The organism is Alistipes sp. D31t1_170403_E11, from assembly GCF_015553985.1.
Taxonomy (GTDB): Bacteria; Bacteroidota; Bacteroidia; order Bacteroidales; family Rikenellaceae; genus Alistipes; species Alistipes montrealensis.
In genome coordinates, this window is the sequence record NZ_JADNHQ010000003.1 from 230,173 (window position 1) to 345,515 (window position 115,343).

At 58.0% G+C, this 115,343-nt stretch carries 91 protein-coding genes and 1 other RNA gene (2 of these 92 only partly in view); 53 read left to right on the plus strand and 39 right to left on the minus strand.

The genetic code is table 11. The features are described 5' to 3' along the window. On the minus strand, nucleotides 1-39 hold the start of the coding sequence (locus tag I2E69_RS07400; RefSeq protein WP_195460421.1) for an AMP-dependent synthetase/ligase. It extends 1,869 nt beyond the left edge of the window; the window shows 39 of its 1,908 coding nt (coding positions 1-39); the start codon lies at nucleotides 37-39; its stop codon lies beyond the left edge, outside the window. Nucleotides 40-43: 4 nt separating this feature from the next. After that, a complete protein-coding gene (gene lepA / locus I2E69_RS07405; RefSeq protein WP_195460423.1) occupies nucleotides 44-1,834 on the minus strand; it encodes a translation elongation factor 4 in 1,791 nt (596 codons plus the stop codon). Nucleotides 1,835-2,088: 254 nt separating this feature from the next. Between lepA and lysA the strand changes: the two genes are divergently transcribed. From lysA to I2E69_RS07425, 4 genes are all read left to right on the plus strand, one after another. Continuing rightward, a complete protein-coding gene (gene lysA / locus I2E69_RS07410) occupies nucleotides 2,089-3,252 on the plus strand; it encodes a diaminopimelate decarboxylase (protein ID WP_195460425.1) in 1,164 nt (387 codons plus the stop codon). A 32-nt stretch (nucleotides 3,253-3,284) separates the two neighbouring features. Further along, nucleotides 3,285-4,184 (plus strand): DMT family transporter, encoded by a 900-nt coding sequence (locus I2E69_RS07415; protein ID WP_195460426.1) that lies wholly within the window; start codon nucleotides 3,285-3,287, stop codon nucleotides 4,182-4,184. 50 nt (nucleotides 4,185-4,234) lie between these two features. Then, nucleotides 4,235-5,284, plus strand: a complete 1,050-nt coding sequence (locus I2E69_RS07420; RefSeq protein WP_195460427.1) for a hypothetical protein — start codon at nucleotides 4,235-4,237, stop codon at nucleotides 5,282-5,284. A gap of 74 nt (nucleotides 5,285-5,358) precedes the next feature. Continuing rightward, complete coding sequence (locus I2E69_RS07425) at nucleotides 5,359-5,928, plus strand: YdeI/OmpD-associated family protein (RefSeq protein WP_195460428.1); 570 nt, start codon at nucleotides 5,359-5,361, stop codon at nucleotides 5,926-5,928. 52 nt (nucleotides 5,929-5,980) lie between these two features. Here I2E69_RS07425 and I2E69_RS07430 read toward each other — a convergent pair whose 3' ends face one another. Next, nucleotides 5,981-7,342, minus strand: a complete 1,362-nt coding sequence (locus I2E69_RS07430) for a TrpB-like pyridoxal phosphate-dependent enzyme (RefSeq protein ID WP_195460429.1) — start codon at nucleotides 7,340-7,342, stop codon at nucleotides 5,981-5,983. Between the two features lie 382 nt (nucleotides 7,343-7,724). Here I2E69_RS07430 and I2E69_RS07435 point away from each other — a divergent pair, with 382 nt between their 5' ends. From I2E69_RS07435 to I2E69_RS07445, 3 genes are all read left to right on the plus strand, one after another. After that, on the plus strand, nucleotides 7,725-8,372 hold the full coding sequence (locus tag I2E69_RS07435) for a hypothetical protein (RefSeq protein WP_195460430.1): 648 nt from the start codon (nucleotides 7,725-7,727) through the stop codon (nucleotides 8,370-8,372). A 156-nt stretch (nucleotides 8,373-8,528) separates the two neighbouring features. Continuing rightward, nucleotides 8,529-10,994, plus strand: a complete 2,466-nt coding sequence (gene pheT / locus I2E69_RS07440) for a phenylalanine--tRNA ligase subunit beta (protein ID WP_195460431.1) — start codon at nucleotides 8,529-8,531, stop codon at nucleotides 10,992-10,994. 69 nt (nucleotides 10,995-11,063) lie between these two features. Continuing rightward, nucleotides 11,064-11,708, plus strand: a complete 645-nt coding sequence (locus I2E69_RS07445) for a lysoplasmalogenase (protein WP_195460432.1) — start codon at nucleotides 11,064-11,066, stop codon at nucleotides 11,706-11,708. Between the two features lie 2 nt (nucleotides 11,709-11,710). On the opposite strand, the gene I2E69_RS07450 is transcribed toward I2E69_RS07445, so the two are convergent. Next, nucleotides 11,711-13,864 carry a beta-N-acetylhexosaminidase gene (locus I2E69_RS07450; RefSeq protein ID WP_195460434.1) on the minus strand — a complete coding sequence of 718 codons (2,154 nt, stop codon included), beginning with the start codon at nucleotides 13,862-13,864 and terminating at the stop codon, nucleotides 11,711-11,713. A 101-nt stretch (nucleotides 13,865-13,965) separates the two neighbouring features. Between I2E69_RS07450 and mazG the strand changes: the two genes are divergently transcribed. The 6 genes from mazG (at nucleotide 13,966) to I2E69_RS07480 (ending at nucleotide 21,254) form a co-directional block, all read left to right on the plus strand. Beyond that, nucleotides 13,966-14,745 carry a nucleoside triphosphate pyrophosphohydrolase gene (gene mazG, locus I2E69_RS07455; RefSeq protein WP_195460435.1) on the plus strand — a complete coding sequence of 260 codons (780 nt, stop codon included), beginning with the start codon at nucleotides 13,966-13,968 and terminating at the stop codon, nucleotides 14,743-14,745. A 23-nt stretch (nucleotides 14,746-14,768) separates the two neighbouring features. Then, nucleotides 14,769-15,302 carry a gamma carbonic anhydrase family protein gene (locus tag I2E69_RS07460; protein WP_195460437.1) on the plus strand — a complete coding sequence of 178 codons (534 nt, stop codon included), beginning with the start codon at nucleotides 14,769-14,771 and terminating at the stop codon, nucleotides 15,300-15,302. A gap of 152 nt (nucleotides 15,303-15,454) precedes the next feature. Further along, complete coding sequence (locus I2E69_RS07465) at nucleotides 15,455-16,759, plus strand: histidine kinase (RefSeq protein WP_195460439.1); 1,305 nt, start codon at nucleotides 15,455-15,457, stop codon at nucleotides 16,757-16,759. Continuing rightward, on the plus strand, nucleotides 16,759-17,520 hold the full coding sequence (locus I2E69_RS07470) for a LytR/AlgR family response regulator transcription factor (RefSeq protein ID WP_195460925.1): 762 nt from the start codon (nucleotides 16,759-16,761) through the stop codon (nucleotides 17,518-17,520). The genes I2E69_RS07465 and I2E69_RS07470 overlap by 1 nt, the downstream gene beginning before the upstream one ends. 138 nt (nucleotides 17,521-17,658) lie before the next feature. Further along, nucleotides 17,659-18,105, plus strand: coding sequence for a DUF4890 domain-containing protein (locus tag I2E69_RS07475; RefSeq protein WP_229095420.1), 447 nt, complete (start codon nucleotides 17,659-17,661; stop codon nucleotides 18,103-18,105). Nucleotides 18,106-18,278: 173 nt separating this feature from the next. Then, nucleotides 18,279-21,254, plus strand: coding sequence for a TonB-dependent receptor (locus I2E69_RS07480; RefSeq protein WP_195460441.1), 2,976 nt, complete (start codon nucleotides 18,279-18,281; stop codon nucleotides 21,252-21,254). A 143-nt stretch (nucleotides 21,255-21,397) separates the two neighbouring features. On the opposite strand, the gene I2E69_RS07485 is transcribed toward I2E69_RS07480, so the two are convergent. From I2E69_RS07485 to I2E69_RS07510, 6 genes are all read right to left on the minus strand, one after another. Beyond that, nucleotides 21,398-22,633 (minus strand): ABC transporter permease, encoded by a 1,236-nt coding sequence (locus I2E69_RS07485; RefSeq protein ID WP_195460442.1) that lies wholly within the window; start codon nucleotides 22,631-22,633, stop codon nucleotides 21,398-21,400. A gap of 1 nt (nucleotide 22,634) precedes the next feature. Further along, entirely contained in the window at nucleotides 22,635-23,813 is a 1,179-nt protein-coding gene (locus I2E69_RS07490; RefSeq protein ID WP_195460444.1) for an ABC transporter permease, read from the minus strand. 3 nt (nucleotides 23,814-23,816) lie between these two features. Further along, the gene (locus tag I2E69_RS07495; protein ID WP_195460446.1) at nucleotides 23,817-24,806 is read right to left on the minus strand and encodes an HlyD family secretion protein; all 990 of its coding nucleotides are present in this window, start codon (nucleotides 24,804-24,806) and stop codon (nucleotides 23,817-23,819) included. 69 nt (nucleotides 24,807-24,875) lie between these two features. Next, on the minus strand, nucleotides 24,876-26,342 hold the full coding sequence (locus tag I2E69_RS07500; protein ID WP_195460448.1) for a TolC family protein: 1,467 nt from the start codon (nucleotides 26,340-26,342) through the stop codon (nucleotides 24,876-24,878). 112 nt (nucleotides 26,343-26,454) lie between these two features. Next, nucleotides 26,455-27,531 carry a dihydrofolate reductase family protein gene (locus tag I2E69_RS07505; protein ID WP_195460450.1) on the minus strand — a complete coding sequence of 359 codons (1,077 nt, stop codon included), beginning with the start codon at nucleotides 27,529-27,531 and terminating at the stop codon, nucleotides 26,455-26,457. 51 nt (nucleotides 27,532-27,582) lie between these two features. Further along, complete coding sequence (locus I2E69_RS07510; RefSeq protein WP_195460452.1) at nucleotides 27,583-28,743, minus strand: metallophosphoesterase; 1,161 nt, start codon at nucleotides 28,741-28,743, stop codon at nucleotides 27,583-27,585. Between the two features lie 145 nt (nucleotides 28,744-28,888). Between I2E69_RS07510 and I2E69_RS07515 the strand changes: the two genes are divergently transcribed. The 3 genes from I2E69_RS07515 to I2E69_RS07525 all read left to right on the plus strand — a co-directional run bounded on the left by I2E69_RS07515 (nucleotide 28,889) and on the right by I2E69_RS07525 (nucleotide 32,958). Next, a complete protein-coding gene (locus tag I2E69_RS07515) occupies nucleotides 28,889-30,241 on the plus strand; it encodes a DcaP family trimeric outer membrane transporter (protein ID WP_195460454.1) in 1,353 nt (450 codons plus the stop codon). A gap of 1,170 nt (nucleotides 30,242-31,411) precedes the next feature. Further along, a complete protein-coding gene (locus I2E69_RS07520; protein ID WP_195460455.1) occupies nucleotides 31,412-32,599 on the plus strand; it encodes a mechanosensitive ion channel family protein in 1,188 nt (395 codons plus the stop codon). A 56-nt stretch (nucleotides 32,600-32,655) separates the two neighbouring features. Beyond that, on the plus strand, nucleotides 32,656-32,958 hold the full coding sequence (locus tag I2E69_RS07525; protein WP_195460456.1) for a DUF4491 family protein: 303 nt from the start codon (nucleotides 32,656-32,658) through the stop codon (nucleotides 32,956-32,958). 3 nt (nucleotides 32,959-32,961) lie between these two features. Here the strand turns inward: I2E69_RS07525 and I2E69_RS07530 are convergent, their stop codons facing one another. Next, entirely contained in the window at nucleotides 32,962-33,876 is a 915-nt protein-coding gene (locus tag I2E69_RS07530; RefSeq protein ID WP_195460457.1) for a DMT family transporter, read from the minus strand. A 37-nt stretch (nucleotides 33,877-33,913) separates the two neighbouring features. Here I2E69_RS07530 and I2E69_RS07535 point away from each other — a divergent pair, with 37 nt between their 5' ends. Continuing rightward, entirely contained in the window at nucleotides 33,914-34,996 is a 1,083-nt protein-coding gene (locus I2E69_RS07535) for a CapA family protein (RefSeq protein ID WP_229095421.1), read from the plus strand. 112 nt (nucleotides 34,997-35,108) lie between these two features. Next, entirely contained in the window at nucleotides 35,109-35,687 is a 579-nt protein-coding gene (rbr, locus tag I2E69_RS07540) for a rubrerythrin (RefSeq protein ID WP_195460458.1), read from the plus strand. A gap of 160 nt (nucleotides 35,688-35,847) precedes the next feature. On the opposite strand, the gene I2E69_RS07545 is transcribed toward rbr, so the two are convergent. After that, a complete protein-coding gene (locus I2E69_RS07545; RefSeq protein WP_195460459.1) occupies nucleotides 35,848-36,246 on the minus strand; it encodes a hypothetical protein in 399 nt (132 codons plus the stop codon). Between the two features lie 328 nt (nucleotides 36,247-36,574). Between I2E69_RS07545 and ettA the strand changes: the two genes are divergently transcribed. From ettA to I2E69_RS07580, 7 genes are all read left to right on the plus strand, one after another. Beyond that, nucleotides 36,575-38,248, plus strand: a complete 1,674-nt coding sequence (gene ettA, locus I2E69_RS07550; protein ID WP_195460460.1) for an energy-dependent translational throttle protein EttA — start codon at nucleotides 36,575-36,577, stop codon at nucleotides 38,246-38,248. Nucleotides 38,249-38,255: 7 nt separating this feature from the next. Next, on the plus strand, nucleotides 38,256-39,599 hold the full coding sequence (hisS, locus tag I2E69_RS07555) for a histidine--tRNA ligase (protein WP_195460461.1): 1,344 nt from the start codon (nucleotides 38,256-38,258) through the stop codon (nucleotides 39,597-39,599). Between the two features lie 113 nt (nucleotides 39,600-39,712). Continuing rightward, a complete protein-coding gene (locus tag I2E69_RS07560; protein ID WP_195460462.1) occupies nucleotides 39,713-41,284 on the plus strand; it encodes a S41 family peptidase in 1,572 nt (523 codons plus the stop codon). A 99-nt stretch (nucleotides 41,285-41,383) separates the two neighbouring features. Next, nucleotides 41,384-41,680, plus strand: a complete 297-nt coding sequence (locus I2E69_RS07565) for a DUF3276 family protein (RefSeq protein WP_195460463.1) — start codon at nucleotides 41,384-41,386, stop codon at nucleotides 41,678-41,680. Between the two features lie 341 nt (nucleotides 41,681-42,021). Beyond that, the gene (locus tag I2E69_RS07570; protein ID WP_195460464.1) at nucleotides 42,022-42,963 is read left to right on the plus strand and encodes a DUF368 domain-containing protein; all 942 of its coding nucleotides are present in this window, start codon (nucleotides 42,022-42,024) and stop codon (nucleotides 42,961-42,963) included. Nucleotides 42,964-42,966: 3 nt separating this feature from the next. After that, nucleotides 42,967-43,704, plus strand: a complete 738-nt coding sequence (locus I2E69_RS07575; protein WP_195460466.1) for a shikimate dehydrogenase family protein — start codon at nucleotides 42,967-42,969, stop codon at nucleotides 43,702-43,704. 30 nt (nucleotides 43,705-43,734) lie between these two features. Continuing rightward, a complete protein-coding gene (locus I2E69_RS07580; protein WP_195460468.1) occupies nucleotides 43,735-44,475 on the plus strand; it encodes an energy transducer TonB in 741 nt (246 codons plus the stop codon). Between the two features lie 33 nt (nucleotides 44,476-44,508). Here I2E69_RS07580 and I2E69_RS07585 read toward each other — a convergent pair whose 3' ends face one another. Continuing rightward, complete coding sequence (locus tag I2E69_RS07585) at nucleotides 44,509-45,060, minus strand: DUF1643 domain-containing protein (protein WP_195460470.1); 552 nt, start codon at nucleotides 45,058-45,060, stop codon at nucleotides 44,509-44,511. Beyond that, nucleotides 45,057-45,266: a putative signal transducing protein gene (locus tag I2E69_RS07590; protein ID WP_195460471.1), complete on the minus strand. Its 210-nt coding sequence runs from the start codon at nucleotides 45,264-45,266 to the stop codon at nucleotides 45,057-45,059. Before I2E69_RS07590 ends, I2E69_RS07585 begins: the two co-directional genes overlap by 4 nt. A gap of 206 nt (nucleotides 45,267-45,472) precedes the next feature. Between I2E69_RS07590 and dnaE the strand changes: the two genes are divergently transcribed. The 3 genes from dnaE to I2E69_RS07605 are packed head-to-tail and all read left to right on the plus strand — an operon-like array spanning nucleotide 45,473 to nucleotide 50,631. After that, nucleotides 45,473-49,285, plus strand: coding sequence for a DNA polymerase III subunit alpha (gene dnaE, locus I2E69_RS07595; protein ID WP_195460473.1), 3,813 nt, complete (start codon nucleotides 45,473-45,475; stop codon nucleotides 49,283-49,285). Between the two features lie 35 nt (nucleotides 49,286-49,320). Continuing rightward, a complete protein-coding gene (trxA, locus tag I2E69_RS07600) occupies nucleotides 49,321-49,635 on the plus strand; it encodes a thioredoxin (protein ID WP_195460475.1) in 315 nt (104 codons plus the stop codon). 3 nt (nucleotides 49,636-49,638) lie between these two features. Then, nucleotides 49,639-50,631, plus strand: a complete 993-nt coding sequence (locus tag I2E69_RS07605) for an aldose 1-epimerase (RefSeq protein WP_195460477.1) — start codon at nucleotides 49,639-49,641, stop codon at nucleotides 50,629-50,631. Nucleotides 50,632-50,664: 33 nt separating this feature from the next. Here I2E69_RS07605 and I2E69_RS07610 read toward each other — a convergent pair whose 3' ends face one another. Further along, complete coding sequence (locus tag I2E69_RS07610) at nucleotides 50,665-51,183, minus strand: nitroreductase family protein (RefSeq protein WP_195460478.1); 519 nt, start codon at nucleotides 51,181-51,183, stop codon at nucleotides 50,665-50,667. Between the two features lie 166 nt (nucleotides 51,184-51,349). Between I2E69_RS07610 and htpG the strand changes: the two genes are divergently transcribed. Both htpG and I2E69_RS07620 read left to right on the plus strand, forming a co-directional pair. Further along, entirely contained in the window at nucleotides 51,350-53,410 is a 2,061-nt protein-coding gene (gene htpG, locus I2E69_RS07615; protein ID WP_195460481.1) for a molecular chaperone HtpG, read from the plus strand. 162 nt (nucleotides 53,411-53,572) lie between these two features. Next, nucleotides 53,573-55,468, plus strand: coding sequence for a TlpA family protein disulfide reductase (locus I2E69_RS07620; protein WP_195460483.1), 1,896 nt, complete (start codon nucleotides 53,573-53,575; stop codon nucleotides 55,466-55,468). Between the two features lie 81 nt (nucleotides 55,469-55,549). Here I2E69_RS07620 and I2E69_RS07625 read toward each other — a convergent pair whose 3' ends face one another. The 8 genes from I2E69_RS07625 to I2E69_RS07660 form a co-directional block, all read right to left on the minus strand. Next, on the minus strand, nucleotides 55,550-57,190 hold the full coding sequence (locus I2E69_RS07625) for an ABC-F family ATP-binding cassette domain-containing protein (protein ID WP_195460485.1): 1,641 nt from the start codon (nucleotides 57,188-57,190) through the stop codon (nucleotides 55,550-55,552). A gap of 133 nt (nucleotides 57,191-57,323) precedes the next feature. Beyond that, entirely contained in the window at nucleotides 57,324-57,734 is a 411-nt protein-coding gene (locus I2E69_RS07630; RefSeq protein ID WP_195460487.1) for an acyl-CoA thioesterase, read from the minus strand. Between the two features lie 7 nt (nucleotides 57,735-57,741). After that, nucleotides 57,742-58,374 carry an FAD synthase gene (locus tag I2E69_RS07635; protein ID WP_195460488.1) on the minus strand — a complete coding sequence of 211 codons (633 nt, stop codon included), beginning with the start codon at nucleotides 58,372-58,374 and terminating at the stop codon, nucleotides 57,742-57,744. A 22-nt stretch (nucleotides 58,375-58,396) separates the two neighbouring features. Continuing rightward, complete coding sequence (locus tag I2E69_RS07640) at nucleotides 58,397-59,044, minus strand: redox-sensing transcriptional repressor Rex (protein WP_195460489.1); 648 nt, start codon at nucleotides 59,042-59,044, stop codon at nucleotides 58,397-58,399. A gap of 6 nt (nucleotides 59,045-59,050) precedes the next feature. Next, complete coding sequence (locus I2E69_RS07645) at nucleotides 59,051-60,865, minus strand: LysM peptidoglycan-binding domain-containing protein (protein WP_195460490.1); 1,815 nt, start codon at nucleotides 60,863-60,865, stop codon at nucleotides 59,051-59,053. Then, nucleotides 60,862-61,629 carry a 3'-5' exonuclease gene (locus I2E69_RS07650; RefSeq protein WP_195460491.1) on the minus strand — a complete coding sequence of 256 codons (768 nt, stop codon included), beginning with the start codon at nucleotides 61,627-61,629 and terminating at the stop codon, nucleotides 60,862-60,864. The genes I2E69_RS07645 and I2E69_RS07650 overlap by 4 nt, the downstream gene beginning before the upstream one ends. A gap of 13 nt (nucleotides 61,630-61,642) precedes the next feature. Next, on the minus strand, nucleotides 61,643-62,767 hold the full coding sequence (dnaN, locus tag I2E69_RS07655) for a DNA polymerase III subunit beta (RefSeq protein WP_195460492.1): 1,125 nt from the start codon (nucleotides 62,765-62,767) through the stop codon (nucleotides 61,643-61,645). Nucleotides 62,768-62,800: 33 nt separating this feature from the next. Then, a complete protein-coding gene (locus tag I2E69_RS07660) occupies nucleotides 62,801-63,679 on the minus strand; it encodes a nucleoside phosphorylase (RefSeq protein WP_195460493.1) in 879 nt (292 codons plus the stop codon). Between the two features lie 114 nt (nucleotides 63,680-63,793). Here I2E69_RS07660 and glmM point away from each other — a divergent pair, with 114 nt between their 5' ends. From glmM to glmS, 5 genes are all read left to right on the plus strand, one after another. Beyond that, nucleotides 63,794-65,182 carry a phosphoglucosamine mutase gene (glmM, locus tag I2E69_RS07665; protein ID WP_195460494.1) on the plus strand — a complete coding sequence of 463 codons (1,389 nt, stop codon included), beginning with the start codon at nucleotides 63,794-63,796 and terminating at the stop codon, nucleotides 65,180-65,182. Nucleotides 65,183-65,186: 4 nt separating this feature from the next. Continuing rightward, nucleotides 65,187-65,633 (plus strand): copper resistance protein NlpE, encoded by a 447-nt coding sequence (locus I2E69_RS07670; protein ID WP_195460495.1) that lies wholly within the window; start codon nucleotides 65,187-65,189, stop codon nucleotides 65,631-65,633. After that, complete coding sequence (locus tag I2E69_RS07675; RefSeq protein ID WP_195460497.1) at nucleotides 65,634-67,001, plus strand: dipeptidase; 1,368 nt, start codon at nucleotides 65,634-65,636, stop codon at nucleotides 66,999-67,001. 1 nt (nucleotide 67,002) lies between these two features. Next, a complete protein-coding gene (locus I2E69_RS07680) occupies nucleotides 67,003-67,785 on the plus strand; it encodes an inositol monophosphatase family protein (RefSeq protein ID WP_195460499.1) in 783 nt (260 codons plus the stop codon). A gap of 135 nt (nucleotides 67,786-67,920) precedes the next feature. Next, complete coding sequence (glmS, locus tag I2E69_RS07685) at nucleotides 67,921-69,765, plus strand: glutamine--fructose-6-phosphate transaminase (isomerizing) (RefSeq protein WP_195460501.1); 1,845 nt, start codon at nucleotides 67,921-67,923, stop codon at nucleotides 69,763-69,765. Nucleotides 69,766-69,840: 75 nt separating this feature from the next. On the opposite strand, the gene I2E69_RS07690 is transcribed toward glmS, so the two are convergent. The 3 genes from I2E69_RS07690 to glyA are packed head-to-tail and all read right to left on the minus strand — an operon-like array spanning nucleotide 69,841 to nucleotide 72,770. Next, nucleotides 69,841-70,806: an alpha/beta hydrolase family protein gene (locus I2E69_RS07690; RefSeq protein ID WP_195460503.1), complete on the minus strand. Its 966-nt coding sequence runs from the start codon at nucleotides 70,804-70,806 to the stop codon at nucleotides 69,841-69,843. Nucleotide 70,807: 1 nt separating this feature from the next. Then, the gene (locus I2E69_RS07695; protein WP_195460505.1) at nucleotides 70,808-71,488 is read right to left on the minus strand and encodes a DUF2461 domain-containing protein; all 681 of its coding nucleotides are present in this window, start codon (nucleotides 71,486-71,488) and stop codon (nucleotides 70,808-70,810) included. Between the two features lies 1 nt (nucleotide 71,489). After that, complete coding sequence (gene glyA, locus I2E69_RS07700; protein WP_195460506.1) at nucleotides 71,490-72,770, minus strand: serine hydroxymethyltransferase; 1,281 nt, start codon at nucleotides 72,768-72,770, stop codon at nucleotides 71,490-71,492. Between the two features lie 145 nt (nucleotides 72,771-72,915). Here glyA and fabG point away from each other — a divergent pair, with 145 nt between their 5' ends. Both fabG and I2E69_RS07710 read left to right on the plus strand, forming a co-directional pair. Then, the gene (fabG, locus tag I2E69_RS07705) at nucleotides 72,916-73,662 is read left to right on the plus strand and encodes a 3-oxoacyl-[acyl-carrier-protein] reductase (protein WP_195460507.1); all 747 of its coding nucleotides are present in this window, start codon (nucleotides 72,916-72,918) and stop codon (nucleotides 73,660-73,662) included. Between the two features lie 310 nt (nucleotides 73,663-73,972). After that, the gene (locus I2E69_RS07710) at nucleotides 73,973-74,848 is read left to right on the plus strand and encodes a PorV/PorQ family protein (protein WP_195460508.1); all 876 of its coding nucleotides are present in this window, start codon (nucleotides 73,973-73,975) and stop codon (nucleotides 74,846-74,848) included. A gap of 5 nt (nucleotides 74,849-74,853) precedes the next feature. On the opposite strand, the gene I2E69_RS07715 is transcribed toward I2E69_RS07710, so the two are convergent. After that, nucleotides 74,854-75,333: a low molecular weight protein-tyrosine-phosphatase gene (locus tag I2E69_RS07715; RefSeq protein ID WP_195460509.1), complete on the minus strand. Its 480-nt coding sequence runs from the start codon at nucleotides 75,331-75,333 to the stop codon at nucleotides 74,854-74,856. A gap of 50 nt (nucleotides 75,334-75,383) precedes the next feature. Between I2E69_RS07715 and I2E69_RS07720 the strand changes: the two genes are divergently transcribed. The 4 genes from I2E69_RS07720 to I2E69_RS07735 all read left to right on the plus strand — a co-directional run bounded on the left by I2E69_RS07720 (nucleotide 75,384) and on the right by I2E69_RS07735 (nucleotide 79,529). Then, on the plus strand, nucleotides 75,384-75,812 hold the full coding sequence (locus I2E69_RS07720) for a DoxX family protein (protein ID WP_195460510.1): 429 nt from the start codon (nucleotides 75,384-75,386) through the stop codon (nucleotides 75,810-75,812). An 88-nt stretch (nucleotides 75,813-75,900) separates the two neighbouring features. Continuing rightward, nucleotides 75,901-76,419, plus strand: a complete 519-nt coding sequence (locus I2E69_RS07725) for a hypothetical protein (RefSeq protein WP_195460511.1) — start codon at nucleotides 75,901-75,903, stop codon at nucleotides 76,417-76,419. A gap of 185 nt (nucleotides 76,420-76,604) precedes the next feature. After that, nucleotides 76,605-77,801 (plus strand): BamA/TamA family outer membrane protein, encoded by a 1,197-nt coding sequence (locus I2E69_RS07730; RefSeq protein WP_195460512.1) that lies wholly within the window; start codon nucleotides 76,605-76,607, stop codon nucleotides 77,799-77,801. A 15-nt stretch (nucleotides 77,802-77,816) separates the two neighbouring features. Further along, on the plus strand, nucleotides 77,817-79,529 hold the full coding sequence (locus I2E69_RS07735; protein WP_195460513.1) for a lipid A phosphoethanolamine transferase: 1,713 nt from the start codon (nucleotides 77,817-77,819) through the stop codon (nucleotides 79,527-79,529). A gap of 67 nt (nucleotides 79,530-79,596) precedes the next feature. Here the strand turns inward: I2E69_RS07735 and I2E69_RS07740 are convergent, their stop codons facing one another. After that, entirely contained in the window at nucleotides 79,597-79,770 is a 174-nt protein-coding gene (locus tag I2E69_RS07740; RefSeq protein WP_195460514.1) for a histone H1, read from the minus strand. Nucleotides 79,771-79,934: 164 nt separating this feature from the next. Here I2E69_RS07740 and I2E69_RS07745 point away from each other — a divergent pair, with 164 nt between their 5' ends. The 7 genes from I2E69_RS07745 to I2E69_RS07775 all read left to right on the plus strand — a co-directional run bounded on the left by I2E69_RS07745 (nucleotide 79,935) and on the right by I2E69_RS07775 (nucleotide 90,942). Next, the gene (locus I2E69_RS07745; protein ID WP_195460516.1) at nucleotides 79,935-81,044 is read left to right on the plus strand and encodes an efflux RND transporter periplasmic adaptor subunit; all 1,110 of its coding nucleotides are present in this window, start codon (nucleotides 79,935-79,937) and stop codon (nucleotides 81,042-81,044) included. A gap of 4 nt (nucleotides 81,045-81,048) precedes the next feature. Beyond that, complete coding sequence (locus I2E69_RS07750) at nucleotides 81,049-84,186, plus strand: efflux RND transporter permease subunit (RefSeq protein WP_195460518.1); 3,138 nt, start codon at nucleotides 81,049-81,051, stop codon at nucleotides 84,184-84,186. Then, entirely contained in the window at nucleotides 84,183-85,565 is a 1,383-nt protein-coding gene (locus tag I2E69_RS07755; RefSeq protein WP_195460520.1) for an efflux transporter outer membrane subunit, read from the plus strand. The genes I2E69_RS07750 and I2E69_RS07755 overlap by 4 nt, the downstream gene beginning before the upstream one ends. Before the next feature lie 158 nt (nucleotides 85,566-85,723). Continuing rightward, nucleotides 85,724-88,276: a ferrous iron transport protein B gene (feoB, locus tag I2E69_RS07760; protein WP_195460522.1), complete on the plus strand. Its 2,553-nt coding sequence runs from the start codon at nucleotides 85,724-85,726 to the stop codon at nucleotides 88,274-88,276. Between the two features lie 259 nt (nucleotides 88,277-88,535). Next, on the plus strand, nucleotides 88,536-88,907 hold the full coding sequence (locus I2E69_RS07765; RefSeq protein WP_195460523.1) for a CidA/LrgA family protein: 372 nt from the start codon (nucleotides 88,536-88,538) through the stop codon (nucleotides 88,905-88,907). Then, entirely contained in the window at nucleotides 88,900-89,598 is a 699-nt protein-coding gene (locus tag I2E69_RS07770; RefSeq protein WP_195460525.1) for an LrgB family protein, read from the plus strand. Before I2E69_RS07765 ends, I2E69_RS07770 begins: the two co-directional genes overlap by 8 nt. Before the next feature lie 156 nt (nucleotides 89,599-89,754). Beyond that, a complete protein-coding gene (locus tag I2E69_RS07775; protein ID WP_195460527.1) occupies nucleotides 89,755-90,942 on the plus strand; it encodes a pyridoxal phosphate-dependent aminotransferase in 1,188 nt (395 codons plus the stop codon). 120 nt (nucleotides 90,943-91,062) lie between these two features. On the opposite strand, the gene I2E69_RS07780 is transcribed toward I2E69_RS07775, so the two are convergent. Genes I2E69_RS07780 through purT form a run of 3 tightly spaced genes read right to left on the minus strand, consistent with a single transcriptional unit; the run spans nucleotide 91,063 to nucleotide 93,869 of the window. Further along, nucleotides 91,063-92,223, minus strand: a complete 1,161-nt coding sequence (locus tag I2E69_RS07780) for an acyltransferase family protein (protein WP_195460528.1) — start codon at nucleotides 92,221-92,223, stop codon at nucleotides 91,063-91,065. Nucleotides 92,224-92,245: 22 nt separating this feature from the next. Further along, on the minus strand, nucleotides 92,246-92,686 hold the full coding sequence (locus I2E69_RS07785; RefSeq protein WP_195460529.1) for a peptidylprolyl isomerase: 441 nt from the start codon (nucleotides 92,684-92,686) through the stop codon (nucleotides 92,246-92,248). 13 nt (nucleotides 92,687-92,699) lie between these two features. Then, the gene (gene purT / locus I2E69_RS07790) at nucleotides 92,700-93,869 is read right to left on the minus strand and encodes a formate-dependent phosphoribosylglycinamide formyltransferase (RefSeq protein WP_195460530.1); all 1,170 of its coding nucleotides are present in this window, start codon (nucleotides 93,867-93,869) and stop codon (nucleotides 92,700-92,702) included. A gap of 189 nt (nucleotides 93,870-94,058) precedes the next feature. On the opposite strand from purT, the gene I2E69_RS07795 reads away from it, so the two are divergent. Then, complete coding sequence (locus tag I2E69_RS07795; RefSeq protein WP_195460531.1) at nucleotides 94,059-95,924, plus strand: PQQ-binding-like beta-propeller repeat protein; 1,866 nt, start codon at nucleotides 94,059-94,061, stop codon at nucleotides 95,922-95,924. 156 nt (nucleotides 95,925-96,080) lie between these two features. Further along, nucleotides 96,081-98,063 (plus strand): LruC domain-containing protein, encoded by a 1,983-nt coding sequence (locus tag I2E69_RS07800; RefSeq protein ID WP_195460532.1) that lies wholly within the window; start codon nucleotides 96,081-96,083, stop codon nucleotides 98,061-98,063. Between the two features lie 48 nt (nucleotides 98,064-98,111). On the opposite strand, the gene I2E69_RS07805 is transcribed toward I2E69_RS07800, so the two are convergent. The 4 genes from I2E69_RS07805 to I2E69_RS07820 all read right to left on the minus strand — a co-directional run bounded on the left by I2E69_RS07805 (nucleotide 98,112) and on the right by I2E69_RS07820 (nucleotide 106,325). Continuing rightward, nucleotides 98,112-99,128 carry an acyltransferase family protein gene (locus tag I2E69_RS07805; RefSeq protein ID WP_195460533.1) on the minus strand — a complete coding sequence of 339 codons (1,017 nt, stop codon included), beginning with the start codon at nucleotides 99,126-99,128 and terminating at the stop codon, nucleotides 98,112-98,114. Nucleotides 99,129-99,391: 263 nt separating this feature from the next. Then, nucleotides 99,392-99,795, minus strand: a transfer-messenger RNA (tmRNA) gene (gene ssrA / locus I2E69_RS07810). Between the two features lie 104 nt (nucleotides 99,796-99,899). Continuing rightward, on the minus strand, nucleotides 99,900-102,983 hold the full coding sequence (locus I2E69_RS07815; RefSeq protein ID WP_195460534.1) for an ATP-binding protein: 3,084 nt from the start codon (nucleotides 102,981-102,983) through the stop codon (nucleotides 99,900-99,902). Between the two features lie 159 nt (nucleotides 102,984-103,142). After that, the gene (locus I2E69_RS07820; protein WP_195460535.1) at nucleotides 103,143-106,325 is read right to left on the minus strand and encodes an ATP-binding protein; all 3,183 of its coding nucleotides are present in this window, start codon (nucleotides 106,323-106,325) and stop codon (nucleotides 103,143-103,145) included. Nucleotides 106,326-106,550: 225 nt separating this feature from the next. Between I2E69_RS07820 and I2E69_RS07825 the strand changes: the two genes are divergently transcribed. The 3 genes from I2E69_RS07825 (at nucleotide 106,551) to udk (ending at nucleotide 110,116) form a co-directional block, all read left to right on the plus strand. Continuing rightward, nucleotides 106,551-107,288, plus strand: a complete 738-nt coding sequence (locus tag I2E69_RS07825; RefSeq protein ID WP_195460536.1) for a cell division ATP-binding protein FtsE — start codon at nucleotides 106,551-106,553, stop codon at nucleotides 107,286-107,288. A gap of 119 nt (nucleotides 107,289-107,407) precedes the next feature. Then, the gene (gene gyrB, locus I2E69_RS07830; RefSeq protein ID WP_195460538.1) at nucleotides 107,408-109,366 is read left to right on the plus strand and encodes a DNA topoisomerase (ATP-hydrolyzing) subunit B; all 1,959 of its coding nucleotides are present in this window, start codon (nucleotides 107,408-107,410) and stop codon (nucleotides 109,364-109,366) included. 126 nt (nucleotides 109,367-109,492) lie between these two features. Further along, nucleotides 109,493-110,116, plus strand: coding sequence for a uridine kinase (gene udk, locus I2E69_RS07835; RefSeq protein ID WP_195460539.1), 624 nt, complete (start codon nucleotides 109,493-109,495; stop codon nucleotides 110,114-110,116). A gap of 55 nt (nucleotides 110,117-110,171) precedes the next feature. Here udk and I2E69_RS07840 read toward each other — a convergent pair whose 3' ends face one another. From I2E69_RS07840 to I2E69_RS07855, 4 genes are all read right to left on the minus strand, one after another. Continuing rightward, a complete protein-coding gene (locus I2E69_RS07840) occupies nucleotides 110,172-111,038 on the minus strand; it encodes a WG repeat-containing protein (RefSeq protein WP_195460541.1) in 867 nt (288 codons plus the stop codon). Further along, a complete protein-coding gene (gene mutS / locus I2E69_RS07845; RefSeq protein ID WP_195460928.1) occupies nucleotides 111,035-113,668 on the minus strand; it encodes a DNA mismatch repair protein MutS in 2,634 nt (877 codons plus the stop codon). The genes I2E69_RS07840 and mutS overlap by 4 nt, the downstream gene beginning before the upstream one ends. A gap of 156 nt (nucleotides 113,669-113,824) precedes the next feature. Next, the gene (locus tag I2E69_RS07850; RefSeq protein WP_195460543.1) at nucleotides 113,825-114,400 is read right to left on the minus strand and encodes a uracil-DNA glycosylase family protein; all 576 of its coding nucleotides are present in this window, start codon (nucleotides 114,398-114,400) and stop codon (nucleotides 113,825-113,827) included. Next, nucleotides 114,393-115,343, minus strand: partial view of an ATP-dependent RecD-like DNA helicase gene (locus I2E69_RS07855; protein ID WP_195460545.1) — the 3' portion only. Its footprint extends 465 nt past the window's final position; only the last 951 of its 1,416 coding nucleotides appear in the window; its start codon lies beyond the right edge, outside the window; its stop codon occupies nucleotides 114,393-114,395. The genes I2E69_RS07850 and I2E69_RS07855 overlap by 8 nt, the downstream gene beginning before the upstream one ends.

Below are 115,343 nucleotides of genomic sequence, written 5' to 3' on the forward strand. Positions count from 1 at the left end.
TACGGAGGCTTCGAAGAGGTCGATGATGGTCTTTTTCATGGCTCTAATCCATTTTCAGCACGGCGAGGAATGCCGACTGGGGTACTTCGACGTTACCGATCTGGCGCATGCGCTTCTTGCCTTTCTTCTGTTTTTCGAGCAGTTTGCGCTTACGCGAAATGTCGCCGCCGTAGCACTTCGCCGTCACGTCCTTGCGTACGGCTTTCACCGTTTCGCGGGCGATGATTTTGGCGCCGATGGCGGCCTGTATGGCGATGTCGAACTGCTGGCGCGGGATCAGCTCCTTGAGCTTCTCGCACATCTTGCGTCCGAAATCATAGGCGTGGTCCGTGTAGGTGAGCGACGAAAGCGCGTCCACCGGTTCGCTGTTGAGCAGAATATCCAGCTTGACCAGTTTCGAAGGCTGGAATCCCGTGCGGTGGTAGTCGAACGAGGCGTAACCTTTCGAAATGCTTTTGAGTTTGTCGTAAAAGTCGAAGACGATCTCCGAGAGGGGCATGTCGAAATTGACCTCCACGCGGTCCTGTGTGAGGAATGTCTGGTTTTTCATCACCCCGCGCTTGTCGATGCACAACTTGATGACGTTGCCCAGGAATTCCGCTTTGGTAATGATCTGCGCCTGAATATAAGGTTCTTCGATTTTGTCGATCTTCGTCACTTCCGGAAGCCCCGAGGGGTTGTGCACTTCGACGATGTCGCCCAGGGTCGTGGTGATGCGGTACGATACGTTGGGAACGGTCGTGATAACGTCCATGTCGAATTCGCGGTACAACCGCTCCTGGATGATCTCCATGTGCAGCAGTCCGAGGAATCCGCAGCGGAATCCGAAGCCCAGCGCCAGTGAACTCTCCGGCTCGAACGTGAGCGAAGCATCGTTGAGCTGCAACTTTTCGAGCGAGGCGCGCAGGTCTTCATATTGGTCGGCCTCGACGGGGTAAACACCCGCGAAGACCATCGGCTTGACATCCTCGAAACCTGCGATGGCCTCCTTGGCGGGATTGGTCACCGAGGTGATCGTGTCACCGACCTTCACGTCCGCCGAGGTCTTGATCCCCGAACAGATATACCCCACGTCCCCGGCCTTGATCTGCTGCCGGGGCTGCATCTTGAGTTTCAGCACGCCCACCTCGTCGGCGTCGTATTCGCTGCCCGAGTTGAAGAATTTCACGTGGTCGCCTTTGCGCATCGTGCCGTTGAATACCCGGTAATAGGCGATAATGCCGCGGAAGGGATTGAATACTGAGTCGAAAATCAACGCCTGCAACGGTGCGTTCTCGTCGCCCTTGGGAGCGGGAATCCGGTGCACGATAGCCTCCAGCACCTCTTCGACACCCAGTCCTGTCTTGCCCGAGGCGAGCAGGATGTCTTCGTCTTTGCAGCCTATGAGGTCGATCACCTGGTCCTTCACTTCGTCGATCATCGCCGAATCCATGTCGATCTTGTTCAGCACGGGGATGATCTCCAGGTCGTGCCCCACGGCGAGGTAGAGGTTCGAAATCGTCTGCGCCTGAATGCCCTGCGTCGCGTCGACCACCAGCAGCGCCCCCTCGCACGAAGCGATTGCGCGCGACACCTCGTACGAGAAGTCTACGTGCCCCGGGGTATCGATCAGGTTGAGCGTGTACTGCTGCCCGTCGCGGGCCGTGTATTCCATCTGGATAGCATGGCTCTTGATCGTAATTCCTTTCTCGCGTTCGAGGTCCATGTCGTCGAGCACCTGCGACTGCATTTCGCGCTGGTTGAGCGTGTTGGTCTTTTCCAACAGGCGGTCGGCGAGCGTCGACTTACCATGGTCGATGTGGGCTATGATGCAGAAATTTCGGATATTTTTCATATGTAAAAATGTGTGCGAAGGCAGTCCCGGCCCTCTCCCGGAACGGCCTTTGTTCGGGCTGTTCCGGAGAGCCGCCTGCCTGGCGGCTGTTTATTTGGTCGCAAATATACGAATTATTTTGAATTTACGGAAGTTCGTTTCGCGGGTGTTTTTATCCGGTTTTATCGGTCTCCCATCCATTTAAGTAGGATTCGATTTGCTGAATTGAACCGAAACACTTATATTTGCGACTTCAATCAAGCAGTTAGGTATACATGTTAAGCAGACAAATCGCATCCAAGCTCCGGGGCTATGAAACCCCGTTCTACCTCTATGACATGGCGCTGCTGCGCCAGACCCTCGAAAGCGTCGTCTACGAGTCGAAAAAATACGGCTATAAAGTCCACTACGCCATCAAGGCCAACTACGACGACCACCTGCTCGCAGTCATCCGCGAATACGGGCTGGGTATCGACTGCGCCTCGGGCAACGAACTGCGCAAAGCCATCGAGTCGGGCTTCGATCCCAAGGGTATCGTCTATGCGGGTGTGGGCAAACGCGATAAGGAGCTGAAGTATGCCATCGAGCAGAATATCCTGGCCATCAACTGCGAGTCGATCCAGGAACTGGAACTCGTCGACGCCCTTTCGGCCGAGGCCGGCAAGGTGACCGACATCGCGCTGCGCATCAACCCCGACATCGACCCCAAGACCAACCACTGTATCGACACGGGCCAGGCCGACAGTAAGTTCGGCATCTCCTACGAAGAGGTTCTCGAACACGCCAAGGAGATCAAGTCGCTCAAGAACGTCAACATCATCGGCATTCACCTGCACATCGGTTCGCAGATCCGCGAACTGCACGTCTTCGAAAACATGTGCAACAAGGTGAACGTCATCGTCGAAAACCTCGAGAAACTGGGCTGCAAGTTCCGGTTCGTCGACGTGGGCGGCGGTTTGGGCGTCAACTACGACGTTCCCGAGAACGAGCCGATTCCCAATTTTGCTTCGTTGTTCTCGATCGTCCACAACCACCTTCGCATCGGCGACCGCGAGGTGCACTTCGAGTTCGGCCGTTCGATCGTCGCCGAATGCGGCGAACTGATCACGACGGTGCTCTTCAACAAGACCACCGCCACGGGCCGCAAACTGGTGATCGTCGACGCTTCGATGACCGAGCTGGTCCGTCCGGCCATGTACGGCTCCTACCACAACATCGAGAATATCACGGCCAAGGACGACGAAGTGCGCGATAAATATACGGTGGTCGGTACGGCCTGCGAATCGACGGACGTGTTCGACGAAAACGTCACCCTGCGCAAGACGCACCGCGGCGACCTGCTGACGATCAAATCCGCCGGAGCCTACGGCATGTCGATGGCTTCGCGCTATAATTTACACGACCTTCCCGGCGCCGTTTACAGCGACGAGATCAAATAGATGAAGGCGGCTCCGGCCGCCTTTCCTTTCGTATGTGGCTCACCCTCGCATTCACTTCCGCAGCGCTGCTCGGCTTCTACGATGCGGCCAAGAAAAAGGCCCTCACCGGGAACGCCGTGCTGCCCGTACTGCTGCTCAACACCTTTTTTTCAGCGCTTTTCCTGCTGCCGATGATCATTTCGGCAGAATGCGGCTTCGGATGGTTCGACGGTACGGTGCTGGCTGCTTCGCCCGGTACGCTTTCCGCCCACGGACTGGTGCTGCTCAAATCCTCCATCGTCCTCACCTCGTGGATTTTCGGCTATTTCGCCATGAAGCACCTGCCCATCACCATCGTCGGCCCGATCAACGCCACGCGCCCCGTTATGGTGCTCATCGGTGCGCTCCTGATCTTCGGCGAGCGGCTCAACGCCTACCAGTGGACCGGCGTCGCCCTTGCACTCGTGTCGCTCTTCCTGCTGAGTCGTTCGGGTCGGCGCGAAGGTGTCGATTTCCGTCACAACATCTGGATAATTTTCATTGCGGTGGCGGCTGTTGCGGCTGTCGCGAGCGGCTTGTACGATAAATTTATCATGTCGCGCCTCGATCCGGTCTTCGTGCAGGGATGGTGCAACCTCTATCTGTTCGGCCTGATGTCGGTGGTCATCGGCATTCTCTGGTGGCCGCGCCGCCGCACGACCACTCCGTTCCATTGGAATTGGGCTATTCCGCTGATTTCGGTCTTTCTGGTACTGGCCGATTTCGCCTACTTTTACGCCCTGCACCAGCCCGATGCGATGATTTCCATCGTGTCGATGGTTCGCCGCAGTTCGGTTGTGGTATCGTTCCTCTGCGGCGCCGTACTGTTCCGCGAGCGCAACCTGTGTTCCAAAGCCGTCGACCTGGCCTTTATCCTGGTCGGCATGGTCTTCCTCTGGCTGGGATCACGGTAGAGTTTCAGCGTTAACTTTGAGTTTCTGCGGTTTGTCTTAATTTGAATACAATGAAAAAAATCATTTCCCTGGCGGCCTTCCTCTGGCTGCTTACCAGTTGTAAAACCGATCCGGCGGACTCCCTGACATCGCTGTTTCCGAAAACGGAAACCCCGACGCCTGCATCCCTGTGTATCGGTCCGGACGCTATTCAGGAACCGGTTCTGCTGCTCAGTGCGGACAGCGTGCTGATCTGCACGAATCACAGGACCCCGAAAGCGATACGGGTTTACAACCTGAACGACGGGCGCTGGAACGATCTGGTTTCTTTGGGCCGGGCCGGGAACGAACTCTTGAATGTAGCGTCGATCTGGCTTTCCGGGAATGCGCTGCACGTATACGACGCCAATTCCGGTAAAATACTGCGCATTCCGTCGGATGAGTTGTTTCTTCCGAATCCTTCCATAACTGCCGTTCCTTTCCAGCGGGGCTATTTCGGGCTGGCGGCATGCGCCCGAGCTGATCGTTATGCGGGAATGGCTGTCTTGGGCGGAGAGCCGTCGGATGCTCCGTTCAGCCTGCTCGGCGGAGACGGCGGTAAAATCAGCGGTTTCGGGGCTTACCGCGATTCCGACTCCGGGACTGGCCGCAACGAATTGCAGCTCGCCTACCAGGGAGTTCTCAATATGAACGGCGACGGGACGCGGATCGCCTACGCTTCTTTTTTCGGTTCCGTCTTTCAGTTTTTCGACAGTTCCGATCCCCGGAATATCCGCCTTACCCGGGAGTACCGCTTCGCCGAACCCTCCTATCTGCCGGTGTCCGATCCGGGGCAGCAGAGCTATTTCGTCCGCTGGGAAAAAGATTGCCGGAAAGGAGCGCTTGCAACGGCTTTCGATAAAGACGGTTTTTTCGTTTTGTGCGAAGAGGGAAAACTGGTCTCCGACAAAGATTGGCGGATGTCGACGGTCTATTTTTTCGACTGGGACGGAAATCCCCGGAAGAAATTGGATCTCGGCCGTAGGGTCCAGGCCATAGCCTGCAATGAAACCCGCAGCCAGCTGATCGCCCTGGCGGTCGACGAGCAGGAGCAATACACATTCGTAGCATACGATTTGTAGGTTTCCGGGGGCCGGGTCTAAAACAAAATACCCTGCGAATTATGCGGTCCGCAGGGTATTTTAAATGAGTTGTTATGGCGACAGAAAAGAAAATAAAGTATTTTGAAAATCGGGATGCCTGGCGAAAGTGGCTGACCGACAACTTTGACACTGCCGATGAAATTTGGTTTGTATTTCCCGGTAAGTCGTCAGGCGAAAAAAGCGTTTTATACAACGATGCGGTTGAAGAAGCCCTTTGTTTCGATTGGATTGACAGCACGATTAAATCGCTCGACCGGGAACATAAAATTCAGCGCTTCACTCCCAGAAACCCCAAAAGCACCTATTCGCAAGCCAACAAGGAAAGACTTGAATGGCTGTCGGCGAATGGGATGATACATCCTGAATTTAAGGATAAAATACAGACTGTTTTGTCGGAACCTTTTGTCTTCCCGAATGATATAATCGACAAGTTGAAAGAAGAAGAAACCGTCTGGGAAAACTATCGGCGTTTTTCCGAATCATATAAGCGTATTCGGATTGCATACATTGAAGCGGCGCGAACGCGGCCCGAAGAATTTAAGAAGCGGTTAAACCACTTCATCGGCAAGACGAGGGAAAATAAGCAAATAAAAGGATTCGGAGGAATTGAAAAATACTATTAAAACAGAAAAGACGAACCCGCAAAGGTTCGTCTTTTCTATCTGAATTTTCGCTTTAAATAAGCTGTTCTAACTGGTTGACCGTCTTGCGAATCTCTTCGTCGCTGGGCGAAAAGTCCTTCAGCGCTCCGGCCAGATACTGCTCATAAGCGTAAAGATCGATCACGCCGTTGCCCGAGAGGTTGAACAGGATGGTTTTCGACACGCCTTCCTCCTTGGCTTTCAGTGCCTCGCGGATCGTTGCGGCAATGGCGTGCGTCGATTCCGGGGCCGGAATGATACCTTCGGTCTGGGCGAACAATACGCCTGCGGCGAGGGTTTCGACCTGCGGCAGCGACTGTGCCTCGATCAGCCCGTCCTTGAGCAGTTGGCTGACGATCGAACCCGCCCCGTGGTAACGGAGACCTCCGGCGTGAATGTCCGACGGCTGGAAGTCGTGGCCCAGCGTATACATCGGAATCAGGGGCGTGAAGCCGGCTACGTCGCCGAAGTCGTATTGGAATTCTCCGCGCGTGAGCTTCGGGCATCCCGCCGGCTCCACGGCGATTACGCGGATTTTCTTCCCCTCCGTAAGGTTCTTCTGCAGGAACGGGAATCCGATCCCCGCGAAGTTACTGCCGCCGCCGAAACAGCCGATCACCATGTCCGGTTCTGCGTCGGCCATCTCCATCTGCTTCACGGCCTCCTGTCCGATCACGGTTTGGTGCAGTGCGACGTGGTTCAGCACGCTGCCCAGGCAGTAACGCGTATCTTCGGGACGGCGCAGCGCCATTTCCACGGCCTCCGAGATCGCCAGTCCGAGGCTTCCCGAGCAGTGCGGGTCGCGCGCCAGGGCCGCACGTCCCGATTCGGTCAGCGTCGAAGGCGACGCCACGCACTCCGCACCCCAGGTGTTCATCATCAGACGGCGGTAGGGCTTCTGATCGTAGCTGACCTTGACCATGAAAACCTGCAGGTCGATGCCGAAATGCTTCGCCGCAAAGGCGATCGAGGCGCCCCACTGCCCTGCGCCTGTCTCGGTCGTCAGGTGCTTGATGCCCTGCTTGTAGTTGTAGTAAGCCTGCGGCACGGCGGTGTTGGGCTTGTGCGAGCCTGCGGGCGACACGCTTTCGTTCTTGAAATAGATTTTCGCCGGCGTCCCGAGGGCTTTTTCCAGCCCCGTTGCGCGTACGAGCGGCGTCGGACGCCATATTTTATAGATTTCCTGCACCTCTTCGGGTATGTCGATATAACGTTCGGTCGACATCTCCTGGTCGATCAGTTCCTCGGCGAAGATGGCCGACATCTGCTCTTTCGTGACGGGCTGCTTCGTTCCGGGATGCAGCGGCGGCAGCGGTTTGGTGGGCATGTCGGCCACGATGTTGTACCATTGCGTGGGCATTTGATTTTCGGAGAGGCAGAATTTCTTGGTTTCCATTGTCGTTATTTGTATTTGAATTTAAAGTGCTAAAGAAAAAGCCCGCTGTTTACTTTCTCGTAAACAACGGGCTTGTGTATTTTCAGGTTTTCACTATACACGCGCGGTTCCGCACTCATTGTTCACGAGAGTCTCGGGGCGCCACCACCATGCCTGTATGTTGAAATTGTAATTCATGTTTCGTTTTGCTCGTGCAAATATATGCCCTCGGAAGCGAAAAAACAAATTTTCAGCCGAAAATATTCAAACTCTGATGTGTCATTATTCTTGTTTGGATAAATAATTAGTTATATTTGAGGTACTATAATAAACAGCGCGATCGCATAATGGAGATTGTATCGTATCAGATATGAAGATGATCATTAACAAAAAGTGATTAAGTATGAAAAGATTGATATTTTTTTCTGCCATGTGCCTCGCTTTCTTGCGATGTTCAAATGAAACTGGACTGACCGGAACTCATCTAATCTATAAAGAATATCTCATAGATTCCTATCTGAGCGTTGATCGGATAAGCATATCTCTAATAAATGAGATAACCTTTGTAATCGATGGTATTGGCCCTATTTACAGCATAATATCGGATGATGCTGCAAATGTTGCACGATTCAAAGAACTGGCCGCTGAAAAGAATGATAATTTCAAACAGGATGCAGCCGTTGACGATTGCTATTCAATCGGTGATTATGAATGCTTTGCCGAGAATTTCAAAGAGATTCATATCTCCAGTAATATAGCCTGGGACGACAAGCATTCTGCCGGAGATTCTTTAAATGACCTATGTTATTTTATGGCCTATTCATACGCTTCGGCCCTGAAAGAGGAGCATTCATACGGGGCCTTGTCTTGGGTTAAAAAACGGGTGAATGAATTGACCGCCGCTGATTTGGAATTATTGAGTACCAAATCGGTAAAGTTGGCTTTCTTCGACGAAGGATTGCCGATAACGAAGCCTCAGACGATTACGGTTTCGGTGACAATGGAAACCGGGCGGGTTTTGACAGCAAGCTATAAAATAACTGGAAAGTAAAATCCGTTTCTTTCCTTCACGAATCGACGTTAAGCCCTCGGAGCAGTAGCCCCGAGGCTTTTTTCTTTTGCTCGTGCGAGTTATATGAGGTGTTTTTCCACGTTTTGCGGAAAAATACTTATCTTTGCTTGATTTTAGAAAATAATTTATCCTACCATGAATATTTCGTATAACTGGCTCAAACGTTATATCGACACCGATCTTCCGGCCGAAAAGGTCGCTGAAATCCTCACGGACATCGGCCTCGAAGTCGAAGGTTTCGAGAAGATCGAAACCGTGAAAGGAGGCCTTGCGGGCGTTGTCGTCGGTGAGGTCCTGACCTCGGCGGACCATCCCGATTCGGACCATCTCCACATCACTACGGTCGATGTCGGGGCCGTCGAGCCGTTGCAGATCGTCTGCGGCGCGCCCAACTGCCGGGCGGGGCTCAAGGTGTTATGCGCTACGGTCGGTGCGGTGCTCTACCCCGACGGCGGCGACGAGGAGTTCAAAATCAAACGCTCGAAAATCCGCGGCGTGGAGTCGCTGGGCATGCTCTGCGCCGAGGACGAACTGGGCATCGGAGCTTCGCACGACGGCATCATGGAACTTCCGGCGGATGCCCCCGTGGGCATGACAGCCAAGGAATACCTACATATCGAGGACGACTACCTGATCGAGATCGGCCTGACGCCCAACCGTGTCGACGCCGCTTCGCATATCGGCGTGGCGCGCGATCTGGCCGCCTACCTGAAGAGCCGCGGCGAGAATGTCGCAATGAAGCTGCCCGACGTGTCGGCTTTCGCTCCCGACGACCACAGCCTGGAGGTAAAGATTCGCGTCGAGAATCCCGAAGCCGCTCCCCGCTATGTCGGTGTGACGGTTAAGGGCTGCAAGATCGCCCCTTCGCCCGAATGGATGCAGAACTGCCTGCGCGCCGCGGGCATCAATCCCAAGAACAACCTCGTCGACATCACCAATTTCGTGCTGTTCGAGCTGGGCCAGCCCCTGCACGCCTTCGACGCCGACAAGATCGAGGGCCGCGAAGTCGTGGTCCGCACCTGCGCCGAGGGTACGCCTTTCGTGACGCTGGACGGCGTGGAGCGCAAGCTGACCGACAAGGACCTGATGATCTGTTCCGCGGAGCGTCCGATGTGCATCGCCGGTGTTTTCGGCGGTTTGGATTCGGGCATCAGCGACACCACGACCGACGTATTTATCGAGAGCGCCTATTTCAATCCCGTCTGGGTCCGCAAGACGGCCAAACGCTTCGGCTTGAATACCGATTCGTCGTTCCGCTTCGAACGCGGTATCGACCCCAACATGCAGGTCTACGCCGCCAAGCGCGCCGCCCTGCTGATGAAGGAGCTGGCCGGCGGTACGATCGCGAGCGACATTACCGACATCTACCCTGCACCGATCGGAGATTTCGTCTTCGACCTCTCGCTGGCGCGTGTCGACGCCTTGATCGGCAAGCAGATTCCCGAAACCGTCGTCCGTACGATCATCGCGGCGCTGGAGGTGAAAATCCTTGCCGAGAAGGACGGCGTGCTGACCGTCTCCGTGCCTCCCTACCGTGTGGACGTGCAGCGCGAAGCCGACCTCATCGAAGACATCCTCCGCATCTATGGCTACAACAATGTCGAGATACCCGTGCAGGTCCGTTCGACGCTCTCCTATGCACCCAAACCCGACCGCAATAAGCTGATGAACCTCGCCGCCGATTTCCTGACGGCCAACGGGTTTACGGAGATCATGTCCAATTCGCTGACGAAGGCGGCCTATTACGAGGGCCTGCAATCCTACCCTGCGGAGCATTGCGTGCGCATCCTCAATCCGCTGAGCGCCGATTTGAACGTGATGCGTCAGACCTTGCTGTTCAACATGCTGGAGGCCGTCGAACTCAACGCCAACCGCCGCAACGGCGACCTCTGCCTTTACGAGTTCGGCAACTGCTATTTCTACGACGAATCGAAGCGTACGGAGGAGAACCGCCTCGCGGCCTACTCCGAGCAATACCGCCTTGCCATCGCCGTTACGGGTGTTTCCACGCCCCAGTCGTGGAACGCCAAGCCGGAAAAAGCGTCGTTCTTCACCCTGCGCGCCGTTGCCGAAAAGCTGCTGCGCCGTTTCGGCATCGACATCTATTCGCTGAAAACCGAAACCCTGCAAACCGACCTCTTCAGCGAGGGCCTCACGCTGTCGCTTAACGGCAAGGAGTTGTTGCAGATCGGTTCTGTCGCTGCGAAAATCCGTCGCCAGGCCGATGTCAAGCAGGATGTGTACTACCTGGAGATGAACTTCGACACCCTCGTAAAATCCACGAAGAAAAACCGGATCGTCGCCGAGGAACTCTCGAAGTTCCCCGAGGTGAAACGCGACCTGGCCCTGCTGGTGGATAAGCAGGTGACTTTCTCGGCGCTGCGCGACGTGGCTTTCGTTGCCGAGCGGAAACTGTTGAAGAGCGTTTCGCTGTTCGACGTTTACGAAGGCGACAAACTCCCCGAAGGCAAGAAATCCTATGCCCTGAGTTTTATCCTGGAGGACAAGACCCGCACGTTGGACGACAAGACCATCGAGCGTGTGATGTCGAACCTCACCCGGCAGTTCGAGGAGCGCTGCGGCGCTCAGGTCCGGGCTTAACGAAGTTTTGGCAACCGAACAGCCGCCCGACCCTGCAAAGAGTCGGGCGGCTGTTATTTGAATACGACAATGAAACGATTATCGGAAATATTCGTCTGGACGACGCTGCTCTTTGCGGCGGGCGCCGTATTGTTCTTTTCGAAAACGGCGGCGCTTCCGTACAAAGTCGCCTACCCCGTCCTGCTGCTGGGGCTGTCTACGCTCCTGCTCCGCCGCAGGGAGCTGTACCCGATCGGGGTTGCGTTTCTGCTGTCGGCCGCCGGCGACGTGATGGGTGCAAAACACCTGTTCATTGCGCAGATGGCCTTTTTCGCACTGGCCCACGTCGCCTATATCTGGTGGTTCCTGCCCCGGGCGCAGCGTGCTCCCCGCGTCCTGTCGCTGGCCATCATCGTTCCGCTGCTGCTGTTTCTGTTTATCGGCGTTGTTCCCAACGCTCCGTTTCCGGCCGAATTTATCGGTGTAGCCGTCTACGGGCTGGTTATCGCCGGCATGCTCTATTCGGTGCTGCAATACGAAGGCGTTTACAGCGTCGGTTTCCGCTGTGCGGCCCTGCTGTTCGTCTTTTCCGATTCGGTGATCGCCTGGAACCGTTTCATCGGGCCTGTTCCGGCCCGGACCTATGTCATCATGGTCACCTATTACCTGGCGCAGTACCTGTTTTTCTGCTTTGCTCTCAAATCCCTGGAGCGCGGCGCCGCGTCCCGGCTTTGAGTTTATAACACCGGTTTTACCTGCGGCGGCTGGATCGTCACGTAAGGCGTCCCGTTGTCGTCGCATGTCGAGACGATCCGCACGGCCTTCACCGGGCGTCCGGGCCGAAGCGTGATGCTGCCCATTTCCAACTCTCCGGCCTGTTCGAACTTTACGCCGTCGTACGATACCTCGGCGTAACCTGTCGTCACGATCGTCTTCGGCAACTGGCGATTACCCGTCTGGAGATACATTTCCCGGCACTTTACCGGCTCGTCGAACGTGTAAAGTATCCAGTCCTTCTGGCGGCACGCGCGGCGTGTGCGTGAAAGGCCCTTGTAGGTCGCGGCATTCGTATAGGGGAATTTCTCGCTTTCGCCCATCGAGGTCGTGATCGTAACGGCCGGCGCAAGGGTCCGCCAATAAGATTTGTCGGTCACATAGGGGCTGCGGGCGGTCTTGTAACGCGAGTAAAAGCGGTAGAGATGCGGTTTGTCGGTCCGTAGCGGGCGCGTCAGGCGCAGCTCCCCGGGCTCGTCGTCCCGTGTGTAGAAGACCTTCGAACCGTCGTCCGCCGAGGCGGTGAATACCCCGTCCTTGTAGTTGAGCTTCGGCGGGAACAGCCTGAAGCGGATGTCCATGGCCGCCATGCGGGGGTAATGCCGTTCTTTCAGTTCCTTGTAATAAGCGTCCCATCCTTCGGCGTTGCCGCTCCATGCGATTCGCGACAAGGCGCAGACGCGCGGGAAAAGCATGTAATCGAGGTAGTCGGGCTTTTCCGGTTCGTGCGAAATGTAAGCTTCGCTGAAGAAAGCCCCCTGCAATCCCTCGACGTTGCGCATCTGCTCCGGGGTGAATGCGCTGAAATCGAATCCGTAGACCTTTTTGGCGTCGAAGATCGCCGCCCAGTCGTGTCCGTCTTCGCGCGGCGACTGGCGCATGTCGAAATAGAAATACTGGCCCGGCATCACGACGGTCCGGTAACCCTTCGTCGTAGCATCCTGGCAGGCTTTGACGCTCTCCCAGCCGTGTACGCGGCACTCCTTGGTGAAGGCCCCCGTGCGTACCGCTTCGTTCCAGACGGCGGGCTGCTTGCCGTGCGAACGGAGGATCGAGGCCATGCGCTCCATGAAGAGGTCCTCCAACTGGTGGGTATCCGTCATGCCGCGCCGCTTCATCAGCGCCCGGCAGTCGGGGCACTGCTCCCATTGCGACATGTCGACCTCGTCGCCGCCCACGTGAATGTATTCCGACGGGAAGAGTTCGCAGAGTTCGCCCAGGATGTCACCCAGCAGTTTGTAGTTTTCCTCGCGGGCCACACACCACGCCGAGCGATAGTCGTAACCGTTGGTCGACACCGTATCGGGCGGATAGTTGCAGCGGATTTCGGGATGCACCGAGGCGATGTTGCGGCTGTGCCCCGGCAGGTCGATTTCGGGGATGATTTCGATGTTGCGCTCGGCGGCGTAGCGGATCAGGTCACGCATCTCGCTCTGCTTGAAATAGCCTCCGTATTTCTCCGACCACTTGCCGTATACGGGCCGTACGGGCGAATCGCCGCCGCGAAAGCCGCCGATCTCGGTCAGCTCGGGATGCGACTTGATCTCGATACGCCACCCTTCGTCGTCCGAAAGGTGTAGGTGTAATTTGTTGATATTGTGATAAGAAAACAGGTCTATATAACGCTTTACTTCCGGTACTCCGATCCACGTGCGCGCCACGTCGAGCATCATCCCTCGGTAGGCGAACCGCGGAGCGTCCTCCGTCACGCCGCAGGGAATCTCTGCGGGCAGCGGGCACTTGCGGGCGTATACCTCGGGCGGAAGCATGCGGAAGAGGGCCTGGATGCCGTTGAAAACGCCCCCGTAAGTTCCTCCGGCGATTTCGATGTGGTCTGTCCCTACCGTCAGCCGGTAGGCTTCCCCGCCGAGCGTCGTGTCGGTCGACAAAACGATCGCCCTGTCGGCCGACATGCGTTCCCCGGTCGTTTCCACGTCGATGTAACTGCGCAGGTAATTGGCCAGCGGGGCCAGCCCCGATTCGTAGCTGAGGGCCGTTTGCGGTGTGATGGCGTAGACGCCGGGTCGGGACGTATGCCGCCCGGCGGCGGGTTGCGCCGTAGCGGAAAACAACCCGTATAGGGTCGCCGTAAAGGAAATCAGAAGTCGTAGTTTCATGCGACGGAAAGATTTTATTGAAAACAAAATTACTATTTTTCGCCGAATATGCTAACTTTGCGGGGGTAAAACCTCGGTATATCTGAAAAATAGAATCGTAAATGGAAGACAAACGTTTGGAGGCTACGGCCCGTCTTTTGGAGGTGATGAATACCCTGCGACGCGAATGTCCCTGGGACCGCGAACAGACTTTCGACTCGCTGCGGAGCAATACCATCGAAGAGACCTACGAACTGGCCGATGCCATCACCGACCACAATATGGAGGGCATCAAGGAGGAGTTGGGCGACCTGCTTCTGCACGTGGTGTTCTATTCGAAACTGGGTGAGGAGCAGGGCGCTTTCGACTTCGGCGAAGTCGCCGATGCGCTGTGCGACAAACTGATTTACCGTCATCCGCACGTCTACGGCGATATTCACGCCAATACGCCCGACGAGGTCAAGGAGAACTGGGAAGCGCTGAAACTCCGCAAGAAGAACCGCAAAACCGGCACGCTGGGCGGTGTTCCGCGGTCGCTTCCGGCGATGGTCAAGGCCTACCGTGTGGGCGAGAAGGCCGCAGGTGCGGGTTTCGACTGGGAGAAAAAGGAGGATGTCTGGAAGAAGGTCCGCGAAGAGTTGGGCGAGGTCGAGGCCGAAATGAAGTCGGGCCGCAAAACCGATCTCGAAGGCGAGTTCGGCGACCTGTTTTTTGCGCTGATCAACGCCTGCCGCCTCTACGGCGTAGACCCCGAATCGGCCTTGGAACGCACGAACAAGAAGTTCATCCGTCGCTTTAATTACATGGAGCAGCAGGCTGCCGCAAAGGGAAATACGCTCCATGAAATGCCGCTCGACGCAATGGAGGAACTGTGGCAGGAAGCCAAGGGGAATGAAAAATGAAAAATTAAGAATTAAAATTTATTATGGCGCTTATACGAAAAGTCCGCGGGCATGAGCCCGTTATCGGAGAAAACACGTTCCTGGCCGAAACGGCCGTTATCCTGGGCGATGTGACCATCGGCCGCGACTGCTCGATCTGGTACAACGCCGTGCTGCGCGGCGACGTGAACCGGATCGTCATCGGCGACCGTACGAATATCCAGGACGGCGTGGTGCTCCACACGATCTACGACAAGGCGAAGCACCCTTCGCAGACGATTATCGGCAGCGACGTTTCGGTGGGCCACAACGCCATCATCCACGGCGCCGTCATCGAAGACAACTGCCTGATCGGCATGGGTGCTACCCTTCTGGACAACGCCCACATCCCTTCGGGCTGCATCATCGCGGCCAATGCGCTGGTGCTTTCGAATGCCCGGTTGGAGCCCAATTCGGTCTACGCGGGCGTTCCGGCCAAGAAGGTCAAGGAGGTGACCGAAGAGCAGCGCGAAGAGATTATCCGCCGCACGGCCCACGACTATATGCTCTACGCCTCCTGGTATAAGGAGGAAGAGTAGCCTCGCCGGCGCTGACGCACGACGGCTGTTGCAACCCGGAGTTGCGCGTATGCAGTCCGATCTGCCCGGGCCGCTCCGGCGGAGGCCTGTATGCCGGGCGGCAGGAAGCGTTTTCCGGCCGCCGTACGAAACCGAACTAAATATTTTCGCCCATGAAACTGCAATCGAAATATGCCGATCTGGTACTCAACCTGATGGTTGCCGTGGCTATCAGCCTGGTGGTCAACTTCTCCTACGTATTGTTGATGCTCGTGGACCTGAACACCGACACGCAGTCTCGTCCTGCCGGCGAACGGTCTGTCGAACGGAGCGACGAGGGCATCCTTTCGGTACATCCCGACGGCTACGGCTACCTGATCTACGAGAACGGCGACAGCGTCTATGTCCCGACGCGGCGGATGCGCTGGCTGGGAATCGCCTCCGGCGACAGGATCGTGGCCAACATCATGCCGCCCCGCAACGAGCGGGCGCATCCGATGCTGGGCGAGGTGCGCATGCACAACGGCATGGAGTTCGATTACAGCAAACTCTACAACGGACCTTCGAAAATGACCGAACTGCTTTTGCAGTTGTTCTATTACCTCGTCGTGTCGTTCGTAATGCTTTCGATCCTCACCTCCGTAAGGCGCAACTATTCGATGCCGCGTTTCGTGCGCCGCTGCCTGTGGTGCTGCGTCGCCGCGGTGGCCCTCTACTGCGTGGCGCCCGTCACGGATTGGCACACGGGCCGCATCCAGATGAATTTCATGGGCGGGCGGATGTTCGACTACATGCTGCTGCTCAAATGCTCGTTCGCCGTGGTGGCGGCGATGCTCTACGGGCGTATCTACGTGCTGATCTCGCAGCGGCAGGCTGTCGTCGTCGAGAACGAACAACTCAAGAACGAAAACCTCACGACGCGCTACAACATGCTTGTCGGGCAGATCAACCCCCATTTTTTCTTCAATTCGCTCAACTCGCTGGCGATGCTCGTGCGCGAGAAGCACGACCAGAAAGCTCTGATCTATATCGACCAGCTTTCGTATACGTTCCGCTACATCATCCAGAACGGGCAGAGCATGCTGATGACGCTCGACGAGGAATTGAAATTCCTCGAAGCTTACAGCTACCTCTTTAAAATACGCTATGCCGACAAGCTCTTTTTCGACATCGACGTGGACGACCGGTTCCTGACGTGGAAACTCCCGGCCTTCTCGCTGCAACCGCTGATCGACAACGCCGTCAAGCACAACTCGATCACCCGCAACAAGCCGTTCCACATCTCGGTGCGCACCGAAGGGGACCTGCTCGTCGTGTCGAACCCCAAGGTTCCCAAGCTCGAATCCGAACCTTCGACCGGCATCGGGCTGGAAAACCTGCGTAACCGCTGGCATCTGATCACCGGCAGCGACATCGAAATCGTCGACGACGGCGAAACCTTCTCCGTGCGTATGCCGCTTCAAAATCCTGCCGTATGATGAAAGCCCTCATTATCGAAGACGAAACCGCCGCCGCCCGCAACCTCGCGGCAATCCTGCGGCAGGCGGCGCCCGATATGGAGATCGTCGCGACGCTCGAAAGCGTCGAGGAGAGCGTCGAATGGCTGCGCTCGAATCCCCACCCCGACCTGTTGTTCATGGACATCCACCTGGCCGACGGCGATTCGTTCCGCATCTTCGACGCCGTGGAGATCACCGCCCCGGTGATTTTTACGACGGCCTACGACCAGTATGCCCTCGAAGCCTTCAAGGTCAACAGCATCGACTACCTGCTCAAACCGCTCAACGCTTCGGATGTCGGCCGTGCGCTGTCGAAACTGCATCGCCTCACGTCGGTCGAACGCCGCGATTACGGCTCCCGCGTCCGTACGATGGCCGCCAGCCGCCGCGAGGATGTTTTCCTGGTGCACGTGCGCGACAAAATCATTCCCCTGCAACGCGAACAGATCGCCTATTGCTATACCAGCAACGAAAAGGTCACGGCCTGCGGTTTCGACGGCACGGTCTACCCCATGGACAAGACCCTCGAAGCGCTGCAAACCCTGCTGCCCGAGGTGGACTTTTTCCGTGCCAACCGTCAGTTTATCGTCTCGCGCCGCGCCGTGAAAGAGATCGCCGTGTGGTTCGGCAGCCGTCTTTTGCTGCATCTCGTGGTCGAAACTCCCGAGCGAATCATCATCTCCAAAGCCCGTGTCCCCGAATTCAAAGCGTGGCTGAGGTCGCTTCACCCCGTTGAATAGGCGGTTGACCCCGTCGTTCTGCCGTTTTACCCGGAGCCCCGCTCCGGGTCTTCGTTTTGGTCTTACCTTTGCATCAGGAACTCCGGGAAAACGGATTCCCGAAATGTAATCAATGACGCAAACCAAATTCGAAAAATTATGAAAAAGAAGATTTTTGCGGCTGCTATGGCCCTCTGCCTGATGGCGGGAACGAGCGCTTTTGCGCAGGATAAAAAACCGGCTGCGGCCCCCAAGGAGCGTCCGACCACGGAGCAGATGGCCCAGCGTATGACCGAGCGCATGCAGAAGGAACTGAAACTTACGGAGGCCCAGGCCAAGGAGGTTTACAACGTCAATTTCCAGCAGATAAAGGAGATGATGGCCATGCGCGAGAAGATGGCCGAGGCACGTAAGGCCGAGGCTGAGAAGATGAAGTCGATCCTGACGACCGAGCAGTTCGTGCAGTGGTCGCAGATGCAGGCCAAGCGTCCGGGCGGACAGCACGGCCACGGTCCGCAGATGATGCACAAAGGAGATCGGCCGAAAGCCGGTAAGGAATGCTGCAACAAGCCTTGTCCCGAAAAGGGCAAGAAGGGAAAGGAGTGAGGTTAGGTCTCTCTGCGGCTAGTTGCAGCCGGGGGCGTCGGTCCGGTCGACTGACGCCCTTTTTTTGTCGATTCGCCCCGCAGCAGGCGTAAAATAGCTGCAAAAAGGTTAACTTCGCGTGCGCAAACCGAAATACACCGCACAAACACGTAGACGCATACAAACAGAACAAGATGAAACGAATACTACTCACTACCCTGCTGATGCTTTTCGCCGCCGCGGCTTTCGCCCAGAAAGGCAGCGTCACGGCAACGGTCGTCGACGCCGACACCGGGGAGACCGTCGCCGGAGCCGTGCTGACCGTGGCTCCCGTAAAAAACCCGGAGAAGAAACAGTATTTCACCTCGGCCTTCAAGGGCGCCGTGTCGATTCCGTCGCTCGCTTACGGCGAATACTCGCTGTCGGTGGCGTTCCTGGGCTACAACAATTTCGACACGACCTTCCGGGTCTCGGTGTCGAAAGTCAACCTCGGCCAGCTGAGGCTCAAGGCGGGGGTGCAGATCGAAACCGTTGTCAAGGAAGCCAAGGCGCTGCGCACCTCGCAGAAGGGCGACACGGTGAGCTATAACGCCGGGGCGTTCAAGGTCGTCGCCGACGCCGATGTCGAGGGCCTGCTCAAGAAGATGCCCGGCATCACCGTCAGCGACGGCACGGTCGAGGCGCAGGGCGAGACGGTCAAGAAGATTTTCGTCGACGGCAAGGAGTTCTTCGGCGAGGACGTTACCACGGCCATCAAGTCGCTTCCGGCCGAGGCCGTCGACCGCGTAGAAGTCTACAACAAACTCTCCGACGCCGCCGAGTTTTCGGGCATGGACGACGGCGAGGGCTATAAAGCGCTCAACATCGTGACCCACGCCAACATGCGCCAGGGCCAGTTCGGTAAACTCTACGCCGGTATGGGCTACGACGCCGACACCAAGACCGAGGACAAGGTCAAATACCTCGCGGGCGGTAATGCCAATATATTCAGCGGCGACAGCCGTATTTCGCTGATCGGCCTGTTCAACAACGTCAACCAGCAGAATTTCTCGTTCGAGGACATCCTGGGTGTTTCGGGTGGCGGTGGCGGCGGCCGGCGCGGCGGCGTAGGTCAGTATATGGTGCGTCCACAGAGCGGTGTGGCAACCGTCAACGCCATCGGCATCAACTACTCCGATTCGTGGGGCAAACGCGACCAGGTGACTTTCCAGGGCAGCTATTTCTTCAACAACACCAATACGGAGAACCGATCGACGGTGGAAAAATGGTATGAAGCTCCGATGATCCCCGACACGCTGATGACTAACGGCTATTCCGACACGAAGGGCTACAACCATCGTTTCAACGCCCGTCTGGAGTGGAAAATCTCCGAGAACCAGAACCTGATGGTCCGTCCGCGTTTCAGCTACCAGTCCAACGATCCGTGGAGCCGCACGACCGGATGGCAGTTCGGTGCTCCCGCGGATGGCGGCAGCGGTTACAGCCGTACGGACAATTTCAGCGACGCCCTGCGCCACGGTTACAACGTCGGGACGAGCGCCGTTTACCGGGCCAAACTGGGTAAGAACGGCCGTACGATCACCCTCGACGGGTCGTTCAGCTACTCGGACAATACGAACAATTCCAATTCGTGGTCGAATATCCTCGGCACGCAGCAGGATCGTCCGGCGATCGACCCGGAGACCGGAGCCTGGGACCCGGCCGATTACCTGCAATTACGCTACCTGCGCAACCTGGCGCCTTCGTCGTCGTACAGCCTGCGGGGTAATTTCACCTACACCGAACCCGTGTCCAAGTATGCGCAGGTGAGCTTCCAGTACCGTGCGTCGTACAATTCGCAGGAGCGCGACAAGCGTTCTTACATCACGGGCGACGACTTCTCGATCGCCGGGCTTATTCCCGACCGTTCGCTGTCGAACTCCTACGAGAGCGGTTATCTGACGCAGAGCGTGGGTCCCGGATTCCGCTATTCGAAAGAGCGCAACACGTTCGTGGCCAACGTCTACTACCAGCGTTCGGCCCTCGACGGACAGATCGTGCGCGACGATGCCGAGAAGATCAAGCACGCCTATAACAATGTGACCTATTTCATGATGGGCCAGTTGAACATCAACCGCGAGAATTCGCTGCGGCTCTTCGTCTCGTCCTACACCGACAGTCCGTCGATCACCGACCTGCAGAGCGTTTACGACGTTTCCGACGCCCAGAATATCAGCCACGGTAATCCGAACCTGAAACCGACCTACTCGCACCGGGTGAATTTCCACTACACCAATTCCAACGTCGAAAAGGGCCGGACCTTCATGTGGATGTTCTCGATGAACACGACGCAGGACTACACGGCTTCGCATCTGGTGCAAAGGCCCAGCGCCATCACCATTGACGGAGTGTCCTATACGCCCAATTTCTATTCGACGACCACCAATCTCAACGGTTACTGGCAGTTGCGGACCCACCTGAGCTACGGCCTGCCGATCGGGTTCCTCAAGTCGAATTTCAACGTCATGGCGGGCGTCATCTACACCAAGACCCCCAGCATGCTGGGCGGCACGATAGACGAGAGTACGGGTATGATCTCGGGCGGCGAGCGCAACGACACCAAGAACATGGGTTACGATTTTAGGGCCGTGCTGGGCAGCAACATTTCGGAGAACGTCGACTTCACCCTCTCGTGGAACGGAACCTACAACGAGGCCACCAACTCGCTGAATACGGACAAGTCGAAGAACCGCTATTTCAACCACACGGCGCAGGGCAACCTGAAGGTCGTCTTCCCGCTGGGCTTCACCTTCACGGCCAGCGCCGCCTATACGCAGTATATCGGTTTTACGAACGACTATACCGAGGATTACCTGCTCTGCAACGCCTGGCTGGGCAAGAAGGTTTTCAAGAACCGGCGCGGCGAAGTGATGGTCGGCGTCAACGACCTCTTCAACCAGAACCGGGCCTTCTCCCGCTCGACGGGCTCGGGTTATACGCAGAACTCCACCAACAGCGTCATCGGCCGTTATTACATGGTGCAGTTCACCTATAACCTGCGTCGCTTCGGCAAGAAGGGTTCGCGCAATATGAAGGATTACGACGGCGTCGAATCCTCCTCCGGTTCGCGCCGCATGGGTCCCGGCGGCCCGGGCGGACCTCCTCCGGGGATGTTCCACGGTCCGCGGTAACCAATCCGAAATCCGATTACATGGCAGGTTGATGAATATATTTCATCAACCTGCTTTGCGTTTGAGGTAAGTTCTAATATATTTCCACAAACAAAGACGCCGGGCTGAAACCCGACGTCTTTGTTATTATGCAACCGGGATGCTCAGCACCCTTCGTTCGTTTTCTCCTTCTCCGCGAGGCGTTCGCGCTGTTCGCGGCCGATCACCTGGTGAATGCCGATGCAGGCCAGTCCGCCGTAAACGACCGTGAGAATGACGAGCCATTTGATCTCGGCGAATACCTCGGGGATCGAAGCCCCCATGGTCTGGATGCGGATGAATCCGTTGACGCCGTGGCTGCTCGGGAAGAGTTGCCCGAGGTTGAACAGCCAGTCGGGAATGCCTTCGCGCGGGTACGACACACCGCTGAGCATCAGTACCGGAATCGAGGTCCAGAGCAGCAGCAGCAATGAGTTTTCGCGGTAGCGGAACAGCGTCGATACGGCGATACCCATGGCGATGCAGGCTGCCAGGTATGCCGCCATGAAGAGCATGACGGCTCCTGTCGCACCGTTCATCGGGAAGTGGAACAGCCGGTAGTGCAGTCCGAGAATATAGGTACAGGTCACGGCGTAAATCAGTCCGTAAACCAGCGCGCGGCCCAGCACCACGGGTAGCGTCGACATCCGCCGCCGTCCCGCGGGACAAAGTTTGTGGTAAAGCCCGAATTCGCGCCACGTACCGCCGATCATGCCGATGCCGATAAGCATCGTCTGCTGGATGATGACCATGATAATCGCCGGCATGACGAACGTGCCGTAACCCAGGTAGGGATTGAACAGGTTGTGCGATTGGTAGATCACGGGCTGCGTCGTGGCCTGCGCCTGCGGGATGTTGGCCCCCTTGGCGATCAGGCGCTGAAACTCGACCATCGCCCCCGTCTTGCCGATCGAGGTTACGACCTCCTGGAATACCTGCCGGTACATCAGGAAATAGCTGGCGTCGGCGTAGATCGCCACGTTGGCCTGCTCTCCGCCGTAGAGTTTTTCTTCGTAGTCGGACGGTATGTAGACCACGCCGTATATCTTGCGGCTGTAAAACAGTTCTTTGGCCTCCTCCATTGAGGTCGGGTTGTAAGCCACATAGGTGTTCGGCCCGGCGTTGAAGGTGTCGATCAGACTGCGGCTCGTCGGCGTGCGGCATTCGTCCACCACGCCGATCGGCACGTTGCGGAGCACCTGCGATCCGTAGGCCAGCGAGTAGGCCGTGGCGTAGATGATCAGCGCGAAGATTAGGATCAGCATGACGCCTGCATCTTTGAAGATCGTCCGGAACTCGTTGCGGACGACCGCCCCCAACTGCTTCCAATAGGAGGCTATCTGGTGTGTGAAACGACTCATATTATAACCTCCCCCAGAATTTTTCCTCCGTGCATACCTTTTTCAGGCGCGGCAGGCACAGGAGCGGTAAAACGATGAACAGCGACATGTAACATAGGTCGGGCAGCGAGTAGACCCACGGCGTTCCGCGCAGCATCTGGTCGACGAAGATGTCGGTGTAGAAGGTGAACGGAAAAATCTTGCTCACCCATTGCATCGGCTCCCACATGGCCATGATCGGGAACGTCAGTCCCGAAAAGGTAAAGGCCAGTACCGAATATCCGCCGCCGATCGAAAGCGACAGGCGCAGGTTCGCGAGCAGCGAGACGATCAGCACCGAGATCGACTGGTAGCTGAGGATAAACAGCAGCGTGCCGACGAGGATGACCGTGAGGCTGCCGTTCAAGGGTGTGCCCACGATCTTGAAATTGATAAGGAGCATTACCAGCGAGATCATGAACATCACCGCCGTGATGGGCAGTACCTTGCCCAGCAGCGCCGCCACCACCGATCCGTTGCCCGTGCCGAGCCATTCGCGCGCCGTAGCGTGCTTGAGTTCCGTACCGATGGCGAAGACGGTCACCATCACGACGAAGATCATCAGCATCATCGGCATGAAACTCGGCGAGAGGTAATAGCCGTAGTTGATGTGCGGATTGAAGAGCACGTGTTTGTCGAAACGTACGGGCATCAGCTGCGCCATGGCCTGCCGCTGCGTAAGCCCCTGTTTCATGAGCACCTGGAGCTGGATGCCGGCCGTAAAGGTCGTCACGGCGGTCTGTATGTCTTTCGACAACAGGCCGTTGACTGTGATGTTCGTTCCCGAAACATAGTTTTCGAGGTGGGTCTGGCTGTTGCTCAGGATGTTCTTTTCGAAGAAGGCCGGAATCTGCACGATGCACATGATCTTCCCTTCGCGCATCAGCCGTTCGCCCTCGTCCATGCCCTGAATGCCGTAGGCCACCATCGCCGTCGGGGTGTCGTCGATCATCTGCACGGCCTTGCGCGAGAGCGTCGTGTTGTCCTCGTCCAGGACGGCGATCGGGATGTTGCGGATCGCACCCTGGTTGAACAGCAGGGCGAAAAACGCGAACGACACCACGGGCAGGATGATCATCAGCACGAAATACATCGGCTGATGTGTCAGTCGGCCCAACTCGCGCCGCATTACGGCGTAGGTATTGTGCAGGAATCCGGGCATCGCTTACTTCCCGATTTGGTCCCAGTCGACGAGTACGCTCATGCCGGGGCGCATGTTCTCCGCTTCGGAAACGGCTTTGGCCTTGATGGCGAAGGTGCGGATGTCGAAACCGCCCTGCGTGCGGGTCGCCGACCACGTTGCGAAATCGGCCTGCGGCGAGATGTAGGTCACTTCGAACTCCACATCCTTGTCCAGCGCCGGGACGTATCCGCTCATGCGGGTTCCCATCTTCAGGCCCGGAAGCAGCGTCTCTTTTATGTTGAACGTCACCCACATGTCGCTCATGTCGAGGATGGCGACCACCGGATAACCGCTGCCGACCAGCTCGCCCTGTTCGGCGATGATCGTCGAGATTTCACCCGTCACGGGCGAATAAACCATCGCGTCGCTGATGTACGACTCGACTTCGCTCACGGCTCCTTCGGCCTGGCGGACGCGGGCTGCGGCAGCCTCCTTGTCCTCCTTGCGGGCGCCGTCTGTCGCCAGATCGTACTGCGCCTTGGCGGCCAGGGCCGTCGCTTCCATGGCCTTGTAGTTGGCCGTGGCTTCGTCGAGCTTCTGTGCCGGAACTACCCCGTCGTTGTAGAGGTTCTGCACGCGCTCATAGGTCTTGCGGGCCAGTTCCAGCCCGGCCTGCGCCTTCTGCCACATGTTCATGGCGGCCTCGATCTGCTGCACGCGGGCCCCGGCGAGGGCTGCGGCATCCAATGCGGCGGCTGCGCTCTTCACGGCTTCGGCCTGCTGGAGTTTAGCCTCCAGTTCGGGCGTCGAAAGCGTGTAGAGGAGTTGTCCCTTCTCTACGCGGTCGCCCTGTGCGACCTTCATGTCGTCGATGCGGCCCGGGACCTTCGACGAGGCCTTGTAGGTGGTGCACTCCACCGTGCCCTGAATCAGCGTCGGGGTCCGTTTGGTGAGGTACCAGCTGATCAGTACGACCGAGAGGACGATGACCGCTGCGGCCGCTAAGATTCCGATTACGTTGCTTCGTTTCATATCGTTTGCTGTCTTTATAATTTCGTTTATGGGGGCTTCGGGAGCCGGGTCGGAGGAATCTCTACCCTCCTATAAATCCGTTTTCAGCGGGGCGAAGTGGATCGCCTGTGCGTCGTTGCGGCGCGCATAGGCCGGAAATTCGTCGCTGATACCTGCCGCTTCGAGCAGTTGGGCCAGCAGCAGGTCGTAGTTGTAGGCGGCCTGCAAACGCTCGGTGCGGACGCCCGCGAGGTTCAGTTCGGCGTCGATCAGATCCGACGAAGAGCTCATCCCTTCGAGGAATGCGGCGTTTTTCATCCGCAGGTATTCCTCTGCGAATTTCAGCGACGAGTCGATCGAGGTCATCTGGTTACGGTAGTTCATCATCTGGTTGTAGAGTTTCTCCACCAGCACCGAAATGTCTTTCCCGGCCTTGTTCTGCAATTCACCCACGCGGCGTACGGTCTGCTTGGCCGCCGAGTATTTGTATTCGCGGTTCAGTCCGTCGAAAATCTTGATGTTGACGCCCACGCCTACGGCCCAGCGGGGCACGAGCCCTGCCACCTGGTAGTTGTAGAACGATCCGCCGCCTATGGCTGCCACCTGCGGCAGGAAGTTGGCGCGCTGGGCGCGTACGCCCTCCTGCGCCAGTTCGCGCTTGAGCGACACCTGGCTCAGCAGCGGGTTGCGCGTCTGTGCGAGGTCCTGGTAATAAGCGAGTTCCTCGACTTTTCCGAGGATAAACATCGCCGTCACCGGACGCCAGTCGTTTTCGCGTCCCAGCGTGTTCGACAAGGCGCTGGCAATGGTTTCGGCCTGCAGTTTGGCGTTTGCCAGTTCGCGCTCGGCCTCGGCCATCTTGAACTCCACGTAGAGGCGTTCGGTCTGGGCGATCATGCCGTTCTTCTCGAGGGCCCGGGCGTCCTCGAGGTGTTTGCGCACCCCGTCCACCACCTGCTGGCGCACCTCGACGACCTGCGTGGCGAGAGCCAGGCCGAAATAGCGTTCCACCAATTCGGATATCAGCGCGTTGCGGGTCTGGTTGCCCTGCTCGACGGCTGTTTTCTCGTTGATCTTCGCAGCGCGGTTCGCGGCGTTGATCTTGCCGCCCATCCAGATCGGAACGGTCACTTCGCCGCCCACGAATCCCAGGCTCTGGTCCTGCACCTTGAGGAACCAGTCGGCGCCCATCATCGGGTTCAGAAGCCCCTGGATGCCCTGGATAATGGCCGGGTCGGTAATCAGGCCGCTGCCCAGCACTTTGCCCGCGAGGTCCTTGGCCGGACCTTTCAGGTCGTTGAAATCGAATCCGATGTCCTTGGCCATATAGGCGTATGCACCCGAGACGTTGATCTGCGGCATGCGGAGACCGATAGCCGCGCGGCGTTCCTGCTGGGCGGCGCGCTCCTCGTAGGCGGCGGCCTTCAGCGCAGGGTTCTCCGTGAGGGTGACGGCGATCGCTTCGTCGAGCGAGAGCATCTGCCCGGTCTCCTGTGCGGACATTGCCGCCGGGGCCATCGCCGCCGCCATGAAGGCGATCTTGACTGCTATTTTCATAGTATTCATGCGTTTATTCGGCAAATATAGATTTTCTTGCAATATCTTCTGCTGCTGTGCCGGCATTTAGGACATTTTTAGGCCCTTATGGACACAAATTGCGCCTGTTTCATCACCACAGATGCGCATTGGCCTCACGTACTCCCCCGGCCATTTCGGGATAAACCCGCACGTCCACCCCTGCTTCGCGCAGTGTCTGCGCCCCGCGGCAGCAGACGAAACGGTCGGGTTCGTACGACGCAAAGGCTACGCGTGCGAATCCGTGGCGCAGAATCAGCCGCGTGCAGCTCTCGGGTTCGCTTTTCCGCTGCGAACAGGGCTCCATCGAGGAGTAAATCGCCGCCCCGCGCAACTCTGCGCCCGCATCGAGGGCCTTGCGGATCGCCTCCTGTTCGGCGTGGTGCGTGGGCGACGTTTCGTGGGTGTAGCCCGTGAAAGTCCGTCCGTCGGGAAGTACTATTACAGCCCCGACGCAATAGGAACCGGGGCCGGGTGTGCAGCGGAATCCCTCGGCGACTGCCAGCACCAGGTAGCGGCGGTCTTCGGCCGAGGTGTCGGGGTGCAGCACACAGGTCGCAACCTCCATGCCGCCGAGGTTTTCGTGCCGGCATCGGGCTCCTTCCGGAACCTCGAAGTCGAACCGCGCGCCACCCTTCTCCTGCCCCAGCGTCAACTGCGGGTTGACCGCCCGGCGCACCGTGTCGGCCATCCCTTCGGCGAGGAACATGCCGAGGATCGCGGCTCCCCCTTCGACCAGCAGGCTTTCGATTCCGCGCTTTTCGAGTTCGGTGACGATAAAGGCCGCCGTAATTGAACCTTCGGTTGATATAACCTCCGCAATATCCTTTAAATCGGGCATTTCAGACTGTGAAAAAACATAGCGGTCCGCATCCCCTTCCGTGAAGAACCGCAGGGCGGGAGCGAGTTCTCCCGAGCGGGTGACGGTGACTTTCGTCAGGTCGGGGCGCAGCCCCCTCGCCGTCCGCCGTTCGCGGGCCGCAGGATCGCGCAGGAGCAGCGCCGGATTATCGCGGCGCAGCGTTTCGGCTCCCACCAGGATGGCGTCGTGTTCGGCGCGCAGGCGAAGCATCGCTTCCCAGTCTTCGGGAGTCGAGATCATCAGCCGCCGGGGGGTGTTGTCGTCCAGGTAGCCGTCGGCCGTCGTGGCAAAAGAGAGTGTTATTCGCATATAACGCAGGTTCGGCGTATCGGTTTTATGTAATCCGGCCGTTGCCGGAATTTAGTTCGTTTTACACCTCAAGGTAAACAGGGTGACTTCGGGCCATGCGCCCAGCCGCATCGGATATGCAACATATCCCGTGCCGTCGTTGACATAAAGTGTGTGGCGGCCCGTGTCGTAACGGCCGCTCCAGTGTTTGTAAATCCACTCTGCAGGCGACCATCCGCGGCCCCAGGGGCGGATTTTGAACTGCATCGAATGTACGTGCCCCACGAGCGTCAGATCGCCGTAGCCGGCCTCCACGATCTGTTCCCAGAGCTGCGGAATGTGCACGAGGGTGATGTTGTAGAGCGAATCCGGAATACCGTTGTAGGCCGACGGAATCGCTGTGCCCGGCAGGTCGCGGTCGTGGCGGCGTTCGCGCAGCGCGGGATCGAACGACAGCCCCGTGAGCGAAATGCTGTCGGCGCCGCGCCGCAGGTAGACGGTCGTATCTTCCAGTACGTTCCACCCCATCGACCGCTGGCGCGCAACCACCTCGCGGGCCTCATCGGCCGCCGGAAAACGCACCGAATCCTTGATGTAAGTTCCCGCGTCGTGATTGCCCGTGACCGACCACACCGGACCTTCGATCCGCCGCAGGAGCGCCATGACGCGCTCGTCGAGCTCTTCGGCGCGGATGTTCACCAGGTCGCCCGTGAAGAACACGGCGTCGGGCCGCAGGGCGTTCACGCTGTCTGCCAGCCGCGTCAGTTCGCGTCCGGGACGGACGAGCGTTCCGACGTGCGTGTCCGTAATCTGAACGAACCGGTAGCCGTCGAAGGCTTCGGGAATGCGTTCGGAGCAGATTTCCACCCGGTTTACATGGATGCGCGTGCGGCCCCAGGTCGTGCCCCAGAGGAAGAAAAGGACCAATGCCCCGGCGACGGCGTATCCCGTGCGGCGCAGGTGTATGAAGTTGAAAACGTAGAATGCAAGGCGCGGCAGGACCGTTATGATCCATCCCCAGAACAGCCACATGTAGACGTACATCAATCCCGTTCCGTTGTCGCGGCTCAGGGCGCTGATGACCGACGAAATGACCGGCAGGGCGTCGGTCACGACAATCCATGCGATGAGCGTACGGCTTGCGGGGTTTTTGCGCCGCCGGCGACGGTAAAAATGGACGCAGTCGGCGGCAATAGCCAGCAGGGAGAGGAACAAAGTCATTAAAAACAGCATATATACCTTTTATTTATGTCTGCAAAGATAGTAAATTTTGTTATTCGCACCGACCCTTTGGCATACAACTTGCTGATTTTTCCGGTGAGTTTTAACTCACTGAGAACTAGCAAGAACATTCGTATAAACCAAATTTATTCAGCTTATGAAAACATTTCGACTTCTGATTGTGGCTCTGCTGCTTGCGGGTTCCGCATCGGCGCAACGCTTCGAACGCAAGGCCATGCGGGGCGAGTATTCTCCTACGGTCTACCTGATCTCCGCGCAGGAGGTGGACACCATCTACTACGGACCGGCTGCCATGCGGCAGGCGGCGGCGCTCAACCGCATGGCGATGGACAATGCCACGCAGGACTATATCGACACGCACCGTCCCGGTTTCCAGCAGGTTGAGAAACCCCAGTTCGTCTTCGCCACGAAGAACAACCGGTTCTCGTTCTCGCTGGGCGGCTTCGTCAGCCTTCGTGCGGGCTACGATTTCGACGGCAGCGTCGACAATATCGACTTCGTGACCTACGACATCCCCGTCCACGGCAATTACGACACCAAGCAGAAACTGATGATGGACGCTTCGACCTCGCGTCTTTTCCTGAAGGCCATCACCAACACCCGTGCACTGGGCCGCGTGGTCGTATTCATGGACGCCGACTTCCGCGGCGGCGCCGAGGGCAGCTATACGCCCCGCCTGCGGTCGGCTTACGTATCGTTCCTGGGCTTTACGCTGGGCCGCGACGTGACGACTTTCTGCGACCTTTCGGCAGCCCCGACGACCATCGACTTCCAGGGTCCCAACGCCTATAATTTCAACTTCGCGACGATGATCCGCTACGAGCACGCCTTTGCGAACAACCACCTCAAATTCGGCGTTGCGGCCGAAATGCCCCAGGTGAGCGGCACGTACAACGACAATTTCGCCACCCTGAAGCAGCGCGTTCCCGACTTCCCGGCCTACTTCCAGTATGCCTGGGGCGCCAACCGCGACAGCCACATCCGCGCTTCGGGCGTCGTGCGCAACATGTACCTCCACAACCTCCGCACGGGCAATAACACCTCGCTGTTGGGCTGGGGCGTACAGTTCAGCGGCACGATCAAGGTAGCGCGCCCCCTGCAACTCTTCATGAACGGCGTTTACGGCAAGGGCATCACCCCTTACATCCAGGACCTGACCGGTTCGGGGCTCGACTTCACGCCCAATCCGGAAAATGCCGACCAGATCCAGACAATGCCGATGTGGGGATGGCAGGCCGCAGCCCAGATCAACCTGACCCGGCGGCTGTTTATCTCGGGTGGTTATTCGATGGTCCGCGTGCAGCGCAGCCACGGTTTCTATGCCGACGACCAGTATAAGCAGGGCGACTACATCTTCGGCAATATCTTCTATTCGATCACCCCGCGCTGCAAGGTGGCCGGCGAGTATCTTTACGGTTCGCGCAAGGACATGAACGACGACAAGGGTCACGCCAACCGGGTGAACGTAATGCTGCAATACAGTTTCTGACGATGCTGTATAATAAATAGTATTGAGTATTTTTCGGGCGGTTTCTTCGGGAACCGCCTTTTTTGCGAATCTATCCGCGGGGATTCTTTGTACTTTTGGTGTCAAAAGTACCAAAACCATCCGCATGTCGTTCTCCGCGGGATCGTCTTCCGGCCCGTGCTGAGCGGGCGCAGTAAGATCGAGCCTTTACAGCCTCCCGCCCCGGGCGCACGGGCCGTCAGCCGCTCTTTTCCCGCTCCGAACGAGAATGCGGACCATTCACGCCGCCAACGGCGGCGAATAATCCCCGCTTGGCAAAAAAGGCGTCAAGAAAGATGCGGACTAAAAGCGCGAGCGGAGGGGACGGTTTGCTTGCAAACCCGCGAATAGTCGCCCGGAGCCAGCGTTAGGCCGCGTCTTTCAGCCTTTTTTGTCGGCGGGTCGGTTTTTACGCCGCTTTTTGACGACCAAAAAGCGGCAACACTTCGCGGCGAAGACACCGGTTTTATGTACTTTTGACATCAAAAGTACAAAGAATCTCCGCGGATGAAAGCCGCGGTTAATAGCCGACCAAAAAGCGGCAGAGAACACCAGTCGCAGACTGCGGTTTCATCCTGTGCCTCTAAAAGTACAACGAATTTCCTTCGGACCGAAAAAACGGCCCGACTGTTGCATGAAACGTTTTTTTTACTACCTTTGTCTTGACGATTCGCCTGCGTGCGGATTGTTTGCTTTGCTTCACGTGAAAACTGCAACTTTCAAATGTCGAGGCAAAGGTGCAAGGATGCTCCGCGAGTTGTCGGCCCACGGCCCGGCGACGGGGAGTTACCTGCTTTTTTATCGAAACTGCGCGTTACGGGCGTGGGTTCCTTGTATCTGTATTCGACATGGGCTGTTGCAGGCCTTCACGTGAGTATGGGTATCTTGGGGCCTGCGCCTTTCTTTTTCGAAAGCGCCGGCCCGGCATACGGACCGGCGGCTGGATGTTGCGTCACTGCTTTCTGATTCTTCATGGAGTAAGTTGCCGCCGGTCCTTTTTTCTTCCGGGGGCGGCAGTGCGGAACGTCCGACCAATCTAAAATAAGCTCAACCGCAGCCGTCAAGGCCCCGCCCCCGGTTTTCTTTCTCCGCTCCCCGGCGGCAACCGACCGGAATTTTGTTATCTTTGCCATCGGACTAATTGACTGAAGTATGGGAGAACTCAACGACACGATAGCCGGCTGGCTGACGGAATACGGATGGAACGAAGCCTATATCGGCTTGACCGCCAAGTCGATCATTGTGCTCGGAATACTCCTCGTCGCCTATGTGACGACGATGTTGTTCCGCCGTCTGGTCGTCCCGGCCCTGCAAAAAATCAGCGCCCGGACAAAAGTGACCTGGGACGACTACCTTTTCAGCGACAAGGTGATGCGCTCCGCCGCGCGGCTGATCCCGCCCGTCGTCTGGTACGTCCTGCTTCGGGCCGCCTTTTACGACATGCCCCTGCTGCTCGACGTTCTGCACAAAGGCTGCCTGATCTATTTTATCGTCGTTTTCCTGCAGCTCGTCGGGGCATTCCTCGATACGCTCTACGACATTTCCAGCCAGCACGAAACCCTGCGCAACCGTCCGCTGAAAGGCGTTTATCAGATGATCAAACTGCTGGCGGTCTGTGTCGGGGGCATTCTCATCATCAGTATCCTCATCGGCCGCGACGCCACGACTATCCTGGCCGGACTGGGCGCCTCGGCGGCCATCATCATGCTGATTTTCCGGGACAGTATCCTGGGACTTGTCGCGGGCGTACAGCTTTCGGCCAACGACATGCTGCGCCCCGGCGACTGGATCACGATGGCCAAATACGGCGCCGACGGTTACGTCACGGAGGTGACGCTGACGACGGTCAAGGTGCAGAATTTCGATAAGACCATCACTACGATCCCTCCCTATGCGCTGGTCAGCGATTCGTTCCAGAACTGGCGGGGCATGTGGGACAGCGGCGGACGGCGCATCAAACGGTCGCTGCTGATCGATGCGAGTTCGGTGCGCGTCTGTTCGGAGGACGAGTTGGCGAGGCTTCGCAAAATCGGATTGGCCGAGGTTACCGACAGTGCGGAACCCGTCGTCAACCTCTACGCGCTGCGGGAGTATGCGGCGCGTTATATAAAAAATCACCCGGGCATCCATCCCGACCTGATGCAGATGGTCCGCATGCTCCAATCCACCCCCGAGGGCATTCCGATCGAGGTTTACTGCTTCACCCGGGAGACGGACTGGGTCACCTACGAAAGGGTTCAGGGGGCTGTTTTCGACCACTTGTTCGCCGTCCTTCCCCAATTCGGACTGCGGGCCTACCAGCGCTCCTCCGACCGGGATTCGCAGCCCGGGGAGTCCTGACGGGACGCGAACCGGACGGGTTTCGTATATTTGCCAAATTCAAAACCGAAAATAAAATGGAATTTTTAGCGCAATACAATCTGACGGGCATCGTCATCGGCATAGCCACCTTTCTGATCATCGGCATCTTTCACCCGATGGTCACCAAGGGCGAATACTATTTCGGCGTGAAAATCTGGTGGCTGTTCCTGGTGATGGGTATCGCCGCGATCGTCGGTTCGATCGCCGTGCGGCACATCCTTTGGTCGACGCTGCTGGCCGTGTGGGGCGCTTCGTCGCTCTGGTCGATCGGCGAACTGTTCGAACAGCGCGAGCGTGTCGCCAAGGGCTGGTTCCCCAAAAATCCCAACCGCAAATAGCGGTTATTCCCGCCTCTGCGCGGGCGTATCGGTCCGGGGACAGGGCGATGCCTGCGGAGTTTGGAGAATGACGATGACGACGGCCGTGACGACGAGGATCAGCCCTATCGTGTCGTCGAACGAGAATTGCTCGCCGAAATGCACTACCCCGACCAGCACCGCCGTCAGCGGCTCCATCGACCCCAGGATCGAGGTCATCGTCGGCCCGATCCGCTGGACGGCCAGCACGAGGGTGAGGTTCGAAAGCACCGTCGGCAGTAACGCCAGCAACAGCAGGTTGCGCCATGCCGGCCATGTCCCGGCTACCTCTAAGCCCGAACTCGCGAGGGCGTAAACGAGGAACAGGACCGCCGAGAAGATCAGCACGTAAAACGCCACGACCAGCGGATCGAGCCTCGCAGCCCGGCTTTTCATCACGCCTATAATGTAGACGGCATAGGTCGCGACCGTCATCGCGGCGAATGCCAGTCCGCGGGCCGGATCGTTCTGCCCGGCGTCGCCCCAGGCCAGCAGGGCTACGCCTACCAGTGAGATGAAGACGGCGACGGCGATCCACACCGAACTGCGTTCGCGGAAAAAGAGCGTCATCGCGAGCGTCACCACCAGCGGATAGAGGAAATTTACGGTCGTAGCCACCCCGCTCGGGATGTAGTCGTAGGAGCGGAGCAGGCCCAGCGCCGTGGCGGCATACATCACGGCCAGCAGGGCCAGCACGGCGGCGTCGCGTCCCGAGATACGCAGGGTGCGCCGCGTGAAAAGTACCACGGCCCCCGTCATCAGCGCTGCGATGAGCATGCGGTAGAAAAGGATTGCCGGCGACGCCATGCCTGCCTGCAGGAGCGGAATCGAGAACAGCGGGACCAGCCCGAAGGTCGCCGAAGAGACTACGGCGTAAAATATACCCTTGAAATTGTGCATGGATTCTTTTTTAGCGTAACTTTACACCGCAATTACCATGCGAATACGTCGAATACATATCCTGATCGCCCTGACGTTCGCCGCGACGTGTTGTACGCCCGCGGGAGGCCCTGTGCAGTTCGCGCCTTCCCCGCCTGCCGGCTGGACGGGACCGGGCCCCGTGCCGCCGCCCCGGCGGATGCGGCTGTTTTTCGGCGGCGACGTGATGCAGCACATGCCGCAGGTCAACGCCGTGCGCCGCGGCGACGGATTCGACTACGAACCCGTTTTCCGGGCGCTCGAACCCCGTATAAAGGCCGCCGACCTGGCTGTCGTCAACCTCGAAACCACCCTCACGCGCCGAAATACTTATACGGGCTATCCGCTCTTCCGGTCGCCCGTGGCGTTGGCCGACGCCCTGCGCGACGCCGGTGTGGATGTCGCCGTACTGGCCAACAACCACTGCTGCGACGGCGGGGCCGAGGGTATCCGCACGAGCATCGAGGAGTTGGACCGCTGTGGAATACGTCACACGGGTGTGTTTGCGGACAGCGTTGATTACAAGGCGAATAATCCGCTCTACCTCACGTATTGCAGCATGCGGCTGGCGATCGTGAACTACACCTACGGAACCAACGGTATGCCCGTCCCGAAGGGCACGATCGTGAACCTGATCGACACCGTACGCATTGCCGCGGATCTTGCGGCAGCGCGCACCGCCGGGGTCGATTTCATTGTCGCGTGCGTCCACTGGGGCGACGAGTACCAGCGGCGCGAGAATGCCGCACAGCGGAGTTTGGCCGCATTTTTGCGTCGTCACGGAACCGACGTGGTGGTCGGGAGCCATCCGCACGTGATTCAGCCCTGGACGGCCGATTCGTCGCACGTGGTGCTTTATTCGCTGGGCAACCTCGTTTCGGGCCAGCGCCGCCGTTACACCGACGGCGGACTGGTGGCCGCCGTCGAAGCCGTCCGGCATCCCGAGGGGCGGATGACTTACCGGCTCGAAACGACGCCCGTGTGGGTCGGCGTACCGGGTTACCGCATCCTGACGCCCGAAGCCGCCGACACGATGGCGCTGCCCGCAGCCTACCGCACGTTCCGCGACGACTTCGACGCACTGACCGGAAACGGCTTATAGGTAAACCGAATAGTCCCATAGGAAGAAACGATGGGATTTTTTTGGAGATTGTTTCCGGAAATTGTTATCTTTGTAACAGTAAAAACGCACACACATTAAACAATATAAGATTATGGAAAAGAGCATCAAAGGCACACGCACCGAACAGAATCTGCTGAAGGCATTCGCCGGTGAAAGCCAGGCACGCAGCCGTTACGTATTTTTCGCAAGCAAAGCCAAAAAAGAGGGCTACGAGCAGATAGCAGGCGTTTTCGCCGAGACCGCAGAGCAGGAGAAGGAGCACGCCGAGCGTTTCTTCAAGTTCCTCGAGGGCGGCGACGTGGAGATCACGGCCAGCTACCCCACCGGCCCCATCGGTACGACGGCCGAGAACCTGCTCGCTGCCGCCAAGGGCGAGAACGAGGAGTGGGACGTACTCTACCGTGAATTCGGCAAGGTCGCCGAAGAGGAGGGCTTCATGGAGATCGCTACGGCGTTCAAGATGATTTCGACCGTCGAGGCCGAGCACGAGCGCCGCTACCTGAAGCTGCTGAGCCGCCTGACGGACGGCAACTTCTTCAAGCGCGACGGCAAAATCTGGTGGCAGTGCCGCAACTGCGGTTTCATCATCGAGGCCGAGGAGGCTCCGAAGCTCTGCCCTGCGTGCAAGCACCCCCAGGCCTATTTCGAGCCCAAGAAAGAGAACTATTAGTCGCATACGACACGACGACCGGCCGCATCCTGCAAAGGGTGCGGCTTTTTTGCGGAGACAACAAACAACATCCCGAAATAATTTTGTATTTCGGGATGTAATTTTTACGTTGAGCAGACATTACATAGGCCAACTTGTCGCAGGCCCCGCCGCCGTTCCGTTATTTCGTAGCTTGCCGTATTATTACGGAGTTCGTGGCGCTTTGCAATTCCACAACACGCGGGGAGCCGTTATTATAGGCCGTCAGTGCAAATGTCATTGTTCCTTCGTTTGCATAGGGCAAAATTGCGACGCTCGGAAGCGACAGCCAAAAAAGTTCATCTTCGGCAAGCTCCTGGGTGATGAAACTACGCAAACCGTTTGCATCCCTGTATTCGTTCTGCCAGCCGTCTTTCATGGTAAAGCCGATCTGGAACGTTCCGCCGGTTTTGGGAATAGTTATTTCTGCGGTCGAAACGAAAGATTGGATCATGGGCTTGCTGACTACGATGGGACTCTGGGCCGAGAGTGTGAATGGAGCGAAAAATGCGATCAGAACTCCGAAAAGAATCTTTTTCATAAGCTTTTGGTTTTGGTTGGATGTTTATAATTGCAGATTTCTCTGCTTTGCTGCTTGAGGTTCGGAGCCCGCGTGGAACTTCGTTGCATTTGGGGCTCTACGTAAAGTTAGTATATGTTATTTGTTTTTACAAATATTTATTGCAAAAACAGAGCAAAACTGGGCGATTATACGATGGATGAACACACGCCTGAAAGCGTTTCCTGTGTTTTGCCGGACCATATTGACGGCTTGATTCCGCCCCGATAATTTTTATTTCACGATTCTTAAATTTTAATTCTTTGTTGTATCTTTGTACGATTATCCGGAAATACAACAAAACATAAATATGGCAGACGAAAAAATCATCTTTTCGATGGTCGGCGTAAGCAAGACCTTCACCAACCAGAAACGGGTGCTCAACAACATCTACCTCTCTTTTTTCTACGGCGCCAAGATCGGCATCATCGGCCTGAACGGTTCGGGTAAATCGACCCTGATGAAGATCATCGCCGGGCTGGACAAGAACTTCGACGGTGAAGTGGTCTTCTCGCCGGGCTATACGGTGGGTTACCTGGAGCAGGAACCCAAACTCGACGACACGAAGACGGTCCGCGAGATCGTCGAGGAGGGCTGTGCGGCTACGGTCGCTCTGCTCAAGGAGTACGAGGAGATCAACATGAAGATGTGCGAGCCGATGGACGACGACGCGATGGCCAAACTGATCGACCGTCAGGGCGAGCTGTACGAGAAGATCGACCAGTGCAACGGCTGGGAACTGGACAGCGTGCTGGAACGCGCGATGGACGCCCTGCGGTGTCCCGATCCCGACGAATCGGTCAAGCACCTCTCGGGCGGCGAACGCCGCCGCGTGGCCCTGTGCCGCCTCTTGTTGCAGCAGCCCGACGTGCTGCTTCTGGACGAGCCGACCAACCACCTCGACGCCGAGTCGATCGACTGGCTCGAACAGCACCTCCAGCAGTACAAGGGTACGGTAATCGCCGTGACCCACGACCGATATTTCCTCGACAATGTCGCCGGGTGGATTCTCGAACTCGACCGCGGCGAAGGCATTCCCTGGAAGGGCAACTACTCGGGCTGGCTCGACCAGAAGACCACCCGCATGGCCATGGAAGAGAAGCAGGAGTCGAAGCGCCGCAAGACCCTCGAACGCGAGTTGGAGTGGGTGCGCATGTCGCCTTCGGGCCGCCACGCCAAGTCGAAAGCCCGTCTGTCGGCTTACGACAAGATGATGAACGAGGATACAAAGCAGAAGGAGGAGAAGCTCGAAATCTTCATTCCCAACGGTCCGCGTCTGGGCGACGTGGTGATCGAGGCCCACGAGGTTTCGAAAGCCTTCGGCGACCGCGTACTGTACGAAGGGTTGGAGTTCTCGCTGCCCCCTGCGGGTATCGTGGGCGTGATCGGTCCCAACGGAACGGGTAAGACTACCCTCTTCCGGATGATCATGGGCCTCGAAGAGCCTACGAGCGGTTCGTTCCGCGTGGGGCCGACCGTGAAACTGGCCTATGTGGACCAGCAGCACAAGTCGATCGACCCCGAAAAAACGGTCTTCGAGGTGATCTCGGGCGGTTTGGACCTCATGACGCTGGGCAACCGGCAGGTCAACGCCCGCGCTTATGTGGCCCGTTTCAACTTCTCGGGCGCCGACCAGGAGAAGAAGTGCGGCATGCTGTCGGGCGGCGAGCGGAACCGTCTGCACCTGGCTCTTGCGTTGAAGGAGGAAGGCAATGTCCTGCTGTTGGACGAGCCGACCAACGACATCGACGTGAACACGCTGCGCGCCCTGGAGGAAGGTCTCGAAAACTTTGCGGGCTGCGCCGTTGTGATCTCGCACGACCGTTGGTTCCTCGACCGTATCGCCACGCATATCCTCTCGTTCGAGGGTGATTCGAAGGTGGTCTTCTACGAAGGTTCCTACTCGGAGTACGAGGCCTGGAAGAAGGCGCAGGGCGGCGATACGGCGCCCCACCGCGTACGTTACAAGAAATTAATGGCATAAATATACAATGGCACAGAAACCTTCCATTCCCAAAGGCACGCGCGACTTCTCCCCTGCGGAGATGATGCGCCGCCAATATATTTTCGACTCGATTCGCCGGGTCTTCCGCTCTTACGGCTTTGCGCCGCTGGAAACCCCGTCGATGGAAAACCTTTCGACCCTGCTGGGCAAATACGGCGACGAGGGCGACAAACTCCTGTTCAAGATTCTCAATTCGGGCGACTACGCCGCGGGCCTTTCGGACGAGGAGGTGCGCAACGCATCGAAAATCTGTGAAAAGGGGCTCCGCTACGACCTCACGGTCCCCTTCGCGCGTTACGTCGTGCAGCACCAGGGCGAACTGACGTTCCCCTTCAAACGCTATCAGATTCAGCCCGTATGGCGCGCCGACCGCCCTCAGAAGGGCCGTTACCGTGAGTTTTACCAGTGCGATGTCGACGTGATCGGCACGCGGTCGCTGCTGTGCGAGGTCGAGCTGATCGAGATCGTCGAGCGGGTTTTCAAGGCCCTCGGTATCCGTGTCGCACTGAAGATGAACAACCGCAAGATCCTGTTCGGCATCGCCGAGGCCATTGGTCACGCCGACAAGATGATGGATATTACCATCGCCATCGACAAACTCGAAAAGATCGGACTGGACAACGTGAAGGCCGAACTGATGGAGCGCGGATTGGGGCAGGAGGCTGTCGACAAACTTCAACCGATACTCGAACTGAGTGGCGACAATCTGCAGAAAATTAAACAACTGCGCGATGTTCTTTCCGTCTCGGAGACGGGCATGAAAGGCATCGAAGAGATGGAAACCGTTTTCGGCTATGTCGACCGGTTAGGTATCGACCTTACGGTCGAGCTGGACCTTTCGCTGGCACGCGGTTTGAACTACTATACGGGAGCGATTTTCGAGGTCAAGGCCCTCGATTTCGCCATCGGCTCGATCTGCGGCGGCGGCCGTTACGACGATCTGACGGGCATCTTCGGTATGCCCAACATGTCGGGCGTGGGCATCTCGTTCGGCGCGGACCGCATCTACGACGTGATGACGGGCCTCGGGCTTTTCCCCGAGGATGTCAACTGCTCGACCCGGGTGCTGTTCGTCAACCTGGGCGCCGAGGAGGAGGCCGCCGTGCTGCCGTTGCTGCGCGATTTGCGCGGCCGTGAAATCGCCGCCGAAATCTACCCCGAAGCGGGTAAAATGAAGAAGCAGATGGAATACGCCAACCGCCGCGGCATCCCCTACGTGGTGATCGTGGGATCGCAGGAGCTGGAGTCCGGAGCCGCAACCGTCAAGGACATGCGCTCGGGCGAACAGCGCCAGGTGGCCTTTGCCGAACTGGCCGGAGCGGTTCAATAAAGACACTCAACGCCGCTTTCGTGCACTGCGGCGACAAATCCCGGGCGGAGGTGAATGCGGTCTTTGACGGCATTCCGGACCGCCCGGGTTAAATACCCTAAAATCATTACGCCATGCGCCGATTGTTCGTCATACTCGCTACCCTTTCCGTCCTGCCCCTCGCGGCGCAGAACGAAGACGACGTGCGCCAACTCCAGAAGTTCGCGCAGGTTTTCCGTTACCTTTCGGGCCTTTATGTCGATGACGTGGACATGAAACCCGTCGTCGAAGGAGCCATCACGGGCATGCTCGAAGAGCTCGACCCCCACTCGGCCTATATCGGAGCCGAGGAGATGAAAGGCGTGCAGGAGAGTTTCGACGGCGAATTCAGCGGCATCGGTGTGGAGTTCAACGTGCTGCGCGACACGGTGATCGTGGTCAACACCATCGCCGGAGGCCCTGCCGAAAGGGTCGGCGTGCGTGCCAACGACCGTATCGTGCGCATCGATACGCTGAGTTCCGTGGGTATGGGACGTGCCGACGTGCCCAAATACCTGCGCGGAAAGACCGGCACGAAGGTCGAGATCGACGTTGTGCGCCACGGCACGCCCGGGCAGCTTCATTTCGTGATCGTCCGTGACAAAATTCCCCTGAACACCGTCGATGCTTCCTACAAGGTAGCCGACGACATCGGCTACATCAAGGTCAACCGTTTCGGCCGTACCACGATGGAGGAATTTACCGAGGCTTTCCGCAAACTGGGTAAACCCGGAGGCCTGATCCTCGACCTGAGGGGCAACGGCGGCGGCCTGCTGGAGCAGGCGATCGAGATGGCGGGATTTTTCCTGCCGCGCGGGGCCGTGATCGTCTCTACGGAGGGGCGCGCCGTCCCGGCTTCGTCGTTCCGCGCCCAGAACAACGGCGAGGACCTCAAGGGTCGCCTCGTGGTGCTGATCGACGAGTCGTCGGCTTCGGCCTCGGAGATCGTCGCGGGGGCTGTGCAGGACTGGGACCGCGGCGTGGTCGTAGGCCGTCCGAGTTTCGGCAAGGGACTCGTGCAGCGCCAGATCGGGCTGCCCGACGGGTCGGCCGTGCGTATTACCGTAGCCCGCTACCACACCCCTTCGGGCCGCGTTATTCAGCGGCCTTATGAAAAGGGCAAACGCCGCGAATATTACCTCGACCACCTGCGCCGCTACGACGACGCTGCGCGCGATTCGCTCGACGCGGAGGCTCCGGCTTACCGCACGCTTCGCACCGGACGTACGGTTTACGGCGGCGGCGGGATTCGTCCCGACGTTCTTGTCGAAGCCGACACGGCGGGCTATTCGAATTATTACGCCGAACTGATCCGCCGCGGCGTCGTGGCCGATTTCGTGGGCGACTGGCTCGACGGATCGCGTGACAGCCTTTCGCGCCGTTATACGACCTTCGGCGCGTTCGATGCGGGATATACCCCTTCGGACGAAGTGCTCGACGCCCTTACGGCGCTCGGCGAAACCCGGGGCGTGAAGTTCGATGCGGAAGGGTTCGCCGTTTCCGAACCCCTGATGCGGATGCAGCTCAAGGCCCTCGCAGCCCAGCGCCTATTCGGTACTGGCGCTTATTTCCAGGTCATTAACCCGGCCATGAGTCCTGCGTATGCCCGGGCCGTGGCGATTCTCGAAGATTGGGACAAGTCGGGACAACCCGTCCTGGAGCCGTAAAAATAGCGTCTCTGTTTTTGGAAATTTCCATTTCTTTTCGTATATTCGTTGATACGAGATGCGAATTGATATACTGAAACTAACCCAAAAACGACTCCTATGCTTCCCCCTACCCAGCCCCGTCGCGAAAGCGAGGATTACGGAGACCAGATTCTTTCCAAGGCCGTAAAAGCGGGCCGACGAACCTATTTCTTCGATGTTCGCTCCACGCGCGGCGACGACTACTTTCTGACCATCACCGAGAGCCGCAAAATCACAGCCCCCGACGGCACGTCGAGTTACGACCGCCACAAAATATTCCTTTACAAGGAAGATTTCTCGAAATTCGCCGAAGGGCTGAACGAAGTCGTCGAGTTCATTCGCCGCTCGAAGGAGTGTCCCGAGCCGGTGAAATAGCCCCTGGTTCCGGCTGTTTCACAAACAGCCTCCGGGGCGATCCTGTCATTGTGCCATCCTGTTCGGTTATTGTCGGGGATCGTGCTGTCCTGTCTTTTGGGAGACGGGCAAATCTGTTGAGCCGCAAGCCCTTGCCTGATAAATTCATCTGCGATTGTTTCGTAACGGCCGTATAGCCTGAAAAATTGATGAAAACTTAATTTTCAGGTTGCGGGCTTTCGCCTTTTATCGCTACCTTTGACTTCGCCGAAGATACTCCCGCCCGGCAAAGTGCAAGCAAGCTTGCTTTTGCCCTCGCTTATTCGTATCTTTGCGTGCAAAACCAAATACGCAAACAGACTATGAATTTCTCCCGGTACATCGTACTCGCACTGAAAGGATGCGCCATGGGTATGGCCGATGTCGTTCCCGGCGTTTCGGGCGGTACGATCGCCTTTATCTCGGGTATCTACGAAGAATTGCTCGATTCGATTCGCAGCGTCAATGCCACGGCGCTCAAACTGTTGCTGAAACTCCGCCTCGGCGAGTTCTGGCGCCATGTCAACGGCAGTTTCCTGCTGCCCGTGCTGCTGGGGATCGCCATTGCTATCTTCTCGCTGGCGCGGCTGATGACCTATCTGCTGACTTACCACCCTATTGCCATCTGGTCGTTTTTTTTCGGTCTGATCATCGCTTCATCGGTGCTTGTCGCCCGGCAGATCGGACACTGGAACTGGCGGACTGTCCTGGCCTTTGCCGTCGGGGCCGTCGCCGCGTGGTGGATTACCGTCGCTACGCCCGCCGAAACGCCCAACGACTGGTGGTTCGTGATGCTGTCCGGGGCCATTGCAATTTGCGCCATGATCCTGCCCGGCATCTCCGGGGCTTTCATCCTGCTGCTGCTGGGTAAATACCAGTACATCATGCAGGCCGTCGGAGACTTCAATATCCCCGTTATCGCGGTCTTCGTCATCGGAGCCGTGGCGGGTATCATCTCTTTCTCGCACCTGCTGTCCTGGCTGCTCAAGCACCTGCACGACATCACGGTGGCCGTGCTGATGGGTTTCATGGTCGGTTCGCTCAACAAGGTCTGGCCCTGGAAGGAGACCGTGGAGACCTACCTCGACAGTCATGGCGTCGCACAGCCGCTCGTTCAGCACAACGTTGCCCCCGGGGCGTTCGAACAACTTACGGGACAGCCGTCGCTGCTCGTGCAGGCTATTTTGCTCTGCGCCGTCGGATTCCTGGCTATCTACGGCATCGAGTTGCTGGCCCGTATCATCGTTAAAAAAGAGGAGAAATAAACCATGCGTCGTTTCGGACTGATCGGTCGCCCGTTGGGCCATTCGGCTTCGGCGGCCTACTTCACGGAGAAGTTTAACAGGGAGGGTATAAGCGATTGTGAATATTCGCTTTACGAGTTGCCTTCGATCGAGGAGCTGCCCGGCCTGCTGGCCCGGGTCCCGGAACTCTGCGGGCTGAACGTCACGATTCCCTATAAACGCGACGTGATCGCCTTTCTGGACTCGGTTTCACACGAAGCACAGGCTATCGGGGCGGTCAACTGCATCCGCCGCAGCGCGGACGGACGCCTCGCGGGGCATAATACGGACGTTATCGGTCTCCGGGCCGCATTGAACGAGTTATTGGGAACCGCCGTGCCGGAACAGGCTTTGGTGCTCGGCACGGGAGGCGCTTCGCAGGCTGTTCAGTATGCCCTTGCCGAACGCGACATTCCCTTTGCGCTGGTTTCGCGCGAGGCGTCGAAAGGCAACTATACCTACGACAACCTGCCTTGTGAAGTCGTGGAGACCAGTCGGCTGATTATCAACGCATCGCCCGTGGGGACCTATCCCAATGTCGATGCCGCGCCGCGTATCCCCTACGCCTATGTCACGCCGGAACACTATTTGCTCGATCTGGTCTACAATCCGTCGCTGACGCAGTTTCTCGACTATGGCCGCCAGCGCGGGGCGCATATCCTGAACGGACGAACGATGTTCGTGGAGCAGGCCGAAGCCTCGTGGCGTATCTGGAATGCTTAAAGCGACGCCTTAACTAAAACCTATAATCGCATGAAAAACATCTTATTGACTCTCTGCGCAATCGTCGCCTGCTGGGCCGGGGCCTTCGCGCAGGATTTGACGCCGCCCCGTTTCGACGGAGCCGTAATTCAGGTTTTCATGACGCGCATGGCCGCTATGGCTGAAAAGATCGCCGTCGAGCAGCAGATTCCGGCCGACTCGCTCTCGCCGGTCGTAAGGATCGCCCTGCACATTGACAAAACGGGAAATGTGGCCGAATGGACGTATATGGACAATACACGCGAAGGTCGCGACCGTGCGGAGTTCGCTCCTGCAACGGCCGCCACACGCCGGGTGCTGAAAGAAGCCTATGCCCGCCTGGGCGGAAAATGGAACCCTGCAACCACGGCGGACGGGCGTCCGGCCTCTTACACTTCGCGGATGACGATCCGCATTCCCGTCGAGAAGGTCGAGCGGGCACTGAATCCCGATCCGCTGTTGTTTATGGGCGGGAATCCGGAGAAGAGTTTCCATGAATGGGCCAAAGTGCGTATCCGTTACGACGAACGCTTTACGGAAAAGGGCGTAGACGGAGTTGCGCACGTACGCTTCTATGTCGAGCCGGACGGACGGATCACGATCGACAAGGTCGTGCAGACTCCCAACGACAAGCTGGCGAAGGAGATGATTCGCGTCATCCGCAACAGCAAGGGGAAATGGACGCCCCGCAAGGTGCGCGGCGTTCCTCAGCGTACGGCCTTCGACTACCGGGTCAATTACGGTGGCAACTGATAACGAGAAACTCCGCCCGACGGCGGAGTTTTTTTATTGGAGTTTTGCGATGTAGCCGATAACGTCGAAGGTGGTCAGCCCGTATGCATAAGGAGCGTAAAGCGGATGGCGGGGATTGCCTTTTGCCGTAGGTTCCCCGATTTTCAGCCAACGGCCGCGATGGGTACTTAAAACGGAGTGAATATCCCGGAAACACTGCTTTAAATAGGGCTTTACGGCAATGTCGTTGCCGAACGCCACCAGGATGTCGGCGGCCGGATAGCGTTTCGCGAGACGGGTTATCCCCTCCAGATTGCGCTGGTGCATCGCTTCGTCGAGCGCCGGGGACATGCTCCATTTGTCCGTGGCGCGTTCGGACGAGAGGTTCAGCATGGTGAATCCGTCATACCCGGCATTGGCGGCGAACCGCGTAACCTTGCGCAGCGTAGGGTCCGGACGCAACTCGTTCGCCGTGCTGGGGTTGAGCCCTATGACGAAAAGCATCCTCTCCCCGGCTTGCTCCAGGATAAAGCGATAAGCGCCTTGCTCCCGCCCGGTTTCTTCCCAGTATGTCGGTTTGTAGCGGATGGCGGGGCGCTGTTTCATCGGTGCCGCAGCATCGCTTTGGCTTTTTCGAACTCCTCTTCGCGGACGACTACCTGGGCAGGCATGGTCCCGATCGGATAGATGGCCGACATGTATTCGTTGCGGATAGTCGACCAGATGCCGGCGCTGTCGAGCATCGACTTGGCTATTTCGGCCTCTGTAATGGTGTTGTACTCCGCCAGTACAACCAACGAGTCGTCTTTCATATTTTTTCGGTTTTGGTTCGGTATTTAAAGTTAAGCATTTTGTTGATAAAATGCAAGAGCCCTGCCACGAATCTTCAATAAATACGTTATCTTTGTCTGACGATAACTTCAGGCACAGATAGACTGCACTTCGGCAAAACAAGTTGCCCGGCACTTGATTTTGCCCTCGCTTTGTATTATCTTTGCATACGCAAAATTTTGACGCAATGCCCCAGTTCGTACATCTTCACGTACATACCCAATATTCGATTCTGGACGGTCAGGCCAGCATCCCCCGACTCGTGGACAAAGCCATGGCCGACGGCCAGCCCGGCATCGCCGTGACAGACCACGGCGACATGTTCGGTATCAAGGAGTTTTTCAATTACGTCCAGAAGGTCAAAGGCAAGAATAAAGACAAGGCCGCCGAATGCGAAGCCCGCATCGCCGCCCTGCGCGACGGCACGGAGGCCTGTGCCGACCCCGCTGCGGAGATCGCCAAATGTGAGAAACAGTTGGCGGAGTGCAAGCGCCGGCTGGCCTTCAAACCGATCATCGGCTGCGAGGTCTACGTGGCGCGCCGCCGGCTGCACGACAAGGAAGGCAAGCCCGACCAGAGCGGCTACCACCTGATCCTGCTGGCCAAGAACCTCAAGGGTTACCACAACCTCATCAAGATCGTTTCGAAAGCGTGGACCGACGGTTTCTACATGCGTCCGCGAACCGACCGTGCGGAGATCGAGAAATACCACGAGGGCCTGATCTGCTGTTCGGCCTGTCTGGCCGGTGAGGTTCCGCGCGCCATTACGGCGAACGACCTCGAAAAGGCCGACGAGTCGATCCAATGGCACAAGAAGGTCTTCGGCGACGACTATTACCTGGAGTTGCAGCTCCACAAGGCTACCGTCGAGCGGGCCAACCACGAAGCCTACCCCATGCAGTTGCATGTCAACAAATACCTGCGTGAACTGGCCGCGAAGCACAACGTGCGGATGGTCTGCACCAACGACGTGCATTTCGTGGACGAGGACAACGCCGAGGCGCACGACCGTCTGATCTGCCTTTCGACGGGCAAGGACCTCGACGACCCCAAGCGCATGCTCTACTCCAAGCAGGAGTGGCTGAAAACCACGGCCGAGATGGCCGCGATCTTCGGCGAGACCGACCCCGAAGCGATGGCCACGACCGTGGACATCTGCAACCAGGTCGAGTGCTACTCGATCGACCATGCGCCGATCATGCCCGAATTCGAAATTCCCGTCGAGTTCGGAACCGAAGCCGAATACCGCGCCCGCCTCACGGAGAAAGACCTTTTCGACGAATTCACGCGCGACGAAAACGGCAACGTGGTGATGTCGGAGGAGGACGGGCTCAAGAAAATCCAGAAACTGGGCGGATACGACAAACTCTACCGCATCAAGTTCGAAGCCGACTACCTGGCCAAGCTGACGATGGACGGCGCGCATAAGCGCTATGGCGATCAGTTGACCGAAGAGCAGGAGGAACGACTGAAATTCGAGCTGCACATCATGAAGACGATGGGTTTCCCGGGCTACTTCCTGATCGTGCAGGACTTCATACGCGCCGCACGCGAAGAGTTGGACGTGTCGGTGGGACCGGGCCGCGGTTCGGCCGCAGGTTCGGCTGTGGCCTACTGCCTCGGCATCACGCAGATCGACCCGATCGCCTACGACCTGCTGTTCGAGCGTTTCCTGAATCCCGACCGTATCTCGCTCCCCGATATCGACGTTGATTTCGACGACGACGGACGCGGACGCGTCCTGAACTGGGTGACGCAGAAATACGGCAAGGAAAAGGTCGCGCATATCATCACCTACGGTACGATGGCCACCAAACTGGCCATCAAGGACGTGGCGCGCGTGCAGAAGCTGATGCTCTCGGAGTCGGACCGCCTCTGCAAACTGGTTCCGGACAAGATTCCGGACAAGAAGCTCAACCTGCAGACCGCCATCGACTATGTTCCCGAGCTGAAAGCCGCCGAGCAGTCGGACAACCCGATCCTGCGCGACACGATCCGTTATGCCAAGATGTTGGAAGGCAACGTCCGCAATACGGGCGTGCATGCCTGCGGTACGATCATCTGCCGCGACGACATCACCGACTGGGTCCCCGTCTCGACGGCCGACGACAAGGAGACCGGCGAGAAGATGCTCGTCACGCAGTATGAAGGTTCGGTGATCGAGGACACGGGCCTTATCAAGATGGACTTCCTCGGTCTGAAGACCCTTTCGATCATCAAGGATGCCGTGGAGAACGTCCGCCAGACCAAGGGTATTGCGGTCGACATCGACGATTTCACGATCATCAACGACCCTGTGACCTATAAACTCTACGGCGAGGGCCGCACCGTCGGAACGTTCCAGTTCGAGTCCGCGGGTATGCAGAAATACCTCCGCGAATTACAGCCCTCGACCTTCGAGGACCTGATCGCCATGAATGCCCTCTACCGGCCCGGCCCGATGGACTATATCCCCGACTTCATCGCCCGTAAGCACGGCCGCAGTCCCATCGTGTACGACATCCCCGTCATGGAGAAGTACCTGAAGGACACCTACGGCATCACGGTCTACCAGGAGCAGGTCATGCTCTTGTCGCGTCTTTTGGCCAACTTCACCCGCGGCGAGTCGGACACGCTGCGTAAGGCGATGGGTAAGAAACTCAAGGACAAGCTGGACCACCTGAAGCCCAAGTTCATCGAGGGCGGCAAGAAGAACGGCCACGACGCGAAGGTGCTCGAAAAGATCTGGGGCGACTGGGAGAAATTCGCCTCCTATGCGTTCAACAAGTCGCACGCCACGTGCTACTCGTGGGTAGCTTACCAGACGGCGTACCTCAAGGCCAACTACCCTTCGGAGTATATGGCCGCCGTGCTGAGCCGAAACCTCACGAACATCGAGCAGTTGACGCTTTACATGAACGAGTGTAAGCGCATGGGCATCAGTGTTATGGGGCCTGACATCAACGAATCGATGCGGCAGTTCTCGTCCAACGCAGCCGGTGACGTGCGTTTCGGTCTCGCGGCCGTGAAGGGCGTCGGCGCAGCAGCCGTGGAGAGCATCATCGCCGAACGTAAGGCCAACGGTCCGTTCAAGGATATCTACGACTTCATCGAGCGGGTTAACTATTCGCTCGTCAACCGCAAATGCCTCGAAAACCTCGCTTATGCCGGGGCGTTCGACTCGATCACGGATTTCGCCCGCTGCAAGTTCTTCGGCATCGACCTGCGCGATTCGAGCGGCATCACCTTTATCGAGCAGTTGATGCGTTACGGACAGCGCTTCCAGACCGAGCAGAACAACGCCCAGCAAAGTCTGTTCGGCGGCGGCGAGCACGTCGACATCCAGCGCCCGGTACTTCCGTCCTGTGCCGACTGGAGCCAGTTGGAGAAACTTACGAAGGAGCGCGAAATGGTGGGACTCTACCTTTCGGCACACCCGCTGGACGACTATAAGGTCATCATCGACCATATGTGCAAGACCCAGCTTTCGGAACTGGAGAACCTCGACGCTATCAAAGGGCAGGAGATCGCTGTGGCCGGCATGGTCGTAAGCGTCTCGAACCTGATGACCAAAACCGGCAAACCGTGGGGCAAGTTCAAACTCGAAGATTATAACGGCGGCCACGAGTTCGCCCTCTTCGGCAAGGATTACGAGAACTTCCGCAAATACCTGTTTCCGGACTATTTTCTCTTTATCCGGGGCCGTGTGCAGCCTAAGCCCTACAACGACCAGGAACTCGAGTTCAAGATCATTTCGATGGTCCAGCTCCAGGAGATGCGCGACACGATGATCAAGGAGATGTACGTGCACCTGCCGATCGAGGATGTGACCGAAAAGCTGATCCGCGAACTTACGCAGAAGGTCAAGGAGTCGAAGGGCGACACGCTGCTGCGGCTGAGCGTCTACGACCGCGAAGCGCAGGTTTCGCTGGGCCTCTTTTCGAAGAGTCACAAGGTGAGTCTCTCGCCGTCTTTGGTCGGATTCCTGGATGACAACCACATTCACTATTCAATCGCATAATCGGACATAAAATCATAATTTAAAACTGTGAAACAATGGCATTAGCAATCAACAAAGACAATTTCGAGGCGCTGGTCGCAGGCGATCAGCCGGTAGTTATCGACTTCTGGGCCGAATGGTGCGGTCCCTGCCGTACGATGTCGCCCATCGTGGATGAACTGGCTGCGGAGTTCGAAGGCAAAGTCGTCATCGGCAAGTGCGATGTGGAGGAAAACGACGACATCACGATAAAGTACGGCGTGAGGAACATCCCGACGATCATCTTCCTCAAGGGCGGCGAACTCGTCGACAAACAGGTCGGCGCCTGCTCGAAGGACGCCCTGAAAGCCAAAATCGAGAAACTGCTCTAAGCGATGCTGCGTACCATCGACTTCCACGGACTGAAAGGCGTGGAGTTTTCCAAGGGCGATTATACGGCGATCCTGATTCCGGAGATGGGGGCCAACCTCGTGCGGCTGGCCAACACCAGGCTGGGCGCGGAGATTCTGCGTACGCCCGGAGCCGACGAGGTCGGGACTTTCAAGGCCCGTCCCCAGGTCTTCGGACTGCCCATCCTGTTCCCGCCCAACCGCATCGCTGACGGCCGTTATACGTTCGAAGGTCGCACGTACCAGTACCCGATCACCATCGAGAAGGAACACAACTACCACCACGGCGTCCTCAAGAGCGAGGCGTTCATGGTGTCGAAAGCCCGTGAGACGGACGAAGAGGTGATGATCGAGTGCCGTTATTATGCCAATGCGGGCAACGATGCGATTTTCCGCGATTTTCCGCACGAGTTCAAGTGCAAAATCACCTATTGGCTCTCGGCCGAAGGGCTGGAGCAGGAGGTGATGTTTTCGAACCGCAGCAAGATGCGCATGCCCGTGGGCGTAGGCTTCCATACCCCGCTGTCGATTCCGTTTGCAGGAGGCTCGGACGCTGATTACGTGATGCGCGCCGCAGTTGGAGAACAGGTTGAACTCAGCGAACGTAACCTGCCGACAGGAAGGAAGTTGCCGTTGTCGGAGAAATTTGCCAAACTGCGCAGCGGAGGCCTTCGGGTCACCGGCTGCGAACCGATCGAAGCCGGGTTTACGCTGAGCGAAATCGACGTGGACGGCAAGCATTTCCGCGGCGCATTGGTCGAGAATATCCGTACGGGTGTGAGGACCTTTTACGAGGTGGATTCCCAGACGACCTACTGGACGATCTGGAACAACGGCGGGCAGGTCCCCTACTGTTGTCCCGAACCGCAGTCGTGGACTACGAACGCCCCCAACCTCGCCGCACCCGCGGCCGAAGGATTCCGGTCCATCGCCCCGGGCGAATCGTGGCGCATGACTTTCCGGCTCTACGCTAAATAATAAAAGAGGAGGTCCGAAGACCTCCTCTTTTATTTAGAACGACTCGTTGAACACCGTTTCCGACAGCGGTTTGCGCAGCATGTCGTGACGGTCGGGATCGGACGGAATGCCCTCCCCGTAGCCGACGAGCAGGATATTGACGGGTTCCACATGTTCGGGCAGCGAGAACTCCTCGCGCACGGCTTCGGGCTTGAACATACAGATCCACAGCGTGTCGAGGTCCAGCGATGCCGCGGCGAGCATCATGTGGTCGGTGACGATCGAAGCGTCGATGTCGCCGATCTTCTTGTCGTCGTACTTGCGGGTCCACACCTCGTCAGTATCGGCGCAGACGATGATAGCCGTCGGAGCTCCGAAATTACGCGTACAGCGCGCAAGGCGCTCCATCCCTTCTTTCGATTGCACGACTACCAGCCGCTGGGGCTGGCGGTTGGCTCCCGTGGGAGCTACACGGCCGGCTTCGAGGATAAGGGCCAGTTTCTCCGGCTCGACCTGTTTGTCGAGGTATTTGCGGCAGGCGTACCGCTTCTTCGCCAATGCTAGAAAATCCATGCTTTTTCAGTTTACAAAGGCAAAGGTAATAAAAATCGGGCCACGGCAATCCCTCCCTGCGGCAGAATTTGTCAGTCCGCACTGACATTCTGTCAGAAAAAAGGCGCTGGCACACCGTTTGTTGAATCAGAAGCAGGAAATCATAAAAACAACAACGATAAAAACTATGAAAAACGGAAAAATCGGAGTTACAACGGAGAACATTTTCCCCGTGATCAAAAAATTCCTTTACTCAGACCATGAAATTTTCCTGCGTGAGTTGATCTCGAATGCCGTGGACGCCACCCAGAAACTGAAGACCCTCTCGTCGATCGGCGAGGCCAAGGGCGAACTGGGCGACCTGACGATCCATGTAGCCGCGGACAAGGATAAAAAGACGCTCACGGTGACGGACCGCGGCGTGGGCATGACGGCCGAAGAGGTGGACAAATACATCAACCAGATCGCTTTCTCGGGAGCCGAGGAGTTTATGGAGAAATATAAGAACCAGGCCATCATCGGGCACTTCGGACTGGGCTTCTACTCTTCGTTCATGGTCGCCGACAAGGTCGAAATCTTCACGAAATCCTTTAAGGAGGGAGCCAAAACGGTACATTGGAGCTGCACCGGTTCGCCCGAGTTCGAAATGGAGGAGACCGACGAGGCCCGTGACCGCGGTACGACGATCGTCCTGCACCTTGCGGAAGACACGCTGGAGTATGCCGAGGATTCGAAGATCGAAGGCCTGCTGAAGAAATACTGCCGCTTCCTGCCCGTGCCCATCGCCTTCGGCAAGGTCAAGGAGTGGAAGGACGGTAAATATGTCGATACCGACAAAGACAACATCATTAACAACATCGATCCGCTGTGGACCCGCAAGCCCGCGGAGATCACTGAGGAGCAATACAAGGAGTTCTACCACGAACTGTACCCGATGAGCGACGAACCGCTGTTCTCGATCCACCTGAACATCGACTATCCGTTCCACCTGACGGGTATCCTCTATTTCCCGAAGATTCACAACAATTTCGAGATTCAGAAGAACAAGATACAGCTCTACTCGAATCAGGTGTATGTGACCGACCAGGTCGAGGGCATCGTACCGGAGTACCTGACGCTGCTGCACGGCGTGATCGACTCGCCGGACATTCCGCTGAACGTTTCGCGCAGCTACCTGCAGAGCGACGCCAATGTGAAGAAGATTTCGAGCTACATCACCCGCAAGGTCGCAGACCGCCTGCAGGAGTTGTTCACGACGATGCGTTCGGACTATGAATCGAAGTGGGACGACCTGAAAATCTTCATCCAGTACGGCATCCTCACCGACGAGAAGTTCGCCGAGAAAGCCGCGGAGATCATGCTCTGGAAGAACATCGAAGGCAAGTACTTTACTCCCAAAGAGTATGTCGAGAAGGTCAAGGAGAACCAGACCGACAAAAACAAGACGGTGATTTTCCTTTACGTCGACGACCCCGTGGAGAAACACACGTTCCTCGAAGCGGCCAAAGGCAAGGGGTACGACGTGCTCGTCATGGACGGCCAGTTGGACAACCACTACGTCAACTGGTACGAGTCGAAGAACAAGGAGAGCCGTTTCGTGCGCGTGGACAGCGACGTGATCGACAAACTGATCCAGAAGGAGGAGAACGTCAAGATGTCGCTCAGCGAAGGTCAGCAGGAGGTGCTGACGCCCGTGTTCGAGAGCCAGATGCCCAAGGACGACAAGATACACTACAACATTTCGTTCGAGGCCATGTCGCCCGACGAGGCGCCGGTGGTCATCACGCAGAACGAGTTCATGCGTCGCATGAAGGAGATGGCCCAGACGGGCGGTGGCGGTATGAGCCAGTTCTACGGCCAGATGCCCGACAACTTCACCATTGCGGTGAACGGCAACCACCCTATCGTCATCGACATCCTGGCCGACGTGGAGAAATCCTACGGCGACAAGCTCAAGACGATCACCAAGAAGATCGACGCGGCGGTGGCCGAGGAGAAGCGATTCGACGAGGTCGTGAAGGACAAGAAGGAAGAAGATCTCTCGGCGGAGGAGAAATCGACCCGCGAGGAGTTGTCGAAGAAGATCGTTTCCCTGCGCGACGAGCGCAACGAACGCCTGCGCGAGATCGGCAATGAAAACCGCCTTGTCAAGCAGATCATCGACCTGGCGCTGCTGACCAACGGCATGCTCAAGGGCAAGAACCTGACGGATTTCATCCAGCGTTCGATTTCGCTGATCGAAAAATAGGTTCCGAAAAACTTTTGTGGGAGAGGCTGCACTTTCGGGTGCGGCCTTTTTTTTGTTTTCGCCGTACTTATTCCGTAACTTTTTCCGCGATTATTGCGTCCAAACGGTATAATCTGAGAAACAAATCGTTATATTTGTTTTATCACTACAAATCCAACCCTTATGAAAAACCTCCTGATCCTGATTACCGCGGCGGCCGGAACGTTCCTGTCGTCCTGTACCCCGGCCGACCGCGTCGTGGAAAACCCGCTGATCGAAACGGCCAACACGCGAACGCTCGACATCGTGAAAGTCGAACTGAGCGACACGGCGACCGTGCTGCATGTGAACGCCTACTTCCGGCCCAAAAACTGGATCGTCATTTCGTCGGACAGCTACCTGCAGGTTCCCGCCATGAAATTCCGCCTGACCGGAGCCGAAGGAATCACACCCGATTCGCTGTTCTGGATGCCCGATTCGGGCGAAACGTCGTTCGTACTCAAGTTCCCGCCCCTGCCCCGCGGCACGAAATCGTTCGACTTTATCGAATCGGACTGCGACGACTGTTTCAAACTCTACGGCATAGACCTGACGGGTAAAAAGGAGTATCCCGAATATCCCGAAGGCTTGCCGAAGGCACTGCGCAAAGCCCCGAAGGACGGTCCTGTGCCCGATCCGATTTTTACGGTCGGCGAGACGACCGTAAACGTTCATTTCTTAGGGTTCCGCGAAGGGATGTTCAAGGAGGCGACGCTTTATGTCAATTCGCTGCTCGACAGACAGAAACAGTACGATGCGCCGGTAGACCCCGAAAGCGGCGTTGCGACCTTCCGGTTCGAACAATACGGTACGTCGCTGATCTTTGGCGAACCCGTCAGTCCCAGCTCGATGTTCGTGAGTTTCTGGACGGCCCCCGGGGAGACGGCGGATATCTACATCGACCTTGCGGAGAAAGGAAAATCCATCGTCCAGCGCCGCGACAAGGAGCACAAAGCCCCGCATAACCACACTCTGTATGCAACGGGAACCTATGCCGATCTGAACATGCTCTGCGACCGGAACGAATGCGGAAGGATCGCGCTCAACAAATACACGGGTGAATTCGCCGACTACCGGATGACGGCGGACGAATATACGCAGATGATCGTGTCGAAATACAAGGCGCTCTCCGACAGCGTCGCCCGCAGCGGCATGTCGGAGATGGTCAAGGAAATGTCGTTACTTTCATTGCAGCAGGAAACACTTCTAGCTATCGCATCCGGCACGTTCCTGATGGAGCATAACTACCGGGCGGTGAACAACAAATGGGAACGCAGCGACAAAATCGATTACAAATTCGCAGAGATCGGTCCGGAGCATATCGCCGCAGTCTGCAACCTTTTCGACGCTACCGATCCCAAACTGGTGATGGGTTCCAATATCGGCGATTACCGTCTTGCGGCGGTGAATCCGAATGTAGACTGGACGAAAACCGCGAACATCACCGAAGGCCCGTTGGCCGACCTGCATAAAACTGGCCTCATGCCCTCCAAAGCCGAGAATAACGAACTCACGGAAGAGGATCTCGCCGAACTCCGGTCGCTGAAAAATCCCTTCTATGCCGAGGCCTGCGAAGCCATCCAGGCCAAGGTGCGCAAAGACCTGGCTGCGCTGGAAGGTACGGTAAAGATCGAGCAGGCGCCCGACGTAAGCCTCGATAAACTCTTCGACGCCATCGTCGCGCCCTACAAGGGCAAGGTCGTGATGGTCGATTTCTGGAACACCTGGTGCGGACCGTGCCAGGCCGCGATCAAGGCCAACGAGCCGCTCAAAACCGGAGAGTTGAAGAGCAACGATTTGGTCTGGATTTACATCGCCAACGAGACTTCGCCGCTGGTGACCTACAAGACCCAGATCGGTAAAATCGCCGGCAAGCACTACCGGCTGAACGACAAACAGTGGGAATACCTGTGCAAGCAGTTCAAAGTCGACGGCATCCCCTCCTACGTGGTGGTCGACAGGGACGGAACCTACAAACTGCGCAACGACCTGCGGGACCACGGCAAACTGAAAAAGACGCTCAAAGCAATGATCGAATAACGAAAACGACCGCCTCCTTCCGGGGCGGTCGTTCCGTTGAAGGCGGGAACGGGCAGGGCGAAAACCCAAAGTGTCCGGTCCTTATGCGTTTCGCCGCTCGATCTCGCTGATATTTTCGATCTTTTTCTTCCGGAGGAAGCCGTAAACGCCGTCGAGGTGCTCGATGACGCGGCCGTGTGAAAATTCGTAGATCTTGTGCGTCAGTCCGTCGAGAAAGTCACGGTCGTGGGAAACGATGATCAGCGTGCCGTCGAACGCCATCAGCGCTTCCTTGAGAATTTCCTTGGTCTTCAGGTCGAGGTGGTTGGTCGGCTCGTCGAGAATCAGCAGGTTGACGGGCTCCAGCAGCAGTTTGATCATCGCCAGACGGGTCCGCTCGCCGCCGGAGAGCACCTTGACGAGTTTTTCGCTGGCATCCTTGCCGAACATGAAAGCGCCGAGGATATCGCGAATACGGGTCCGGATGTCGCCCACGGCGATGTCGTCGATGGTTTTGAAGACGGTGATCGACTCGTCGAGCCCCGACGCTTCGTTCTGCGCGAAATAGCCGATCTTGACGTTGTGGCCCATCTGGATCGCACCTTCGAAGTCGATCTGGCCCATGATTGCCTTAACCATCGTGGACTTACCTTCGCCGTTGCGGCCCACGAAGGCGACTTTGTCGCCCCGCTCGATGGTGATCGACACGTCGCTGAATACACGGTGGTTGCCGTATGCTTTGCCCAGCTCGGTCGTGATAACGGGATAGGAACCCGACCGCGGAGCAGGCGGGAAACGCAGGTTCAATGCCGACGTATCCTCCTCGTCCACCTCGATAAGTTCCAGTTTTTCGAGCATCCGCACACGCGACTGCACCTGGTTGGTCTTCGAATAGGTTCCCTTGAACCGCTCGATAAACTCCCGGGTTTCGGCGATCATCTTCTGCTGGTTGTCGTAGGCCGCCTGCTGCTGCTCGCGCCGTTCGCGCCGTAGTTCGAGGTAATGCGAATAGTTGACCTTGTAGTCGTAGATGCGTCCGCGCGTGATCTCGATGGTACGTGTTGTGATGTGATCCACGAAGGCCTTGTCGTGTGAAATGACCATCACGGCCTTGGCGTTGTTCATCAGAAAATCCTCCAGCCATTCGATGGATTCGATGTCAAGGTGGTTCGTAGGCTCGTCCAGCAACAGCAGGTCGGGTTTCTGAAGCAGCAGTTTGGCCAGCTCGATGCGCATGCGCCATCCGCCCGAAAATTCGGAAGTCTGCCGCGTGAAGTCCGAGCGTTCGAAACCCAGACCCAAAAGGATGCGTTCCACATCCTCCTGATAGTTGGTGAGGTCCACGGCATAGAATTTCTCGGAAATGGCCGTCACCTCCTCGATCAGGCGCATGTACGATTCGCTTTCATAGTCGGTGCGGGTCGTGAGCTGCTCGTTGAGTGCCGCGATCTGCCGCTCGATCTCGAACAGGTGTTCGAAAGCCCGCGAGGTCTCTTCGACGAGCGTGCGGCCGTCTTCTACCGTCAGGTGCTGGGGCAGATACCCCACTTTGCCGCCCTCGCTTACCGTTACACGGCCGCGCGTTGGGGTTCGCACTCCGGCGATGATCTTCAGCAGGGTCGATTTGCCGGCTCCGTTCTTACCCATCAGGGCGATCCGGTCCTTGTCGCCGATGACGAACGAAATATCTTTGAAAAGCGTCGTGCCGCTGAACTCTACGGTCAGCGAGTCTATTGAAATCATAAGTTATCGCAAATTGAACCGCAAAGATAGCAATTTATTCGGACTTTGCCGGGGTCGAAAGCCCTGTTCTGAACGGCCTGAAAAAACCGCCTCGGACAGCGAAGCGGTGTAAAGAGGGTCGGAAATTGGATTCTTATTCGGTCCAGCGGTTTTGGATCAGTTCCAGGAACCACTCCGGACAGCGGCACGGACGCCGCGAATCGCTGTGTATAAAACCCAACTGCGTCATGCCCGTGTTCAGCAGGTCGCCCTTCTCGTTGTAGATTTCGTAGAAGAAATTGATGCGTGTGCTGGGAATCTCCCTGAGGATGATGCGCACCGTCAGCAGTTCGTCGAAATAGGCAGGTTTGCGGTATTTCGACTGCACTTCGAGGATCGGCATCATGATCCCCCGGCGTTCGACTTCGGCAAACGACATGCCTAACTCGCGCAGGAACTCGCTGCGGGCGGCTTCGTAGTAGCAGATGTAATTCGAATGGTGGCAAATGGCCATCTGGTCGGTGTGTTTGTACCACACGCGTATCTGACAATCGTGGCTTAACATGGCTTCTCTATTTTTTCGTTTTTAATTTTCCGGGGTACGGATTCGGGCCGGCAGCATCGGAGCGGTCCATCGCCTCTGAAACCGGCTTCCCGGGCCGGGGGCCTAACAGCAATTCGGCCTCTGCGGTTTTTCCCTCTTCCAACAGGCGCCGGATCTTTGTCGAACTGACGTTCATACCGCCGACGCTGCACGGTTCGACTTTCACGACCTTCAGCCGTCCCGGCGCTGCGAGCGCCTCGCAGTCGATCCGGTCATGGCCGAAGCGGTGGTTGAAACCTGCAACGAGGGTTTCGGCTCCGACCCGGCCGATCAGGTAGTCGTTCACGAACTCCTCGCCGGAGAGGGCACTGAACGTTCGGTCGAACGGTATGACGATTACATTGTCGACTCCCAGTTCCGCCAGCAGGGACAGTTTCTCGTCGAGCGTCGTCAGCAGGCGCAGCCCTTCGGCCCGGCCCAGCGTGATGCGCGGATGCGGCTCGAAGGTCAGTACGATACTCTCGCCGCCGTTGGCGCGGGCTTCGGCGACCAGCCGCCCGATCAAAGCCCGGTGGCCCAGGTGTACGCCGTCGTACGACCCGACGGTCACCGCCGGACGGACGAATTGCGGAAGCGTATCGAAACCGTGAAAAACCCTCATCTCTCCCTCTCCCGGCACGCGTTTACGAGTTGCTGCCGTCGCTTTCCTTGACGAAGTAGGCGACTTTTTCGAGCAGCGTGGTGATGTCGTAGTTCTCGACGATGATTCCCTGGGGGAAATTCAGCGGCGTGGAGGTGAAGTTCAACACGCCCCGTATGCCGGCGTTGATGATCGGCAGCACGAGGCTCGGGGCCACTTTCGTCGGCGACGAAACGATGACGATCGAAATATCCTTGTCCTCGACCACCTCTTCGAAGGTGTCCATGTGGTAGCACGGAATGCCGTCGATGGTCTTGCCGACCTTCCCGGGGTCGACATCGAACGCCGCCGTGATCCGCAGCTTGAGGCCTTTGCCGTTGAAGTATTTGGTGATGGCCTGGCCCAGGTGGCCCATGCCCAGCACAGCGATGTTCATCGCTGAGGGGCTGTCGAGGATGCGGCTGATGTACTCGATCAGCACCTGCACGTCGTAGCCCTTCTTCGTATCGCTCGAAAAACCGATCAGCATCAGATCGCGACGGACCTGCACGGCGGTGATGCCGTGGATACCCGCCAGCACATGCGAAAAAATGTGCGTGATACCCTGCCGGTGGCTGGCAAGCAGCGTACGGCGGTATTCGCTCAGCCGTTCGATGGTTTTCTCCGGAATCGTATTCGTCAAGGATGCCATGGTTCTCTATTCGATGGTTATGGTGAAATCGCTGTTGTAGTTGACCCGTGTCCAGTTGCGGTTAACGTGGTTGTCGCGGCCTTCGTCCTGTCCGAACAGGTAGGTCGTCTGCAACGGCGTATAGCGGCGGCCTTCGAGGTCGCCGTACATGGCCGGGGCGAAGATCATCGCCGTGTCGTAACCCCGGTATGAGAAGAGTGTCGGAAGCGCGCCGAACGAACGGATATAGGCGTTGTCGAACGCCTTCACGGTCTGCGAATCGCGCTTGGCGTGGTAGGTCGAGAAGAAGATCACACGGTCTTTGAAGAACATCGCGCGATCGACGGTGTTGTAGCGGTTCCAGCGGGTATTGCCCAGCACCACGAAACGCGGGGCCGTGCGGCCGCGGCTCGTGAGGCTCGTATCGGCCGACGCGAGGGCCGCGAGAATGCGGTCGATGTCCACCTCGCTGTCGGAGAGAATGATGAAGACGTTGTCGTCCGTATTTTCCAGCAGCGGTGTGAGGTCGCTCGGGCTGTTGGCCGAGCGGGATGAAGGATGCTCGTATTTATAGGTGTACCGGCGGTATTCCGAATCGCCCAGCAGCGCGAGCATCTCGCGTTCGAACTCCTTGTCGGTCGTCTCGGTGTAGATCAGCGTCACACGCCTGTCGCCGTTGATCAGGTCGCCCGCCTTCTCGTACTTGCGCGAAGGGTCGGGAGCGAGCTGGAACAGCGCGTCGCTGTTCATCGCTTCGATATTGGCCAGCGGCGATACCACGGGGACCTGTTTGCGCTCGGCGAAACGGAGCACCGGGGCCAGTCCCTCTTCGTAGACGGGACCGACGATCAGGTTCGCTTTCCGGAAAGCGTCGCTTTCGACGATCTCGCGGATGCGTGCCGAATCGCGGGCCGTGTTGTAGAGGTCCACGTTCACCGAACGGCCGTATTTGGTCTTTACGCTGTCCAGTCCCAGCAGGAAACCTTGGTAAAACTCCAGGTAGTTGCCGTTGGCTTCGCCGTCGACGGCAAGGGGCAGCAGCAGCGCCACATTGAGCGGCTCGCTGGCCCGGAGCGCCCTGAAGTCGATCTGTACGGCCTGGGGCTCTGCATCCGGAACACTGTCCCGGTGCTGGAGGCTGTCGGCGCTCGCAGGGGCCTGTCCGGCCTCGGGTGCAGGAATCTTGACCATGGCCCCGGCCTTGAGGTCCGCGGGTTTCAGCCCCCCGTTGAGCGCACTGAACTCGGCTTCCGTAATCCCGAAGCGGCGCGAAAGCGAATAGAACGTTTCGCCCGGATGGACGATGTGGTAGGCCGTTCCCTTGTCGGCTACGCTGTTCAGCGACTGGCGGTACTCCTCCCACTGCTCTTTCGTGCCGGCTTCGTCCTCCGATCCGATCTGTTTCTTGCGGATCAGAATCCGTTCGCCGAGGCGCATGTGTAGCGGATCGAGGTTCGGATTGTCCTCCAGGATGGTTTTTACCGGAATTTCATACTGACGCGAAATAGCGTAGAGCGTCTCGCCCTTCGAGATGAAGTGGAAATCGAAGGTCTTGCGCAGCTTCTTGTCCGATTTGGGTTCGGGAACATCGGCCACGAAGGGAATCTTGATGTTCTCGGCGGTTTTCAGGCCGCGGGCAATCGAGGGGTTGTTTTCGAGAATCACCTTCTCGCCCACCCCGTAGGTTTTCGAAAGTCCGTAGAGCGTCTCGCCCGCCTGCACCGTGTGGATATAATACTTCGCACCGTTGATGTAGACGATCGTCTGGGACTTCCCGGCCGCCAGGGCGCAAAGTCCCCACGCGATCAGCAGGAGTGTGGCAAAGAGTCGTTTCATCGTCATTTCATTTTTTCGCGCATCCGGATTTCGGTGATGACCTTCTTGGTGTAGAGCGGGAAATCGCCGTTCATCATCCAGGCGTAATAACTGGGTTCGATGCGGAATACCTCGGCGACCGAACGCCCCTTGTGCTTGCCGAACCCGAAGACCTCCTCGCCCTTCTCGTTGAAGAGGATGCGCCCGGCATAGTCGGCCGCCTCGGCGCGGCACGAGTATTCGGCCAGCTTGTCGATGTCGTTCTCCAAATCGTCGTACCGGTCCAACTGGGCCATCAGCACCTCGTAGGTAGCCTTCGTGTCGGCTTCGGCCGAGTGGGCGTCCTCCAGGTTGCGGTCGCAGTAGAACTTATAGGCCGCTACCAGCGTACGCTGTTCCTTCTTGTGGAAGATATTCTGCACGTCGATGAACTTGCGGCGTTTGAAATCCACGTCCACACCGGCGCGCAGGAACTCCTCGACCAGCACCGGCAGGTCGAAGCGGTTCGAGTTGAAACCGCCGAAATCGCAGCCGCGGACGAACTGTTCGAGCGAACGCGCCACCTGCGCGAACGTCGGGCAGTCCTTCACGTCCTCGTCCGTGATTCCGTGTACGGCGGTAGCTTCCTCGGGAATGTGCATCTCGGGGTTGAGCCGCCGGGTTTTGGTGATCTCTTCGCCGTCGGGCATGACCTTTATCATCGAAATTTCCACGATGCGGTCCCGTGCGGTATCCACGCCGGTGGTTTCGAGGTCGAAAAATATGATCGGGCGTTTGAGGTTTAACTTCATCCGTTGACTGCCGTTATGCGTTGATCATCATCGGCATCAGCAGCATCAGCGTCGCGCTCGACTGCTTGTCGTCATAAATGGGTTTGAAAACGCCTGCGCGGGTCGAATCGGCCAGTTCCACCACCACGGTCGGGGTGTCCATGTTCGAAAGGATTTCGACGAGGAACGTCGATTTGAAGCCGATCGAAATGGCCTGTCCGTCGTAGCTGCACGAAATCGTCTCGTTGGCCGACACCGAAAAGTCGATGTCCTGGGCCGTGAGGGTGATCTGGTTACCGGCGATGTCCATGCGGATGAGGTTCGTCGTGGGGTTCGAGCAGACGGCGACACGCTTGATGCCGTTGACCAGTTCGATCCGGTCCACGAGCACCTTGTTGGGGTTGTTGGCCGGAATCACGGCGTTGTAGTTCGGGTAGTTGCCCTCGATCAGGCGGCAGACGAGCGTGTGGCTCTTGAGTTTGAACAGGGCGTTCTTCGAGTCGAACGCCACTTCGATGGCGTCGTCCTCCTTGAGCAGCACCGATTTCAACAGGTTGGCGGGCTTCTTCGGAAGGATGAACGATGCCGTTACGTCGTTTTCGGTCTCGGCTTCGTATTTCACGAGTTTGTGAGCGTCGGTTCCCACGAACGTGAGTGCATTGGGCGCCAGGTTGATATAGATGCCGTTCATCACGGGACGGAGTTCATCGTCCGCCGTGGCGAAAATCGTCTTGTTGATACCGTTCACGAGCGTGTCCACGTCGAGGCGGAGTTCCTTCTTCTCGGCACTCAGCACCGGCACGGCGGGATAGCTTACGGCGCTGGCTCCGGGAATCGAGAGCGATCCGCTCTTCCAGTTGATCTTAATCTCCCAGTTTTTGTCGTTGACCTCGATGGTCAGCGGCAGTTCGGGGAACTCCTTCAGCGAGTCGAGCATCAGTTTGGCCGGAGCGGCGATCGTACCTTCGTTCTCGACGCTGTCTACCTCGATCGAACCGACGAGCGTCGTTTCGAGGTCCGAAGTAGTAACCTGCAGCGTACTGCCGTTGAGTTCCATGAGGAAGTAGTCCAGGATGGGCAGCGTGTTTTTATTGCTGATAACCTTGCCGGTCGTAGCCAGAAGCGAGAGCAGGGCCGAGCTTGATACGGAAAATTTCATACGTTGTTTCTGTTTTTGTCTGTTTATGGTTTCTTACTTTAAAATAGCCAGTTTGTCGAGGGCCGTTTCGATCATCTTCCGTACGAACGGCTTGTAATCGGTATTCACGTCCTGCGCGATACGCTGCGCGATGATCGTGCAGATCGTGGCGGCGCGGTGGCCCATCAGGGCAGCCAGACCGGCCAGGGCCGAACCCTCCATCTCGAAGTTGGTGACACGGCGTCCTTCGTAGTCGAACGACTCGATTTTTTCGTTCAGGTGCACGTCGTGCGGTTCGAGGCGCACCCAGCGGCCCTGCGGGGCATAGAAGCCCGGAGCGGCGATGGTGATACCTTCGCGCGTAACGTCGCGGAAATGCTCGAAAAGCGCCTTGTCGGCATTGACGAAATAGGGACGCGGCATCTTCTCATACCAGCCCGTATGCTTCACGAACGCCTCTTCGAGGCCCAGGTCGCAGACCGCGTCGCGGCCCTTGTAGTAGCTCAGCAGGCCGTCGAAGCCGCACGAAGTGCGCGAAAAGACGAATTCGCCGACCTCGATGTCGGGCTGGATGGCCCCCGAAGTGCCGAGGCGGACCAGTGTAAGCTGCTTTTTCACGGCTTTCTCCTGCCGTGTGGCAAAATCGACGTTGGCCAGGGCGTCCAGTTCCGTGACGCAGATGTCGATGTTACCGATGCCGATGCCGGTCGAGAGGACCGTCATGCGTTTGCCTTTATAGGAACCCGTCACTGTTTTGAACTCGCGGTTCGCAACTTCACACTCCTTCGTATCGAAATATTCGGCAACCAGGGCCACGCGGCCGGGGTCGCCTACCAGGATCACCGTATCGGCCAATTGGCCGGGTTGGAGGTGCAGATGGAAAATCGAACCGTCATCGTTGATAATCAATTCGGAAGCGGGAATGGTTCTCATAATTGTCGTTTTTTAATTTCCATAATTGGCATAAAAGTAATATATTTACCTCGAATATCAAAACATCGGGGTGAATTTTTCATAAATATAAGTATACATAAAACCGAATACAACATGACACTCATCAAATCCATCTCGGGCATCCGCGGCACCATCGGCGGGCCCACGGGCGAGAACCTGACGCCGCCCGACGTTGTGAAATTCACCACGGCCTACGTGCGTCTGATCGCCCAGCGCAGTCCGGGCAAAAAACTTACCATAGTCGTAGGACGCGACGCCCGTATTTCGGGCGAAATGGTTTCGAACCTGGTCGAAGGGACCCTTCTGGCCTGTGGCGCCGATGTCATCAACGTCGGACTGTGCACCACGCCCGGAACAGAAATGGCCGTGATCACCAAAAAGGCCGACGGCGGCATCATCATCACCGCGTCGCACAATCCCCGCCAGTGGAACGCCCTGAAACTGCTCAATTCCGACGGCGAGTTTCTCAACGACGCCGAGGGCAAACAGGTGCTGGCCATGTCCGAGGAGGAGGATTACGACTACCCTGCCATCGACGCCATCGGGCATGTGCTGTCGCGCGAGGACTTCAACGAAATCCACATCCATCAGGTGTTGGATTTGCCGTTAGTGGACATTGCGGCCGTGCGCAAACGCCGCTTCAAGGTGGTCGTCGACGCCGTAAACTCGGTGGGCGGCATCGTGATGCCCAAACTGCTGCGCGAATTGGGCTGTGAAGTCGTGGAACTGAACTGCGATCCCACGGGCGAATTCGCCCACAATCCCGAACCCCTGCCGCAGAACCTTACCCAGATTTCGGAGGTCATCGTGCGCGAGAAGGCCGACCTGGGTATCGTCGTCGATCCCGATGTAGACCGTCTGGCATTCGTTTCCGAGGACGGTTCGATGTTCGTCGAGGAGTATACGCTGGTGGCCGTCGCCGATTACATTCTTTCGGAGAAGCCCGGCAATACGGTTTCGAACCTTTCGTCGTCGCGCGCCCTGCGGGACGTTACCGAGCGCCACGGCGGCAAATACTACGCCTCGGCCGTCGGCGAGGTCAATGTCGTGACGAAGATGAAGGAGGTCGGCGCCGTGATCGGCGGCGAAGGCAACGGCGGCGTGATCTATCCCGAGCTCCACTACGGCCGCGACGCGCTGGTGGGTACGGCACTCTTTTTGACGTGGCTTGCCAAGAAAGGCATGACGATGACCCAGTTGCGTGCAACTTACCCTTCGTACTTCGCTTCGAAAAACAAAATCGAACTGACGCCCGCCATCGACGTAGATAAAGTGCTGCGTGAGGTGAAGGAACGTTATTCCGGTGAAAACGTGAATGATATCGACGGCGTAAAAATCGATTTCCCCGAAAATTGGGTACACCTGCGCAAGTCGAATACCGAACCGATCATCCGCGTTTACACCGAAGCCAAGTCGATGGCCGAAGCCGACGCGCTGGCACAGCGATTCATTGCCGAAATCAAGGAAATCTGTAACATTTAAGACAATGAAAAGCAAATTACTGATTCTCGCCGCAGCCGTCGCAATGGTCTCCTGCGGCGGAAACGCACAAAAAAAGACGGCTGCCGCCGACACGCAGAAAACCGCCGCGGCGGCTCCCGACATGCACAACGCCGAGACTTCGCTCGACTACCTGGGTACGTACAAGGGTACGCTGCCCGCGGCCGACTGCCCGGGTATCCAGACGACGCTGACGCTCAAGCCCGACGGCACGTACGCCCTTCACCTGAAATACATCGACCGGGACTCGGAGTTCGACGAGCAGGGAACCTATACGGTCCGGGAAAACTTGCTGACGCTGACGCACGGCGAAGGCGAGCAGCCCGAATATTATAAAGTCGAAGAGAACCGCCTGCGTCGTCTCGACGCCGAAAAACAGGCCGTCACCGGCGTACTTGCAGAGAGTTTCATCTTACAAAAAACAGCCGAATAAATGGATAAAGCAAAAGATTATATAAAGACCCATAAAGATCGCTTCATCAGCGAGTTGTTCGACCTGCTCCGAATCCCTTCGATCAGCGCCGAATCGGAGCATAAACCCGACATGCAGCGTTGCGCCGAGTTCCTCGCGGCAGCACTCGTGAAGGCCGGCGCCGACCGCGGCGAAGTGATTCCGACGGAAGGCAATCCGGTGGTTTTCGCCGAGAAGATCGTCGACCCCAAAGCCAAAACGGTGCTGGTTTACGGCCACTACGACGTGATGCCCGTGGACCCGCGCAGCGAATGGCGTACGGAGCCTTTCGAACCGGTCGTCAAGGACGGCCGCATCTGGGGCCGGGGCGCCGACGACGACAAGGGCCAGTTGTGGATGCACGCCAAGGCGTTCGAGGCGATGTGCGCCACGGATTCGCTGCCCTGCAACGTGAAATTCATGCTCGAAGGCGAGGAGGAGATCGGGTCACCCAGCCTCTACAAGTTCTGCGAGCAGAACAAGAAGATGCTCAAAGCCGATATTATATTGGTATCGGACACCTCGATGATTTCGATGCAGACCCCGTCGATCACCTGCGGACTGCGGGGCCTCGCATATATGGAGGTCGAGGTGACGGGGCCCGACAAGGACCTTCATTCGGGACTGTTCGGCGGCGCTGTGGCCAACCCGGCCAACGTGCTGACGCGGCTGGCAGCGAGCCTGGTCGACGAAAACGGGCGGGTGACGATTCCCGGTTTCTACGACGACGTACGCGAGTTGACGCCCGCCGAGCGCAAGGCGTTCAACAAAGCGCCGTTCAACCTTTCGGACTACAAAAAGTCGCTCAATATCGGCGATGTGGAGGGTGAAGCCGGCTTTACGACGCTCGAACGTACGGGTGTGCGCCCGTCGCTCGACATCAACGGCATCTGGGGCGGTTACACGGGCGAGGGGACCAAGACGGTCATTCCGTCGAAGGCTTCGGCGAAAATTTCGATGCGTCTCGTACCGAATCAGGACTACCGCAAGATTTCGAAGCTGTTCGAAAAGCATTTCCGCGCCATTGCGCCCAAGAGCGTGAAGGTGGTCGTAAAATCGCTCCACGGCGGCATGCCCTATGTCTCCCCGACCGACATGCCGGCCTACAAAGCGGCAGAGAAGGCCGTCGAGGCGACTTTCGGCAAAAAACCGCTGCCCTTCTATTCGGGCGGTTCGATTCCGATTATCAGCGGATTCGAGTCGATCCTGGGCATCAAGTCTCTCCTGATCGGCTTTGGACTGGCGGAAGATGCGATCCATTCGCCGAACGAGAGCTACGGCCTCGAACAGTTCGACAAGGGCGTGGAGACGATCCCGCTTTTTTACAAGTATTTTGCTGAAAATGAATAGTATGTACGACGAGTTCCTGGAATTTGCCGTGCAGATGGCAAAGGGTGCAGGCGGGATACAACTCTCCTACTTCCGGGGTGACGACCTGTCGATCCGGACCAAATCCAATGTCTACGACGTGGTTACGCGCGCAGACAAGGAGAGCGAGGAGTATATCGCGAAGGCCATTACGGCGTGCTACCCCGATCACGCCATCCTGGGCGAGGAAGGCGGCTCCCGGGGCAACGCTTCGGGCGACTACCGCTGGGTCGTCGATCCGCTCGACGGCACGACCAATTACAGCCAGGGACTTCCGTTGTTTACCGTCTCGATAGCCCTCCAATACAAGGGCGAGACCATCGCGGGTGTCGTCTATGCGCCTTACCTGAAGGAGCTTTTCACGGCGACGAAAGGCGGCGGGGCTTATCTGGAGACTGTTCTCCGCACGCCGGAACGCCTCCGTGTCGGACAGAAACAGACCCTTTCCACGTCGGTCATTGCCACGGGATTTCCCTACGACAAGGATGTCAACCCCGACAACAACAGCGACAACGTCGCGCGGATTATCCCCCATGTACGGGATGTACGGCGGCTGGGGTCCGCGGCTTACGACATCTGCTGTGTCGCCGCCGGACTGCTGGACGGTTACTGGGAACTGGCGCTGCACGAATGGGACGTATGCGCCGCCGACCTGATCCTGCGGGAAGCGGGAGGCGTCATTTCCGACCTGCGCGAAGACCGCGGTATCTCGATGATCGCCGGGAATGAAACAATCGTCGGGGAGATTCGGAAATACGTTCGGTAAAATCATTAAACATCAGACGGTTATACGCGTTGTAGCCGTTTCCGGAAAAGGGCGGGAGTAAATTCCCGCCCTTACACATGTGTGATTATTAAAAAATTTTCTTAATTTTATCCCGGACAAAAACAGAGAAAACACATGTGTGGAATCGTTGGATATGTCGGACGGCGCAACGCCTGTCCGATTCTGATAAAGGGGCTGCACCGCCTCGAATACCGGGGATATGACAGCGCCGGCGTAGCGCTGGTCAACCCGGAAGGTACGTTGAACGTCTTTAAATGCAAAGGCAAGGTCGCCGACCTGGAGCACTTCCTCGACGGGAAGGACCTCGGCGGCAGTATCGGCATCGCTCACACCCGTTGGGCTACGCACGGAGTCCCGAACGACGCCAACGCCCATCCCCACTATTCCGAATCGGAGAATATCGCCCTGATCCACAACGGCATCATCGAGAACTATCGCGTCCTGAAGGATGCGCTCGAGGAGAACGGATATACGTTCCGCAGCAGCACCGACTCCGAAGTGCTGGTGAACCTGATCGAATATGTCCGCTCGACAAACGGCTGCACGCTGCTCGAAGCCGTACGGCAGGCCCTCAAGCAGGTGGTCGGAGCCTATGCCATTGCCGTCGTCGAGAAGGGCAACCACGACGAGATCATCGCCGCGCGGCAGAGCAGTCCGATGGTCGTCGGTATCGGCGAAGGCGAGTTTTTCCTCTCGTCCGACGCCGCGTCGATCATCGAATACACACAGGATTTCGTCTATGTAGGCGACGGCGAAATCGCCGTGATCAACCGCAACGCCCCGCTGAAGATCGTTACGCTGGACAACCACGACGCGAAGATCGACATCCGGAAACTCCAGCTTTCGATTTCGCAGCTCGAAAAGGGCGGTTATCCCCATTTCATGCTCAAGGAGATTTACGAGCAGCCCCGGACCATCGTCGACTGCATCCGCGGGCGGATCAACCCCGACACCTGCGAGGTGAAACTGTCGGGGGTGATCGACCACCGCGACAAGTTCGTGAACGCCCGCCGCATCGTCTTCGTGGCGTGCGGCACGTCGTGGCACGCCTCGCTGATCGGCGAGCACCTGATCGAATCGATCTGCCGCATTCCCGTCGAGGTGGAATACGCCTCGGAGTTCCGTTACCGCAACCCGATCATCCGCGGGGACGACATCGTAATCGCCGTGTCGCAGTCGGGCGAGACGGCCGACACGCTGGCTGCCGTCGAACTGGCCCGCAAAGCCGGGGCGTTCGTCTTCGGCATCTGCAACGTCGTAGGGTCGTCGATCGCCCGTGCTACGGATTCGGGGGCCTACATCCACGTCGGTCCGGAGATCGGCGTCGCCTCGACGAAGGCATTCACCGGGCAGGTGACCGTGATGGCCATGCTGGCGCTGGCCGTGGGCCGCGAACGGGGAACCGTTACGGACGAATACTACAACGAGGTGTCGGCCGCCCTGCTGCACCTGCCCGGGACCATGGAGGAGGTGCTGAAGGTTGCCCCGCAGGTCGCCGACCTGGCGAAGATTTTCACCTATGCCCATAATTTCATCTACCTCGGACGGGGCTACAACTACCCTACGGCGCTCGAAGGGGCGCTCAAACTCAAGGAGATTTCGTATATCCATGCCGAGGGCTACCCGGCCGCCGAAATGAAGCACGGCCCCATTGCGCTGATCGACGCCGAGATGCCCACCGTAGCCATCGCCACGCCGGACCACACCTACGAAAAAACGGCCTCGAACATCGAGGAGATTCGGGCCCGCGGCGGGAAGATCATCGCCGTCATCGCCCGCAACGACGAGCATGTGCGCCGCTCGGCCGATTTCGTGATCGAAGTCCCGGTGATCACCGAATGCCTGATGCCCGTCGTGGTGTCGGTTCCGTTGCAGTTGCTGGCCTACTACATCGCGGTTTACAAAGGCCGCAACGTCGACCAGCCGCGCAATCTGGCCAAGTCGGTGACGGTGGAGTAACCGCCGTTCGGACGACAAACAGAAATCCGCAGCCTTCTTCGGAAAGCTGCGGATTTTTCAGTCGCGGCAAGCAGGTCAGTGACCGTAATTGGCGTCGATGTAGTCGGAAATATCGAAGTCCTTGGGCACTTCCGGCACATCGAGCGGCGTGACGTAGGTGTCGATTACGAGCGGCTGGCGTTTGAAGACCAGTTTTTCGAGGAACGAATCGATCTCGCTGCGGTTCTCGGTCATCGGACGCCACGCCATCGAATGGTTCGTATTGGCGACCGAGTAGAACCAGTGCGGAACCTTGCGGCGCGTGAGGTCGTCGGCAATGTGTTTCGAACCGAACAAATACACTCCGTCGACTCCGACCACACCGTAGGGAACGTTGCGGTCGGCATCGCCGTGAAAAAGCATCATCGGCGCGGGATTGCGAGTAGTCCAGCGCAACTCGCCTTGCATGTCGCAAATAGCTCCGGCAAAAGCGATTACCCCTGCATAGTTAAAGTCCTGCTTGAATTTCTCCGCCGCCATGGGATGCGCGTTGCAGATGCCGTATTCACCCATCAGCACCGTGATAGCTCCGGCGCTCGACCCGCACGTCACGATCCGGGCGGGATCGACATCCGGCATGTGTCCGCAGATGTAGGCCGTAGCGTCGTACAAATCCTCGGTCGCCATCGAAAGCGTCGATTCCAACGCCTGCGTAAAATGGGCTTCATCGAGCAGCCCGGCCGCTTTCGCCCGCTTCATCCCCAACCGGTAGTCGATCGAGACGACGACAAATCCCCGGCGGGCATAATAGTCGAAGAAGGGCTGGAAACGCCGGTTGTCCCGTGTTCCGGTCATGAACCCGCCGCCGAAAAGGAACACCAGGCAGGGTTTCAACCGGCTGTCGGGCGTGAGGGCAGCATAACGGTCCAGCCGCAGCGTATCGGCGTCGTGCACGGCATATGCGAAGGTGGTCTTTTCGATTTTCCACGGCGCGGCGCCGTCATTCTGCGCCCCGGCCGTAGCCGCCAGGAACAGTGCAACGATCAGAAACAGGCGTCTCATGCTACTTCATCTCTTCGTAGGCGTACTGGATCGCACGGTTCAGAATGGCGATGAACGGCTGCGTGCGGCGGAACTCCTCGACGGTCCGGTCGAGCAGGCCGGGAGCCAGCAGGAACTCCTCGGTGATCGGCTGTTCGATGTAAAAATCCTTCAGCTTCAGCATCTCGGCATATTCGCTGTCGGCCGGAAACCCGGTCGGAACCCGTTTGAGCTTGTTGTTGTCGCACAACCGGAAGCCTTTGGCCTTTTTGACCGCCGCCTCGATTTCCGCACCGTTGTCGAGAACCTCCTCCCGGATCGAACGCAGAACCGTCGGTTCGATGCAGACGGCTCCCGCCGAAAGCAGGTTGCACCACACCAGTGAGTCGGCACAGGGTTCGATGTGGAAATAGTAGCCCGCATAACCCGATTTCTTGCCCTTCGGAGCGATGTAGGCCCCGATGTAGTTCTTATAGGGCGTCTTGTCGTTCGAGAAGCGCGTGTCGCGGGCAATGCGGTAGGTGCAGTCCTGCGGACGCAGGCCGCGCACCGTGGGATCGAACGACGCGATGCCCTCGATCAGTTGCCCGGTGAAATCGGCGAACCGCCCTTTCACCCGGGTCCATTCGGCGCGATTGGCGTCGAACCACTCCCGGGTGTTGTTGTCGTGCAGCCGGCGGAAGAAATCGATGACCTCTTTCATATTACCACGCGAAAAGCGGATAGTCGGCCATCAGGGCGTTCACGTCCTTGCGCACGGCGGCGATATTGGCTTCGTTCTCCGGATCGTGCAGCACACGGTCGATCAGCCCGACGATGTAGTCCATCTTGTCCTCCTTCAGGCCGCGGGTCGTGATGGCCGGAGTACCGAAGCGAAGTCCCGAGGTCTGGAACGGCGAACGGCTGTCGAAAGGAACCATGTTCTTGTTGGTGGTGATGTCGGCTGCCACGAGGCACTTCTCGGCCAGCTTACCCGTCAGTTCGGGGAATTTCGTGCGCAGGTCGACGAGCATCAGGTGGTTGTCCGTACCGCCCGAAACGATCTTGTAACCGCGCTTGACGAAGGCTGCGGCCATGGCGGCGGCGTTCTTCTGCACCTGCGCCTGGTACTCCTTGTAGGCGGGTTCCAGCGCTTCGCCGAAAGCGACGGCCTTGGCAGCGATGACATGCTCCAGCGGACCGCCCTGAATACCCGGGAAAACGGCCGAATTGAGAATCTGCGACATCATCTTCACGGCGCCCTTCGGCGTGGTCTGTCCCCAGGGATTTTCGAAGTCCTTACCCATCAGGATAATGCCGCCGCGCGGTCCGCGCAGGGTCTTGTGGGTCGTCGAGGTGACGATATGGGCGTATTTAACGGGATTCTCCAGCAGTCCGGCGGCAATCAGGCCCGCCGTGTGGGCCATGTCCACGAGCAGCAGAGCGCCTACCTTGTCGGCGATCTCGCGCATACGTTTGTAGTCCCATTCGCGCGAATAGGCCGAAGCGCCGCCGACGATCAGTTTGGGCTTGCACTCCAGGGCTTTGCGCTCCATGGCGTCGTAGTCGATCGTACCGGTCGCCTCGTCGAGCTGGTAGCCTACGGCCTCGAAATATTTACCCGACATGTTGACCGGCGAACCGTGTGAAAGGTGTCCTCCGTGCGACAGGTCGAGGCCCATGAAAGTGTCGCCCGGCTGCATGCAGGCGAAGAAAACGGCCATGTTGGCCTGCGCGCCCGAGTGGGGCTGCACGTTGGCGTATTCCGCGCCGTAGAGACGGCAGATGCGCTCGATAGCCAGCGTCTCGACTTTGTCCACGACTTCGCAGCCGCCGTAGTAACGTGCCCCGGGATAACCCTCGGCGTATTTATTGGTCAGTACCGAGCCCATGGCCTCCATCACCTGCTCGCTGACGAAGTTCTCCGAAGCGATCAGCTCGATGCCATGCATCTGACGGCTGCGCTCGGCGGCAATCAAATCGAAAATCTGGGAATCTCTTTTCATTATAGTAAGGGTTTATGAAATGCTTTTATGGCTGGTAAAGATAAGCAAAAATGCCGAAATTAGAGTACTGCGCAAAGGTTTAAGATATTTTTTGCTATCTTTGTGCTGCAAAATTGGTAGATAGTACCTTAAAAATAGAACCATTATGAAATTACTGGACGGAAAAGTGGCCGTTGTAACCGGCGCCGCACGCGGCATCGGCAAGGCCATTGCACTCGAATTTGCCAAAGAAGGCGCCAACGTAGCGTTCACCGACCTCGTGATCGACGAGAACGGCAAGGCTACCGAAGCCGAGATCGCAGCGCTGGGCGTGAAGGCCAAGGGCTACGCTTCGAACGCCGCCAACTTCGAAGAGACGCACAAGGTCATCGAAGAGATCGTGAAGGATTTCGGTCGCATCGATATCCTCGTAAACAATGCCGGAATCACGAAGGACGGCCTGATGATGCGCATGTCGGAGGCCCAGTGGGACGCCGTGCTGACGGTGAACCTCAAGTCGGCGTTCAACTTCATCCATGCCGTGACGCCCGTCATGGCCAAGCAGAAGAGCGGCTCGATCATCAACATGTCGTCGGTGGTGGGAGTCAGCGGCAACGCCGGCCAGTGCAACTATTCGGCGTCGAAAGCCGGTATGATCGGCCTCGCGAAGTCGATCGCCAAGGAGATGGGCCCCCGCGGTATCCGCGCCAACGCCATCGCTCCGGGCTTCATCATGACCGAGATGACCGACAAACTGCCCGACGAGGTGAAGGAAGGCTGGTACAAGCAGATTCCGCTTCGCCGCGGAGGTACGCCGGAAGACGTTGCCAAGGTGGCGTTGTTCCTCGCTTCGGACCTTTCGTCGTATGTCAGCGGACAGGTTATCCACTGCTGCGGCGCGATGAACTGCTAAAAAACAATAGACGGCAAAAGAATCGCAGAGAAGATGCCGTCAGGCATCGGCCGAAAATAAGAGCGTCCGCCAAGTTTACTTGGACGGACGTTTTTATTTGCAGTCAGGGAGTTTTTGCGATTCTTTTACTGTTATTGAGCCGCCAGCAGTCACGGGCGGAGGAGCGGAACGAAGCGAAGGTAAATCCCGCCGCAGATAATCCGGAACCGCCCGTTGCCCCGTGCAACTTGCATCTTTTTTGCTATCTTTGAGGCTATAACGACGCCGATTCGCATTTGCACCCGTCAGGCTTTTTACTATCTTTGCAACTATGAAACGATTCGTAACCCTGCTGGTCGCACTGGCCGCGCTCCACACATACGCCCAGGAGGCGACGCTCCCCAGCCCCGACGCCAAGTCGCTGGGCATGGGCGGCGTGATGATGACCACCCTTTCCGGCTCGCACGCCATTTACAACAACTCCTCGACGGCCATTTTCTCGAACACGCCGTCGCAGATATCCTCGTCCTACTACGGGCAGCAGAACTTCGACTACTATGCCGTATCGGGATTTTGCCGCTTCGACAACATCAACCTCGTGCAGGCCGGCTGGCGGCAGTACCTGCGCGGACACGGAAACAACGACATGGCCGTCGATCTGGGTTATTCGCGCCGCATCGGCGACAAATGGGCCGTCGGACTCGTAGGCCGCTACATGCACCTGAAACGTTCGGACGCTACGGCCGACGCATTGGCCGTGGACCTGAGCGCCGCTTACCAACTGCCGCTGGAGAATGTCGGCAGCTATTCGACGCTGCGGGCGGGAGCCAAACTGGGGAATCTGGGCGGCTATCTGCGCAGCACGGGATATACCCTGCCGATGGATTTCACTGTAGGCGCCGCCCTGGATACGTTCCTTTCCGACGCCCACGAAATCACGGTCGGAACCGACCTGGGCTACTATTTTTCGCCCGCCGAGGTCCGCGGGTTTCAAATGTCGCTGGGCGCCGAGTACAACCTGATGCAACTCGTGCAACTGCGTACGGGCTACCATTACGGCGAACGGCGCGACTATTACCCGAGCTACTGGACCGTCGGCGCGGGTCTGCGCATCCTTCACCTGCGGCTCGATTTCGCCTACCTCTTCGCCAAAAAACACACACTGCTGCGCAATACGTACAGCATCAGTTTCGGACTCGATTTCTGATCCGGTTATTTTCGGCAAAGACTTTCCAGAATCCCTTCGCAGCCGTCCTCCAGCATGTCGAGCACCAGCTCGAACCCTTCGTGCCCCTCGTAATAGGGGTCGGGAACGTACGTGCGGTCGGGATGACGGCGGCAGAACTCCGCCATGCGGAATATCTTCCGGGCGGCCTCGCGCGACGGCGCCAGCCGGTTGAGCGACTCGTAATTCATATCATCCATCGCCACGATCATATCGAAGCGTTCGAAGTCCTCCTCGCGGACCTGCCGGGAACGGTGTGTCAGCGCATAACCGCGGCGTGAGGCTGCACTGCGCATGCGTGAATCGGGCAGTTCGCCCCGGTGTCCCCCGTAGGTTCCCGCAGAGTCGATTTCGAAGTTGCCGGCCACTCCTTTTTCTTCCACGATACGGTGCATGATGCCGTCGGCGGCCGGAGAGCGGCAAATATTGCCCAAACAGACGAATAAAATCCTTGTTTTCATATCCATAGGGCAAAGATAGGAAAAATTCCGGAACGCAAATTGCAGGATACGGGGGCATGAGAAAAAGAATTTCAGACTGGATCGAACAATACAGGTGCATGGACTGGGCGGTGCTCTACCTGCGGCTGTTCACGGGTGGCATGATGTTATTTCACAACATCGGCAAAATACAGAATTACAACGAGATAATCAATTCATATCCATCGTTGCTTTACATCAATTCCGCCGCCGTATTCGTCGTCGTCACGGTGGTCGAAGTACTTCTTTCGGTACTTATCATTATGGGGCTCTGGGTACGGATGTCGGCCTTCCTGATGTCGCTGGGCATCCTCCTGGCATTCGCCTGGGGCGGATTCGGCGCCGGGGAATTGGAATTCACATGGCTCGGGGTCTATGTATTCCTGATCGTTTCGGGCGGCGGGCTCTACGCCTTCGACGCGGCGCTTACCCCTCCCGACGGAAAAAAACAACGAATCGAACAATAATAACCATCCCCTTCGTCTTGATCTTCGAAGAAATATCGTACCTTTGCCGCGATTTGTTTTCATTAGAAACCAACAAAAACAGAACGTAATGAAGATGAAAGTAATCGTGATGCTGGCCGCTTTCGCGCTGACCGCATCGGTTGCCACGGCACAGGAGCTGCCCCGCAAAGTACAGAATGTCGAAGTGCTCGACCTGGACGGGAATCCGGCCAAGCTGCCCTATTTCGGCGAAAAGAACCTGATGATATTCTATGTGGATCCCGACCGTCACAAACAGAACGAGGATTTCACGATCGAACTGGAGCAAAACCACCGCGCCGAGAGCGATAACATTTACGGCTTCGGGGTGATGAACCTCAAGGACGCCCCGATGGTTCCCAACGGCATGGCCCGCAACATGGCCAAGAAGCGCACGGCCAAGAACGGCGCGACGGTGCTGGCCGACCAGGACCGCATCCTGAGCACGGCATGGGCGCTGGGCGACTGCAACAACCAATTCGTGCTGATGATCGTATCGAAGGAAGGCGAACTGGTGTTCCTGCGCAAGGGAGTTCTCTCCGAGGCCGACAAGCAAGCCTTTTACGCAACCATCGACAAGTATAAATAATATATTCCGGATCGTATCCGGCGTTATCCGGTCCCGTGTGAGAAATCCGGCGGTCTCCGGCTCACGGTATTGTGCCGTGTCTGCGAGTTTGCTTCCACCCTAAACCCCTCCCGGAGAGGGGCTTTACTCACACTGCCGACCTGTAACCGACGGATACGAAATACCGGATCATAAACCGATCCCGAATGTTTCGCCGCCTCGCCGTCCTGCTTATCATAATCACTGGCCTGCACTTTACGGTGCGCGCCCAGGGCTCCGGCATTCCCACGTCCGACGGCGATACACTCCATTACGCCTATACCCCGCTGCCGCAGGAAGCTCCGAAAAAGAAGCCCTTTCTGCGGCGCGTCGTCGATTATTTCGGAGAGTCGACCACCGACAAGACCTTTGAGAAAAAGATCGACTTCACCTTCGCCGGCGGTCCCAGCTATTCGAAAAACACGAGTTTCGGCATCGGCCTGCTGGCCGCAGGGCTTTACCGCCTCGACCGTACGGATTCGATTACGTCCCCGTCGGACATCTCGATCTTCGGCAGCGTCTCGGTATCGGGATTCTATGCGCTGGGCGTCACGGGAAACACGATCTTTTCGCGGAACAAGCGGCGCATAGACTACACGGTGATGTTCTCCTCGGCTCCCCGCAGCCTGTGGGGCATCGGTTACGATGCCGGGCGCTATAATCCCGAAAGTACCTATTCCGAGAAACACTACCTGGTCGAGGGACGTTACCTGCACGAGTTTCTGCCGCATGCCTATATCGGGGGACTGGTAAGTTTCGAGCACACCCGGGGGCTGAAATTCACCCAGCCGGAATACCTCCGCGGGGAGAAACTGAAATACACCGCCACGGGCGTCGGCGCGATCCTGGAGTACGATTCGCGCGACTTCATCCCCAATCCGTTCCGGGGGATTTACGTGAGTTTCCAGGAGACGCTTTTCCCGAAAGGACTGGGCAACTGCGACAAGACGCTCTGGCGCACGACCTTCACGGCCGACGCCTACCAGCGGGTTTGGAAAGACGGCGTTCTTGCCGCCGATTTGTATGGCGTATTCAACTCCGACGGTACTCCGTGGCCGATGCTCGCCCGCATGGGCGGCAGCCAGCGGATGCGCGGCTACTACCAGGGCCGCTATACGGACAACGATATGATAACCGTTCAGGTCGAACTGCGCCAGCGCATCTGGCGGCGGATCGGATGTGCGGTGTGGGGCGGCGCGGGTAACGTTTTTCCCTCGCTGTCGCGCTTCGACTGGTCGCAGACGCTTCCGAACTACGGCGTAGGCTTCCGGTGGGAACTGAAAAAACGGGTGAATGTACGCCTCGATTACGGATTCGGCAAGAAAACGAGCGGATTCCTGCTGAACATCAACGAGGCTTTTTAAGAACGTACTTGACTTATGAGTGCCGAACCGACCAAGAAGAACCGACAGCGGGTCGTGAAAACCCGCAGCCGCTTTACCACTTTACTGACTGTCTACTTCTTCGTAGCGCTGATTATTCCCAATTGCGTGCTGGCAAATACGGAGCCTTACTCCATATGGACCGTCGAGGCGCTGATCCTCATGCCTTTGGGATTCTACATGATGTGGAGCGTGGCGCTGCGGCGTTCGGGCGTGATGATCTGGCTGGCATTCCCGTTCATCTTCTTCTGCGCCTTCCAGATCGTGCTGCTGTACCTCTTCGGCAACTCGATCATTGCGACGGACATGTTCACCAACCTGCTGACGACCAATCCGGGCGAGGCGGGCGAACTGCTGGGCAACATCTACCCCTCGGTGATCCTCGTCTGCGTACTCTACCTGCCGCTGCTGTGGCTTGCGGCGCGTGAAATCGGGCACAAACGCTACATCACGCGCACGGCGCGCATGAACATCGGCCTGACCGGTGCGGCGCTCTTCGCGCTGGGCCTGCTGACCCTGTGGCCTGCCTACCGCGTCAGCGAAGACCGGCATGTGCTGCGCGACGAGATTTTCCCGCTCAATATCATGTACAACCTCGGGCTGAGCGGCTCCGAGTTCCGTAAATCGTACAATTTCCAGAAGACCTCCGAGGGATTCACCTACGAGGCCGAGCGCACAGCCCAGGCCCCGGGACGCGAAGTCTACGTATATATCATAGGCGAGGCGGCGCGTGCGATGAACTGGCAGCTTTACGGCTACGAACGCGAGACCAATCCCCTGCTCTCGCAGGTCGGTGACCTGGTGGTTTTCCGCAATATGCTCACCCAGAGCAACACCACCCACAAGAGCGTGCCGCTGATCCTTTCGTCCGTGTCTACCGACGAACACGAAGAACTATACCGCCGCAAGGGTCTTCCGGCACTTTTCAACGAAGCGGGATTCGACACCTGGTTCATCTCCAACCAGTCGCCGCAGGGGGCGATGATCGACCACCTGGCCCACGATGCCAAGCACGTGATCTACATCCGTTCGCCGCGTCACGACATGCAGTTGCTCGACGAAATGCGCCGGGTGCTGGACAAGAGCGATTCCCGGAAAATACTTTTCATACTCCACTGCTACGGTTCGCACTTCAGCTATCACCAGCGTTACCCGCGTGAATTCGCCCATTTCCAACCCGACGACGACGTGGCGATCGCCTTGCAGCACCGCCCGATGCTCGTCAACGCCTACGACAATTCGATCCGTTACACGGATTATTTCCTTGCGCAGACCATCGGTTTCCTGCGTTCGCAGCAGGGAACCTCGTCGGCGCTGCTCTACTGTGCCGACCACGGCGAAGACCTGATCGACGACGCCCGTGAGCGATTCCTGCACGCATCGCCCACAACGACGGCCTACCAGCTATATGTGGCGTCGCTGGCGTGGTTCTCGGAGGACTACCGGCAGCATTTCCCCGAAAAGGTCGCCGCCGCCGAAGCCAACGAGACGGCTCCTGCGACGACGCATGCGCTGTTCCACACGATGGCCGACATGGCTTCGATCCGCGGACGGTTCCTCACGACGAAGGTGTCGCTCGTAAGTCCCGATTTCGACCGTGCGGCTCCGCGCCGTTACCTGAACGACCACAACGAAGCCGTCCCCTTCCCCAAGACGGGCCTCAAGCCCGAAGATATGGAGGTATTCCGGCGCTACGGCATCGAACTTTAGACGATACTGAAATAATTAGGGCTGCTCCTGACGGGGCAGCCCTAATTGTTTAAATTCGGGGTCCGAATTATTTCGCAGCGTCTACGGAAACCTTGCGGAACTCCTTCATCATCTTCGAAATTTCCAGAGCCGACTTGCGGGCGCGAGTGCCTGCAGCCTTGTTGTTTTTCTCTACCTGAGCAGCTGCGTTGGCTGCAAATACCTCAAACTCTGCGTTGATTTTTGCTACTAATTCTTTCATAGTTTTATTTATTAAATTGGGTTTGTTATCAACGCAAAGATATAAAATTATTCTAATCCACACCATCGGGAGCCTGAAAAAACAGCCTTTTTTACAAGAAAATACCTATTTTAGAGGGGTGACGGTACGTTTTTTGCCTTTCCACCGGGGTAAAACATACCCTTATGGACAGATTTTTCCTTACAACATGCCTATTTGCCGCGCTCCTCACGGGCTGCGGAAAGCACACGCCGAAGCAGGTGATGCCGCCCCTGCGGGTCGGAGTAGCCGTGTCGGCGGTCGACAGCGTTCCCAACCGCATGAGCTTCATCGGTTACCTCGCGAGCAACTTCGACGCCGTGATCCAGCCGCGCGTAACCGGCTACCTCTCGTCGAAACAATACGGCAACGGCATGCCTGTCCGGCGCGGGCAGCTGCTCTTCACCATCGACCCCAACCAGTTGTCGACTTCGATGCTGGCGGCCGAGGCCGAGCTCGAATCGGCCCGGGCGCAGGCCCTCGAAGCCCGCAACAACTACGACCGCGCCGTACCGCTGGCCCGCATCAACGCCATCAGCCAGTCGCAGTTGGACCAGTATACGGCGCAATGGAAAGCCGCCGAGGCGTCGGTGCGTTCCGCAGAGCAGTCGCTGCTGAGCGCCCGGCTCAATGTGAGTTACACCGAACTGCGTTCGCCGATCGACGGCATCATCGAACACACAGCGGCGCATGTGGGCGACTATGTGGGTCCGGGCACGCAGTTCAGCGTCCTGACGACCGTATCGAACATCGACACGCTGACGGTCGACGTGGCGATCCCCATGTCGCAGTACCTGCGCTATGCAGGCGACCGGACTTCGATTTACGACAACGACGGGCTGCTCTCGGACATCCGTCTCGTGCTGGCCGACGGCTCGCAGTATCCCCACGAGGGACTCTACGACTACACGCGCAAGGACGTTTCGTCCGCTACCGGGACGCTCGTACTGGTGGTGATGTTCCCCAACCCCGACGAAGCGCTGAAACCGGGCCAGTTCGCCCGCGTCGAGGCCAACGTCGGACCCGTGCGGCCGAGGATCGTCGTTCCCCAGCAGGCCGTAAGCCAGGCGCAGGACATCTCGTCGGTGTGGGTCGTGGCGGCCGACAGCACGGCGCAGTACCGCCGCGTCACGCCGGGTGAAACCTACGGCGCGCTGTGGTGCATCGACGAAGGACTGGACAGCGGCGAACAGGTCGTGGTCGCCGGACAGCAGAAACTGCGCAACGGCGCGAAGGTAATTCCCGAAAAGAGGTAGCGCCATGGAGAAATTTTTCGTATCGCGCCCGATCTTCGCCATCTCGCTGGCCATCGTCATCGTGCTGGTCGGACTGATCTCGATCATGAGCCTGCCGATCGAGCAGTATCCCGACATCACGCCTCCGGTCGTGGAGGTGTCGGCCACCTACGACGGCGCCGACGCCGAGACCGTGAACAACGCCGTCGCGACCCCCGTGGCGCAGGCCGTGATGGGCGTCAGCGACATGCTCTACATGCAGGCCACCAGTTCGAACAACGGTGCGATGGTGCTGCAAGTCACCTTCGACATCGGGTCGGACCCCGACCTCGACGCCATCTTCACCCAGAACAACGTCGCCTCGGCCACGGCCGAACTGCCCGCTACGGTCACCAAGCAAGGCGTCACCACGCGCAAAACCATGACGGGATTCCTGATGGTCTACTCGCTGCACAGCGACGGACGCTACGACGGGGAGTTCCTCTCGAATTACGCCTACATCAACCTCCAGAACGAACTGCTGAAGATCGACGGCGTGGGCAAGGTCTCGATCATGGGGGCCGGCGAATACGCCATGCGCATCTGGCTCAAACCCGACGTGCTGAAATACTACGGCATTGCGGTCGACGAGGTGATCGCCGCCATCGAGAAACAGGGAGGCATCTACCCTGCCGGGCAATTCGGCGCAGAACCGGCTCCCGACGGCGTGGCCTACACCTATACGGTGACCATGCCGCCGCAAATCTCCACAGCCGGCGAGTTTGCCGACATCGTCGTCAGGACCACCTCCTCGGGCGAACAGATTCGCCTGCGGGACATCGCCGAGGTCTCCCTGGGCAGCCAGACCTACGGGGTCAGCTCTTCGTTCGAAAGCGACCCGACGGCCATGATCGTCATCTACCAGCAGCCGGGCAGCAACGCCGTGGCTGTCGGCGGCAAAGTCAAAGCCGCGATGGAACGCCTCTCGGAGCGTTTCCCCGACGGCGTCGAAGCCGCCACGATCGTCGACACGACCACAAGTATCGACGCCGGCGTGAAGGACATCTTCCGCACGCTGATCATCGCGCTGATACTGGTCATCTTCATCATCTACCTCTTCCTGCAGGACTGGCGGGCCACGGTCATTCCGCTCGTGGCGATTCCCGTGTCGCTCGTCGGTGCGTTCGCGCTGTTTCCGCTGCTGGGATTCTCGATCAACATCATCTCGCTGCTGGGCCTCGTGCTGGCCATCGGCCTTGTGGTCGACGACGCCATCGTCGTGGTCGAGGCCGCGCAGGTCAATATCGAACGGGGTATGAAGCCCCGTGCGGCAGCACTGGAAGCCATGCGCAACGTCGCCTCGCCGATCGTCGCTACAACCGTCGTACTGCTGGCCGTCTTCGTCCCCGTGTCGTTTACGGGCGGCATCACGGGACGGCTGTTCCAGCAATTCTCCGTCACGATCGCCGTGTCGGTGGTGATCTCGGCGTTCAACGCCCTGACGCTCTCCCCGGCGCTCTGCGCCCTGTTGCTGCGCCACCGGGAACCGTCGCAAAAAGGTTTCTTCGCCGCCTTCAACCGCTGGTTCGCCCGGCAGATGGAGCATTACAGTACGTTTACCCCGACGCTGATGCGCCACGTCGCCCGCACGGGCATTTTCGTGGCCGTGGTCCTCGGGGTGATCTTCGTCGTGTGGCGCAAGCTGCCCGCCGGATTCCTGCCCGAAGAGGACCAGGGCTATGTAATGGTGATGGTCTCGACGCCCGAAGCCTCGTCGCTACAGATAACCCGGCAGGCCATGGCCGAGGCCGACGCCGTGATCCGCACGCTGCCCGAAGTGGCATCGACTTCGTTCGCCGCGGGATTCAACATGATGGCCGGCATCGCCTCGACATCGAGCGGCATCATCTTCGCCAAGCTCGTCGACTACTCCGACCGCAAGCTCTCGGCCATGCAGATCGCCCAGCGGCTCACCGGGGAACTCTACGTCGCGGTTCCGGGAGCCGAATGCTACGCCTTCATCCCGCCTTCGATCCCGGGCCTGGGCATCACCTCGGGCGTATCGGTGGAGGTGCAGGACCTCGAAGGACGCGGCACGGCCTACCTGCTCGAAAACGCCGAAAAGCTGATGGACTCGCTGCGCCGAAGCCCCTCGATCGCTTCGGTCACCACGCAGTTCAACGCCGGGGTTCCCCAGCGGCGGCTGCGCATCGACAAACAGCAAGCGCTGGCCGCCGGCGTGGACCTCGGAACGCTTTACGGCGAACTGACGACCCTGCTGGGCGGGGCGTATATCAACAATTTCACGCGTTTCGGCAAACTCTACCAGACCTACATCCAGGCTGCGCCCGATTATCGGCTCGACCATCGGTCACTCGACAGTTACTACGTCGCCTCGGCATCGGGAGAGAGCATCCCCGTAGCATCGTTCATCGACGTTGTCGACACCGTGGGCGTGGAGTACGTTTCGCAGTTCAACCTCTACCGGTCGATCTCGCTCACCGTCACCCCGGCGGCGCGGGCCTCGACGACGACCGTCATGCAGGAAATCACCGCGACGGCCTCCGACGTGCTGCCCGACGACATCGGCACGGCATGGAGCGGAACCTCATACCAGGAGGCTAACGCCTCGAAGACCGGGGGACTGGTCTACGTGCTGGCTCTCGTATTCGTGTTCCTCGCACTGGCGGCCCTCTACGAATCGTGGGGACTTCCGCTGGCGATCCTGATGAGCGTTCCCGTAGCGGTGCTGGGCGCAGTGCTGTTCATCGGCGGCTCGCACCTGATGAATGCACTCTACGTCAACGACATCTACATGCAGATTTCACTCGTGATGCTGATCGGACTGGCGGCCAAAAACGCCATCCTCGTGGTGGAATACGCCGACAGGCTGTTCCGCGAGCAGGGTGCGTCGCTGATGGATGCGGCGATCGGGGCCGCGAAACTCCGCGTGCGGCCGATCATCATGACCGCCTTCGCCTTCATTCTGGGCGTCATGCCCCTCGTCTTCGCCAGCGGCGTCTATGCTACGGCCCGCAACATCATGGGCGTAGCGCTCGTGGGCGGCATGCTGTTCGCCACGCTGCTGGGTATCTTCGTCTACCCTGCGCTCTATTACTTCGTGGGAAAAATCGGAGGTTTCGAGAAACGCCGCGAATGCAAAAAACAGGAGGAAGTACAATGAAAACGAAAATCATAATCGCCGCCCTGCTGCTGGCGGCCTGTACGCCGAAATTCTACCCGCCGCAGGTCGCGACGCCCGAAAACTACATCTACGGCGACGGATTCTCGTCCGACACGACGGGCGTAGACGAACGCTGGTGGGAGCTTTTCGGCGACACGACGCTCAACGCGCTGGTCGGACGGGCCCTGGCGAACAACCGCGATGCGGCGGCGGCCGCCGCCCGGGTCGAAGAGGCGCGGGCCAACCTCAGGGTCACCCGGGCGCAATACCTGCCGCAGGTCGGCATCGGAGCCACCGCCGAGGGCGAATACACGCCCCAGACCAAGATCGTGCAGTCGTATGCCGTCGAGCCGACGCTCTCGTGGGAGTTGTCGTTGTTCGGGGCGCTGCGCAACGCCAAGCGTGCCGCCAAGGCGGAGATAGCCTCCGCAGAATGGGCGTTGGCAGGAGTGCGGCTCTCGCTGGCTGCCGAGGTCGCCACGACCTATTTCACCCTGCTGGAGTACGAGCGCGACCTCTTGATCGCCCGCCAGACCCTTCGCCTGCGACGCGAATCGGCCGCGCTGATCGACTCGATGTTCCGCTACGGCATGTCCGACGGCGTGGCGCTGGAGCAGGCCCGGAGTCTGGTCTACACCGCCGAAGCGGACATCCCGCAGTATGCGCGGGCCGTGGAGCAGACGTGGCTGTCGATGGGGATTCTGCTGGGCGAGACGCCTTCCCGGGCACAACTCTCCGGTGCTGGACTGCACCTGCTGACCGACTACCGCCCTGCGGAGATTCCCGTGGGACTGCCTTCGGAATTGCTCAAACGCCGTCCCGACATCCGCCAGGCGCATTTCGACATGCTCCACGCTGCGGCGCAGGCCGGGCAGGCCCGCAGCGCTCGTTTTCCGTCTATCTCGCTGACTGCCAAAGGCGGAGTTGCATCCAATTCAATCAAAGGTTTAACTGCGGCGAATCCCTGGGCATGGGATGCCCTGGGCTCCATCGCCGAGCCGATATTCGGATTCGGAAAACTGCGCAATGCCGAGCGGGCCGCGATGGCGGCCTACACGCAGTCGGCCAAGAACTACGAGCAGACCGTGCTGACGGCTTTTGCCGATGTGGAGAAGGCATTGGTGGCCATCACGACCTACCGCGACCAAACCGAACGCACGGGCGAACTGGTGCTCTCGAACGACCGCATCGCCACGATGACCCGCGCGCTCTACCGCAGCGGATTGTCCGACTACCTCGACGTGATCGACGCCGAACGCAGCCTCTACCAGTCGCAGATGGCACTTGTCAACCTCGTGGCGCAGCAGTATATCAACTACGTTACGCTCTGCAAAGCGCTGGGCGGCGGGTGGACTGCCGCAATTAAGAATGAAGAATGAAAAATGAAAAATCGTGTTATTCAGACATAATAGGGCCAGACCAGTAAATCCGCAAATTTTCAATTCCTAATTTTTCATTTTCAATTCAGGGCATACCTACTTATGGGGATTGCACATATCGCCGTAAAGTCGTACCTTTGGACGCAAAACAGAAGAAAATGCGTCTATCCGAACTGAAAACCGGCGAGTCGGCAACGATCGTCAAGGTGATGGGACACGGAGGTTTCCGCCGCCGCATCATGGAGATGGGTTTCGTCCGCGGACAACGGGTCGAAGTCATCCTGAACGCGCCCCTGAAGGATCCGATCGAATATAAAATCATGGGCTACGACATCTCGCTGCGGCGCAGCGAAGCCGACATGGTCGTCGTGCTCACCGACAGCGAAGCCGGGGAATACCTCGCCAGGCGCGAACATCGTCACCATCATCACCACCATTTGCAATCCGGGGTGTGCGAATGCCCCGCGAGCGAAACGCCGTCGCCGGATGCTCCGGCAGCGGAATTCGGTGCAACGGAACCCGGCGAGGCGTGCTGCGCGAGCATCGACGAGGTCGTAGCGCGCCACACCCGGACCATCTATGTCGCACTGGTCGGCAATCCCAACAGCGGTAAAACGTCGCTTTTCAACGCCATATCGGGCGGCCACGAGCATGTGGGCAATTACAGCGGCGTGACCGTCGGGGCCAAAATCGGCAACCGCATCTACCGCGGCTATCGGTTCGAAGTCACCGACCTGCCCGGAACTTATGCCCTTTCGGCCTACACGCCCGAAGAGCGTTACGTGCGCAATCACCTCGCCACGAAGACTCCCGACGTAGTGATCAACTCGGTAGTAGCCTCAAACTTAGAGCGTAACCTCTATTTAACTACGGAGTTGATTGATATAAACCCGCGCATGGTCGTAGCGCTCAACATGTTCGACGAACTGAACGACAGCGGGGCGAAACTCGACTACGACAACCTGGGCCGCATGCTGGGCGTGCCGATGGTCCCGGTCGAAGCGCGCAACAACCGCGGCATCGAGGCCCTGCTGGACACGGTGATCGACGTGTACGAGAACCGCGACGAGCGCGTGCGTCACATCCACATCAACATGGGCCCGGTGATCGACGAAAGTTTGCGCAAGCTGAACAGCGACATGGGCGCCTTCCGCGACGAACTTCCGAAAGCCTTCCCGCCCCGCTACTACGCGATGAAGATGCTCGAAGGCGACAAGCAGGCCGAGGAGAGCCTCCGCAACTGTGAGCGTTATCCCGCTTGGGTCGAGATTCGGGACCGGGAAGCCAAACGCATCGCCGAGGCCCTGGGCGAGGATGTCGAAACGGCTTTCGCCAACCAGAAATACGGCTTTATCCAGGGCGCGCTGAAGGAGACCTTCACCCCCGGGCGGCGCGAGGAGGTCACGACGACGGCCATGATCGACACTTTCGTCACGCATAAACTGTGGGGATTCCCGATCTTTTTTGCGCTGATGTGGTTGATGTTCTGGTGCACGTTCAGCCTCGGGGCCTATCCGCAGGAGTGGATCGACGCGCTGGTGGGTTGGATCAGCACCGGGCTGGATACAATATTGCCCGCAGGACCGCTCCGCGACCTGTTGGTCGACGGCATCATCGGCGGCGTGGGAGCCGTGATCGTCTTCCTGCCGAACATCATGATACTTTATCTCTTCATCTCGTTCATGGAGGATTCGGGCTACCTGGCCCGTGCGGCGTTCATCATGGACCGCGTGATGCACCGGATCGGGGTACACGGAAAATCGTTCATCCCGCTGATCATGGGTTTCGGCTGCAACGTACCCGCCATCATGGCCTGCCGGACTATCGAGAGCCGCAGCAGCCGCCTGATAACCATACTTATTACACCGTTCATGTCATGCAGCGCCCGAATCCCGATTTACCTGTTGCTGGCGGGAACGTTTTTCGCCGCCAACGCCGGGATGGTGATGCTGGGACTCTACATACTGGGCGTCGTGCTGGCTGTAATTACGGCCCGGCTGATGCGCCGGTTCCTCTTCCCGGTGGACGAGACGCCGTTTGTGATGGAACTGCCGCCCTACCGCCTGCCGACATGGAAAACCACGCTCAGCCACATGTGGGACAAGTGTGCGCAGTACCTCAAAAAGATGGGCGGCATGATCCTGATCGCCTCGGTAGTCGTCTGGTTCCTGAGCTACTATCCCCGCACGAATGCGACCGCCGGAACCGAAGCGCACTACGAAAACTCCTATCTCGGCCAGCTGGGCAAAGGCTGCGAGCCGGTATTCAGCCCCCTGGGATTCAACTGGAAAGCCAGCGTGGCGTTGCTGTCGGGGCTTCCGGCCAAGGAGATCGTGGTCTCGACGCTCGGCGTGCTCTACTCCGAGGGCGCCATGACGGAAGCCGCCCCCGCAGGGACAGAAAACGTCATCGGCGGCGCAGAGGGTCCTACGCAGATCATCGTCGCAGAAGAACGGGCCGCGGCTCCCGAACCGGCCGAAGACGAGGAAATGGCGTCGCTTTCGCAGCGGCTGCTCGCCAGCGGCGACTTCACGACCGCCTCGGCGCTGGCGTTCCTGGTGTTCATCCTGCTTTATGTGCCCTGTATCGCCACGGTGGTGGCCATCGGCGCCGAAGCGGGGTGGAAATGGGCCGCGGCATCGGTTATCTACAACACGGCGCTGGCATGGCTCGTGGCGTGGATCGTTTATCGCATCGCATCGATATTCTAACCGATGGGCTGGCAGGACTATGTTGTATGGGCCATCGGGCTGGCAGTCGCGGCGATCGTCGCGAGACGGCTGTGGTGCTTCGTGCGCGGACGGCGGCGGGGAGGCTGCGCGTCGTGTGCGTCGACACAATGTCCGCTGAAAAAGTTCAACGAAAAGAATTAAACCGTATCTTTGCCGCCGCAAACGACGGCGGTTTTCCGAAGCCGGCTGCAAAGTCCGGCTTCGAATGTATAGGCCGGCCGACGAAGTGCACACGACTATGGCAGGACTCTTCTATATTCTATTTTTCTGGCTGACAGGCAATGCGTTGAGCCTCCTTACCGGAGGTTATGTTTCAGGTAACATCATCGGCATGATCCTGCTTTTTGCGGCGTTGTGCCTCAAGTGGGTGCGGGCCGAGACGGTACGCCCTGCGGCGCGCTTCCTGCTGGGAGCCATGGCGCTGTTCTTCGTGCCCTACGGCGTGGGGCTGATGGACTCCTATCAGGTGATCCTCGAAAACCTCTGGGCCATCGTCGTCTCGGGAATCCTCTCGACGATTCTCGTGCTGATCGTCTCCGGCAAAACATTCCAAAGCCTGAACCGACGCGCCCGCCTGCGACACCTCAAACACCTCCGCCACGATGCTTGACGCCGCATTTCTCTCTTCGGACCTCTTTCTGCTGACCCTCACCGTGGGCCTCTACTGCCTCGGGGCGCTGATTTACCGCCGCGCGAGGCTGCCGCTGCTCCACCCGGTGCTGCTCACGTTCATCGCCGTGATCGTCTTCCTGCGCTGCGCCGGAATCGGTTACGAACGTTACCGGGACGCGACGGGCATCCTCAATTTCGCCCTCGGCATGTCGGTCGTGGCGCTCGGATACCTGCTTTACGAGCAACTCGAACGCCTGCGCGGAAGCCTGCTTCCGGTAGGTGTGGCGACCCTTGCGGGATGCGTCGCGGGGGTGCTGAGCGTGGTCTATATCGCCATGGCGTTCGGGACCGAGCGGCAGATTCTCAACTCCATAGCTCCAAAGTCGGTGACCGTGCCGATAGCCGTATCGGTCGCCGGCCCGCTGGGTGGCAACGTGTCGGTAACGTCGGTCGTGGTCTTCTGCGTGGGGATTTTCGGCAGTATCTTCGGCGAATGGATCCTCCGCCACTGCGGGGTCCGCGATCCCGAGGCGCGGGGTTTCGCCCTCGGAGCCGCCGCACACGGCATCGGCACGGCGCGGGCCATCGAGATGGGCGCTGCCGAAGGAGCCCTGAGCGGTCTTGCAATGGCCCTGATGGGACTGGCGACAGCATTGCTCATGCCGCTGATGGAGCGGTATCTCTATTGAACCGGAGCGGATTTCGGCAGGCTGAAAACTCGACGAATATCCGGATCGCCCGCTATTCGGGCTCGATAGCGCACAATTTTTCACGCCGATTTATTAATTTTATTAATTATTTCCCTATCTTTGTCCGGAAGCATAATCCCAAACATAACTTATACTATGGCAAAAGCAGTCAACATCGCCCGTTCACACCGGTTGGACGGCATCGGAGAGTACTATTTTTCGCGTCGTTTGCGCGAGATCGCCGAGATTGAAGCGGCAACGGGCCGCCAGATCGTAAAACTGGCCATGGGCAGCCCCGACCTGCCGCCCCACCAGTCCGTGATCGACCGCCTGGCGAAAGAGGCACAGCGTCCCGACGTGCATAAATACATGTCTTACCAGGGTGAGCCCATCCTGCGCAAGGCCTTTGCCGACTGGTATAAGAAATGGTATCGCACAGAACTGGATTTCAAGTCGGAGGTGTTGCCGCTGATCGGTTCGAAGGAAGGTATCATGCACATCTGCATGACGTTCCTCAATAAGGGCGACAAAGTCCTCGTCCCGAACCCGGGCTACCCCACCTATTCGGCGGCCGTACGTCTGGCAGGCGGCGAGATGCTCCCCTATGCGCTGAACAAGCAGACCAATTTCTACCCCGATTTCGACGCGATCGAAAAGGCAGGGCTCGACGGTGTGAAGATGATGCTCGTCAACTACCCCAACATGCCGACGGGACAGACCCCTTCGATGGAATTGTTCCAGAAAATCATCGACTTCGGAGCCAAGCACAACATCCTGATCGTGCATGACAACCCGTACAGCTTCATCCGCAACGCCGAACACCCGATCTCGATCATGGAGGCCGAGGGCGCAAAGGACGTGGCTCTGGAGATGAACTCGCTGTCGAAAGGCCACTCGATGGCCGGCTGGCGCGTGGGCGTCGTCGTGGGCAAGAAGGAGTGGATCGACTCGATCCTTACGTTCAAGTCGAACATGGACTCGGGTATGTTCTACCCCATCCAGGCCGCTGCCGACACCGCACTGGCGCTGGGCGAGGAGTGGTTCAAGGAGCTGAATGGCATCTACTATGCCCGTGAGAAGCAGGCTTACGAACTGCTCGACGCACTGGGATGCCGCTACCGCAAGAACCAGGCAGGCCTGTTCATCTGGGCCGAACTGCCCGAGGGTTACAAGGGCGACAGCTTCGCGTTCTCGGACGAGGTGATGGAGAAGACCGACGTGTTCCTGACCCCCGGCGGTATCTTCGGTTCGGAAGGCAACGGCTACATCCGCATCACGCTCTGCTGCCCCGAAGCCCTGCTGAAGAAGGCTACCGAAAAGATCAAGATCGCTTTCGGCAAGTAAACGCCGATTTACAGATAGAGACAGCCGTCCTTTTGGACGGCTGTCTTTTTTGTGCCCGGACAGGCGGCAGGATAACAAAAAAGCCCCCTCTTGCGAGGGGACTTACAGGCCGGTCGGCGGTTATTTCATCAGCCAATGCCGCTTGAGCCATTCGCGGACTGGCAGGTCGTAAAGTTTCAGGCAGGCCCACGCCAACCCTACCGAGGCGACGAACACCGAAACGCTGACAAAAATATGCGTCCCGAGCGGTGCATCGGGATTGTTCGCCGCCCATCCCCACTGCATGTAGACAAGCGGATAGTGTGTGATATAGAGCGGGAAGGAGATTTCGCCGAGGAACTTGCAGACGGCTATCGACCGGACGTCCGTGACACGGCTTCCGGCGCCCATCGAGACGATCAGCGGGAAAATGAGCAGGATGACCAGCGCCTGGTAGCCGCCGTCGATCCACGGCATCGAAACGCTGCCGACATGGGGCGTCACCAGTGCCGCGGCTACGAGCAGCGAACACCACCAGAATCCACCCCGCACCCGAATCGCCGCGCCGAGGCGCGAGAGCAGCAGTCCCGCGAAGAAGGGATAGAGCAGGCGCGAGAAGCCGATGTAGACTTGCGTCGGGGTGAGACTCCAGCCGCCGATGACGGTATAGGCCGCAGAGCGGTCGGCGGGAAGCATGCCGAACAGATCGAGGTTCAGCGTCAGATCGATCGTCAGCACCGCAGCAGCGGCCACGAACAAACCCAGCACGAATTTCGGAAAACGGCGGATGACAAGTGCATAGAGAATATTGGCGATGTACTCGTAGAACAGCGACCAGGCGGGACCGTTCAGGGGATAGGTTTCACCCCAGCCGCGGATGTCCCAGGCCATCGGGGCAGGGAGCAGCGTGCAGCCCAGCAGGAAAATCAGCAATACCTGCCACCAGGGCGTCGCCCCGATCGCCGGAAAAGCGCCGCAGGCTCCGAAGTAAAAAAATAGTGCGCCGACGAGCATCCCCATGACGACCATCGGGTGCAGACGCACCAGACGGCGTTTGAAGAAGTCCTTGAGCGACATTTTGTTCCAGCGGTCGTCGTAGGCATACCCGATCACAAAGCCCGAAAGCACGAAGAAGAAATCTACGGCCAGGTAGCCGTGGTTGAGAATCTGGAAGGCAGGGCCTTTGGAGTAGGTTTCGAACAGGTGGAAGGCTACCACGATCATCGCCGCCACACCGCGCAATCCGTCGAGGATTTCGTAGCGGGGCTTGGAAGCCAGGTAACCGGTTGAAGCCGCAGTCATGGATTTGAGTTTGGGAACCGGGCTACTCTTCGACGATGCGGATCGAGAGAATCTTATCGCCCGGACGGATGTCGTCGATCACGTCCAGCCCTTCGACCACCTGTCCGAAGCAGGTATGGCGGCCGTCGAGGTGCTGCGTGTTCTCGCGGTTATGGCAGATAAAGAACTGCGAACCGCCCGTATCGCGTCCGGCATGGGCCATCGACAGTACGCCGCGGTCGTGACGCTGGCGCGGGGCCGAAGTCTCGCACTTGATCTTGTAGCCAGGGCCTCCCGTGCCGTCGCCCTTGGGACAGCCGCCCTGGATGACGAAATCGGGAATAACGCGGTGGAAGGTCAGTCCGTCGTAGAAATTATGTCCGGCCAGTTCGACGAAATTGGCCACTGTTCCGGGGGTTTCGTCGGCATACAGCTCGGCTTTCATCACCCCTTTTTCGGTCGAAATAATTGCGTACTTTTTCATGGTCGTATCGGTTTTACTCTTTAACAATGACTTTTGCAGCAGCGGCCTTTACCCGCTCGCGCAGGGCCTCGAGACTGCTTCCGTGCGGCTCGTAACCCACGACGACGCCCATACGGCGGTTCACGCGCGCCGAGGGCTTGCCGAAGATGCGGATGTCGGTGCGCGGATCGGCGGCAACGGCCTCGCCCACCCCTTCGTAATGCGGCGTTGCGGTCTCGACGCCCGAAAGGATTACGGCGCTGGCTCCCATGCGTTCGAAGGTAACCGCCGGAATGGGAATCCCCAGCACGGCCCGCAGGTGCAGTTCGAACTCGTTGAGATTCTGCGTCCCGGCCAGCGTCACCATGCCGGTGTCGTGCGGACGGGGCGACAACTCGGAGAAGTAAACACCGTTGTCGCGGCTCAGGAAGAACTCCACGCCCCACAGGCCGGCCCCGGTAAGGGCTTCGGTGACGGCGGCGGCCATGCGCTGCGCCTCGGCGAGGTGTTCGGGAGCGACTTCGGGCGACTGGAAACTTTCGCGGTAATCGCCGCCCTTCTGCACATGGCCTATCGGCGGGCAGAAAAGCGTCGGACCGTTCTTCTGGGTGACGGTCAGCAGCGTGATTTCGCTGTCGAAGCGGATGAACTCCTCGATGATCAGTTCGCGGATATCTCCGCGCGACCCTTCGCAGCCGTAATGCCAGGCGTGCTCCAGTTCATCGGGTCCTTTCACCAGCGACTGGCCCTTGCCCGAAGAGGACATCAGCGGCTTTACCACACACGGGAAGCCGATCTTTCCGGCGGCCTCGCGCAACTCGTCGAACGACGTGGCGTAGAAGTATTTCGCCGTTTTCAGCCCCAGTTCCTTCGCCGCGAGGTCGCGGATGGCCTTGCGGTTCATCGTGAAATTCACGGCCCGGGCACTCGGGACGACCTGTACGCCGGCACGCTCGAAATCGTAAAGCCGTTCGGTGCGGATGGCCTCGATCTCGGGAACGATGATGTCGGGGCGGTGCTTTTCGACCGCTGCGGCCAGCGCATCGCCGTCGAGCATGTCGAACACCTCGCAGGCGTCGGCCACCTGCATAGCGGGAGCTCCCGCATACTTATCGCACGCCACGACGGTCTGGCCCAGTCGCTGCGCCGCAATCACGAACTCCTTGCCCAGCTCGCCGGAACCCAGAAGAAGTATCTTTTTCATAGAAATTATGTAGTGTTATTAGGTTTTATAATATGCAACCCGGACCGCTCCCGACCGCAACGGCAGACGAGCGCAACGGATCGGACATTAGCCGAAAGTCCGGAGTATCGCTTTCTGTTTTTTTGCGACACAAAGATAGTTTTTTCCCGTCGAATTTTGTACCTTGCAGCAATAAAACTACCCGAACCGATGAAATACCCTAAAATCTCACTGTGCTTTAGTGTGTTGTGGTCAACGATCGCTTTTTCGACCGTAACCGCGGCAACCGCTCCCTGCGACACGCTCCGCGTCGCTTTCCTCACGGACATTCACGTAACGCCCGGCAATGTGCAGGACTCGCTCTTCCGCGTCGCGGTCGCCGAGGTCAACGCCTCGCCGTGCGATGTCGTGATCTTCGGCGGCGACCTCACGAACCTGGGCAGCGACGCCGAGCTCAGGCATGTCCACAACCTGATCTCGCGGCTCGAAAAGCCGTGGCATGCCGTTCCGGGCAACCACGAAAGCACGTGGTCCGAAAGTGCCTGCACGACCTTTGCCAAGGTGTTCGGCCACGACGGACGCACCGCTTTCCGCGCCGGGGGCTACCTCTTCCTGGGGTATGCTTCGGGACCTTTCATGAAGATGGCCATGGGAGCCGTGCGCACCGAGGACCTCACGTGGCTGGCCGAAGAGGCCGCGAAAGCCCGGCCGGGGGAACGGATCGTGAGCCTCTGCCACTATCCGCTCAACAAGGATCTCACCAACCGGGCCGAGGTGACGGCGACACTCCGGCGGCTGGGCATCCCGCTCACGCTGTTCGGCCACTACCACCAGGCTCCGTCGCTCTATAATTTCGACTCCGTGGCGGGGATTCAGGGGCGCGCCCTGCGGGGAAAGAACGACACCGACGCGGGTTACACACTGCTCGATTTCTGGGGCGACTCGGTCCGCGTCCGGGAGAAGGTGCTGGGAGCGGCTCCGCGCACCTGTTTCGCAATCCGCATGCAGGACGATCCGCAAGTACTCGCCATCGCCTCCGACCCGATGCCCGCTGCGCCTGACTACGAGGCGCACGCACAATTCGTCCTGCAAGACAGCGCTACGGTCTACACCGGAGCGGCATTTTACAAAGACATCGTATATTATGGCACTACGCAGGGCGTGCTGCGCGCCTACGACACGCGCCGCGGCCGGGAACTCTGGCAGAAACGCTTCGGCGGAGCGCTCTACTCCACGCCGATCGCAGCCGAGGGGTTGGTTATCGCCGGCACGACGACCGACGGACTGCGTGCCTACGACGCCCGCACGGGCCGCGAACGGTGGCACATAGATACCCCGACGCCGATCGTCGGGCAGGGACTCGTCGACGGCCGGGGCCGCAACACGGCACTCTACATCGGACTCGGAAACGGCACGATGGCTAAAATCGCGGTGCGCGACGGCCGTATTCTGTGGCGTTACGACTACGGACGCGGCCAGTCGCAGGGGCAGCCCGCGCTGGCGGACGGAAAACTGGTATTCGGGGCCTGGAACCGCCGCCTTTACTGCCTCGACGCCGCAACGGGAACCCTTTGCTGGAAGTGGAGCAACGGCTCGAAAAGCTCGTTCCAGTCTCCGGGCAACATCGTCCCCCGGATCAGCGGCGGACGCGTTTTCATCGACGCTCCCGACCGGGCCATCACCAGCATCGACCTGGCGACCGGGCGCGTCGTCTGGCGCTGTACGGATTACAAGGCCCGCGAATCGTCGGGCGTAAGCGCCGACGGCAAACGCTTCTACGTCAAAACCATGGACGGGGAACTGCTGGCCATAGACACGGCTTCGGACTCGTTCCGCCAACTATGGCTCACTCCCGTAGGCTTCGGCTACGACTACACGGCCTGTCCGGTAACCGTAAGCGACGGCATCGCCTACCTGGCCGACCGTTCGGGCAACGTCGCCGCCGTGCGCGAGGACGGCACATTGTTGTGGTGTGTCAAGTGCTGCAATTCGGCGGCGAACTTCATCACCGCGGCTCCCGACGGTTCGCTGTGGGCGACTTTCGCCGAAGGAAAACTCTTCAGGATCCCTAAATAGTTGGTCCTAAAGCAATATTTGTAAAAAACGGACCGGATAATTTGTATCGGTCCGTTTTTTTCGTACCTTTGTCGCAGGATTTACATTTCCGCCCAAAGACAAAACATCTTGGCCCAAAGGCGGACGCGCACTGCAACACCATACATGCAAACAAATATGAAAAGAGCAGTCTATGCACTTTTGTCACTGACACTTCTGGGCGGTTGTGTCAAGGACATTTCGGACAACGGTTCGACAAAACCCGGGGAGGAGTTCAACAAATTCGACTTCTCGACGGTAAAAGCTACCACCCTTTCGGTGGATTACGGCACACAGGCCGAAGTATACTTCGAAGTCTACGACGCCGCACCCGTACGGGAGAACGCCGAAGGCACGGCGTATGAAAAAGTCGAAGGCTTCGAGCCGCTTTATGCGGGCTATACCGATGCAGAGGGCCGTTTTTCGGCAAAGATCGACCTCCCGGCCTATTTCGCCAAAGCCTATATCTACACCCCCAACGTCCACGCCCGGACGCTGCTGACCGCCGACAAGAACGGTGCGGCACTGACGGCTTCGGCCCTCGATACCGAAACTGCCGCCGCAGCGAAAGCTACCCGCGCCGGTTACGAGTCGGCAGCCGTCACCGGCGACGGCTGGAAGACGTGGCTCGGGACTTACGACGACACCTACGGCCGCATCGACTACGCCTATACGGGCGACGAACTGCGCGAGAAGGACTGGAAGAAGCTTTACAACGCCGCCAACAAGGTTTTCGACACTTCGAAGGCCTGCCCCGAAGAATATCGCTCGTCGAGCGACCTCTACCTGGAAAAGGACGCCGAGGTAGCCATCACGTTCCTGATGAGCAACACCTGCTGGAACTGCTCGATGGGCTACTATTATTACGATGCCGCGGAACATCCCGCATCGCTCAAGGACGTGCATCCCATTATGATCTTCCCCAACACGCAGGACGGAAAATGGAGCAACGACCCCAAAAAGGCCGCCAAATACAAAGGCGTGGACCGCGGAACCGCCGTGCAACTGATGTTCTACCCGAAAATCGCCGAGGGCAGCAAAGAAGGCGCCACCACGGTCTTCCCGAAGGGCTACCGCATCGGATTCGTCCTTGCCACCAACGCCTGGGGCAACCAGCTTCCCGGATTCACGGGAGCCAAAAAATACCGTGCGGCCACATCCGACGGACTGAGCATCAACGACAAGGGCGTCGCCTACAAGCAGCCCCGGACAGCCGTTTACCGCTATACCAACTCGTCGCTCGGGCTCAATTCGGTGATCTGTTCGTTTGAGGACTACACGACCGACCAGAACTTCAGCGACGTGATCTTCACGATGAAATCGAACCCGGTGGACGCCGTGGTCGACATTCCGTCGGTCGACGAGAAACCCGGAGCCGACGACACCAAACGCGAAGTGCGCCTGCTGAAGGGCATCTATGCGTTCGAAGACCTGTGGCCCAGCCGCGGCGACTACGACATGAACGACGTGATGGTGAAACTCGACTACGCGAAGACGGTCGGCAGCAAGGGTATTTACGAGGAGTCGTATCTCTTCAAGACCTTCAACAACCTCGCAGGACTCGAAAACGGACTGGCCTTCACCCTCGGAGGCGACGCCGTATCGGCCGAGCTGGAGTTCTCGATACTCCGTCCCGCCGGCAAGGACAATCCGTCGCCGGAATACGAATCGTATGCCGTTGAGCGCGAGGGCAACGTATTCCTGCTGACCCCCAACGTGAAGCAGGATATGGGTGCTACCTACAAAATCACGGCAAAGTACGCTTCGCCGATCGCCGAAGGGAAAGCCGCTGTCGTCAAGCCTTTCATCTATCGCACGAACGACGACGACCTTACCCCGGGCCTGCGCAAGGAGGTACACCTGCCTTTCGAAGCGCCGACCGCCAAAGCGGATACGAAATTCTTCGGCACAAGCGACGACAAGTCCGATCCGGCTTCGGGACGCTACTACGTTCGCGCCGAGAGTTACCCCTTCGCCTTCTTCCTTTCGGGTGCGACCGAGGTAGACCTCTCCAAGCTGCTCGACCCCGTAAACGAGAAGACGCCCATCGACAAGCTCTACCCTGCTTATATGGGCTGGGCATCGTCAAACGGCGCCGACAATGCCGACTGGTACAAATAGCCGCAGGCAGGCATCATACGAAACAGGCTCCTTCAGGAGCCTGTTTTTTTATGGTTTGCGGTTAAGCAGGTCTTTCTGGGCGACGAACTGCGGAATGAGCCGGATGATAACGGGCGTCAGCGCGAGGCAGACAAGGAGCGTCAGCACCAGCAGAACGACCGACTGCACCCAGCCGTCGGCCAGAAACCGCGACACGAGCGGCCGCAGGAAAAAGAGCAACGGACCGTGGATGCCGAGCGTGATGATCGAATAACGGCCCAGGTAGGTGACGACAGGAACACTCTTCAGTTCCTTGCACAGGAGCATGACGGCGAAGATGCCGGCGAAAGCCGCGAGGTAGACCTGAAAGATATTTCCCGGGTAATTATTGGTCCGCATCCCCAGGGGCGTAGCCGTGAAATACATCACCGCGACAGCCAGCACGACGAACACCGGAATCAGTTTGTCGAAACGGTGGTGCGGATAGAGGAAAAAGTTGTAACGGCGAATCCAGAACCCCGCGAAATAGAACGGCATGGCCGTCATGGCTACGTCGATATAAAACGGCAGCTCGATCCGCTCTTTGCCCAGCCAGAATCCGGCGACGCCGATCAGCAAGGTCACGGCGAACAATGCCGGAACGTGTTTGTCGCGCAGGTAGTGAACGATGTAAAACAGGATGTTGCAGTTGAAGAGCGCAACCAGGAACCAAACCGGGGGATTGAAGCGGATCAATTCGTGACCCCGGAAAACCAGCAGGAGCTCGCTCCAGCGTACCGGAAGCTGAAACGTTCCGGGCAGCGCCTTCGAAATACCGTACATCAGCAGGAACGAACCCAGGTAAAAGACCAGGAAGGGCACGAGCAGTTTATCTGTTTTACGGAGGAGGAAGCCCGCAAATCCTTCGTAGGACTTGAAGAAAAGCCCCGAAACGAAGAAATAAAGCGGCATGACGAAACTCGACAGGATTCGCCCGGTCGTGGGACCGTCGAAGATTCCCCCGACATGCACCATCACAACCAGCATGATACACAGACCCTTTGTAAGGTCGATGAAATCAATCCGCCGAGTCAGTTGTTCGTTCATTGCGGCAAAGATAATAATTTCGGGTTGACGATATAGACCATTCCGGTGGAAAAAAGCGCATTAAAACGTCCAAACACGCCACAAAAGAGGGATGCTCCGGCGAGAGGATACCGGATTCTGCGGAAATGGGCGGGAGTCGAACGTGGCGAAGCCATCCTCACCGACCGAGCGCCGTTGTCGCCCGCAGGGCGGTACGGGGTTTCGCGACGGAGGTAACCCGCATCCAAAAAAACAGCGCCCCGGAGAACCGGAACGCTGCGTTTCAGTGGAGGTGGCGGGAGTCGAACCCGCGTCCAAACAGGGAACCCGAAAGCTTTCTACACGCTTAGCCGCCATTTGATCCTTCTCCCCGTGCCTGGCAGGCAGCGACCGAACGCGGGGCCCAGTTCCTAAATTTTCGCGCACCGGCCGGAACACTCCGGCGCACTATCTCTAAATGGATGATACCCCGTATGAAGAGCCGTTAAAGAGCGGAACGTCCCTTCGGGATACTCGTCGCCAAAGCGCCTGGGCTTCAGCGATTAAGCCAATTTTCCTTGAAAATTAGGCAGCGAGTGCAAGGCTGTTATTGCCATTTGTAGTTCGAGCATCGGGATTAACGAGCCGCCACACAGCGCTCGGCGTGCTTACAATCAAACTCTGCCTGCTGTCAAAACCAGGCACCCCCGGTCTTTCCGTGCAAAGTCAATCGGAAACTGATGCAAAGATAGTGCATTTTTTCAGATTTACGCCCTTCCGTCCCGGGAAATTGCATGCAGCACTCCCCTCCCGCTACCTTTTCGATAACAGGTGGCGGAGTTTCTGCCGCAGTTTGTCGCCCGTAAGCGGCTTGGGAAGGTAGTCGTTGCACCCGGCGTCGAGCGCCCGCTGCCGGTCCTGGTCGTAGGCAAACGCCGTCACGGCAATGATCGGAACCGAGGTATTGCACTGCCGGATTTGCCGTGTAGCCTCCAGGCCGTCCATGCCGGGCATCTGGATATCCATCAGCACCACATCGGGCTGCAACTCGCGGAACAGCCGCACAGCCTCGATCCCGTCACGTGCATGCACGACCTCGTACTCCTTTTTAAGCGTCATCATGACGAGCAGGAAACTGCTCTCGGTATCTTCGGCTACCAGCACTACCGGCCGTTTTCCCGATGCGGGGATAACCGGAGCTTCCATTTCCGCGGCTTCGTCCTCCGTTTCGGAGAAATCGCCGGTCCCGACGGGAACCGTAAACCAGAAACACGATCCCTTGCCGACTTCCGACTCCAGGCCGATCTGCCCGCCCATCTGCTCGACGATCGATTTGCAGATCGAAAGTCCCAGCCCCGTTCCCTGGACAAAACTGTTGAGTTTGACGAAGCGTTCGAAAACGGCGGCCTGCTTCTCCGGGGCGATTCCCGAACCGGTATCCGCGACCTGAAAACGAATCCGGTCGCCGGTCACTTCGTAGTCCAGCGAGATAGATCCCTTTTCCGTAAATTTCAGGGCGTTGTTGATGAAGTTGGTGATAATCTGCGTCAGCCGGTTTTTATCCCCGTAAATCATCCGCCGGGGCTCGCGACGGATAAAACGCAATTCGACCGGACGATCGCCGACCTTCAAACCGAGCGCACGTACCGCCTCCTCGCACATCAGGTTGACATCGAACACGCTGTAATTGAACTCGAAGGTTCCGGCTTCGATCTTCGAAAGGTCCAGGATATCGGAGATCAGTTTGAGCAGCAGGTCGTTGTTCTCCTCGACCATGTGCATGAACTCCCGCCGTTCCTCGATGTCTTCGGTCTCGGTCAGCAGGTTCGAGAAGCCCACGATGGCATTGAGCGGCGTACGGATTTCGTGGCTCATGTTGGCCAGGAAGGCCGACTTGAGGCGGTTCGACTCTTCGGCTTTCTCCTTGGCTTCGCGCAGGTCCTGTTCCAGGGCCTTCTGCACGTTGATCTGCAACGATGCGCCCACAAGCATCTGCGGCTTATGGCCGGCATCCCACTCCATGACGATGGCAAAACTCTTGACCCAGTAATATTCCGTCGCACCGGGGACATAAAAGACACGGTATTCCTGCTGCAGGATGTCCGTTCGCCCTTCGTGCAGGTCTACGTATGCCTTGCGGATGCGTTCGCGGTCGTCGGGATGGATCAGGTCGTAATACACGTCCGACGGGACGATCAACTGGTTATTCTCGATGTCATAGGACCCGGGGGTATATTCGAAATCGCAGTCGATCAACTCCGTGCGCTTGTCCCAGGTCCACGGCGTAAGTCCCGTGGCGCGCAGGACCAGTTTGTATTTCTCATAGAGTTTTTCACGCTCCCTGTTGTGCTCCTCCATATGCAGTTGCCCGAGGTGCTCCTCCGTGCGGTCGATGCAGAAGATGTCGTCGACACCCGCTTCGCTGCTACGGAACGTCAGGCATTTGAAATAGCGGTCGCCCGTTTCGCCCGGCACGACGAAGATGTCGGATTCCAGGCTGAGACAGCGCATTTTCGCATGGGAAGGGAGCAGGTCGCTCAGTCTTTTGCCGACGACCTCGTCGCCGCTGCATCCGAAAGCGTGCTCGAAGGCGGTGTTCACATCCAGGAAAACGAAGTCCCCGCCGGCCTCGAGCGGTTTGCGGCGGATATAGATCACCGGCATGTTGTCCACCAGGCGGCGATACCGGGCCAGGAGGTTATACTCGCGGCGAAGCTGGCTTTGCCGCTGGAAGGAAAACCGCAGCCACAAACCTCCGCCGATCACAACGAGCAGCAACAGCGACAGCGCAGAGATGAACTGGAACTTGTATTTTTCGAAAAATCCCGGCGGAACCTGCGAATAGACCGCATCGCCGGGAAACAGTTCCTCGGGCACGTTGTGACGGTCGAGGTGGGCATAATTCAGGTAAAGGGCCGGGGTTCCTCCGTCGCGCCACGGAATGTCGCGGGCAGGGGTTCCCGAGAGTATCTCCTGCATCGTGGCGATTACTTCCGGGGCGAAATCCGCGGCGGCGATGTAGTAACCGCCCGCAAAATCCCCCACTTCGGAACTGCGGTCGGCAATCGAGAAAACCGGCGTACGGGTGAACGCAAAGAGTACTTTTTGAACGTTGTCGTCGAGGTAGCTGTGCGTCGACCTGCTGCCGGTCACAAACCATGAATAATAGATCAGCCCGACCGTATCGTCGAACTCGGCAAGCCGGTCGAGCAGTTGCTCGGTGCTCAGCTCGGGCGTACTGAGCAGTTCGAGCGTCAATTCCGGAAAATCCTCCCGGAACGTTTTTTCGACCTCCTCCCGCACCCGCAGGCTGATGTAACGGTGATCGGAGATGAAAGCCACGCGCCGCATCCGGGGCAGGAGCCGCTGCATGGAGGCGACCGTTTCTCGAATATAGGACGGCTGGCGAAGCACGGTCACATTATATCCTTCGGTCACCTGCTCGGCAGGCAGCATCGTCTTTTCAGTCAGGTTTCCCGACAGCAGGTCTTCGGTGCGAGCAGGCATCCGGCTGCGGGAATAGAGGATGAGCGTCGGAATGTCTTTCCATTCCGCATCGAAAAGCGGCCGCGTGACCAGCCATCCCGGATCGCCGATAAAGATAACGGCACGCGGGGACACAGGGTACTTTTCGAGCAGCATCCCGCACTTTGCCTGTGCATCGCCGAGCGTGGTCATTTTCGGGACCTGCAACACGTCCGTTCTGATCGCCACGCCCTGTTTGGTGAGGCCCTTGACGAGCGATTCGAGAATCACATCCGACCACGATTCGCCGAAGTTGGCCGAATTGAGCAGCAGGACGTAATTGCCCGACGCCGGCGGAACATCGGCACGCACAGGCAGATAGAGCCCGGCAGTCAGCAGGCATATTACAACGACGCAAATATTTCTTCTCATACAGTTTTGCAGCGGACGCATAAAATCCGGTTAAAAGTAACGAAAAACATCGGATTTTAGCCATTTCGGCCGATAATTATTCTGCCGGGCACGGTCCGGGATTCAAAAAGAGAGCCGGTCTCCCAACGGAACCGGCTTTCAAAAAACAGCGTTCACGGCCTACTCGCCTGAAAGCAGCACGTGCAACGTGTGTTTCAGCTTGTCGCCCGTAAGGGGTTTTGCAAGGTATTCATTGCACCCGGCATCGAGTGCCCGCTGGCGGTCGCGGTCGTAGGCGAACGCCGTCACGGCAATGATCGGAATCCGGCTGCCGCTGCTGCGAATCTGCCGCGTGGCCTCCAATCCGTCCATCACCGGCATCTGAATATCCATCAGCACGGCATCGGGACGGGCCTCCTCGCACAGCCGTACAGCCTCCTTGCCGTCGGCAGCATGGAGTATGTCATATTCCTTCCTGAGCATCAGCGACACCAGCAGGTAGTTGCTTTCGGTATCCTCGGCAACCAACAGCAACGGACGTTTGCCGTCGCGGGCCGCCGCCAGGAACGGAACCGGAGCTTCGGCAGGCTGTTCCGGGGTGCACTCGCATGCACCGATCGGAACCGTAAACCAAAAGCGCGAACCCTTGCCGAGCTGCGATTCTACGCCGATATGACCGCCCATCTGCTCGACGATCGACTTGCTGATCGACAATCCCAGTCCCGTGCCCTGCACGAAATTGTTGAGCTTGACAAACCGTTCGAAAATATTCCTCAGGTGTTCCTGGTCGATACCCGTTCCGGTATCCTCGACCCAGAATCGCACGTCCTCCCCTTCGACCGCATAATCGAGCGTAACACTACCCTCGGCGGTGAATTTCAAGGCGTTGTTGATAAAATTGGTAATGATCTGTGTCAGGCGGCTCTTGTCACCCGACAGGTAGCACTGCTCCCCGTGGCGGGTAAAACGCAGTTCGACGGGCCGATCCTGCACCTTGATGCTCAGCGACCGCACGACCTCTTCGCACATCTGGTTGACATCGACCGTGCCGTAGTTGAAATCGAACGTTCCGGCCTCGATCTTCGAAAGATCGAGAATGTCGGATATGAGTTTGAGCAGCAGATCATTGTTCTCCTCGACCACATGGATGTAATCGCGCCGTTCCTCGGGATCGTCGGTTTCGGCCAGCAGGTTCGAGAAGCCCACGATAGCATTGAGCGGTGTTCGGATTTCGTGGCTCATATTGGCCAGGAAAGCCGATTTGAGGCGGTCGCTGACTTCGGCTTTGTTCTTGGCCTCGATCAGGCGCTTCTCGGCCATCTTAAGTTCCGTAATATCGTAGTTGACGCAGACCATTTCGATCTTCTTCGGATCGTTGTTCATCGGGTTGCGCACCACGTTGATCCGGGTCCAGTTCTCCGAACCGTCGTCGTTCAGGATATGCAGGTCGAGGTTGAAGCTGTCCGACTCGTTGGCCTTGACGCGGGTAATCTCCCGGATGATGGCATCGCGGTCGGCCGGGTCGACATGCGGATAGATACCGATAATTTGGTTGAGCGGCGTCTCGGGCTTCTCGCCGAGGTTCAGGAACCACTGGGGAACGCCGTCGCCCTCCTTGGTCAGCAAATCGAAACGGCAGTACCCCATTTTTCCCAGGCGGCTCACCAGCGAGAACGAGGTCTCGAACTCCGCAAGCCGCGTATGGGCCCGGTTGATCTCCGTATTGTCGATGTTGATCAGCATGAAGTTCGCCAGCCGCCCCTGCGTATCGTAGAGCATGTTGACCGTGGTGTATATCTCCAGGAACCCGGTTTTTCCGGACGTATAGTAACCGTCCAGCCGGTCGAAGGGATAGTTGAGCCGGAAAGCCTGCTCCCGTCCTTCGCGAACCCCGTCGCGGATCTCCTGCGGCACGAGCGGATTGTCGTAGAAATTGAGTCCGAGGGCGGCCTCTTTCGTGACGCCGAAAATCTCCATGTCCTTGTTATTGATGTCGACCAGTTTGCCGTCGGGGGTGTAAAGTTCCACGCCGACCTGGATGTTGTCGAAGATGTTGCGCAGCAGCTTCTCGTTGCGCTGGATCGTTTCATGCGCCTGGTGAATATCGGTCTGGTCGAGGAAAAAGCCCGTGATTTCATCCTCTCCCGTGGAGTAAAGGACATAGTGCAGGTAGCGGTTTACAGGCTCGGCGACAATGTCGCTCGCTACGTAATTCCCCGTCCGGATCACCTCGGTAAGCCCCCGGATATGCGTCTCCAGGTTAACGCCCAATTCGGAAGCGGTGCGCCCGACATAGGTTTCGCGGGGGAAGCCGACAATCTCGTCGGCCGCATCGTTCGAGTCGATAATACGATAGTCACGCACATCCCCGGACTCGTCGTAGAGCATCTTCATCCGGATATAGCCCAGCGGCATGTGGCGGTAAAGACTTTGCAGGTAAAGCCGGTCGTCCTGCGCCGCCTGCTCGGAGCGTTGCAGTTCGAGGCACAGACCGATGATATTGACCAGCGACGCAAACCACTGGCAATCCTCGTTGGTCCAGTTGCGGGGCTCCCCGACGATGTCTATCCCGGCATATCCCCATACCCTGTCGCGGGAAACCAGCGGCATGATGATCAGCGATTTAATGTCCTGCACCTTCAGCAAATCGTGCTCGCTGGCCGCTTCGGGCGGCAGTTCGTCGAGGTTCGAAAGGATGATCGGCAGGTTGCGCTGAATATGGTCCGTCCACCAGGGAAAGTCCTCCATCGGAAGCGAACTGAGCCGGTCCTGCTCGCTCGAAACGCCGTCCGCCGTCACTTCATACGTACAGTCGTGCGTGCGGCGCTCCCAGTCGAACTCTATAATATAGGCGCGTCCGCCGCGGAACATCGTAAGCACGTCGAACAGGATTTTGTTCACCGTATCTTCGGTCCTTCCGGTATGCAGCAGCGACAACAGCGTATGCGAAATACCGGTAAGGCGGAAAAGCAGATCGTCCATCCGCGCCGATTCGACCCCGGCCGCACTCTCTCGCGCCGTCTCCGCGGGACGTACGTAGCCGATCAGGATATCGCCCTCCGGAGTCGCCTGGCGGCGAACGAGTTTCCACACGAGCCACAACTGCCGTCCGTCGGGCACGACCAGCGGAACCGTCCGTTCGAGCGTATCGTAACCGTGGAATATGCACTCCGAACCGGAATAGCGCAGGTAAGGCTCCGGAATATGGCTTTTGAATTCGTCGAAACCGATCTCCGGCGCCGGGAACTGAAGCAGGTTCTGCAAAAAATCGGACATGCGGATTATCCGGCGGGACATGTCCGCTTCCCACCAGCCCGTGTTCATATCCCGCATTATCGTTTGCAGAATCTCTTGTTCTTTCATAAGTCTATCAAATCCATGTAACAAATGGCGTGAACAAAAGTAGGTATTGGGGTCGGGATATGCAAATTATGGACACCGTTTTTCTATACACATGCGCTCGCCCCGAGGCAAATTCCGGCCAAACACACTCTCCCGGCACAAAATAGCCCGCATTTTTACCGCACGCGAAGGGTCGATCCGGATATTTTGCTTATCTTTGTTTACGCGAAACCACAACGATAAACCATGGATGAAAAATATGTAGTGAATCTCCGCGACGTGGCCATATACCACGCCGACAATCCTTTCGGCAGTTGCTCGGAAAAGAAACTCATGCAGCAGGGCGAGATGGTTCTCTCGGAAGTCAACCTTGCGGTGGCTCCGGGCGAATTCGTTTACCTGATCGGCCGTGTCGGGAGCGGGAAAAGCAGTTTACTCAAAACTTTATATGCCGAGGTGCAACTCCTTACGGGAAAGGGATATGTAGCGGGATACGACCTGCGCAAACTGCGCCGCAGGGATATCCCCTATCTGCGCCGCCGCATCGGCATCGTCTTTCAGGATTACCAGTTGCTCACAGACCGCAACGTCTTCATGAACCTCTATTACGTGATGAAGGCCACGGGCTGGAAACGCGAACAGGAGATCCGCGAACGGATCGACCGGGTGCTGGGACTGGTGGAACTCGGGGCCAAAAGCTACAAGATGCCCTTCGAACTCTCGGGCGGCGAGCAGCAGCGCCTGGTGATCGCCCGCGCACTGCTCAACGATCCGCAGGTATTGCTGGCCGACGAACCTACGGGCAACCTCGACCCGCTGACCGCCGACGGCATCATGCAGTTGTTCCAGAAAATCGCCTCGCAGGGCTGCGCCGTAGTCATGTCGACACACAACACCGCACTGATCGAAAACTACCCCGCCCGCGCCATCCTATTCTCCAAAGGCCGGACCCGCGAAATAGACCTCAAGGCCGAGCTTGCGTAAGCTCCGCACCCGGCCGCAGAGGAAACAAACAGGCGAAATAATCGACTGTAAAGTCTTTTCCGGACACTTGTTTTATCCGGAAATATTTTGTATATTTGTACGATATTTTAAAGACTACGATGAGTACCGAATTAGAAAACGTTAAAAAACAAGAAGAAGAATATTCCGCGTCGAATATCCAGGTCCTCGAGGGCCTCGAAGCGGTGCGCAAGCGTCCTGCCATGTACATCGGCGACATCGGCGAGAAGGGTCTCCATCACCTGGTTTACGAGGTCGTGGACAACTCGATCGACGAGGCGCTGGCGGGCTATTGCACCGACATCGACGTGACGATCAACGAGGATAACTCCATCACGGTAAGGGACAACGGCCGAGGCATTCCGACCGACTACCACGAGAAGGAGGGCAAATCGGCGCTCGAAGTCGTACTGACGGTACTTCATGCCGGCGGTAAGTTCGACAAGGGCAGTTACAAGGTCTCGGGCGGTCTGCACGGCGTCGGCGTATCGTGCGTGAATGCGCTTTCGAACCTGCTGATCGCCGAAATCCACAGCCGTGACGGCAAGATTTACCGCCAGACGTACAGCAAGGGCGCCCCGACTTCGCAGGTCGAGGTGGTCGGCGAATGTACGGACCGCGGTACGACCATCACGTTCCGCCCCGACGACACGATCTTTACGCATACCACCGAATACAAATACGACATCCTGGCCAACCGTCTGCGCGAACTGGCGTTCCTGAACAAAGGCATCCGCCTGAACCTCATGGACCTGCGCAAGGACGAGGAGGGAAAGACGCGCGAGGACCATTTCTACTCGGAAGAGGGCCTCAAGGAGTTCGTCAAGTATCTCGACGCGACACGCGGCACGCCGATCGTCGAGCAGATCATCTACCTCGACACCGAAAAGAACGGCGTCCCGGTGGAGGTGGCCATGCAGTACAACGACTCCTTCTCGGAGAACGTGCACTCCTATGTAAATAACATCAACACCATTGAGGGCGGTACGCACCTGACGGGTTTCCGCCGCGCGCTGACCCGTACGCTCAAGAAATACGCCGAGGATTCGGGCATGCTCGCCAAGCTCAAATTCGACATCAACGGCGACGACTTCCGCGAAGGTCTTACGGCTGTCGTTTCGGTGAAGGTGCAGGAGCCGCAGTTCGAAGGCCAGACCAAGACCAAGTTGGGCAACGACGAGGTTTCCGCCGCCGTCGACCAGGCTATGGCCTCGGCGCTGGGCGACTACCTGGAGGAGAATCCGAAGGACGCCAAAGCCATCGTGCAGAAGGTGATCCTCGCCGCTACGGCGCGCCACGCGGCACGCCACGCCCGCGAACTGGTGCAGCGCAAAACCGTATTGTCGGGAGCCGGACTTCCGGGAAAACTCGCCGACTGTTCGAGCCGCGACCGTTCGATCGCCGAAATCTTCTTCGTCGAGGGTGACTCGGCAGGCGGTACGGCCAAATCGGGCCGTGACCGTAACTTCCAGGCCATCATGCCGCTGCGCGGTAAAATCCTGAACATCGAGAAGGCCCAGGAGCACCGCATGTGGGAGAACGAGGAGATCAAGAACATGTTCACCGCATTGGGCGTCACGATCGGAACCGAGGAAGACTCCAAAGCCCTGAACCTCGAAAAGCTGCGCTACGACAAAATCATCATCATGACCGATGCCGATGTCGACGGAAGCCACATCGCCACGCTGATGCTGACGTTCTTCTTCCGCAAGATGAAGGAGTTGATCGAGAACGGCCATATCTATATCGCTACCCCGCCCCTGTACCTCGTAAAGAAGGGCAAGCAGGAGCGTTACTGCTGGACCGAAAAGGAGCGTGACGAGATCACCGCCGAATTCGGAAAAGGCGCGCACGTACAGCGTTACAAAGGTCTCGGTGAGATGAACGCCCACCAGTTGTGGGAGACGACGATGAACCCCGACACGCGCATCCTGCGCCAGGTGAACATCGACAATGCAGCCGAAGCCGACCGCATTTTCTCGATGCTGATGGGCGACGAGGTTCCGCCCCGCCGCGAATTCATCGAGCGCAACGCGCATTACGCGAACATCGACGCATAAAACGACAGACCGAAAAAGGATTGCCCCCACGACAAGGGCAGTCCTTTTTTTGAATAACTGCCACAGGCCGTAAACGGCGACGAACGGAAACGGAATGCGGCAAACACAGCTAAACTAATTGACACCATGAAAGTTACGGTAATCGGCGTTGCCGGAGGAACCGGCTCGGGAAAATCGACGCTCGTCAAGCGTCTGCAGGAAGCATTCGTCGGCGACGATGTCGTGACGCTCTGCCACGACTATTACTACAAGGCACACCCCGAACTGACCTACGAGGAGCGCACGAAACTCAACTACGACCACCCGCAGGCATTCGACACGGAGATGCTCGTGGAGCATATCAAGGCACTGAAAAACAACGTTCCCGTCGAACACCCGGTCTACTCGTTCGTGGACCACGACCGTACGGCCGAGACCGTAAGCGTGAAACCGTCGAAGGTAATCATCGTCGACGGCATCCTGATCTTCGAGAACAAGGAACTGCGCGAACTGATGGATATCAAGGTTTACGTCGACACCGACGCCGACATCCGCCTGGCGCGGCGTATCCTGCGCGACGTTTGCGAGCGCGGACGTACGATGCAGTCGGTCATCACGCAGTACACCTCGACCGTGAAACCGATGCACGAGGAGTTCGTCGAGCCGTCAAAGAAATACGCCGACGTGATTATTCCCGAAGGCGGTTTCAACTCGGTTGCCGTCGCCATGCTGATCCAGAACATCCGGTCGCTGATCCAGAGCAACAAATAAGGCGGAAGCCTAATAAATAATTCCCGGGCCTCGCAAGAAGTCCGGGAATTGTCATTTATTTCACCCTTACGATTTCAGACGGCCCTTTGACCAAATACCGCTGTTTTTCAGCACCTTTGTCGGCAACGACATAATCTTCGTCGCCAAGTCCGTAAACCGAGATAAAATCGAACTCGAAAGGCATGAGGAGCTTCCCGGCCTTATTCAACAGGCCATAATGCAGTTTTCCGGCTTCATCTTCAAGCGCCCCCGACAGGAAACCGTATTTACCGCCCCAGGAGAAATTATGAAGTTTCACGCCGGGAACCGGAGTTCCTGTTTTGTCAATCCGGAACATCTCTCCGTCCTTCTCCACCCAGGCGTGATCGCCATCGAAATCGAGCGCCGCATCATACCGGCACGGAACGATTACACGCCCCTGTTTGTCGATATAACCGAAACGCAGTTTATCCGTCCTGACGCCGACGACGGCTATATCGGACGTGAAGCAGAAGGAGTCGTCGAACTGCGGTTTTATAACCATATTGCCCTGCCGGTCGATACCGCCCCATTTCCTGTTTTTGAAAACAGCGGCAATGCCTCCGGAAAAACTGCCGACATCCTCATATTCGCAAGGGATGACCTCCTTGCCGTCGAGATCCACGAAGCCGTATAACCCGTCGATTTCCGTTTCCGACCGCCAGTGGCCTGTAACAACAGCGGCAAGCCCGCCGCTGAAAGGCCGCACATAAGCATAACGCAACGGAACGACGACATTTCCCCGTTCGTCAATGAAGCCGCATTTACCGCTGCGCACCACAATGGCACGCCCTTCGGAAAACGAATCGACGTAATCGAACTCCTGTTGCACGACGGGTTGCTGCGCAAAGGCCGCAAACGTTATCGACGCCACAGCAATGAACGTAAAGCAATACTTCATCATATGCCGGTTATCTTCTTGATTTCATTGAGTTTATTGAGCGCCTCGATCGGAGTCAGCGAGTTGATGTCGAGGCCCTTGATCTGGTCGCGAATCTGCACCAGCACGGGATCGTCCAACTGGAACATCGACAACTGCATGTTCTGCGGACCGGCACTTTCGGCCGCTTCCTTCACGGCCTGCGCCGTGGGCTTGCGGCCCCGCTCCTTGAGGCTGCGGCTCGGCACGATCTCGTTGCTGCCGTAGACCAGTTCGAGGTTGCGCAGGATTTCGTCCGCACGCGAGACGATCGACGCCGGCATGCCGGCCATACGGGCCACATGAATACCGAACGAGTGCTCCGTACCGCCGCGTTCGAGCTTGCGCAGGAAAACGATCTGATTGCCCATCTCCTTGACCGAAACGTGGTAGTTCTTTACCCGGGGGCACATCTGCTCCATCTCGTTCAGTTCGTGGTAGTGCGTGGCAAAGAGCGTCTTGGCATGGGCCGAGGGGTGGTTGTGGAGATACTCGACCATCGCCCAGGCGATCGAAATACCGTCGTAAGTCGACGTTCCGCGTCCGATTTCATCGAGCAGCACGATGCTGCGGTCGGAAATATTATTGAGGATGCTGGCCGATTCGAGCATTTCGACCATGAAGGTCGATTCGCCCTGCGAAATGTTGTCCGAAGCCCCGACGCGCGTAAAAATCTTGTCCACATAGCCGATGTGAGCCGATTTCGCAGGCACGAACGATCCCATCTGGGCCATCAGAATAATCAGCGCCGTCTGGCGCAGCAGGGCCGATTTACCCGACATGTTGGGACCGGTGATCATCATGATCTGCTGCTGCTTGTCGTCGAGCATCACGTCGTTGGGAATATACTCCTCGCCGACGGGCATCAGCGTCTCGATGACGGGATGGCGGCCCTGGCGGATGTCGATGCGCTTGCCGTCGTCCAGCACGGGACGCACGTAACGGCGCTCGCAGGCGATACGCGCGAAGGACTGGAGGCAGTCGATGCGCGCCACGACGGCCGCGTCGCGCAGCATCGGCGCGAGCGAACCGCAGATATAGGCCATAATCTCGGCGTAGATGCGCTGTTCCAGCACGAGCATCTTCTCCTCGGCGCCAAGGATTTTCTCCTCGTATTCCTTCAGTTCTCCGGTGATATAGCGTTCGGCGTTGGCAAGGGTCTGCTTGCGAATCCATGTATCGGGAACCTTCTCCTTATGGGCGTTGCGAACCTCGATATAATAGCCGAAAACATTGTTGTAGCTGATCTTGAGCGACGAAATCCCCGTCGCTTCGCTCTCGCGCTGCTGAATACGCGACAGGTAGTCCTTGCCGTGGAGCGCGATACGGCGCAGGTCGTCCAGTTCGGGATCGACGCCGTCGGCAATCACGCCGCCCTTCTGAATCTGGTTGTTCAGCGGATCGGGATAAATTTCGCGGGCAATGCGCTCGCGAACGTCGGCCAGTACGTCGATCTGCCCGGCAAGTCCGTGCAGGCGGTCGTCGTCGGTGGACTCCAGCGCCGCCTTAAGGGTCTCGATAGCCCCGAGCGAATTCTTGAGCTGCACCAATTCGCGGGGCGTAACCCGCTGGGCGGCAATACGCCCGGCGATACGTTCCAGGTCGCCGACCAGCGCCACCTGCTCACGGATGGCATCGGCCAGGTCGGCATCTTTGACAAAGCGTTCGACCACGTCCAGCCGCTCGTTGATCCGCGCGGGGTCCTTGATCGGCATGGCGATCCAGCGTTTCAGCAGGCGGCCGCCCATCGGCGTCAGCGTACGGTCGATCACATCGGCAAAGCCGCATTTTTCGCGTGCCCCGTTCGAGGTAAAGAGTTCCAGGTTGCGGATCGTAAACTTATCGACCCACACATAGTCGTCCTGGTCGATGCGCGCAATCGAGGCGATATGCCCGGTCTCGCGGTGCTCGGTGAATTCGAGGTAATAGAGGATAGCTCCGGCAGCCGAAATGCCGCTGGTGAAGTGGTCCACGCCGAAACCCTTGAGGGATTTGGTCCCGAACTGCTTGCAGAGTTTTTCCCGGTTGACATCCTCCGAGAAAACCCATTCGTCGAGGCGGTAGGTGTAGAGTTTCGATCCGAACGAACCGGAAAAGCGGTCCTCATAACCGCGTTGGTAAACGACCTCTTTGGGCGAGAGGTTCGAAATCAGTTTATCGACATAAGAGTCCGACCCTTCGGCCACGTAGAACTCGCCCGTGGAGATGTCCAGAAAGGCGACGCCCGTGGTCTGGCGGCCGAAATAGACCGAGGCGATAAAATTGTTCTCCTTGTTGGCCAGAATATTGTCACCCAACACGATACCCGGGGTAACCAGTTCGATGACACCGCGCTTGACAAGCCCCTTTACCAGCTTGGGGTCTTCCAACTGCTCGCAGATAGCCACGCGCTCGCCGGCCCGCACCAGTTTCGGGAGGTAGGTGTCGATGGCATGGTAGGGGAATCCCGCCAACTCGACATACGTCGCGGAACCGTTGGCGCGGCGCGTGAGCGTGATGCCCAGAATGCCGCTGGCCTTGATCGCATCATCGCCGAAAGTCTCGTAGAAGTCGCCCACGCGGAACAGCAGGATGGCGTCGGGATGTACTGCCTTGATGGAGTAATACTGCTTCATCAAGGGCGTCTCGACATATTTTTTGTCGATTTTCTTGTCTGATGTCAAAATAAAAAATTGTATAATTTATACAACAAAGATAGGCCTTTTTTGGATGCCGTGCAAAGTCGGCAACCAAATTTTTTCGCCTATTTCGTCTGTTTCCCCTCCGGGAGGTCAGATGATCCCGTTCTCGGAGAATACTTTGCGGTAAAACTCCGCTTTCCACTCGACGGGACGGGGATAAGCCCGCGACGAGGAGGGCATACGCCACAGCCGCAGCTCTCGGCCCGCAAAGGGCATCGGCACGCTCTCCCCCACGGCTGGTTCGTCGCAGCCCGTGATGGCGCGCAGCGTGTCGGTGGCTTTCTGCCCCGTCGTAACGACGGCCCGGCACGCGGGAATACGGGCCAGCAGAGCCTCCAGATCCACCTCACGCACTACTTGAAGAAAATTATCCGACGCATTGTCTTTCAACCGGATAACCTCTACCGCCGTGTCGTACAGCGCAATTCCCCGTTCGCGGCAGAAAGCCTCGATGCGTTCCCGGTCGAAGCGCTTTCCGCCAGGACAAAGGAAGTGCGTTTTATCGCCCGTCGCAAGGTAGCCCACGATCCGCCACATGTCGTTCTGCAAATTGGGATAGAAGAACTCCATCGACCAGCGGATGCGCTTGGGCGGGAAACTGCCCAGCATCAGGACACGGGCATTGGCAGGAAGGAAAGGCTCCAGGGGGTGCTGTTCGCTATTCATAGAATTTTTCGTCGAAATTTACAAGATACAGTTTATCGGTGGCGCGAGTCAGGGCCGTATAGAGCCAGCGAAGCATGTCGCGCGACATCTGCTCGTCGCCGAACAGGCAGCGGTCGACGAAGACCGCCCGCCACTGGCCGCCCTGCGCCTTGTGGCACGTAACGGCGTAGGAAAACTTTACCTGAACGGCGTTAAAATGCGGATTTTCACGAATTTCCTTAAAGCGTTTGAGCTTGCTCTTGATGTCCGTGTAATCCTTCTCCACCTCGTAGAAAAGGCGCGAAGATTCGTCCCGGGTGAGCGACGGCGACTCCGAAGCGATCGTATCCAGCAGGATTTTACACTCGATTTCCGCCTCGTTGTAGTCGGGGAATTCGAGCACGGCGTCGGCGAAACGGAAGCCGTAGAAGTCTTCGAACCGCCTAAGGCGTTTCAGGCGCGCAATGTCGCCGTTGGCGATGAAATTCATCGGACAATCTTCGGTATGTTCCGGAAAATAGTAGTTGTTCTTGACGACCATCAGCATGTCGCCGCTCTCGATCTCCTCTTCGGCATAGAGCACGTTGCGGCGGATACCCTCGTTATAGCGGTTGGCACGCTTGTTCGAGCGGGTAATGACGATCGTCTCGTCACGACCGTATTTGGCATAGCAATCCTGCAATTTTTCGAGAAACTCGCCGCCTTCGACCGCCTCGATGTCGGGATATTGCATTTCGAAATGCGGAATTTCATAGAGGCCGTTTTCGAGCATGCAGCGCACCAGCGTAGCGTTGAAAAGGATGCCCGACTGGGCCTCCTGCCGCACCACCTCGTCCATCGTACCGTAAACGATGTCGCCATAGGCATCCATCGACGCAGGGTCGAGCGCCGGGCTGAAATCGGCCCCGACAGGCGGCAACTGCGCACTGTCGCCGACTAATACCAGGCGACACCCGCGGCCGCT

What these genes read in the sequence shown, in the direction of transcription:
- I2E69_RS07570 (WP_195460464.1), top strand. Translation starts at nt 42,022, where the DNA reads ATGAATTTCTCCCGGTACATCGTACTCGCACTGAAAGGATGCGCCATG.
- I2E69_RS07590 (WP_195460471.1), bottom strand. Translation starts at nt 45,266, where the DNA reads ATGAAAGACGACTCGTTGGTTGTACTGGCGGAGTACAACACCATTACA.
- I2E69_RS07635 (WP_195460488.1), bottom strand. Translation starts at nt 58,374, where the DNA reads ATGAGGGTTTTTCACGGTTTCGATACGCTTCCGCAATTCGTCCGTCCG.
- lepA (WP_195460423.1), bottom strand. Translation starts at nt 1,834, where the DNA reads ATGAAAAATATCCGAAATTTCTGCATCATAGCCCACATCGACCATGGT.
- I2E69_RS07780 (WP_195460528.1), bottom strand. Translation starts at nt 92,223, where the DNA reads ATGACTGCGGCTTCAACCGGTTACCTGGCTTCCAAGCCCCGCTACGAA.
- I2E69_RS07785 (WP_195460529.1), bottom strand. Translation starts at nt 92,686, where the DNA reads ATGAAAAAGTACGCAATTATTTCGACCGAAAAAGGGGTGATGAAAGCC.
- I2E69_RS07485 (WP_195460442.1), bottom strand. Translation starts at nt 22,633, where the DNA reads ATGAGTCGTTTCACACACCAGATAGCCTCCTATTGGAAGCAGTTGGGG.
- I2E69_RS07775 (WP_195460527.1), top strand. Translation starts at nt 89,755, where the DNA reads ATGGCAAAAGCAGTCAACATCGCCCGTTCACACCGGTTGGACGGCATC.
- fabG (WP_195460507.1), top strand. Translation starts at nt 72,916, where the DNA reads ATGAAATTACTGGACGGAAAAGTGGCCGTTGTAACCGGCGCCGCACGC.
- lysA (WP_195460425.1), top strand. Translation starts at nt 2,089, where the DNA reads ATGTTAAGCAGACAAATCGCATCCAAGCTCCGGGGCTATGAAACCCCG.
- I2E69_RS07820 (WP_195460535.1), bottom strand. Translation starts at nt 106,325, where the DNA reads ATGAAAGAACAAGAGATTCTGCAAACGATAATGCGGGATATGAACACG.
- I2E69_RS07620 (WP_195460483.1), top strand. Translation starts at nt 53,573, where the DNA reads ATGAAAAACCTCCTGATCCTGATTACCGCGGCGGCCGGAACGTTCCTG.
- I2E69_RS07585 (WP_195460470.1), bottom strand. Translation starts at nt 45,060, where the DNA reads ATGAAACAGCGCCCCGCCATCCGCTACAAACCGACATACTGGGAAGAA.
- I2E69_RS07425 (WP_195460428.1), top strand. Translation starts at nt 5,359, where the DNA reads ATGGCGACAGAAAAGAAAATAAAGTATTTTGAAAATCGGGATGCCTGG.
- I2E69_RS07710 (WP_195460508.1), top strand. Translation starts at nt 73,973, where the DNA reads ATGAAACGATTCGTAACCCTGCTGGTCGCACTGGCCGCGCTCCACACA.
- I2E69_RS07660 (WP_195460493.1), bottom strand. Translation starts at nt 63,679, where the DNA reads ATGAGAACCATTCCCGCTTCCGAATTGATTATCAACGATGACGGTTCG.
- I2E69_RS07530 (WP_195460457.1), bottom strand. Translation starts at nt 33,876, where the DNA reads ATGCACAATTTCAAGGGTATATTTTACGCCGTAGTCTCTTCGGCGACC.
- rbr (WP_195460458.1), top strand. Translation starts at nt 35,109, where the DNA reads ATGGAAAAGAGCATCAAAGGCACACGCACCGAACAGAATCTGCTGAAG.
- I2E69_RS07740 (WP_195460514.1), bottom strand. Translation starts at nt 79,770, where the DNA reads ATGAAAGAATTAGTAGCAAAAATCAACGCAGAGTTTGAGGTATTTGCA.
- dnaE (WP_195460473.1), top strand. Translation starts at nt 45,473, where the DNA reads ATGCCCCAGTTCGTACATCTTCACGTACATACCCAATATTCGATTCTG.
- I2E69_RS07805 (WP_195460533.1), bottom strand. Translation starts at nt 99,128, where the DNA reads ATGAACGAACAACTGACTCGGCGGATTGATTTCATCGACCTTACAAAG.
- I2E69_RS07735 (WP_195460513.1), top strand. Translation starts at nt 77,817, where the DNA reads ATGAGTGCCGAACCGACCAAGAAGAACCGACAGCGGGTCGTGAAAACC.
- glmM (WP_195460494.1), top strand. Translation starts at nt 63,794, where the DNA reads ATGACACTCATCAAATCCATCTCGGGCATCCGCGGCACCATCGGCGGG.
- purT (WP_195460530.1), bottom strand. Translation starts at nt 93,869, where the DNA reads ATGAAAAAGATACTTCTTCTGGGTTCCGGCGAGCTGGGCAAGGAGTTC.
- I2E69_RS07800 (WP_195460532.1), top strand. Translation starts at nt 96,081, where the DNA reads ATGAAAAGAGCAGTCTATGCACTTTTGTCACTGACACTTCTGGGCGGT.
- I2E69_RS07815 (WP_195460534.1), bottom strand. Translation starts at nt 102,983, where the DNA reads ATGAGAAGAAATATTTGCGTCGTTGTAATATGCCTGCTGACTGCCGGG.
- gyrB (WP_195460538.1), top strand. Translation starts at nt 107,408, where the DNA reads ATGAGTACCGAATTAGAAAACGTTAAAAAACAAGAAGAAGAATATTCC.
- pheT (WP_195460431.1), top strand. Translation starts at nt 8,529, where the DNA reads ATGAATATTTCGTATAACTGGCTCAAACGTTATATCGACACCGATCTT.
- I2E69_RS07480 (WP_195460441.1), top strand. Translation starts at nt 18,279, where the DNA reads ATGAAACGAATACTACTCACTACCCTGCTGATGCTTTTCGCCGCCGCG.
- hisS (WP_195460461.1), top strand. Translation starts at nt 38,256, where the DNA reads ATGGCACAGAAACCTTCCATTCCCAAAGGCACGCGCGACTTCTCCCCT.
- I2E69_RS07500 (WP_195460448.1), bottom strand. Translation starts at nt 26,342, where the DNA reads ATGAAAATAGCAGTCAAGATCGCCTTCATGGCGGCGGCGATGGCCCCG.
- I2E69_RS07505 (WP_195460450.1), bottom strand. Translation starts at nt 27,531, where the DNA reads ATGCGAATAACACTCTCTTTTGCCACGACGGCCGACGGCTACCTGGAC.
- I2E69_RS07850 (WP_195460543.1), bottom strand. Translation starts at nt 114,400, where the DNA reads ATGAATAGCGAACAGCACCCCCTGGAGCCTTTCCTTCCTGCCAATGCC.
- I2E69_RS07415 (WP_195460426.1), top strand. Translation starts at nt 3,285, where the DNA reads ATGTGGCTCACCCTCGCATTCACTTCCGCAGCGCTGCTCGGCTTCTAC.
- I2E69_RS07470 (WP_195460925.1), top strand. Translation starts at nt 16,759, where the DNA reads ATGAAAGCCCTCATTATCGAAGACGAAACCGCCGCCGCCCGCAACCTC.
- I2E69_RS07640 (WP_195460489.1), bottom strand. Translation starts at nt 59,044, where the DNA reads ATGGCATCCTTGACGAATACGATTCCGGAGAAAACCATCGAACGGCTG.
- glyA (WP_195460506.1), bottom strand. Translation starts at nt 72,770, where the DNA reads ATGAAAAGAGATTCCCAGATTTTCGATTTGATTGCCGCCGAGCGCAGC.
- I2E69_RS07445 (WP_195460432.1), top strand. Translation starts at nt 11,064, where the DNA reads ATGAAACGATTATCGGAAATATTCGTCTGGACGACGCTGCTCTTTGCG.
- I2E69_RS07430 (WP_195460429.1), bottom strand. Translation starts at nt 7,342, where the DNA reads ATGGAAACCAAGAAATTCTGCCTCTCCGAAAATCAAATGCCCACGCAA.
- I2E69_RS07435 (WP_195460430.1), top strand. Translation starts at nt 7,725, where the DNA reads ATGAAAAGATTGATATTTTTTTCTGCCATGTGCCTCGCTTTCTTGCGA.
- I2E69_RS07525 (WP_195460456.1), top strand. Translation starts at nt 32,656, where the DNA reads ATGGAATTTTTAGCGCAATACAATCTGACGGGCATCGTCATCGGCATA.
- I2E69_RS07625 (WP_195460485.1), bottom strand. Translation starts at nt 57,190, where the DNA reads ATGATTTCAATAGACTCGCTGACCGTAGAGTTCAGCGGCACGACGCTT.
- mutS (WP_195460928.1), bottom strand. Translation starts at nt 113,668, where the DNA reads ATGAAGCAGTATTACTCCATCAAGGCAGTACATCCCGACGCCATCCTG.
- I2E69_RS07580 (WP_195460468.1), top strand. Translation starts at nt 43,735, where the DNA reads ATGAAAAACATCTTATTGACTCTCTGCGCAATCGTCGCCTGCTGGGCC.
- I2E69_RS07675 (WP_195460497.1), top strand. Translation starts at nt 65,634, where the DNA reads ATGGATAAAGCAAAAGATTATATAAAGACCCATAAAGATCGCTTCATC.
- I2E69_RS07460 (WP_195460437.1), top strand. Translation starts at nt 14,769, where the DNA reads ATGGCGCTTATACGAAAAGTCCGCGGGCATGAGCCCGTTATCGGAGAA.
- I2E69_RS07495 (WP_195460446.1), bottom strand. Translation starts at nt 24,806, where the DNA reads ATGAAACGAAGCAACGTAATCGGAATCTTAGCGGCCGCAGCGGTCATC.
- I2E69_RS07610 (WP_195460478.1), bottom strand. Translation starts at nt 51,183, where the DNA reads ATGGATTTTCTAGCATTGGCGAAGAAGCGGTACGCCTGCCGCAAATAC.
- glmS (WP_195460501.1), top strand. Translation starts at nt 67,921, where the DNA reads ATGTGTGGAATCGTTGGATATGTCGGACGGCGCAACGCCTGTCCGATT.
- I2E69_RS07795 (WP_195460531.1), top strand. Translation starts at nt 94,059, where the DNA reads ATGAAATACCCTAAAATCTCACTGTGCTTTAGTGTGTTGTGGTCAACG.
- feoB (WP_195460522.1), top strand. Translation starts at nt 85,724, where the DNA reads ATGCGTCTATCCGAACTGAAAACCGGCGAGTCGGCAACGATCGTCAAG.
- htpG (WP_195460481.1), top strand. Translation starts at nt 51,350, where the DNA reads ATGAAAAACGGAAAAATCGGAGTTACAACGGAGAACATTTTCCCCGTG.
- I2E69_RS07575 (WP_195460466.1), top strand. Translation starts at nt 42,967, where the DNA reads ATGCGTCGTTTCGGACTGATCGGTCGCCCGTTGGGCCATTCGGCTTCG.
- I2E69_RS07560 (WP_195460462.1), top strand. Translation starts at nt 39,713, where the DNA reads ATGCGCCGATTGTTCGTCATACTCGCTACCCTTTCCGTCCTGCCCCTC.
- I2E69_RS07515 (WP_195460454.1), top strand. Translation starts at nt 28,889, where the DNA reads ATGAAAACATTTCGACTTCTGATTGTGGCTCTGCTGCTTGCGGGTTCC.
- I2E69_RS07745 (WP_195460516.1), top strand. Translation starts at nt 79,935, where the DNA reads ATGGACAGATTTTTCCTTACAACATGCCTATTTGCCGCGCTCCTCACG.
- I2E69_RS07475 (WP_229095420.1), top strand. Translation starts at nt 17,659, where the DNA reads ATGAAAAAGAAGATTTTTGCGGCTGCTATGGCCCTCTGCCTGATGGCG.
- I2E69_RS07840 (WP_195460541.1), bottom strand. Translation starts at nt 111,038, where the DNA reads ATGATGAAGTATTGCTTTACGTTCATTGCTGTGGCGTCGATAACGTTT.
- I2E69_RS07755 (WP_195460520.1), top strand. Translation starts at nt 84,183, where the DNA reads ATGAAAACGAAAATCATAATCGCCGCCCTGCTGCTGGCGGCCTGTACG.
- I2E69_RS07450 (WP_195460434.1), bottom strand. Translation starts at nt 13,864, where the DNA reads ATGAAACTACGACTTCTGATTTCCTTTACGGCGACCCTATACGGGTTG.
- udk (WP_195460539.1), top strand. Translation starts at nt 109,493, where the DNA reads ATGAAAGTTACGGTAATCGGCGTTGCCGGAGGAACCGGCTCGGGAAAA.
- I2E69_RS07465 (WP_195460439.1), top strand. Translation starts at nt 15,455, where the DNA reads ATGAAACTGCAATCGAAATATGCCGATCTGGTACTCAACCTGATGGTT.
- I2E69_RS07725 (WP_195460511.1), top strand. Translation starts at nt 75,901, where the DNA reads ATGAAGATGAAAGTAATCGTGATGCTGGCCGCTTTCGCGCTGACCGCA.
- I2E69_RS07720 (WP_195460510.1), top strand. Translation starts at nt 75,384, where the DNA reads ATGAGAAAAAGAATTTCAGACTGGATCGAACAATACAGGTGCATGGAC.
- I2E69_RS07490 (WP_195460444.1), bottom strand. Translation starts at nt 23,813, where the DNA reads ATGCCCGGATTCCTGCACAATACCTACGCCGTAATGCGGCGCGAGTTG.
- I2E69_RS07695 (WP_195460505.1), bottom strand. Translation starts at nt 71,488, where the DNA reads ATGAAAGAGGTCATCGATTTCTTCCGCCGGCTGCACGACAACAACACC.
- dnaN (WP_195460492.1), bottom strand. Translation starts at nt 62,767, where the DNA reads ATGAAATTTTCCGTATCAAGCTCGGCCCTGCTCTCGCTTCTGGCTACG.
- I2E69_RS07690 (WP_195460503.1), bottom strand. Translation starts at nt 70,806, where the DNA reads ATGAGACGCCTGTTTCTGATCGTTGCACTGTTCCTGGCGGCTACGGCC.
- I2E69_RS07630 (WP_195460487.1), bottom strand. Translation starts at nt 57,734, where the DNA reads ATGTTAAGCCACGATTGTCAGATACGCGTGTGGTACAAACACACCGAC.
- I2E69_RS07520 (WP_195460455.1), top strand. Translation starts at nt 31,412, where the DNA reads ATGGGAGAACTCAACGACACGATAGCCGGCTGGCTGACGGAATACGGA.
- mazG (WP_195460435.1), top strand. Translation starts at nt 13,966, where the DNA reads ATGGAAGACAAACGTTTGGAGGCTACGGCCCGTCTTTTGGAGGTGATG.
- I2E69_RS07670 (WP_195460495.1), top strand. Translation starts at nt 65,187, where the DNA reads ATGAAAAGCAAATTACTGATTCTCGCCGCAGCCGTCGCAATGGTCTCC.
- I2E69_RS07715 (WP_195460509.1), bottom strand. Translation starts at nt 75,333, where the DNA reads ATGGATATGAAAACAAGGATTTTATTCGTCTGTTTGGGCAATATTTGC.
- I2E69_RS07750 (WP_195460518.1), top strand. Translation starts at nt 81,049, where the DNA reads ATGGAGAAATTTTTCGTATCGCGCCCGATCTTCGCCATCTCGCTGGCC.
- I2E69_RS07765 (WP_195460523.1), top strand. Translation starts at nt 88,536, where the DNA reads ATGGCAGGACTCTTCTATATTCTATTTTTCTGGCTGACAGGCAATGCG.
- ettA (WP_195460460.1), top strand. Translation starts at nt 36,575, where the DNA reads ATGGCAGACGAAAAAATCATCTTTTCGATGGTCGGCGTAAGCAAGACC.
- I2E69_RS07825 (WP_195460536.1), top strand. Translation starts at nt 106,551, where the DNA reads ATGGATGAAAAATATGTAGTGAATCTCCGCGACGTGGCCATATACCAC.
- I2E69_RS07605 (WP_195460477.1), top strand. Translation starts at nt 49,639, where the DNA reads ATGCTGCGTACCATCGACTTCCACGGACTGAAAGGCGTGGAGTTTTCC.
- I2E69_RS07770 (WP_195460525.1), top strand. Translation starts at nt 88,900, where the DNA reads ATGCTTGACGCCGCATTTCTCTCTTCGGACCTCTTTCTGCTGACCCTC.
- I2E69_RS07680 (WP_195460499.1), top strand. Translation starts at nt 67,003, where the DNA reads ATGTACGACGAGTTCCTGGAATTTGCCGTGCAGATGGCAAAGGGTGCA.
- I2E69_RS07510 (WP_195460452.1), bottom strand. Translation starts at nt 28,743, where the DNA reads ATGCTGTTTTTAATGACTTTGTTCCTCTCCCTGCTGGCTATTGCCGCC.
- I2E69_RS07535 (WP_229095421.1), top strand. Translation starts at nt 33,914, where the DNA reads ATGCGAATACGTCGAATACATATCCTGATCGCCCTGACGTTCGCCGCG.
- I2E69_RS07645 (WP_195460490.1), bottom strand. Translation starts at nt 60,865, where the DNA reads ATGACGATGAAACGACTCTTTGCCACACTCCTGCTGATCGCGTGGGGA.
- I2E69_RS07545 (WP_195460459.1), bottom strand. Translation starts at nt 36,246, where the DNA reads ATGAAAAAGATTCTTTTCGGAGTTCTGATCGCATTTTTCGCTCCATTC.
- I2E69_RS07730 (WP_195460512.1), top strand. Translation starts at nt 76,605, where the DNA reads ATGTTTCGCCGCCTCGCCGTCCTGCTTATCATAATCACTGGCCTGCAC.
- I2E69_RS07650 (WP_195460491.1), bottom strand. Translation starts at nt 61,629, where the DNA reads ATGAAGTTAAACCTCAAACGCCCGATCATATTTTTCGACCTCGAAACC.
- I2E69_RS07565 (WP_195460463.1), top strand. Translation starts at nt 41,384, where the DNA reads ATGCTTCCCCCTACCCAGCCCCGTCGCGAAAGCGAGGATTACGGAGAC.
- I2E69_RS07420 (WP_195460427.1), top strand. Translation starts at nt 4,235, where the DNA reads ATGAAAAAAATCATTTCCCTGGCGGCCTTCCTCTGGCTGCTTACCAGT.
- trxA (WP_195460475.1), top strand. Translation starts at nt 49,321, where the DNA reads ATGGCATTAGCAATCAACAAAGACAATTTCGAGGCGCTGGTCGCAGGC.